General features: G+C 51.9%; 113 protein-coding genes (1 of these 113 running past the window's edge). 83 read left to right on the forward strand and 30 right to left on the reverse strand.

All coding sequences use genetic code 11. The annotated features are described in order from the left end of the window. The 8 genes from HPY73_01450 to HPY73_01485 all read left to right on the forward strand — a co-directional run. Positions 1–392, forward strand: the final stretch of a protein-coding gene (locus HPY73_01450) for a RecQ family ATP-dependent DNA helicase (GenBank protein ID QLH74243.1). Its footprint begins 2,932 nt before the window's first position; only the last 392 of its 3,324 coding nucleotides appear in the window; its start codon lies beyond the left edge, outside the window; it ends in the stop codon at positions 390–392. Between the two features lie 43 nt (positions 393–435). Next, complete coding sequence (locus HPY73_01455) at positions 436–1,272, forward strand: hypothetical protein (protein ID QLH74244.1); 837 nt, start codon at positions 436–438, stop codon at positions 1,270–1,272. 125 nt (positions 1,273–1,397) lie between these two features. Continuing rightward, positions 1,398–2,909 carry an oligosaccharide flippase family protein gene (locus tag HPY73_01460; protein QLH74245.1) on the forward strand — a complete coding sequence of 504 codons (1,512 nt, stop codon included), beginning with the start codon at positions 1,398–1,400 and terminating at the stop codon, positions 2,907–2,909. A gap of 723 nt (positions 2,910–3,632) precedes the next feature. After that, a complete protein-coding gene (gene ispD, locus HPY73_01465) occupies positions 3,633–5,045 on the forward strand; it encodes a 2-C-methyl-D-erythritol 4-phosphate cytidylyltransferase (protein QLH74246.1) in 1,413 nt (470 codons plus the stop codon). Between the two features lie 1,306 nt (positions 5,046–6,351). After that, on the forward strand, positions 6,352–7,392 hold the full coding sequence (locus tag HPY73_01470) for a DUF354 domain-containing protein (GenBank protein QLH74247.1): 1,041 nt from the start codon (positions 6,352–6,354) through the stop codon (positions 7,390–7,392). Then, a complete protein-coding gene (locus HPY73_01475; GenBank protein QLH74248.1) occupies positions 7,379–8,479 on the forward strand; it encodes a glycosyltransferase family 4 protein in 1,101 nt (366 codons plus the stop codon). The genes HPY73_01470 and HPY73_01475 overlap by 14 nt, the downstream gene beginning before the upstream one ends. Next, positions 8,476–9,618, forward strand: a complete 1,143-nt coding sequence (locus HPY73_01480; protein ID QLH74249.1) for a glycosyltransferase family 4 protein — start codon at positions 8,476–8,478, stop codon at positions 9,616–9,618. Before HPY73_01475 ends, HPY73_01480 begins: the two co-directional genes overlap by 4 nt. A gap of 1,558 nt (positions 9,619–11,176) precedes the next feature. Next, entirely contained in the window at positions 11,177–12,217 is a 1,041-nt protein-coding gene (locus HPY73_01485; protein ID QLH74250.1) for a glycosyltransferase family 4 protein, read from the forward strand. Here HPY73_01485 and HPY73_01490 read toward each other — a convergent pair. Then, positions 12,212–13,030, reverse strand: a complete 819-nt coding sequence (locus tag HPY73_01490) for a LicD family protein (GenBank protein QLH74251.1) — start codon at positions 13,028–13,030, stop codon at positions 12,212–12,214. The two genes, HPY73_01485 and HPY73_01490, sit on opposite strands and share 6 nt — an antisense overlap. A gap of 836 nt (positions 13,031–13,866) precedes the next feature. Between HPY73_01490 and HPY73_01495 the strand changes: the two genes are divergently transcribed. Further along, a complete protein-coding gene (locus tag HPY73_01495; GenBank protein ID QLH74252.1) occupies positions 13,867–15,654 on the forward strand; it encodes a cation:proton antiporter in 1,788 nt (595 codons plus the stop codon). Positions 15,655–15,657: 3 nt separating this feature from the next. Here HPY73_01495 and HPY73_01500 read toward each other — a convergent pair whose 3' ends face one another. The 3 genes from HPY73_01500 to HPY73_01510 all read right to left on the reverse strand — a co-directional run bounded on the left by HPY73_01500 (position 15,658) and on the right by HPY73_01510 (position 17,495). Continuing rightward, positions 15,658–15,831, reverse strand: coding sequence for a hypothetical protein (locus HPY73_01500; GenBank protein ID QLH74253.1), 174 nt, complete (start codon positions 15,829–15,831; stop codon positions 15,658–15,660). A gap of 78 nt (positions 15,832–15,909) precedes the next feature. Continuing rightward, positions 15,910–16,281: an RloB domain-containing protein gene (locus HPY73_01505; protein QLH74254.1), complete on the reverse strand. Its 372-nt coding sequence runs from the start codon at positions 16,279–16,281 to the stop codon at positions 15,910–15,912. Further along, the gene (locus HPY73_01510; GenBank protein QLH74255.1) at positions 16,278–17,495 is read right to left on the reverse strand and encodes an ATP-binding protein; all 1,218 of its coding nucleotides are present in this window, start codon (positions 17,493–17,495) and stop codon (positions 16,278–16,280) included. Before HPY73_01510 ends, HPY73_01505 begins: the two co-directional genes overlap by 4 nt. 835 nt (positions 17,496–18,330) lie before the next feature. Between HPY73_01510 and HPY73_01515 the strand changes: the two genes are divergently transcribed. After that, positions 18,331–18,732: an arsenate reductase ArsC gene (locus HPY73_01515; GenBank protein QLH75602.1), complete on the forward strand. Its 402-nt coding sequence runs from the start codon at positions 18,331–18,333 to the stop codon at positions 18,730–18,732. Between the two features lie 163 nt (positions 18,733–18,895). Beyond that, entirely contained in the window at positions 18,896–19,855 is a 960-nt protein-coding gene (locus HPY73_01520; protein QLH75603.1) for a TerC family protein, read from the forward strand. A gap of 72 nt (positions 19,856–19,927) precedes the next feature. Here HPY73_01520 and HPY73_01525 read toward each other — a convergent pair whose 3' ends face one another. After that, entirely contained in the window at positions 19,928–21,316 is a 1,389-nt protein-coding gene (locus HPY73_01525; GenBank protein QLH74256.1) for a PQQ-like beta-propeller repeat protein, read from the reverse strand. A 507-nt stretch (positions 21,317–21,823) separates the two neighbouring features. Between HPY73_01525 and HPY73_01530 the strand changes: the two genes are divergently transcribed. The 3 genes from HPY73_01530 (at position 21,824) to HPY73_01540 (ending at position 26,197) form a co-directional block, all read left to right on the forward strand. Further along, positions 21,824–22,993, forward strand: a complete 1,170-nt coding sequence (locus HPY73_01530; GenBank protein ID QLH75604.1) for an MFS transporter — start codon at positions 21,824–21,826, stop codon at positions 22,991–22,993. A gap of 39 nt (positions 22,994–23,032) precedes the next feature. Next, the gene (locus HPY73_01535; GenBank protein ID QLH74257.1) at positions 23,033–23,884 is read left to right on the forward strand and encodes a pirin family protein; all 852 of its coding nucleotides are present in this window, start codon (positions 23,033–23,035) and stop codon (positions 23,882–23,884) included. 99 nt (positions 23,885–23,983) lie between these two features. Continuing rightward, entirely contained in the window at positions 23,984–26,197 is a 2,214-nt protein-coding gene (locus tag HPY73_01540; GenBank protein QLH74258.1) for a PAS domain S-box protein, read from the forward strand. 192 nt (positions 26,198–26,389) lie between these two features. On the opposite strand, the gene HPY73_01545 is transcribed toward HPY73_01540, so the two are convergent. Continuing rightward, entirely contained in the window at positions 26,390–27,112 is a 723-nt protein-coding gene (locus HPY73_01545; GenBank protein ID QLH74259.1) for an aquaporin, read from the reverse strand. Between the two features lie 362 nt (positions 27,113–27,474). On the opposite strand from HPY73_01545, the gene acs reads away from it, so the two are divergent. From acs to HPY73_01610, 13 genes are all read left to right on the forward strand, one after another. Then, positions 27,475–29,451, forward strand: coding sequence for an acetate--CoA ligase (acs, locus tag HPY73_01550; protein QLH74260.1), 1,977 nt, complete (start codon positions 27,475–27,477; stop codon positions 29,449–29,451). 363 nt (positions 29,452–29,814) lie between these two features. Continuing rightward, the gene (locus tag HPY73_01555; protein QLH74261.1) at positions 29,815–32,817 is read left to right on the forward strand and encodes a PAS domain-containing protein; all 3,003 of its coding nucleotides are present in this window, start codon (positions 29,815–29,817) and stop codon (positions 32,815–32,817) included. A gap of 254 nt (positions 32,818–33,071) precedes the next feature. After that, positions 33,072–35,006: a chemotaxis protein CheA gene (locus HPY73_01560; GenBank protein ID QLH74262.1), complete on the forward strand. Its 1,935-nt coding sequence runs from the start codon at positions 33,072–33,074 to the stop codon at positions 35,004–35,006. A 7-nt stretch (positions 35,007–35,013) separates the two neighbouring features. Further along, positions 35,014–35,709, forward strand: coding sequence for a chemotaxis protein CheC (locus tag HPY73_01565; GenBank protein ID QLH74263.1), 696 nt, complete (start codon positions 35,014–35,016; stop codon positions 35,707–35,709). A gap of 57 nt (positions 35,710–35,766) precedes the next feature. Continuing rightward, positions 35,767–36,603: a hypothetical protein gene (locus HPY73_01570; protein QLH74264.1), complete on the forward strand. Its 837-nt coding sequence runs from the start codon at positions 35,767–35,769 to the stop codon at positions 36,601–36,603. Between the two features lie 147 nt (positions 36,604–36,750). Beyond that, on the forward strand, positions 36,751–37,161 hold the full coding sequence (locus tag HPY73_01575) for a universal stress protein (protein QLH74265.1): 411 nt from the start codon (positions 36,751–36,753) through the stop codon (positions 37,159–37,161). A 208-nt stretch (positions 37,162–37,369) separates the two neighbouring features. Beyond that, positions 37,370–37,894: a purine-binding chemotaxis protein CheW gene (locus HPY73_01580; GenBank protein ID QLH74266.1), complete on the forward strand. Its 525-nt coding sequence runs from the start codon at positions 37,370–37,372 to the stop codon at positions 37,892–37,894. Beyond that, a complete protein-coding gene (locus HPY73_01585) occupies positions 37,891–38,262 on the forward strand; it encodes a response regulator (GenBank protein ID QLH74267.1) in 372 nt (123 codons plus the stop codon). Before HPY73_01580 ends, HPY73_01585 begins: the two co-directional genes overlap by 4 nt. 14 nt (positions 38,263–38,276) lie before the next feature. Beyond that, complete coding sequence (locus HPY73_01590) at positions 38,277–39,314, forward strand: chemotaxis response regulator protein-glutamate methylesterase (protein ID QLH74268.1); 1,038 nt, start codon at positions 38,277–38,279, stop codon at positions 39,312–39,314. Between the two features lie 32 nt (positions 39,315–39,346). Beyond that, positions 39,347–40,015: a hypothetical protein gene (locus tag HPY73_01595; GenBank protein QLH74269.1), complete on the forward strand. Its 669-nt coding sequence runs from the start codon at positions 39,347–39,349 to the stop codon at positions 40,013–40,015. A 218-nt stretch (positions 40,016–40,233) separates the two neighbouring features. Next, the gene (locus HPY73_01600; GenBank protein ID QLH74270.1) at positions 40,234–43,614 is read left to right on the forward strand and encodes a PAS domain-containing protein; all 3,381 of its coding nucleotides are present in this window, start codon (positions 40,234–40,236) and stop codon (positions 43,612–43,614) included. A 205-nt stretch (positions 43,615–43,819) separates the two neighbouring features. Further along, entirely contained in the window at positions 43,820–44,443 is a 624-nt protein-coding gene (locus tag HPY73_01605; protein QLH74271.1) for a chemotaxis protein CheC, read from the forward strand. A 9-nt stretch (positions 44,444–44,452) separates the two neighbouring features. Then, positions 44,453–45,040, forward strand: coding sequence for a chemotaxis protein CheD (locus tag HPY73_01610; GenBank protein QLH74272.1), 588 nt, complete (start codon positions 44,453–44,455; stop codon positions 45,038–45,040). 8 nt (positions 45,041–45,048) lie between these two features. Here the strand turns inward: HPY73_01610 and HPY73_01615 are convergent, their stop codons facing one another. Both HPY73_01615 and HPY73_01620 read right to left on the reverse strand, forming a co-directional pair. After that, complete coding sequence (locus tag HPY73_01615; protein QLH74273.1) at positions 45,049–45,867, reverse strand: protein-glutamate O-methyltransferase CheR; 819 nt, start codon at positions 45,865–45,867, stop codon at positions 45,049–45,051. Positions 45,868–45,951: 84 nt separating this feature from the next. Continuing rightward, positions 45,952–46,176, reverse strand: coding sequence for a hypothetical protein (locus tag HPY73_01620; GenBank protein ID QLH74274.1), 225 nt, complete (start codon positions 46,174–46,176; stop codon positions 45,952–45,954). 275 nt (positions 46,177–46,451) lie between these two features. Between HPY73_01620 and HPY73_01625 the strand changes: the two genes are divergently transcribed. The 8 genes from HPY73_01625 (at position 46,452) to HPY73_01660 (ending at position 53,529) form a co-directional block, all read left to right on the forward strand. Continuing rightward, on the forward strand, positions 46,452–47,042 hold the full coding sequence (locus HPY73_01625) for a hypothetical protein (protein ID QLH74275.1): 591 nt from the start codon (positions 46,452–46,454) through the stop codon (positions 47,040–47,042). A gap of 68 nt (positions 47,043–47,110) precedes the next feature. After that, the gene (locus HPY73_01630) at positions 47,111–47,998 is read left to right on the forward strand and encodes a hypothetical protein (GenBank protein QLH74276.1); all 888 of its coding nucleotides are present in this window, start codon (positions 47,111–47,113) and stop codon (positions 47,996–47,998) included. Position 47,999: 1 nt separating this feature from the next. Then, positions 48,000–48,422, forward strand: coding sequence for a hypothetical protein (locus tag HPY73_01635; GenBank protein ID QLH74277.1), 423 nt, complete (start codon positions 48,000–48,002; stop codon positions 48,420–48,422). 9 nt (positions 48,423–48,431) lie between these two features. Beyond that, on the forward strand, positions 48,432–48,869 hold the full coding sequence (locus HPY73_01640; protein ID QLH74278.1) for a hypothetical protein: 438 nt from the start codon (positions 48,432–48,434) through the stop codon (positions 48,867–48,869). Between the two features lie 22 nt (positions 48,870–48,891). Next, positions 48,892–49,608, forward strand: coding sequence for an AAA family ATPase (locus tag HPY73_01645; GenBank protein QLH74279.1), 717 nt, complete (start codon positions 48,892–48,894; stop codon positions 49,606–49,608). A 67-nt stretch (positions 49,609–49,675) separates the two neighbouring features. Beyond that, entirely contained in the window at positions 49,676–51,340 is a 1,665-nt protein-coding gene (locus tag HPY73_01650) for a type II/IV secretion system ATPase subunit (GenBank protein QLH74280.1), read from the forward strand. 5 nt (positions 51,341–51,345) lie between these two features. Beyond that, positions 51,346–53,022, forward strand: coding sequence for an archaellar assembly protein FlaJ (flaJ, locus tag HPY73_01655; protein ID QLH74281.1), 1,677 nt, complete (start codon positions 51,346–51,348; stop codon positions 53,020–53,022). A 129-nt stretch (positions 53,023–53,151) separates the two neighbouring features. Further along, the gene (locus HPY73_01660) at positions 53,152–53,529 is read left to right on the forward strand and encodes a response regulator (protein ID QLH74282.1); all 378 of its coding nucleotides are present in this window, start codon (positions 53,152–53,154) and stop codon (positions 53,527–53,529) included. A 29-nt stretch (positions 53,530–53,558) separates the two neighbouring features. Here the strand turns inward: HPY73_01660 and HPY73_01665 are convergent, their stop codons facing one another. Continuing rightward, positions 53,559–55,427 (reverse strand): GNAT family N-acetyltransferase, encoded by a 1,869-nt coding sequence (locus HPY73_01665; GenBank protein QLH74283.1) that lies wholly within the window; start codon positions 55,425–55,427, stop codon positions 53,559–53,561. A 268-nt stretch (positions 55,428–55,695) separates the two neighbouring features. Here HPY73_01665 and HPY73_01670 point away from each other — a divergent pair, with 268 nt between their 5' ends. Continuing rightward, a complete protein-coding gene (locus tag HPY73_01670; protein ID QLH74284.1) occupies positions 55,696–55,908 on the forward strand; it encodes a hypothetical protein in 213 nt (70 codons plus the stop codon). 17 nt (positions 55,909–55,925) lie between these two features. Here HPY73_01670 and HPY73_01675 read toward each other — a convergent pair whose 3' ends face one another. Further along, on the reverse strand, positions 55,926–56,066 hold the full coding sequence (locus tag HPY73_01675; protein ID QLH74285.1) for a hypothetical protein: 141 nt from the start codon (positions 56,064–56,066) through the stop codon (positions 55,926–55,928). A 49-nt stretch (positions 56,067–56,115) separates the two neighbouring features. Further along, positions 56,116–56,688 (reverse strand): flavodoxin family protein, encoded by a 573-nt coding sequence (locus tag HPY73_01680; protein QLH74286.1) that lies wholly within the window; start codon positions 56,686–56,688, stop codon positions 56,116–56,118. A 115-nt stretch (positions 56,689–56,803) separates the two neighbouring features. On the opposite strand from HPY73_01680, the gene HPY73_01685 reads away from it, so the two are divergent. From HPY73_01685 to HPY73_01735, 11 genes are all read left to right on the forward strand, one after another. Further along, positions 56,804–58,168: an anthranilate synthase component I family protein gene (locus HPY73_01685; GenBank protein QLH74287.1), complete on the forward strand. Its 1,365-nt coding sequence runs from the start codon at positions 56,804–56,806 to the stop codon at positions 58,166–58,168. Further along, entirely contained in the window at positions 58,165–58,740 is a 576-nt protein-coding gene (locus HPY73_01690) for an aminodeoxychorismate/anthranilate synthase component II (protein QLH74288.1), read from the forward strand. Before HPY73_01685 ends, HPY73_01690 begins: the two co-directional genes overlap by 4 nt. 4 nt (positions 58,741–58,744) lie before the next feature. Then, positions 58,745–59,734, forward strand: a complete 990-nt coding sequence (gene trpD / locus HPY73_01695) for an anthranilate phosphoribosyltransferase (GenBank protein QLH74289.1) — start codon at positions 58,745–58,747, stop codon at positions 59,732–59,734. Further along, positions 59,731–60,516: an indole-3-glycerol-phosphate synthase gene (locus HPY73_01700; GenBank protein ID QLH74290.1), complete on the forward strand. Its 786-nt coding sequence runs from the start codon at positions 59,731–59,733 to the stop codon at positions 60,514–60,516. The genes trpD and HPY73_01700 overlap by 4 nt, the downstream gene beginning before the upstream one ends. Next, positions 60,513–61,136, forward strand: a complete 624-nt coding sequence (locus HPY73_01705; GenBank protein QLH74291.1) for a phosphoribosylanthranilate isomerase — start codon at positions 60,513–60,515, stop codon at positions 61,134–61,136. Before HPY73_01700 ends, HPY73_01705 begins: the two co-directional genes overlap by 4 nt. A gap of 13 nt (positions 61,137–61,149) precedes the next feature. After that, positions 61,150–62,328 carry a tryptophan synthase subunit beta gene (trpB, locus tag HPY73_01710; GenBank protein ID QLH74292.1) on the forward strand — a complete coding sequence of 393 codons (1,179 nt, stop codon included), beginning with the start codon at positions 61,150–61,152 and terminating at the stop codon, positions 62,326–62,328. After that, complete coding sequence (locus HPY73_01715) at positions 62,325–63,119, forward strand: tryptophan synthase subunit alpha (GenBank protein ID QLH74293.1); 795 nt, start codon at positions 62,325–62,327, stop codon at positions 63,117–63,119. The genes trpB and HPY73_01715 overlap by 4 nt, the downstream gene beginning before the upstream one ends. A gap of 100 nt (positions 63,120–63,219) precedes the next feature. After that, a complete protein-coding gene (locus HPY73_01720; protein ID QLH75605.1) occupies positions 63,220–63,894 on the forward strand; it encodes an energy-coupling factor ABC transporter permease in 675 nt (224 codons plus the stop codon). Further along, positions 63,891–64,172 carry a cobalt transporter gene (locus tag HPY73_01725; GenBank protein ID QLH74294.1) on the forward strand — a complete coding sequence of 94 codons (282 nt, stop codon included), beginning with the start codon at positions 63,891–63,893 and terminating at the stop codon, positions 64,170–64,172. The genes HPY73_01720 and HPY73_01725 overlap by 4 nt, the downstream gene beginning before the upstream one ends. 153 nt (positions 64,173–64,325) lie before the next feature. Continuing rightward, on the forward strand, positions 64,326–65,066 hold the full coding sequence (gene cbiQ, locus HPY73_01730; GenBank protein ID QLH74295.1) for a cobalt ECF transporter T component CbiQ: 741 nt from the start codon (positions 64,326–64,328) through the stop codon (positions 65,064–65,066). Beyond that, positions 65,054–65,869 carry an ABC transporter ATP-binding protein gene (locus tag HPY73_01735; protein QLH74296.1) on the forward strand — a complete coding sequence of 272 codons (816 nt, stop codon included), beginning with the start codon at positions 65,054–65,056 and terminating at the stop codon, positions 65,867–65,869. Before cbiQ ends, HPY73_01735 begins: the two co-directional genes overlap by 13 nt. 21 nt (positions 65,870–65,890) lie before the next feature. Here HPY73_01735 and HPY73_01740 read toward each other — a convergent pair whose 3' ends face one another. From HPY73_01740 to HPY73_01770, 7 genes are read right to left on the reverse strand one after another with little or no spacing between them, the layout of a single operon-like run. Further along, the gene (locus tag HPY73_01740; protein ID QLH74297.1) at positions 65,891–66,685 is read right to left on the reverse strand and encodes a uroporphyrinogen-III synthase; all 795 of its coding nucleotides are present in this window, start codon (positions 66,683–66,685) and stop codon (positions 65,891–65,893) included. Continuing rightward, the gene (gene cobA, locus HPY73_01745; GenBank protein ID QLH74298.1) at positions 66,682–67,440 is read right to left on the reverse strand and encodes a uroporphyrinogen-III C-methyltransferase; all 759 of its coding nucleotides are present in this window, start codon (positions 67,438–67,440) and stop codon (positions 66,682–66,684) included. Before cobA ends, HPY73_01740 begins: the two co-directional genes overlap by 4 nt. Continuing rightward, the gene (hemC, locus tag HPY73_01750; protein QLH74299.1) at positions 67,437–68,318 is read right to left on the reverse strand and encodes a hydroxymethylbilane synthase; all 882 of its coding nucleotides are present in this window, start codon (positions 68,316–68,318) and stop codon (positions 67,437–67,439) included. Before hemC ends, cobA begins: the two co-directional genes overlap by 4 nt. Further along, complete coding sequence (gene hemL / locus HPY73_01755) at positions 68,315–69,592, reverse strand: glutamate-1-semialdehyde 2,1-aminomutase (GenBank protein QLH74300.1); 1,278 nt, start codon at positions 69,590–69,592, stop codon at positions 68,315–68,317. Before hemL ends, hemC begins: the two co-directional genes overlap by 4 nt. After that, the gene (hemB, locus tag HPY73_01760; GenBank protein QLH74301.1) at positions 69,589–70,569 is read right to left on the reverse strand and encodes a porphobilinogen synthase; all 981 of its coding nucleotides are present in this window, start codon (positions 70,567–70,569) and stop codon (positions 69,589–69,591) included. Before hemB ends, hemL begins: the two co-directional genes overlap by 4 nt. Beyond that, a complete protein-coding gene (locus tag HPY73_01765; GenBank protein ID QLH74302.1) occupies positions 70,538–71,830 on the reverse strand; it encodes a glutamyl-tRNA reductase in 1,293 nt (430 codons plus the stop codon). Before HPY73_01765 ends, hemB begins: the two co-directional genes overlap by 32 nt. Then, complete coding sequence (locus HPY73_01770) at positions 71,814–72,446, reverse strand: bifunctional precorrin-2 dehydrogenase/sirohydrochlorin ferrochelatase (protein QLH74303.1); 633 nt, start codon at positions 72,444–72,446, stop codon at positions 71,814–71,816. Before HPY73_01770 ends, HPY73_01765 begins: the two co-directional genes overlap by 17 nt. Before the next feature lie 152 nt (positions 72,447–72,598). On the opposite strand from HPY73_01770, the gene cbiT reads away from it, so the two are divergent. From cbiT to cobB (HPY73_01845), 15 genes are all read left to right on the forward strand, one after another. Continuing rightward, positions 72,599–73,123: a precorrin-6Y C5,15-methyltransferase (decarboxylating) subunit CbiT gene (cbiT, locus tag HPY73_01775; GenBank protein ID QLH74304.1), complete on the forward strand. Its 525-nt coding sequence runs from the start codon at positions 72,599–72,601 to the stop codon at positions 73,121–73,123. After that, positions 73,123–73,728: a cobalt-factor II C(20)-methyltransferase gene (locus tag HPY73_01780; protein QLH75606.1), complete on the forward strand. Its 606-nt coding sequence runs from the start codon at positions 73,123–73,125 to the stop codon at positions 73,726–73,728. Before cbiT ends, HPY73_01780 begins: the two co-directional genes overlap by 1 nt. Before the next feature lie 2 nt (positions 73,729–73,730). Beyond that, on the forward strand, positions 73,731–74,444 hold the full coding sequence (locus HPY73_01785; GenBank protein QLH74305.1) for a cobalt-precorrin-4 C(11)-methyltransferase: 714 nt from the start codon (positions 73,731–73,733) through the stop codon (positions 74,442–74,444). Next, positions 74,441–75,307, forward strand: a complete 867-nt coding sequence (gene cbiG / locus HPY73_01790; protein ID QLH74306.1) for a cobalt-precorrin 5A hydrolase — start codon at positions 74,441–74,443, stop codon at positions 75,305–75,307. Before HPY73_01785 ends, cbiG begins: the two co-directional genes overlap by 4 nt. Beyond that, positions 75,276–76,070, forward strand: a complete 795-nt coding sequence (cobJ, locus tag HPY73_01795) for a precorrin-3B C(17)-methyltransferase (protein ID QLH74307.1) — start codon at positions 75,276–75,278, stop codon at positions 76,068–76,070. The genes cbiG and cobJ overlap by 32 nt, the downstream gene beginning before the upstream one ends. Next, positions 76,018–76,683 (forward strand): precorrin-8X methylmutase, encoded by a 666-nt coding sequence (locus tag HPY73_01800; GenBank protein ID QLH74308.1) that lies wholly within the window; start codon positions 76,018–76,020, stop codon positions 76,681–76,683. Before cobJ ends, HPY73_01800 begins: the two co-directional genes overlap by 53 nt. Continuing rightward, positions 76,680–77,684: a cobalt-precorrin-5B (C(1))-methyltransferase gene (locus HPY73_01805; protein ID QLH74309.1), complete on the forward strand. Its 1,005-nt coding sequence runs from the start codon at positions 76,680–76,682 to the stop codon at positions 77,682–77,684. The genes HPY73_01800 and HPY73_01805 overlap by 4 nt, the downstream gene beginning before the upstream one ends. Next, entirely contained in the window at positions 77,681–78,262 is a 582-nt protein-coding gene (locus HPY73_01810; GenBank protein QLH74310.1) for a cobalt-precorrin-7 (C(5))-methyltransferase, read from the forward strand. Before HPY73_01805 ends, HPY73_01810 begins: the two co-directional genes overlap by 4 nt. 3 nt (positions 78,263–78,265) lie before the next feature. Then, the gene (gene cobB, locus HPY73_01815; protein QLH74311.1) at positions 78,266–79,612 is read left to right on the forward strand and encodes a hydrogenobyrinic acid a,c-diamide synthase (glutamine-hydrolyzing); all 1,347 of its coding nucleotides are present in this window, start codon (positions 78,266–78,268) and stop codon (positions 79,610–79,612) included. Positions 79,613–79,833: 221 nt separating this feature from the next. After that, positions 79,834–80,619, forward strand: coding sequence for a methyltransferase domain-containing protein (locus HPY73_01820; GenBank protein QLH74312.1), 786 nt, complete (start codon positions 79,834–79,836; stop codon positions 80,617–80,619). Positions 80,620–80,721: 102 nt separating this feature from the next. After that, positions 80,722–81,120, forward strand: coding sequence for a sirohydrochlorin nickelochelatase (gene cfbA, locus HPY73_01825; GenBank protein QLH74313.1), 399 nt, complete (start codon positions 80,722–80,724; stop codon positions 81,118–81,120). A gap of 2 nt (positions 81,121–81,122) precedes the next feature. Beyond that, positions 81,123–82,415, forward strand: coding sequence for a coenzyme F430 synthase (gene cfbE / locus HPY73_01830; GenBank protein ID QLH74314.1), 1,293 nt, complete (start codon positions 81,123–81,125; stop codon positions 82,413–82,415). Then, complete coding sequence (cfbD, locus tag HPY73_01835; protein ID QLH74315.1) at positions 82,388–83,497, forward strand: Ni-sirohydrochlorin a,c-diamide reductive cyclase catalytic subunit; 1,110 nt, start codon at positions 82,388–82,390, stop codon at positions 83,495–83,497. Before cfbE ends, cfbD begins: the two co-directional genes overlap by 28 nt. Further along, a complete protein-coding gene (locus HPY73_01840) occupies positions 83,494–84,285 on the forward strand; it encodes a P-loop NTPase (GenBank protein ID QLH74316.1) in 792 nt (263 codons plus the stop codon). The genes cfbD and HPY73_01840 overlap by 4 nt, the downstream gene beginning before the upstream one ends. After that, positions 84,282–85,631: a hydrogenobyrinic acid a,c-diamide synthase (glutamine-hydrolyzing) gene (gene cobB, locus HPY73_01845; GenBank protein QLH74317.1), complete on the forward strand. Its 1,350-nt coding sequence runs from the start codon at positions 84,282–84,284 to the stop codon at positions 85,629–85,631. Before HPY73_01840 ends, cobB (HPY73_01845) begins: the two co-directional genes overlap by 4 nt. Positions 85,632–85,634: 3 nt before the next feature. Here the strand turns inward: cobB (HPY73_01845) and HPY73_01850 are convergent, their stop codons facing one another. Both HPY73_01850 and HPY73_01855 read right to left on the reverse strand, forming a co-directional pair. After that, positions 85,635–86,300 (reverse strand): class I SAM-dependent methyltransferase, encoded by a 666-nt coding sequence (locus tag HPY73_01850; protein ID QLH74318.1) that lies wholly within the window; start codon positions 86,298–86,300, stop codon positions 85,635–85,637. Between the two features lie 58 nt (positions 86,301–86,358). Next, on the reverse strand, positions 86,359–86,877 hold the full coding sequence (locus HPY73_01855; GenBank protein QLH74319.1) for a hypothetical protein: 519 nt from the start codon (positions 86,875–86,877) through the stop codon (positions 86,359–86,361). A gap of 3 nt (positions 86,878–86,880) precedes the next feature. On the opposite strand from HPY73_01855, the gene HPY73_01860 reads away from it, so the two are divergent. Further along, positions 86,881–87,417, forward strand: a complete 537-nt coding sequence (locus tag HPY73_01860; protein QLH74320.1) for a VOC family protein — start codon at positions 86,881–86,883, stop codon at positions 87,415–87,417. A gap of 77 nt (positions 87,418–87,494) precedes the next feature. Here HPY73_01860 and HPY73_01865 read toward each other — a convergent pair whose 3' ends face one another. Continuing rightward, entirely contained in the window at positions 87,495–88,523 is a 1,029-nt protein-coding gene (locus HPY73_01865) for a CoB--CoM heterodisulfide reductase iron-sulfur subunit A family protein (GenBank protein QLH74321.1), read from the reverse strand. A gap of 121 nt (positions 88,524–88,644) precedes the next feature. On the opposite strand from HPY73_01865, the gene HPY73_01870 reads away from it, so the two are divergent. From HPY73_01870 to HPY73_01925, 12 genes are all read left to right on the forward strand, one after another. Continuing rightward, positions 88,645–89,421 (forward strand): ABC transporter ATP-binding protein, encoded by a 777-nt coding sequence (locus HPY73_01870; protein QLH74322.1) that lies wholly within the window; start codon positions 88,645–88,647, stop codon positions 89,419–89,421. After that, positions 89,421–90,644 carry a SufD family Fe-S cluster assembly protein gene (locus tag HPY73_01875; GenBank protein QLH74323.1) on the forward strand — a complete coding sequence of 408 codons (1,224 nt, stop codon included), beginning with the start codon at positions 89,421–89,423 and terminating at the stop codon, positions 90,642–90,644. Before HPY73_01870 ends, HPY73_01875 begins: the two co-directional genes overlap by 1 nt. A 346-nt stretch (positions 90,645–90,990) precedes the next feature. Beyond that, a complete protein-coding gene (locus tag HPY73_01880) occupies positions 90,991–92,943 on the forward strand; it encodes a hydantoinase/oxoprolinase family protein (GenBank protein ID QLH74324.1) in 1,953 nt (650 codons plus the stop codon). A gap of 97 nt (positions 92,944–93,040) precedes the next feature. After that, positions 93,041–93,370, forward strand: a complete 330-nt coding sequence (locus HPY73_01885; GenBank protein QLH74325.1) for a hypothetical protein — start codon at positions 93,041–93,043, stop codon at positions 93,368–93,370. Positions 93,371–93,423: 53 nt separating this feature from the next. Further along, entirely contained in the window at positions 93,424–94,209 is a 786-nt protein-coding gene (locus HPY73_01890; protein ID QLH74326.1) for a restriction endonuclease, read from the forward strand. Positions 94,210–94,218: 9 nt separating this feature from the next. Further along, positions 94,219–95,301: a UDP-N-acetylglucosamine 2-epimerase (non-hydrolyzing) gene (gene wecB / locus HPY73_01895; GenBank protein ID QLH74327.1), complete on the forward strand. Its 1,083-nt coding sequence runs from the start codon at positions 94,219–94,221 to the stop codon at positions 95,299–95,301. 104 nt (positions 95,302–95,405) lie between these two features. Then, the gene (locus tag HPY73_01900; GenBank protein ID QLH74328.1) at positions 95,406–96,269 is read left to right on the forward strand and encodes an Mrp/NBP35 family ATP-binding protein; all 864 of its coding nucleotides are present in this window, start codon (positions 95,406–95,408) and stop codon (positions 96,267–96,269) included. Positions 96,270–96,271: 2 nt separating this feature from the next. Continuing rightward, positions 96,272–96,598 carry a hypothetical protein gene (locus HPY73_01905; protein ID QLH74329.1) on the forward strand — a complete coding sequence of 109 codons (327 nt, stop codon included), beginning with the start codon at positions 96,272–96,274 and terminating at the stop codon, positions 96,596–96,598. Positions 96,599–96,831: 233 nt separating this feature from the next. Next, positions 96,832–97,017: a hypothetical protein gene (locus HPY73_01910; GenBank protein QLH74330.1), complete on the forward strand. Its 186-nt coding sequence runs from the start codon at positions 96,832–96,834 to the stop codon at positions 97,015–97,017. Then, entirely contained in the window at positions 97,017–97,742 is a 726-nt protein-coding gene (locus HPY73_01915) for a universal stress protein (GenBank protein QLH74331.1), read from the forward strand. The genes HPY73_01910 and HPY73_01915 overlap by 1 nt, the downstream gene beginning before the upstream one ends. 14 nt (positions 97,743–97,756) lie before the next feature. Then, positions 97,757–99,241: a cation acetate symporter gene (locus HPY73_01920; protein QLH75607.1), complete on the forward strand. Its 1,485-nt coding sequence runs from the start codon at positions 97,757–97,759 to the stop codon at positions 99,239–99,241. Between the two features lie 118 nt (positions 99,242–99,359). After that, entirely contained in the window at positions 99,360–101,045 is a 1,686-nt protein-coding gene (locus tag HPY73_01925) for a PAS domain-containing protein (protein ID QLH74332.1), read from the forward strand. 8 nt (positions 101,046–101,053) lie between these two features. Here HPY73_01925 and HPY73_01930 read toward each other — a convergent pair whose 3' ends face one another. Next, positions 101,054–102,184: a hydrogenase iron-sulfur subunit gene (locus tag HPY73_01930; protein QLH74333.1), complete on the reverse strand. Its 1,131-nt coding sequence runs from the start codon at positions 102,182–102,184 to the stop codon at positions 101,054–101,056. A 112-nt stretch (positions 102,185–102,296) separates the two neighbouring features. Continuing rightward, the gene (gene rfbD, locus HPY73_01935; protein ID QLH74334.1) at positions 102,297–103,187 is read right to left on the reverse strand and encodes a dTDP-4-dehydrorhamnose reductase; all 891 of its coding nucleotides are present in this window, start codon (positions 103,185–103,187) and stop codon (positions 102,297–102,299) included. A 111-nt stretch (positions 103,188–103,298) separates the two neighbouring features. On the opposite strand from rfbD, the gene HPY73_01940 reads away from it, so the two are divergent. From HPY73_01940 to HPY73_01960, 5 genes are all read left to right on the forward strand, one after another. Then, entirely contained in the window at positions 103,299–104,744 is a 1,446-nt protein-coding gene (locus HPY73_01940) for an MFS transporter (GenBank protein ID QLH74335.1), read from the forward strand. Between the two features lie 72 nt (positions 104,745–104,816). Further along, positions 104,817–105,392 carry a flavodoxin family protein gene (locus HPY73_01945; GenBank protein ID QLH74336.1) on the forward strand — a complete coding sequence of 192 codons (576 nt, stop codon included), beginning with the start codon at positions 104,817–104,819 and terminating at the stop codon, positions 105,390–105,392. A 23-nt stretch (positions 105,393–105,415) separates the two neighbouring features. Beyond that, a complete protein-coding gene (locus HPY73_01950; protein ID QLH74337.1) occupies positions 105,416–106,351 on the forward strand; it encodes a hypothetical protein in 936 nt (311 codons plus the stop codon). Between the two features lie 67 nt (positions 106,352–106,418). Continuing rightward, positions 106,419–107,207, forward strand: a complete 789-nt coding sequence (locus tag HPY73_01955) for a PrsW family intramembrane metalloprotease (GenBank protein QLH74338.1) — start codon at positions 106,419–106,421, stop codon at positions 107,205–107,207. Between the two features lie 4 nt (positions 107,208–107,211). Next, a complete protein-coding gene (locus HPY73_01960) occupies positions 107,212–107,988 on the forward strand; it encodes a PrsW family intramembrane metalloprotease (protein ID QLH74339.1) in 777 nt (258 codons plus the stop codon). Here the strand turns inward: HPY73_01960 and HPY73_01965 are convergent. Together HPY73_01965 and HPY73_01970 are read right to left on the reverse strand one after the other, a co-directional pair. Next, positions 107,980–108,525, reverse strand: coding sequence for a flavodoxin family protein (locus HPY73_01965; GenBank protein QLH74340.1), 546 nt, complete (start codon positions 108,523–108,525; stop codon positions 107,980–107,982). The two genes, HPY73_01960 and HPY73_01965, sit on opposite strands and share 9 nt — an antisense overlap. Positions 108,526–108,565: 40 nt before the next feature. Then, complete coding sequence (locus HPY73_01970; GenBank protein ID QLH74341.1) at positions 108,566–108,934, reverse strand: response regulator; 369 nt, start codon at positions 108,932–108,934, stop codon at positions 108,566–108,568. Between the two features lie 571 nt (positions 108,935–109,505). Between HPY73_01970 and HPY73_01975 the strand changes: the two genes are divergently transcribed. The 3 genes from HPY73_01975 to HPY73_01985 all read left to right on the forward strand — a co-directional run bounded on the left by HPY73_01975 (position 109,506) and on the right by HPY73_01985 (position 111,727). After that, positions 109,506–110,570, forward strand: coding sequence for an NAD(P)-dependent glycerol-1-phosphate dehydrogenase (locus HPY73_01975; GenBank protein ID QLH74342.1), 1,065 nt, complete (start codon positions 109,506–109,508; stop codon positions 110,568–110,570). 28 nt (positions 110,571–110,598) lie between these two features. Further along, positions 110,599–111,024, forward strand: a complete 426-nt coding sequence (locus HPY73_01980; GenBank protein ID QLH74343.1) for a UPF0179 family protein — start codon at positions 110,599–110,601, stop codon at positions 111,022–111,024. Between the two features lie 274 nt (positions 111,025–111,298). Next, complete coding sequence (locus HPY73_01985; protein ID QLH74344.1) at positions 111,299–111,727, forward strand: hypothetical protein; 429 nt, start codon at positions 111,299–111,301, stop codon at positions 111,725–111,727. A 4-nt stretch (positions 111,728–111,731) separates the two neighbouring features. Here HPY73_01985 and HPY73_01990 read toward each other — a convergent pair whose 3' ends face one another. The 5 genes from HPY73_01990 to HPY73_02010 form a co-directional block, all read right to left on the reverse strand. Further along, the gene (locus HPY73_01990) at positions 111,732–112,637 is read right to left on the reverse strand and encodes a phosphoribosylaminoimidazolesuccinocarboxamide synthase (GenBank protein ID QLH75608.1); all 906 of its coding nucleotides are present in this window, start codon (positions 112,635–112,637) and stop codon (positions 111,732–111,734) included. A gap of 53 nt (positions 112,638–112,690) precedes the next feature. Then, the gene (locus HPY73_01995) at positions 112,691–113,386 is read right to left on the reverse strand and encodes a KaiC domain-containing protein (protein ID QLH74345.1); all 696 of its coding nucleotides are present in this window, start codon (positions 113,384–113,386) and stop codon (positions 112,691–112,693) included. Between the two features lie 4 nt (positions 113,387–113,390). Beyond that, positions 113,391–114,233, reverse strand: coding sequence for a recombinase RecA (locus HPY73_02000; GenBank protein QLH74346.1), 843 nt, complete (start codon positions 114,231–114,233; stop codon positions 113,391–113,393). A 76-nt stretch (positions 114,234–114,309) separates the two neighbouring features. Further along, positions 114,310–114,783, reverse strand: coding sequence for a CinA family protein (locus tag HPY73_02005; GenBank protein ID QLH74347.1), 474 nt, complete (start codon positions 114,781–114,783; stop codon positions 114,310–114,312). Further along, a complete protein-coding gene (locus tag HPY73_02010) occupies positions 114,749–115,321 on the reverse strand; it encodes a nicotinamide-nucleotide adenylyltransferase (protein ID QLH74348.1) in 573 nt (190 codons plus the stop codon). Before HPY73_02010 ends, HPY73_02005 begins: the two co-directional genes overlap by 35 nt. Between the last annotated feature and the right edge of the window lie 22 nt (positions 115,322–115,343).

Raw genomic sequence — 115,343 nt, forward strand, 5'->3', positions numbered from 1 at the left:
TGGATGGCGTAGACTCGATGAGAAAGCTTCTGGGGGCGTGCAGGAGACAGTTAGAGGAAACGCCTGGACATCCCGGGTTGCTGATAATGGCCGGGTTCTGTGCCCTGAGCTATTCGAATGTGGCCAATGGCATGAAGGACCTTAAGAACGGATTATTTGCCTTGAAAGATTCTGTTTCGGACGATCATACCATAATGAAGACGGTCGAGAGGTTTTTCGAGATCTCGGAAAGGGTCCAGCCCTCGAAAAGAGAGTACATTCTCGAGGCGCTTCTGGAGCTTGGGATGCCGGATGTTGATAGGTTCGTTTACAAGAGGTCCGGTCAATTTGGATACGCGCATCTGACCAGTCTTGTTAAGATCACTTCGGAGCTGGGGATCGGGAGAGAATAAAATGCCATTGGAAACAAATGAGGAATCGCGGCGGGAGCTGATATTGAAGGCGGAAGAAGCGATACGACTGCTTGCGGAAGAATATGGAAAGGCATGTCAAGTATCAAATTTCGCAAAAGAATCGCTGGACAGGATCACCGAGGCCAGAAACACCCTGACTGAAGCATTGTCATTGATAGAGAACGCGCAGATGAACCTTATTGAGGACTCCAATAGGTCCAGGGAGGCTCTGGAATCTGCCAATAAGAGAAACGAGGAGGTCCGAGTAAGTCTTTTATCCTCTCTCGTCACGATCGAGAGGCTGGACAAGGAGGTCCAGTTGCTTCAGAGGGACCTGTCCTCGGCGATCACGGAGCTCAAGAGAAGAGACAAAGAGATCTTGGACCTGATGATCGAGAATAACGAGAATATAGTTTCTACCATCGAAAAATTGAGCGGGTCGGTCCAAGTAATTTTTGATGAGCTTAAGAAAAATTACGCACAATTGACCCTGTTGATAGAACAGGGGGATAGATCAATTCAGGATCTGATAAAAGACCGGGAACTTAAGTTGTCCTTTAAGATCGATGAGAGCGGATCGAAGATCGTAAATGACCTTGCTGCGTTGAAAGAGAAGCTTGAAAACTATTATGGGCAGATGGTCAATAATTTCAAAGATACAAATCAGGAAATTACGCTCAAGAACGAGCTGTTGGTATCTTTATTGAAGACGGAATACGAGAGCCTCATCGAAAGGTTCGAACGATTGGACAAAGAGAGCAAGGCCCGTCACGAGGAAGTGATGAACAAGCTTGAGCTTGCCCGATATGCAGCAGTGTTCTCGGCCATATCTGTGGTAGGGATCGCTGGAGTGTTGATAATTTTGTTCATGGGAGGGTAAACCATTTTTTTTAAAACCTTTCGAACTTATTGCATTTATCGACCTTTTGATCCCCTTTGATCCCTCCATTTGGATCGGCCTACCATACTCGTTTATATGATTACGGAATATTCCACTCGATCTAGGTGCTCGGTCGTAAGTCCTTACTTGTGTTCCTCGGCAGCACGATATCCTCTGCCCTGGGGTTCATCTGCCTGTTCTTCATAACCAACTACGTCGGGGTGGACAAGTACGGCACCGTCATCCTGATGACCTCCATACTTACAACGATAAACGTCATCGCGGACCTGGGCTTCTCGAGCGCGCACATCAAGAGGATATCCGAGGGTCAGGACGTCGACGATTGCGTCTCTACCTTCGTCCTGATAAAAATTAATTTGACCTGCCTGTTCGTCATAGCGTCGTTCCTTGCGCTGTTCATCTGGATGGCGGCGCTTGGGAGGACCATCACCGACGTATCTAGGGATGTCTTCCTGGTGATGCTGCTGTTCGAGGTGTTCGTGAACCTATCGAACATCGCCGTGATAACATTCCAGGGAAGGAGCGAGGTCGCGAAGGTCCAGTTCCTGCAGATACTGAACCCGTTGGTGCGGTTGCCTTTGGTGGTGCTCATCGCGTTCGCAGGGTCCAGCGCGGTTTTGCTAGCGGTGACCTACATGCTCGGCGCGATGGCGATGATGATAGCCTCATTTTTAATGATCAAGAGGGCGAGGTTCAGATGGAAGAGGCCCACCCTGTTCCGTTCGTACCTGACCTTCACCGTCCCGATCATCGTTGTGACGATAGTGTCGACGTTGTATCTCAACATCGACAAGATCATCATAGGACTGGCGATAGACAACGTCCACGTTGGTTATTATTCGACCGTGCAGACGTTCCTTGGTGTCATCGCGGCCATCGGGACAGCGGTGTCCGTACTTACGTTCCCGAACTTCTCGTACCTCTTCGGCCAAGGTAGGGTCTCGGAGGTAAGAGAGAAGGCCTTGGCCGCCGAGAGGTATATATCGATGGTCTCGCTGCCGTTGGTCATTGTGCTGGTCATGTTCCCAAGTGAGGTACTGTCGACGCTGTTCGGCCCTGACCTTGCTGAAGGCGGGGATGCGCTGAGGTTCCTTGCCATTGGAACCTATATTGTGATGATAAATCAGCCGTACAGCTCGCAGCTGCTTGCGGCGAACAGGCCAGATATACTTGCGAAGAGCACGATAATAGGGTTTGCCATCGGGACGGGCCTCTTCCTGCTTCTGATCCCGAAGGAGCTCTATGGAATAAGCACGATGGGGATGGGACTGGCCGGGGCAGGGATCGCAATAATAATGTCGAACCTGGGCCAGACGTTAATTGTAAGAAGTGCGGCGAAGGGGCTTTCAGGTTTAGCGCTCAACATGAGAATGTCACTTCAATTCTTGACGGCAATTTTCATTGGAATATTATCACATGTTGTTTTCTTTTTAATGGATATCGAACCGTTCTTATCTATCCGATTATTTTTTGTAGTATTGGGCATCCCAGTTTTATTTTATACTTTATTGATTATATTTAACGAAGTTTCAAAAGAAGATATAAAATATTTTAAAGAATTAATAAATATTAAAAAAATGGTCCAATATATTATAAATGAAGCGCGAAATAAATAATAATTCTATTTAAATATTGGGGTAATCATAATTAAATCATTGTGATATGAAAAAAATATTCTTGACATTCAACTAGCCAGGCTAGTGATATAAATAATAGTGTATCTAAGAAATTAAACTTCCTCCTTCATACTTTCTGTAATTTATTAGGGAGCAATCAGGCGTAATGGGTTTATACATTAAGATAATATTAATATAGTAATATTCTAAATAGAGCGTTAAAATATCTCGAGGGCACATATTTTTTCGAAAGACGAATGATATAAAACCTCGATATACGCAATTTCAAAGCTTGAAGGTTCTGTAACAGCGGTTATTGTAGCTATTATACTAAAACTATTTTTATGATCGGTGTTAACCTTATAAATTATACTAAGTTCCAAACATCGTTCGACAATCCTTTGGATCAAAATTTATAATAAAGGGACGGCATGTGAAACGAGTGATGTTGAATTTATAAAATATGGCTCTAGCATGTCTTACCGAATGTGATGAAATATTAAAATTAAATAGAGATTATATAATGTTTCCTCCTCGAAAAAATTGAAGTGTCTGATGCTAAATAATATTCTTTATTTGTTTCTTCATTTTATCCTTTTTTAAAATGGCGTTTAAAAAAAATACATGAATAAATTATATAAAACAAAATTATCTGCGTATAATAGATTAAATAAATCTTTAATTTTATAGTCGACTCGATGTATAAGATTGGGTAATTTTAAATTGAAAATCGGTGAAAATATGCATGTAACTGCAATAATTTTAGCTGGTGGTGTCGGGAAAAGATTTGGGCTTGATGTACCAAAACAATTTGTAAAGTTAGCTGGTAAACCAATTATTTCGCATACCATTGACATATTTGAGAAAAATAGTATGATTAAAGAAATTATAATTGTAGTTAATAAAGAATATTATAATTATTTAAATAATCTAGTAAAAAGTGGCCACGATTCAAATAAAATTAAAATAGTGGTAGGTGGTGATACTCGTCAAGAATCTTCATTCAATGGATTATTAGCTTGTTCAAAAAGTACTACTCACGTACTAATACATGATGCTGTTCGTCCATTTATAGACCAAGAAATTATTTATGAATGCATTTTGAAACTTGAAGAATATGATGCAATTGATGTATGCATTGATTCGTCAGATACTCTAGTCGAAATTAATGAAAACAATGAAATCATCAAAATACCAAATAGAACGTCGATTAAAAGAGGACAAACCCCCCAAGCTTTTAAATTTGATGTGATTTTTAATGCACATAAAATATGCCAATCAAAGGGAATACAGAATTCTACGGATGATTGTAACCTTGTATTACAATCAAATTTATGCAAAATACATGTAATCAATGGATCAAACCATAATATAAAGATTACTAATCCTATTGACATCTCAATAGCAGAGAAAATTTTTCAAATTAGAGAGAAAAAAAGTCAATTGCTTAGTTATGATGATTTATTGCATAAATTGAATAATAAAGTGATAGTAGTTGTGGGAGGAAGTTCTGGAATAGGTAAATCAATATGTGAGATTGGGAACAAACTTGGATCTGTTACCATCCCTTTGTCTAGATCTAATGGATTTGATGTTAGAAATCCAGAAACCATTAAATTTCATCTAAGTAAAATTTATAAAAAATATGAAAGAATCGATGCTGTAGTGATATGTGCGGCAATTCTCCATCGAAATAAATTTGAAAACTTTACCGATGATGAAATTAGAGAATTAATAGAAATCAACTTGACTGGGAATGCATATGTGGCAAAATATTCTATACCATATTTAAAAAAGACAAATGGCAAATTAGTTTTTTTTGCTTCGAGCTCATATTATAAGGGAAGGGGCGAATATTCGACCTATAGCGCAACAAAAGCTGGAATAGTAAATTTAATGCAATCGTTATCCGAGGAATTAGAGGACAAGGTTAGCGTTTTGGCCATTAATCCTCAAAGAACGAAGACACCATTAAGAACACGTAACTTTGGGGACGAGGATATAGATACATTGTTATCTGCGGATTTTGTAGCGTTATCCACATTAAATTCAATTGCTAAGGAAGGGAACAATGGTTGCATAATCGATATAAGATTGTCGGACGAAAAAAAAGGAAGCCTTAAATATAATGAATAGATTTAAATTTATTTTAAATAACTAGGTTCAGATATTTATTTTTGGATAATACAGTATTTTCCACTTCTTCAATTAAGATAGATATTTAATCGTAATGTGAATATTGTGATTTGGATGCACTTCATGGTTAAAGATACATCAGCTGCGATATGGGAATATATAGCTGCCCTATGGAGTTTATATTGATAAGCCTCTTTGGGGGATTTTCAGATATATGCGAAGAGATTGATTCTCGGCAAAGATGGCTATATAAATATTAAATATATCGTCTCGTTCGCATTTAATATTGGCTCATAGCGCTCGCTCAATCGGTTCTATCTTCTCTCTGGAAATGGAGCTCGCAAAATTGACCAGATGAAATCGAGGATGACGATGCAAGGAAAAAAGGGTGGTTTTTCGGTCGTTAATCACACATTGATTGAAAAGACCCAGAAGCAAATTGTCGGCAGGTTTGATTTACAATCATTATGAGGATAGAAGCGTATGATTTTACAACTTTGTGGATTGTCCTAATTCGATAGGACCGGATACGGTTTCTTTTTCCTATTAGAACTACCTAAAGTATAATTTGGCAAGGAAGATAAATTGATTTTCAAGACGAGGGTTGAACTAGCCGTCCAGTTAATTTAGAAGGTAAAATGCTGGAGCGATCGGACTTCTTTCTATTCGGTGCCCAAATTGGAGGAATTGGGTGTAACGTTCAATCTTGTCGATGATGCCATGTTTCCTTTAAGAGGCTCAATCTAATCTTTTCGACGAGTTAGAAGGCCAAGTGATGTGGCTGGTGTAGGTGTTCCCACTATTGAATCTGAACGATTCCTGGAAGCTTGACGACCATTATTAGGAGGGTTACGATCGTTTCTATGAGTTCTTCATGGAGCTGGGCAAATGTCTGGAGAAGGTTAAGGTCGATTTCGTGACTGTCGGCAAGCATTTTCGAGCGACTATCTCGGACTAGTTGGAGATGTGCAGAGAATGGGATGGAAAAGTGTAATGTGAAGTGGAAGATTGCAGATGTTCTACCGAGACCACAAGCCGTACCCCGAATATGTGAATATCAGGTCAGAAAGATTGGTATAAGAGTTATGAATCTCCTTTTAAGTTATTATAACCTACAATATCCTAAAAGGTATTGATCAGTGCCTCGAAATTCAAAAATCAAATTAAATGGTGTATACGCCATCTAGCTTTTTTGCCAAATACAGAAACATTGAGCGTTGCAGGGATTGATTTTCAACGATTAGATGGTTGAAATTGTAAAAGTGTGGTATAAAATAAATAATAATAGAAGAATTTCGATTTATCCATGGATGTACAAAATAATAAAACAATATGGATAGATTTAAAATGTCCTTCAGATGTTCATTTTTTTTATTCTGTTATGATTAATTTAAATAAGTTTCGGTATTTAATAACGACTCGAAAAAGAGCTGAAACACATCAATTGTCTATTAATTATGGAATGAAAGGAATTCAAATAGGTTCTGATCATCAAAATCACTTATTGAAGGGCATGTATTATTTTGATAGGACCTTCAAACTTTCAATGATAAAAAAAGAATTTGATGCAATATTCTCATTTGAAGATGCGATTGGTCCAATATTAGGAAAATTTAAAAATAAGCCATCATATTTATTTTGCGATAATGATTTAAAATTGAATAAATCTTTTTCTAAATTTCAAAAAATAGAATCTAAGTTTAAGAATTTTGCAGATTATTTAATTATTCCTGAAATTTCTATTAAAGAATTTATTAATAATTATTCAAATCCTAAAATAATAACATATAATGGCTATAAAGAAAATATTTATATCTCAGATTTTGAGCCGGATCCAAATTTTGATTTATTGGATTACATTCCAAATTACGTATTAATACGTCCAGAAGCCATAGGGTCATTTTATGTTGCAGAAAAAAAGAGTATAGTTCCTCAGATTGTAAAATTATTAAAAAAAGAAAATTTTAACATAGTATATTTGCCTCGCGATCCTCAAGATTTTAGCTATGTTTCTAAAGATGAAGTTTTTATTCCTCCCAAAATTTACAAGGGTTTGGATTTGTGTTATCACAGTCAGGCAGTGTTAACTGGTTCCGGAACATTAGCTAGAGAGGCGGCAATTCTCGGTAAGACCTCAGTATCTTTTTTTCCTGGTTCAAAATTATTATCGGTAGATTCAGATTTAATAAGAAAGAAAAAAATGATTCACACTAGAGATCCTAAAGAAATCGTCAATTATATTTTAAATAGTAAAGAAGATAAAAATTACAATTATAAAACTAACTCAATAAAAGTGCGCGATGAGTTGATATCGAAATTAGGTGAAACATTAGATGAAGAGTTGTGATTTAAAGTTATTATTTATAACTCCATATCCACCCGATGTGGGAGGAATATCTACTTATTCAAGTACATTAATAAGCCACTTAAATAATAAAAATTATTCTATAAGGATATTAAGAATATATATAGTAAACAAAACCATGTTAAGTTATATTAATAAGATGAAATCGATAGTGTGTAATATCAATATATTATTAAAAGATGAGAGCAATCTTGTTCATATTCAATCATCATCAGATTTTTCATTTATTGAAAATTCAATATATTTATTTATAATACGAATCTTAAATAATAAAAAAACAATATTTCATCTCCATTCTCCAAATTTCACAACATTTTATCAAAGAAAAAATAAATTTATTAAAAAATATATAAAATTAATATTTAAAAAATCTGATAAAATTATTGTTTTATCAAATAAAGATCGCCAAGTGTTATTGAATATGAAAATTGAAGAACGAGATATATATTTAATAAGGAATTTCAATGGAGTTCAGAATGTATATAATGATATAAAAACAGCAAAGATGTTAGAAATAAATGAAACTAACAATGTAATTTTATCAATAGGAAATTTAGAAGCTCGAAAAGGATTTGATATCCTAATTAAATCCCTTTTTGAGTTACGCAAAATTCGAACAGATTTTGTATGCTATATTATTGGAAGCGGAAAAGAATATGATTCATTAAATAATTTAATAGATGAATTAAATTTAAATGATAATGTTCGTTTGGTTGGGCGGATTAATTCAAAAACCCTAATTGATTATTATAAAAAATCTAAATTGGTTATTTTAACTAGTTATGACGAGGGATTGCCAATGGTGATGTTTGAAGCACTATCATTTGGCAAGCCTTTTATTGGAACAAATGTAGGTGGCATCCCAGAGATTATTAATTCAAATAATTATGGTTATATTGTTGAACCTGGCAATATTAAAGAAATTACTTACTGTTTAAACAGTGCACTGAATAAAGAATGGGATGCTGATTTAATTTTGGAATATTCAAATCAATTTTCCATTGATCGGATGTTGGAAAAAATAGAACAAATTTATTATGATTTATATATGGAAGGATTAAAACTATGATTTTAAATGAGAAAAAAGAGAAACAACAGAAAAAAATTCACATACTGTTTTTTGGTATGCCGCCTGGCAATAATTTAATTGACGGTTATTCTAAATGGTTTTCACCAATTATAAAAAATTTGAAAAAAAATGATAGATTAAATGTTTATTATATTAATTACAACAAGATATTGAACGAAAAATTTGAAATATTACGTTTTATATTAATTCCATATTTAATATATAAGTTACACAAATATAAAGATGAAATAGACATTGTTCACGTTTTACGACAAAATGCATGGTATTACAATATTTTTTATGCTCTAAAAATAAAAAAGAATATAACCCCATTGAAAATAATTACTGTTCATGATATTTATACAGCGAAAGGAAAGGTAAATTTTAAAATTATTAAAAACATTGCTCACGCAGATGCAATATTTTGTCCATCCAACTATACAGCAAATGATATTCGTACAATTTTGAAAATTAACAAACCCGTATATGTTACTTATAATCCTTTAGATCCATCATTTTATTGTATGGGTACTGATGATAAATTAAAAATGAGAAAAAATATTTTAAAAGAAAGATCGTCTCGCAAAGTCTTGTTATCTATAGCATCAGAAATGCCCAGGAAAAATTTTGAAAAATTGTTAGAAGTATTATTTCTATTTAATACTTCAATGAAGGAAAAGATACTATTGATTAAGGTAGGCCAGTTTACAAAATTAAGATATAAATATATTAATATTGCAAAAAAATTTGGAATAGAGAATGACATTTTATGGATAAATTATGCAAACGAAAAAGATTTGTTATATCTATATAATATTTCAGATATTTTTATTACATTAAGTGATGTCGAAGGTTTTTGTATGCCTTTGATTGAAGCCATGGCTTGTGGATTACCTATAATTGGGTCGAAATCTTCTGCCATCCCAGAAATTGTAGGAAATGCAGGAATATTGGTAAATAATAATGATAATAAAGAAATTATTGAGGCGATAAACACATTGTTGTATAATATTGATAAAAGAAATGAGGTTATTGAAAATGGATTTAATAGAATAAGAGCATTCCACGAACAAGAAATAAGTAGAATATATTTTGAATCGTATTTAACAGCCTTGGAAAAGGGATTGAATGTTAAGTAAATTAAATAAAAAATTATCTATTATATCATTTTACACAATAATATCATCGATTTTATTGATTTCCATATATGATAAAGGTGTGACAGATCCATTTCTTCATGGACACATTTCAACCATCATTAAATTAATTAATAACCCAAATATTAAAATATTGAATTCCGATATGCAATTTTGGCCTCTGGCAGCTGTACAAATTATAATTTTTAATTTATTGTTTAACATATCTCCGATTACTATTCAATTTTTACCGTTAATTGGTTTATTATTTGTAATTACTTTTCCTTTATTATTGACTAGGTTTTTCCCTCTAGCAATTGGTATATTATTATCATTGATTGTACTATCATCATGGATATTACCCTACAATTATAGTGTATGGCCACATGCATTTGGTTATTATTTATTTTTTATATTAATATATATAATTTATACATTTTACACTATAAAAAATTCTAGATATATAATTCTTATAATTATTTTATTTATTGCTATTAATTTTTATTCTTATTCGACCTCTGTTTGGTCATTATCATTTTTAACTTTTATAATTTTATTTAATTACCTATACAATACATTTAAATATAAATCGAATTATAAATTTCAACCTTTTGCATTATTAATTGCTATGTTCGTCATATATTTTGGATTTAATAAAATCGTATATGAATCGTATTTTTCTAATTTATATGATTCAGTTGGAGAGAGTAGCATATGGGAAAGATTAAATATATTTAATAATTTATTAATTTCTGACAATATTAAAACTATTTATTACACTAACACAAATTCTGAATTTATTTCGTATTTGGGATTAATTCGATTTCTTATCATTTTTATTCCAATAGTATATTTTTTAATCTATATCCTAAGAAATAAAGATGAATTAATTTCGAAACAATATTATGTATTTATCCCGTCCATGTTATTTATTTCTATAATTGATATCCTATCATATACGTCGGTATCCAGTAATGCGACTTCGTCGATTTTGTTCCGATATTATTCATTAATGGCCCCAATTGCAGTATTTTTTTCAATATCTGCATTGATGAAAAAAAGTCAAAGACGAGTCATAATTTTAACAATCTATGCATCCCTAATTTTATTATTGTCAATTATAATATTATTTTCTAATCTTTACTCTACAAATATTGTCACTTCAAATGCGCATTTTAACAATGAAATTAATGGAATAGAGTGGACGATAGAGCATCGAGCTATTGGATCAATGATAATATCTGATCACCATACAGTAGGCCGAACGCTCATAGTTTCGAATGTTATCCATAGCGATTTGAAATTGTATCAAGACGTTTCATATTACAATGATTATTTATTTGAAAATTTTATTTCTAATAAGAAATCAATAATTGAAAATAAATCGACACTAATCATAGTCAATAATGAAATAGAAATATTTCCAACGTCTGGCAATGATTGGATCAATTATCAGCCGCTCTTAAATTATAAACAAAATTATACGATGAGTGAATATAATAATAAAGTATTTGATGATAGTAACATCAGGGTGTTTTTTAATAATTGAAGGGAGTTTAAAATGAAAAAAATATTATTAATTGGTAACGCTAATTCTAATAGTAGTAGCAGAATATTTCAAAATTTAATCATAGACCTCATCCAACAAAATCGAAACATCACTGTCATCAGTGGTAATAAACCGCATAAAAATAACGTTGAATGGATTTCAGTATCAGAATTATCAGACATTTTTATAATAAATTTTATATTTATCCAATTAAAAATTATGAAATATATCTTAAAGAGTTATCATAATTACAACGACATTGTAATATTGATAGAACATTTTGTATTTATTAATATTTTATGTAGAATATTAAATATTAAAAATATTATTTTTGTGGATGGGAAATCAGTAAATACATTTTCATCAACATTTTCAAAGATTAGTTTTCATTATGCCAGTAAATTGATTGTTCCAGCAACGAGTTTAATTAAAGACTGGAAAATTGAAAAATTCAAACCAAAAATTTTTCTATCGAAATATTATATTGATATAAATAAATTTTATATAAAGAAAGATTATAAAAATCGAAATAAAAATATAGGTTTTATTGGTCGTTTTACTGAAGAAAAAAGGTTATCGTTATTTTTAGAATTTTGTTCATTAGTTATTAATATAGATCCAAAAATAAAGATTTACATTGCTGGAGATGGACGATTAAAAAAAGATTTGATATACAACATTCAAAAATACAATATGGAGAATAAAGTAAGATTATGTGGTTGGATCGAAGATAATAAACTAGCAGATTTTTATAACGAGCTTAGATTATTAATTATCACTTCAAAGGTAGAAGGAGGGCCACTAGTTGCATTAGAATCGATGTCTTGTGGAACACCGATTTTATCTACTAAGGTTGGAATCATTGAAGATGTAATTGTGGATGGCATAAATGGATATATTTTTAATGAAGAAAATATAATGAATCAGGCGATTAAAGTTGTTAAGTTATTAAATTCCGAAGAATTAAATACTGTTTCTGTGAACGCAAGAAATACAATTGTAAATAATTATAGTTATGAATCTGGTATTCAAGATATGAATAAAATTCTATAACTGAAATTGAATGATATCATGACCCGAAATTCTTTCATTAATCGAAGGAATTTTCATGTAATCACCATACAACTGGGTTAGTATCTCATTATAATGTTCTGGTATGGGGAATAATAAATTTTCAAATTTAATATAAATGGACTTATGAAACCATTCAATGGGATATGAAATGTGATCAATATCATCAAATGGCCATGCACTGAAAATTACCAGATCCTCCTTCTTTTTTCTTGATAGTATAGAAGAATACCCTTTTTGGAATAATATTTTTGGGAGAGGGACAAGACAACTTATAAAATTTGCAAACCCCTCATATTTAGAAGAATTTTTTACCCATATATATTTAATTAAACCAATATATCCAAAAATTGAAACTAATTTCCAATAAATATATCGTTCATATTTGTTAATCGGTGCATAATCTAAAGGAAAAATATCAATAAATATTCCTTTTGGAATGTCAAGTTTAGAGGTTGATCGTTCTACAAATTTTGTATTTAAATTCATCATTTTTGAATAATAAAATGGAAAATTTTTATGAGATTTAGAGGAGATTATTGAAATGTTAGGTGGCAACTCTGACGCTGGTAATTTAAGTAATTTTTCATAATCATCCCTCATCATCACAAGATCCAAATCATCATCCCAAGGAATGAACCCATTATGCCTCACGGCTCCCAACAACGTTCCACAAAATAAAAAATATTTTAACCCATGTTTCTTACAAATTTTATCAAATTCAATCAAAATTTCTAGTTCCTTTTGATGAATTTTATTAAGCAAATCTTCATTGATGACAAAAATTGTATCCACCTCATATGATTATTATTAACTCCTTCTCATTAATGTTATCGAATTGATATTGATTGTAATATTTATAACGCAAGCTTTAAATTTAATTCTTAGGCGATTAAGATGTGAATAATATACATATTTAAGGATATAATAAAACCTTTCGGTCTTCTGAATCAATATTAAAGTGTTTCGCTTTGTTATTGGTTCGCTTGGGATTAAATATAAAGGTTTTTATCTAATCATATGAAATTATTTCCATATCTATTTGAAGGAGTCAATGGAGCTGACTATTCTCCCGTATCGCAGCTGATATGTCTTAAACCCCGAAATGCATCCCAAATAACAAATATTCACATTTCGATTAAATATCTATCTAGATTGAAAATGTGCAAAAATAGTATAAATTATAAATTATATTTATTTCTTTTTCTTTTCGTCCTTCTTTCCGCCCTTTCCGCACTTTCCGCATGACATTGAATTCTCGCCTCCTCTTGGGACTTTACCCAATGTGGATAATGCATTTGTTGGCCAAGTATTTCAATCTATTCTTTTTAATCGAAAATTAAGAATAATATTATTTTTCAAAAATTAACACTCATTGGCCTTGAGATCAATCAATCTCGAACATGATGACAGGGCCAATTGCCTGACATACAACAACAAAGGCCGACGGTCAACAACATTTATTTAATTAGAACGTTATTTAATTGCTCGGGATGCACGGGACCCGTTCAGGCATGGACGGGCCTATCAGGCTGTTAGAATGCCATCGTCCCTCGTCCGATGGCACGATGCATACGAACAGCCCTACATGATGACGACATGCTCGCGTTCCCTCGTCCGGGAGCTGAGAGATGGAGATAGACACCAGCAAGCTGTTGCTCGAGTTCGGAGCGATCATGCTCATCGCCTTCATAGGCGCAGCCCTGGCCTTCAGGGCGAAGCAGTCGGCGGTCCTAGGCTACATCGTCGTCGGCATGCTCATAGGGCCTTCGATCTACCTGGAGATCGGCCCTTTCACCTACACGGGCCTCGTCAGCGAGGTCGGCTTCATCGAGGCGCTGTCGCAGATAGGCATCATCCTCCTCATCTTCTTCGTAGGTTTAGAGTTCAGCATCGACAAGATAAAGCGCGTCAAGGGGCCGGCGGTCATCCTTTCCTTCATAGATGTCGGCATCAACCTCTTCGTGGGCTTCCTTCTTGCCTTCGGCCTCGGATGGCCCCTCATCGATTCGATATTCCTCGCCGCCGTCATGGCGATGTCCTGCTCCGCCGTCGCGATGAAGACGCTCATCGAGCTCGACAGGATGTCGAGGCCTGAGACCGAGTACATCATGGGCATGGTCATCCTCGAGGAGTTCATCTCGATGGTCTTCCTCACCGTGGTCGGCGGCCTCGTCATCAAGATAGACCCCGACTTCACCGTGGGCATGATGCTCCTGGGCATGGCCGGGTTCTTCATCTTCTTCGCTATCCTTGCCCTTGTTATCATCCCGCGCTCCATCAGCTACATCTCAAGGATGAAGAGCGACGAGCTCTTCGTGCTCTTCATGCTCGCCATCGTCCTCCTCTCCGCGTGGTTCGCCGAGTTCTGCGGCGTCCCGAAGCTGATAGGCGCCTTCTTCATCGGGATGGTCTTCGCGGAGACGAAGATCATCGACCGCATGGAGAAGAAGATCTCCCCGATAAGGGACGCCTTCGTCGCGATATTCTTCGTCTCCTTCGGCATGCTCATCGACCCGGGCATGTTCATACCCGTGCTGCCGGTCATCGCCCTGGCGATCGTCCTCATCCTCACGGCGGAGATGATCATCATGCCTATGGTCTCGTACCTGATCGGTTTCAACAGGCGCGCCTCGGTGCAGATAGGCGCCTCCTTCAGCGCCAGGGGCGGCGAGTCGGTCATGTACGCATCGATCGGCTCTCAATCAGCAGGGGCGGTCAAGGGCGCCGAGCTGAACCCCATAGCAGGAGGCATCACCTTCGTCATGTCCGCGCTGTGCCCCTATTTCATAAGGAAGAGCTATGACATCGCGGACTACTTCGCCCTGAAGGTCCCCGCCTCGATAAAGTATGGTGCGGCTGTCTTCTCGAGGACGCTCGGCAAGCTCGTGTTCCCGGCGACCTTCCGTCCGTTCAAGATTACAAGGACGTTCATCTTCACCCTAATGGTCATCGTGGCATCGCTCATCGCCACGGCATCGACCTCAGGTGCGCTTCACCTCGCCTTCTTCGCATTGTCGATCGCGATGTGCGTCTACGTCTGGTACATCATGGTCAAGAATATGCGGGGCATAGTGAGGCAGATAGACTATTCCAATCTAGGAGCCGTCCTAGGAAGCGACGAGAAGCTCACGAAGTACATCGCGACCTCGATATCGCTAGGCCTGGTCATGTGCTCCACAGTCTGCTTCATGTTCCCCATCCTCTGGCAGTCGGTCATCATCATCTCCCTCGCCTACGTGGCGTGGTTCGCCTATCTCATGAAGCTCGTCTACGACCGCACCTGCTCCAGCTCGAGGTACATCAAGATAGCCAAGGACCAGTTCACCGGCAGGTTCAGCTCCTTCGACAGCACGGAGAAGAAGAACGGCATGATGTCCTTGGACCTTGAGATAGAGTACAGGCAGAGGGAGAAGTGAACGTCACCCTCTTCCTACGCTGCTCTCATCCTTGATCAGCCTCAGTTTTGCAACAAGAAGATCTACCTGGGTGGAAGGATCGCACTTTTTACTAGGGAGAGTTCGTCCTTGTGACTCGTGATGGACCCTGAGCTTTTTCGCGTTGGTCATGGCGATCTCTAACCTTGGGAACAACATCTGGAATACGTCCTTGGACTTTTCATAATCGGCTATGTACTTCCTAAGCTCCTTGATAACATCGCCACATGATCCGGATCAAGACCTGTGAAGGGTGAAGTGAAGTAGGAACCATATCTCAAAACAAGGGTTGGAGATAGCACAATGGACCGGGACCTTCGAACATACAGCATCAATGATGTCCTCCTCACTATTGTTGTCCACATCAAAGACGCACCAGACCTCGTCTCCTCCCTGCAGGTCAAAATCTAATTCTTTAATCATCTTTTCCGCACTCGCAATCATACCTCTGGGGGTCCGGTCCTTAGACGGTTTTACTATGATGCTTATCCTATACTCCTTCCTAAAGCCCTCAAAATATTTTTTCTCTGTCCTGTTCCCCTCGCAGATTATCGCGATCCTTTTTCGCGGCGCTCTACAGGACTCTTTCCTTCGAGACCTGCTCGTCACACCACCTTCCCAGAGATGACTGGGATGGCACCATATCTCCCGGTCAGATACCCCTTTTGGATGTCCCTGTCCTTCCTCTCGCTGAATTCTGACAGGGAATAAAGTCGTGTGCATCCATCTTCCACATCCTTCTCAGTGAACCATATCTGGTCCCTTCTGAAGAATTCCAGGTCCAAGAGATTGGTGTCATGGGAGGTGAATATCAGCTGCGCTCCATTGGTGTTCTGTTGCGGGTCGTGGAAAAGTTCGATCAAGAATCGTACTAGATGGTGATGGAGCTTCACCTCGATCTCATCGACCGCCAGGACCTTTCCGTTCCTAAGAGCGTCAACCCAGTACCCCATGAGCATGAAGAATTTTTTTGTTCCTTCGGATTCCTCTCTTAGGTCCAGGTCGTACATCATAAGATGGCCATCACGATCTTTTATGGCGTGTTTCATCTTGACCTCATGCCTCATAAGGCGGCCTTTTGTCCGGGACAGGAGCGGTCTGAACTCTGGGGGTGCGCTGTTCATCAGATTATCAAGCTCTTCTTCTGTGACCATTGTTCTATTCGTCTCGATCTCAACTATACCTAGGTCTGCTACGGTCATCGACCTGACGATGGCATCATGATTGTCTTTTGACGATTCCATTACATCTAGCGTATATTTTTCATCCATTGGATGAACCAGGTCGCTCGGTCCTACTGTCCGTAACCTCTCTCCGAACCACTCCAGGACGGCATGCGTCTTCTGATAGTTCATCTGCGTAGCCCGAGAGACGTAGAGCACGTTCTCGGGTGTCATCTCCTTTATCCGTTCTTGCTCCGCTTTGTCGGTCTTGAAGATGAACTGGTCCTCATGTCTTTCAAACACCGTCGCCTTCCGTCCTTTCGGATAATGGTAAAGGAACTCGGTTATGATCTTGGAACCATCATATTCGAACCCATAGCGATATTCCTTGCCCTTCTCGATGAATGCTACCTCCAAGGCCGTGGGTCTATCTGAAGAGCCCTTGTCGAATTTGAATGGGAAATATGGTAGTCGCAATCCCCTCTGAAAGCTGTGAGAGTTCATGACCATGAATCCCATCAGTGATAGGGCATGAAGGACGTTCGACTTTCCTGAGGCGTTCGCCCCATATATTGCAGCAGACTTCAGGACCTTGTCACTTTTTAAGATATCGCTACTGATGAGGTTATCAGGATGGCTTTGATCGGAAGTTCCGACCATGCTCAATGTCGCCATATCTTTTATCGACCTGAAATTTGATACTTTGAATTCTAAAAGCATTAAAATCACCAATTTTATGATTGATTTTTGTGATATTATCACAATATTCTCTATTTAATCTATTTGATTTATGATTTTAAATTACCAGAATTAAAAATATTTTTAACGCCTCACAATAGAATGATGTTATTTTTTATCGCCAGCTCTCATCTAGACCCGCTTAGAAGATGTCTGTGTGGCAAAGTTTGATAATATTCTGGATAAGATGATGTACAAAGAGGTACGACATCGTCATCAGCATCATGAAAATGGAGCGCAAAGGTGGCCAGCTTTGAGAGGAACAATATAAAATGGTCCCGTGGGATTATCGAGGACAGGAGGAGGGCATCGACAAGACCAACAAAAAGATCGAGCGTCGAATTGTATAACCCCCTCCCTCGATCATGATGGGTTATCACATGATCGTAGGAGCCCTCGGGTCAAAAATCATAGCATCTGAACGACTAATTGTGGACGACGTTGAGATGACGATGAGAACATAGGATTTCATAAACAACATTGAGCTTGATTCGAACGCCCTTGCATCGTACATGATACTCAGCTTGAACGATTGGCGATGCTCTTGGAAAAATCGTGGCGTCCTATATTGAAGGACTGGAATCACATAGCTTTTATCAAAGGTCATACTATTGTTGAGGTGATTCCACCTTTATCGATATTTATCAGAACATACAGAAAGTTCAATACTGACGGAACATCAATGACATGCCTGCCCCTGCGTCCTTGCATGACGAAGGAGGCGGAGGCCGTGACGACATCTCAAGAGGTCGGAAAGATGAGGAAGAGGGTGCTTTTCATCTGCACGCACAACTCCGCGAGGTCCCAGATGGCCGAAGGCCTTGTCAACGCATTGCACGACAGGCGTTGGGTCGCGCACAGCGCGGGCACGTCGCCTACGAATGTGCATCCCTTGGCCGTCAAGGCGATGGCCGAGATAGGCATAGACATCAGCCGCCATCACTCCAAGGCGCTCAAGGACTTCAAGGGGGAGGAGTTCGACCTCGTGGTGACGGTATGCGATGACGCCAGCGAGAACTGTCCCTTCTTCCCGGCGAAGAGGATCGTTCACAAAGGTTTCAAGGACCCTTCTAAGGCCGAGGGCACCGAGGAGGAGAGGCTGGAGGCCTTCAGGAAGGTGAGGGACGAGATAAAGGACTGGCTGATGCAGGCCTTATAATGAACCGAGGTCCGTTCAAACCTCCTATCTTCCGCCTGGTCGGACACATTGTTTTATTAACAGATTCCGCAATCCCCGCTCGAAGGATGCTCGGCAAAGGTGTCATAGAGGGACCTTATGGTCTGTCTGCATCGCGAGCGGAGGTCGCAGAACCTTGACCGGAATGGATTGGATCTGGATAGGTTTCATCGTTTTCATATTGTCAATGCTCGCCATCGACCTTGGGGTCGTCAACAGGAAGGCGCATGAGATCAAGCCAAAAGAGGCGTTCATGATGTGGGGCTTCTGGATCTCCCTGGCCATCGCCTTCAACGTCCTTGTATACATCTGGTTCGGAAGCGAACAGGCCCTGATGTTCACGACGGGTTACATCATGGAGCTCGCGCTCAGCGTTGACAACATGTTCGTGTTCGTGCTGGTCTTCACCTACTTCTGCGTGCCGAAGGAATGCCAGCACAAGGTGCTGTTCTGGGGGGTGCTCGGCGCCCTGGTGATGAGGGCGATCTTCATCTTCGCGGGCATAGCGATCATCGAAAGGTTCGAATGGGTGATCTACATCTTCGGGGCGTTCCTGATAATAACCGCCTTCAAGATGGTACATGGCGGGGACAAGGAGGTCGAGCCTGAGAACAATCCGGTCGTCAGGCTGTTCCGAAGGTTCTTCCCCGTCGAGGACAGGTTCCACGGCAGCAAGTTCTTCATACGCTCCGCCAAGGGCACGTTGGTCGCCACGCCCCTCTTCGTTACATTGATATTCGTCGAGACGACCGACCTGGTGTTCGCATTAGACTCGATCCCCGCGATCATAGCTATAACCCAGATACCTTTCATCGTCTACTCTTCGAACGCCTTCGCGATACTGGGCCTCAGGTCCCTCTACTTCGTCCTGGCGAGCATGATGAACGCCTTCGTGTACCTGAAGTACGGTCTCGCCGTCATCCTAGGCTTCGTCGGGGCGAAGATGCTGCTCTCCGAGTTCGTGCATATCGATGTCCTCGTGTCCCTCGCGGTGATAGTGTCGGTGCTTGCGATATCCGTCATCGCCTCCTGGTCAAAGTACAAGGACGCAAAGGCGCAGCTGGCCGCCTACGAGGAGCAGGTCTGCAAGGTCAGGAAGGACTGAAGTGCGCCGTCAGGTGCTAGAAAAGGGACGAAGAATGGGGCCCGATAGGACCATCTTTTTTCCCTTCTCCTTTCACTCCCTTTCCTCACGGAAATAGAGGTAGCATCCGGCGATGATGAAGAACGGGGCGAAGATGAGGCTGAACAGCAGGACCAGGTTGTAGACGGCCTCCTCCAGCCAATTGCCCACCGCATAGAATGTGCTGTTGCCGCTTTCCATTGCTATGACATACAGGGTACCATTGGAACCGAGGACAGGGTCATAGAACGTCCGTACGACGCTCTCGTCGTCCGGCCTCAGCACCTCGCTCCTCCATAGCTCCATCCCATCGCTCCCGACCGCGACGATCGCATCGTTGCTGCACACTATGGTCATCCCGTCCGCGGTCATGACCGTGCAATCGCCAGGGTGCGTCTCTGCACTGATGCTATAGCTCCAAAGACGCTCCCCCCCTGTCGATACCATGATGAGCGTGTTCTGACCTGGCGTCGCTGCGGGATCATCGAATAGGATGCCATAGGAGGAGACAGCGGCTACCCTCATCGCCTTTATTTCAGGATCGTCCAGGCTCCACCTTAAAGCACCACCGTCATTGATGGACAGGAGGCCATCGTCGCTCGTGATGTAACAGTTGCCCATCTCATCCAGGAAGATGCCCGTTATCAGCTCTTCTTCAATCGACAGATATCCAGGGAGCAAGAAGGACCACACCTGTCCCAGCTCATCGTCGACCTTGAAGACCCCGTTCCCTGACGGAAAGATGATGGAACCGTCGCCCGTCACGACCGGGTCCCTTGCGGTCATATCGCTCAACGGCCTTGTGACCGTTGGGGATGTGGAGCTCATCTCATAGGTCGTGGCGTTCATCCTCACGATGTTTATCATACCATGGAACATCGTCCCCTCTTCGTTTGCCGGCACAACCGATGTGAAGCACACCCCGCCCGACGGCAGCACCACCGGTGTGCTCACCTCGACGATATTGATGTCACTCACCCCATCATGAAGGGTCAAGGGGACCTCGTTGAGCATCACGCCCTCTGCATCGATTGAGACCAGTGAGACGGGAAGACCATCTTCTTCCAGGAAGAAGTAAATGACGCCCTCCTTGTCTATGGCCAGATGCGACCCTATCTCTATGGTCGCCTCATAGGCCCAAAGGTGCTGGCCGTTATGGTCGAACGCCTCCACCTTGCTGTCATGGACGAGATAGATGTTCCCCTCGGGGCCCAGGGCCATGTCCTGGCTGGGGGTGAACCCCAGCTCCATCTCCCAGATGACGTCCTCGGGCATCTGCTCCATGATGAAGGGGCTGACGCCGCTGTTCCTAGCGTCGCCGCTGGACATGCTCCATGGGGGAGACCAGATGCCCTCTTCCTGGGCCAAGACAGGAGGAAATGCGATCAGCAACAACGACGCGACGACCAGGACGGTCACAACGGCGGTCCGTTCCTTTGACATATTGGTCCCATCTCTCTGAGCGTCGGATGATGGAGGTCGTCCATACTTATCGTTTTCACTCCCTGAGATTCCTGCCAGCGACCTTCCGTCAAGAGAGCATGGCAGTCCTGAGGTCCGATCAGATGTGAACATCCTCTACTCTCAAGGATGTTGAGCAGCAAAATGGGGGGAGGATGTAACCTGATGACGGGTATTTGATCGGAGCGCATCTTGGCCCGGCCCGCTGTGATAAGCGAGTCGACATTGAGGTGACGGATGTTGCGGCTCCCACAAATGACGAAGGCTACGTACGACATTCGACCAATAGATTAGTAAATGGCCAGGTTTTCCAATAACGTCTATTACCAACGAAAGCGTTATCTACCGCGCCCGCTCAATATCGGCGCTCAGGCCGACCTCACGCCCCGGACCATGAAAGGACCGGCGACGCGATAAGGCAGGAAAAGGAGATGGGGGGATGGGATGCTCAAGTCGAAGGAGAAGGGGTCGGAGAAGAAGAAATGGACATTGGCCATAGTCTTCGTCCTGATCCTAGGGGCGGTGAGCCTTCTTGCCGACATCGCGAACGAAGGCACGAGAAGCTCGACCGGTGCGTATCTGGGATTGCTGGGGGCGAGCGCCGCAGCCATCGGTCTGATCTCCGGACTGAGCGAGCTCATCGGATACGGCCTTAGGATCGTCTTCGGGTGGGTCACGGACAGGACCGGACGCTACTGGACGTTGATGTTCATAGGTTACGGCATAAACCTTGTCGCCGTCCCCGCGCTGGCACTTGCGGGGAGCTGGCAATTGGCCTTCGCTCTCTTGATGATCGAGAGGGTGGGAAGGGCGATACGAGGGCCCGCGCGCGACGCGATGATATCGCACGCATCAGTAAAGGTAGGGCGCGGCTGGGCTTTCGGCCTGCAGGAGGCGCTGTCATCGGTCGGAGGGATGATCGGCCCGATGGTCGTGGTGATGGTCCTCACGCTCGATGGCACATATGGCTCGGCCTTCATCGTCCTAGGCCTCTTCGCGCTTTTCGCGGTCGTGCTGCTTCTCCACGCATGGAAGATCAATCCAAGGCCAAGGGACATGGAGGGCAAATGCGCCCGTGCGGATACGACGAAGAGGCTCCCGGTCACGTTCTGGACCTTCTCTGTCGCAGGAGCGTTCATCGCCGCAGGATACGCCGACTTCCCGCTGATCTCGTTCCACCTGGACAATGGAGAACTTATCGAGGAGAGCCTTATCCCGATACTGTACGCCCTGGCGATGGCGGCGGACGCCCTGTCCGCGCTCTTCTTCGGCAAGCTTTACGACAAGGGGGGCATGAGCGGGTTCATCATCATGATGGCCGTCATACCGGTCTTCGTCCCATTGATATTCAGCGGGGACACTGGGCTCCTGCTGGTGGGGATGGTCTTCTATGGCATCGGGTTCGGTGCGCAGGAATCGATCATGCGGGCGATCGTGGCGGACCTTGCACCTTACTGCAGGAGGGGCTCCGCCTTCGGATATTACAACGCCATATTCGGGGCGTCCTGGTTCCTCGGCAGCCTTGTCATAGGACTGTTATACGATGTCAGCCTGATCGCCATGGTGCTCCTCTCGATGGCGCTCCAGCTCGCGGCCGTGCCTTTCCTTCTGAGGGTCAGGAAGGAGATGAGGTGGAGGCCCCGGGGAGAGGGATGGTGAGGCAAATGCTATCTACCTCCGTCAACAGATGTGCTCAATATGACCTCCTTCCGCTCAGTGACGACCGTGAGGACAAGCAGGCCGACCACGGATGGCGCCGGGGTCAGCCTCAGAAGGGCGTTCAGCCGCTCGATGGTCGAAACGTTGGACCCGTTCCTGCTATTGGACAACTTCGGTTCAGAGGTCCCTGAGGATTACCTTGCAGGATTCCCGATGCACCCTCACCGCGGCATCGAGACTGTCACCTATGTCCTCGAGGGGGAGGTCGACCATGAGGACAGCATAGGCAACAGAGGGACCATCAGGGCGGGGGAGGTCCAATGGATGACCGCAGGAAGGGGAATACTTCACCAGGAGATGCCGAGACGGTCAGAAAGGTTATTCGGATTTCAGCTCTGGGTCAACCTTCCGAGGACGGCGAAGATGATGCCTCCCCGCTACCGTGACATTAGGAAAGAGGAAATACCGGAGGTGAAGCTCGGTCGCGGTTCTTCGGTCAAGGTCATCGCGGGGAGGTACGGTAAAGCTGAGGGGCCGGTGAAGGACCTTGTCGTACCGGTCAGTTTTTATGATGTCAGGCTGGGCCCGGGCGACCGCATCGATGTTCTGACCGACAAGGGGCACAGCTCATTTGTGTTCGTATACATGGGACAGGCGGCCTTCGGGCCAAATGAAGGTACCATCGTCGGTACCCAGCAGCTCGGCGTTCTTGGAAAGGGCGAGATAGTGACAGCGAGGGCTGGCCCGGGCGGTACGATGTTCATCATGGCCACTGGGAGGCCTTTGAGGGAGCCGGTCGCCTGGGGAGGGCCTATCGTGATGAACACCCAGGACGAGCTTGAGAAGGCGTATGACGAGCTGGAGAAGGGAACGTTCATAGATACACGGTGAGAGAGCCCTTTTTCATATCTTTTCAAGAATGATAGCCGTTCGAGCGGTTTTATTATACATTAAAAAAGTGATTGACCTCAACGATCTCGACCGATAAGCATGAACGACAACGGCCCGAACGACGAAATCAGGATCCTCCTGATCGATGACGAGCCGAACCTGCTCGAAATGTCACAGGAACTGCTGGCCGAGGTCGGAAGATTTGAGGTCAAGGGAGTAATGTCCGCCCCGCAGGGATTGAGCGCCCTTGCGACCGAGAGGTTCGATGCTGTCGTGTGTGACTATGAGATGCCCGGCATGAACGGGATAAACCTGCTCCAGACCCTCAGAGCAGGGGGTTCCAAGGTACCGTTCATCCTTTTCACCGGAAAAGGGAGAGAGGAGGTCGTCATACAGGCCTTGAACAGCGGTGCTGATTTCTACCTGCAGAAAGGAGGGGACGTCAGGGCGACCTTCACCGAGCTCGCGCACAAGGTCCGCACGGCCGTGGGGACGAGAAGGGCAGAGGAGGCCCTCAGGGAGAGCGAATACAGGTATAAGGGGCTGGTCGAGAGGACCCCGGACATGATCTGGGAGATCGACACGAACGGGACATTGTTATATGTGAGCCCTCAGGCCAGACCTTTGCTCGGTTTCGAGCCCCATGAGGCCATGGGAAGGTCTCTTTTTGATTTCATCGAGAGGGATGAGGTCGAGAGGGTGCAGGGTATCCTGAGGGCCAGTATCCTTGGCGACAAGAGCCACAAGGTGATGGAGGTCAAGGCAAGGTCCAAGGCGGGCGAACTTCGAACTATAGAGATAAGGTCGTTGCCGAAGACCGACACGGATGGCAGATTACTAGGATTCATAGGCCTTGCCAGGGACGTCACCGAGAAGAAGCGCTATCAGGAGATGCTGCTGCATTCCAATCAACTTATGAGCTACATAATCGAGCATGCGAGGAGCGCTATCGCCGTCCATGACCGTGAGATGAGATACATCTACGTGAGCGAGAGCTATCTCCGGCAGTACAACGTCAAGGACAAGGATGTGATCGGGAAGCATCACTATGAGGTCTTCCCAGACCTTCCGCAGAAATGGCGGGATGTTCACCAACGGGTCCTTGCGGGGGAGGTGATGTCGGCTCAGGACGACCCCTATGTAAGAGAGGACGGGACCGTGCTCTGGACCGATTGGGAGTGCCGGCCTTGGTATGATGCCGATGGAAAGATCGGGGGATTGATCGTCTACACCGAGGTCATCAACGACAGGAAAAGGTTCGATCAGGAGCTGAGGGCGAATCAGGAAAAGCTTGAAGAGGCCATGCATCTTGCCAAGCTGGCTAACTGGGAATATGATGTGGTCAAGAACGAGATGATCCTGAACGATTGGTTCTACCGCATGATGGGCACAAGCGCTGAAGAGGTCGGCGGTTACAAGCTCACGCCTGAGCAGTATGTTAAGATGTTCGTCTATCCAGATGACGCAGAGATCGTCAGTAACCGTTTCAAGATGGGGAGCAAGGAGCTCGGACCGGACCTCAGAGGTTATCTGGAGCACAGGGTCGTACGCTGGGACGGCGAGGTGAGGACCGTCCATGCCAGCTATCATGCCTTTAAAGATAAGGCATCCGGAAGGGTGGTAAGGGTCCTCGGAGCGATCCAGGATGTCGAGGAACGTGCGTTGTCCAATAAAGCATTGAAGGAGGTCCATAAGCACCTCGGGACCCTGTCGCAGATTACGGAGCATGACGTGCAGAACAAGATCCTTGTGGTCCTTGGCAATCTCGAGCTTGTAAGGAGGAAGGCCAAGGACAAGGACCTAGAGAAATACCTGGCAATGGTGGAGGCCGCCGTGAAGGACATCGAACTGCAGCTCAGGTTCATGAGGACCTATATCGAGGTCGGGCAAGGGGCACAGGGCTGGCAGAGATTAAGTGCCCTGGTCCCTGAGAGCCCTTCCAACGAGGTGATCATCGTGGATGACCTGAACGGGTATGAGGTCTACGCGGACCATATGCTCGGCAAGGTCTTCGCGAACCTTGTCGATAATTCGATAAGACATGGTGGCCACGTGCGCAGGATTGAGCTCAGGGCGGTCGTGGAAGATGATAAGTTGAAGGTGATCTACACCGATGACGGCGTCGGCATCTCCGATGAGGAAAGGAGGACCCTTTTCACGCCTGGGGCCGGACATCACACCGGCTTCGGCATGTTCCTCTCCAAAGAGATATTGAACATCACCGGGCTGAGCATCGAGGAGCGAGGGACCGATGGTAACGGTGCAAGGTTCGAGGTGATCGTCCCTATGGGGAAATGGCGCCGCGTCGTCTGAAGAATGACACGTAAAGATAATGGGCCCTCCCTCTGATAAGCTAAAATAATTCATTGGATGACGAAGGTCATCAGGTTGGTCATTGACGCCGGAGCGGAGAAGACCGCGGATGTGACCGCGATGTTGTTCTCAACGTTCTGGACTGTACTTATATGGGCTAGGCATCGATGGTCGTGTGCAGAACCACATTGGTCATTTGATATCGATGAGCTTCGGAGGACATTCGAACGGTGAACATACCTTCTCAAGCTTCCTCGGATACAGCATCTTGCCTATCACTGCCGCCGCCACTATTGCCCCCGCTATCTCGGCAATCATGAACACCACCGCATCACCAGGCGTGATGCCGCAGATCGCATACGTGAAGACCCGTGCGAACGTGACCATCGGGTTCGCGTACATGGTGGAGGAGGTCGTTATAAGGAGCCCCCCGACCACAAAGGCCACCGCCAACGATGTGTTCCTTGACCCGGCCCGGACGCAGCCGTAGATGACGGACAATAGGGCGAACGTCCCAACGAACTCCGCAAAATAAAGGGAGGGCGTCTTCGAGTTGTCGCTTATCGTCAAAAGGGCATCGTTGACGTCCCAGAACATTAGGTGCGTCGCGAGCAGCCCTATGAATCCTCCTATCATCTGGACAAGGATGTAGAGAGCGGCCTTCTTCGCAGGGATGTCCTTTGATATGTAGAGTGATAGCGTCACGGCAGGATTGAAATGCGCTCCGGATATCGGAGAGAACGTCTCGATCAGGGCGTAAAGGACCATAGCCACCGCCAGGGCGTTCATGAACACCGCTATCCCGACATCGGCATGGAATACCTCGATCGGGAGGATCGTGGAACCGATGGCCACGATTACCAGGAACATCGATCCTAAGAACTCTGCTGTCAGATTCTGTTTAAGTGTGGCCATATACGCTCCCCCCGAACGGTGACCTTACTTTATTTATAATATTAAAATTTAATTAATAACTTAAATAATTAAGTGAAAAACGCGAAGGTCAGACGACTTCTAGATGACGATTCGACGACAACCGTGTTGGCAACGACACTTAACGGTATTTAGATACGTCAATCATATATTTTCGAAGAATATGTGCATTATTCGTATTATTTCGACAATTATCGTTGAATTAATACGAAAGATATAATTATGAAAGTTTTCTTGATGCGACTTTCGAAACTCTTAAAAATAGAACCAGCTTTTATGGCCAACGATCAAACCATTTATTGAAACGCCAAGTTGGTGATAGGTCTACCGGAGGAATAGTTCGGATGAGCGAAAAGACGATCGAGTCAGTGATGGAGGAGGACAGGAGGTTCGAGCCTGCGAAGGAGTTCAGTGAACGTGCGCACATCAGGTCGATGGCTGAATACGAAAAGATGTACGCAGAGTCTATCAAGGACCCCGTCGCCTTCTGGGAGAAGTACGCCGACTGCCTGCACTGGTTCGCCAGGTGGAACAATGTTTTCAGCTGGGACGTCAACGAGGCAAGGATCAGATGGTTCGAGGGCGGGAAGACCAACGCATGCTACAATTGTGTCGATCGTCATGCCTTGGGGCCGAGGAAGAACAAGGCCGCGATAATCTGGCAGGGAGAGAACGACGAGGAGGTGAAGACCTACACCTACCAGCAGCTGATGGTCGAGGTGTCAAAGTTCGCGAACGTCTTGAAGAGCAAGGGCGTGCAGAAAGGGGACCGGGTGTCCATCTACCTGCCTATGATCCCGGAGCTGGTCATCAGCATGCTGGCATGCGCAAGGATAGGTGCTATACATAGCGTGGTGTTCGGAGGGTTCAGCTCGGATTCGTTGCGGGACAGGATCAATGACAGCTCGTGCAAGCTTCTGATAACAGCCGACGGCAACCATCGCGGCGGAAAGCTGGTCACGTTGAAGCAGAACGCTGACGCCGCATTAGAGAAGGGGACGTCGGTGGAATGTGTTCTAGTGGTCAAACGTGCTGGCAACGAGGTCGTGATGGAAGAGGGCAGGGACTTCTGGCTCCATGAGGAGATGAAGAAGGCATCGCACGTATGCGACCCTGTGTGGATGGACGCGGAGGACCCCTTGTTCATCCTATACACCTCTGGCTCGACCGGCAAACCGAAGGGTGTCGTCCACACCACCGGTGGATATCTGGTGTACGCGGCGACCACGTTCAAGTACATATTCGACTACCATGATGAGGATGTCTACTGGTGCACCGCCGACTGCGGATGGATCACCGGGCACTCGTACATCACCTACGGTCCCCTGCTCAACGGTGCCACCCAGATCGTGTTCGAAGGAATTCCGACATATCCAGCGGTCGACCGCTTCTGGCAGGTCGTCGAGAAGTTCGGCGTCAACATATTCTACACCGCCCCGACGGCGATCCGCTCTCTGATGAGGGAGGGCGAGAAATGGCCGAACGGAAGGGACCTCTCATCGCTCAGGTTGCTAGGGTCTGTCGGTGAACCCATCAACCCGGAGGCCTGGATATGGTACCACAAGCACATCGGCCGTGAGAAGTGCCCCATCGTTGACACCTGGTGGCAGACCGAGACAGGCGGAATAATGATAACCCCTCTTCCAGGCGCGACCGTGACCAAGCCAGGTTCCGCGACCTTCCCGTTCTTCGGGATCGAGCCCGCCATCTACAAGGAGGATGGAAAGCCGGCGGAGCCGAACGAAGGCGGTTACCTTGTCATCAAGAAGCCCTGGCCGGGCATCATGAGGACCGTGTACGGTCAGCATGAGAGGTTCAAGGAGACGTATTGGAGCCGCTTCCCTGGTGTGTATTTCACAGGGGACAGCGCAAGGAAGGACAAGGACGGCTACATATGGATCATGGGCAGGGTCGACGATGTGATCAAGGTCAGCGGGCACAGGATAGGCGCCGCGGAGGTCGAGTCCGCGCTGGTCGCCCATCCGAAGGTCGCCGAGGCGGCGGTCGTGCCGATGCCCCATGAGATCAAGGGAGAAGCGATCTATGCGTATGTGACGCTGAAGACCGGGGTCGAGGAGTCGCCCGAATTGGTCAAGGAGCTCATACTCCATGTCAGGAAGATGGTCGGACCGATCGCCGCCCCGGACGTGATACAGTTCGCGCCAGGCCTTCCGAAGACCAGAAGCGGGAAGATCATGCGCCGTATCCTGAGGAAGATCGCCTCGGACCAGGAGGAGGAGCTTGGCGACACCACGACCTTGGCGGACCCTACCGTCGTGGACAAGCTCGTGGCGGACCACAAGAAGATCAAGAAGAAGTGATATTCTTCAATGGGTACGTCTGCCATTTCCAAAACCCATTTATATTCATTATGAATCCGTGAACATGGTCCGGAAACTCCACCGGACCACCCCTAAAACGACTCCTCCAGAGTGTCAATCGTTCTGGAGAAAAACCCTTGGGGCGGGGACCTCCAACCCCGCCCCATACACCCGCCCTTCTGATATCAATTTTGGTAACTGAAAAATATGTCTTTTAAATCCCGTCGATGCTCCTCAGGGCAAGGGACGGTACGGGCGACCTGTTCGATACCCCCTAAATGGCTCACCTTCCATGTTCCTCTGTCGCCCGTATGCCCTCACAATGAGGCTGACCCCTTGAGACGAAACGAAGAGAGGCTCTCCATGAGCGACCGCGGATATGACGATGGGGAGGAGGATGTCATGGTCAAGGATGACCAGGATGATTACGGCCCCGCGAGAAGAAGGAGCGTTTTCAAGGACTTCTGCAACGTGCTCAAGAATTTCGTCACCGTCGACGAGCTTGATTATAAGAGCGAGAAGGACCTCGTCGCGCATATGGACGAGGACAGGGCCGTCATGCACACGAACAAGGACCTTGAGGTAACTTACATAACATCAAGATGCAAAGAGCTGCTTGGCCTCAAGGACGAGGTCATCGGAAAGAGCGTCGCATCGGCCATCCCGACGAGCGGAATGAACAAGGATCACCTGGAAGAGGTCAGGAGGGCGCTGGTCGTCAACGGGGAGAGGTTCAGGACACTTACGGTGAGCTATGAGAAGGGCAGGGATCTGCGATGGATTCAGTTCTCCATCGAGAAGTCCACGGATGCTTCTGGTGCCGTAGATAAACTGATATGGACCTGCAAGGACGTGACAGGCTCTGTGCTCTTCGGGAGCAAAGGTACCAAGGCTGACCAGGATGTTAGGCCTTTCATAGAGGCGGTGCCGATCCCTTTATTGTTGTTGGGCAAGGACCTTAGACCGAGGTCATGGAACGGCCCGTTCCTGGACCTGTTCGGAATGGAGAGCCCGGCCTCAGACAGGCTGTTGGACCTTATGCTTCAAAAGGTGGTGGATGCGAAAAAACTTCGTTCCGCCCTTCTCTCCGACCCTGATGACGTTGTGGACCCGGTGACGTTCGACCTTGTTGACGGGAGGAGATTGATCGCCGTCAGGTCCGACAAGAGAATCGGCGAAGATGTCCTTTGGTCCTTCAAGGAGGCCATGACCAAAGAAGCCGCGGCGGATATGGGAAGGAAGACCGTCGACAACCTGCCTGTGAACGTGTGGGAAACAGATGCTGGATTCAAGGTACTCTCCGCGACCAAAGGTCTTGAGAGGCTCCTTGGTCATGAGGTCGATGACATGGTGGGATACTCCCTGATGAACATCGTCTGCGACGAGGACCGGGATAGGCTGAGATCTCATCTGAGGTCCATCAAGGCAAGACCTAGCAGCATCGAGGTGCGCATGCTCAAGGCCGATGGGGATGTCCTCTGGATGAGATTGGACTGCCAAAGGCTCTCAGGGGACAAGGGCCTTCAACCAGGATACATGATAGTCGGCGGTGACGTCTCAGAGAAGAAGTTCATGGAGCGGTCGCTGTCGGACCTTGTCTATATCTTCAATTTCCTCATGAACCATATCCATGAAGGCGTCTGGATCATCGACCAGAACAACCGCCTTGTCCAATGGAACATGATGATGGAATCGATAACGGGCGTGCATTCCTCTGATGCCTTGGGAAAGACCCTTGAGGACCTTTCATCCGAATGCGAAGGGTTCGATGAGGTGGCGAAGGCTGCGCGCAATGTCGTCGAGAAGAAGAGGAGCCTGCCGTTCAACAACCAGGTCGAGGTATCACTCAGACCTGTGAATGGCGTCGGGTCCGACGTCGTGGTCGAGATGTCCCAGATGATGACGGAGAACGGCAGGGTCGTGATGGGGGTCTGCTCGCTGAAGAGGCCGATCGTGCACGCCGTCCCCGCGTTGGGCGCCGGTGACGTGTTCAAGAACATCGTCGACAACTCGCCCGACCTCATCGTGGACATCTCTACCGAGGGGGAGGTTCTCTACTGCAACAAGACCATGGAAAAGATCGTTGGAAGGGATGTCGGTCAATTGATAGGGTACAGCATCAAGGACCTCTTCATGGATTGGCCTGTCGAAACATATAGCCAGGCCGCGGAAGGGGCGACCTTGGAACCGTTCGACCTTGACGTGGTCGACACGGACGGGAGGACAAGGACCTATCATATCAACAGGATATCCTTTGACAAGGAGACGAGCTCGTCACAGTTCTACGGAAGGGAGATGACGGAGGTCATTGAGACGAAGAAGATGCTAGGCATGAGCGAGGAGATGAAGAGGCTCCTGCTGGAGACGCATCCTGCGCCCGTGTTCCTGACCGACCCTCTTGGGAGCGTCGTGTACATGAACAGAGAGGCAAGACGTGTGTTCGGGAGCGAGAGCGAGGTCGGATGCCTCGAGAACATACTGGACCCTGTAGGTCTCGCGATGTACGCTGAGTGCGTCGATGGGATGGAGAAGGGCGGTCCGATGAAAAGGGTCTCCCTGGACTTCCACGACAGGGAAGGGAGGACCCATAGGGCCGACGTCGATGTCGAACCGATCGCCGACAAGGAGGGCGCCATAGCCAGCTATCTTGTCATATTCAGCAACCTGGAGGCTCCCGGGACCGGAGAGGATGGCCTGGCAAGGACGTTGGGGACCGCAGACGACCTTTCAGGGCCCTCATGGATGGAGGATAGGGCATGCCTCGAGGTCGAGCAGAAAGAGGAAGAGGGGGGCATAATCAGCACGATCGAAGAAGAGGTCGAACTGCTGGAGATCGCAAATGACAATAATGATGTCATCACAGAAGAGGAGGAGCAAGGACCAGGACAGAATGGACGAGCGGAGGTCGCTGATGAGGCCGCGCATGATCCGACCTCCTCGTCTCCCCGTTGGATACCGTTAAGGGCGATCTGCGATGCCGCCTTGGAAGAGCACGGCGAGGACGCAGAACCGATGGGGACCATCGACAATATAGAGATCTTCGCGGTCCCAGATGCAATGAATGTGATTTCGGAGCTGGTGGACAACTCTTTCACCCATGGGGTCACCACGAGCAAGGTGGATGTAAAGTTCTTCATAGGTGACAAGGGAGGATATCTTGTCGTCGAGGACGATGGGAAAGGGATACCTCCTGAGAAGAAGGGAAGGATATTCGACAAGGGGCCGGGCGACGAGGTCCATGCCCTATGCAGGTTGAGGAACACCCTTGCGACCACTGGTATCGTAATAGATGAGGTGAGCGAACAGGGCAGGGGCGCACGTTTCGAGCTCTTCATCCCCGACGACAGGTACCGTAGGATAAAATGATGGCCAGATAATTCCAGCTATGCCATTTTTATCATCTTTGATTGCCGTGGCTGTCCTATTTATATCATCCGTTGAAGGTTCTGAGATATAAGGCCACATGATCGCTGATCAAGAAATGGATGTGGGAGCAGTGATAGGGGCCGAGACCTGAGAGGGATGATGTGATGCTCCAAGACCCTGATGGGGAATGTGGCCCTATGGATCCGCCGCGAAGCAGAACGGCACATATTAACATGACATGACAAGGTGTTGACATGGACAGGTCGAGCTACCTAGAGGCTTTCATTGAAGAGGTGAAGGAGAACCTCGAGGCGGTCAACAAGATGTTGCTCCAGATAGAGGAGACCGGCTATGACGATGGCGCGATGAACGAGGCCTATCGTCTGCTTCACACCGTGAAAGGGACCGCCGGCGTGGTCGGTGTTCTCCCCGTCCAAGAGGTCGCGCACATCATGGAGGACCATCTGGATGTGCTGAGGTCGGAGAAGCGCTCTCCCCCCAAGGAGCTGATGGACATGTTCTTCAAGGCCCTTGACACCATAGAGAGGATGATCTCGGAGCTCGAAGAAGGTTCCAATATAGTGACCGATGCCAGCGATATCGTTTCAAAGCTGAAGGAATGCAAAGGGACGGCCACGCTCGATATTTCCCCCGAAAAGAGCGGGGCCCATGAAACATCGAGGCTTGTTCTTACCGATGAGATGGCCATCGAGGCCGAGAGGGCGTCAAAAGAAGGGAAGGTACCCCATCTGGTCAAGATAACTTTCGAGGCGGACCTGAAGATGAGGGAGGGGCGTGCCTATCAGCTGAGGAAAAAAATCTCCGAAAAAGGGGACCTCATCGCCATGATGCCTGAGATGGGGTCCGTGAACGATGAGACCTCCGAAATGGAGTTCTTGGTGGCGACCAGGTGCGAAGCGGACGAGCTGAGGCGGATCGCCATGGACGTCATCGGTGTCTATGATTCCAAGGTCACGAGGATGGAGCAGGTGCAACCCATCAGGAAAGAGGCCAACGGACAATGCGACGTGAAGGAGCAGCCGGGGAGCTCGTCCACAACCATCAGGGTCAAGAGCAAGCTCCTGGACCAGATGCTGGACCTGGTCGGGGAGATAATGATAAACAACATCCGCGTCAATCAGATAGCGAGCAATCTCAAGAACAGAGAGCTGAAGCAGTCCCTGCAGAACAACGCCAGATTGATGACGCAGATGCAGGAGATCGTCCTAAGGACAAGGATGGTCCCTGTGGATTTCATATTCAAAAGGTTCCCAAGGATGGTCCGGGACATATGCAATGACCTTGGGAAGGATGTTGACTTCGTGATGAAGGGGACGGACATAGAGATAGACCGTGCCCTCCTTGACAGGATCGGAGAGGCCCTGGTGCACATTCTCAGGAACGCCGTCGACCACGGTATCGAACGGCCGGACCAGAGGGTCGCCTCCGGTAAGAGGCCGAAAGGGTCCCTCATCCTTTCCGCGTTCCAGGAACAGAGCAATGTCATCATAACTATCGAGGATGACGGGAAAGGGCTTGATTACAAGAAGATCGCCGCCAAGGCGGTGGAGAAGGGGCTGGTCCATGAGGAAGAGGTGGCCGTAATGGACGAGAAGGAGATCCTTAACTTCATATTCCTCCCTGGGTTCAGCACCGCCGACAAGGTCACGTCGGTCTCCGGAAGGGGCGTGGGATTGGACGTCGTCAGAACGAAGATCGAGGGCATGGGGGGATTCGTCAAGGTCGAGTCACAGCCCGGCAAGGGGACGAAGTTCACCCTCAGGCTTCCCCCGAGCATGTCCATCATAAGGGCGATGCTCGTGGAGATCAACCAAGAAAAATACGCCATACCGCTCGACAATGTCAGAGAGACCGTAAAAGTGCCCGTGGACAGCATCAGGGAGTTCGCTGGCAACGGGATGTTCAGGTTGAGGGATGAGGTCCTGCCGGTCCTGAGCGTTGAAGAGGAGTTCGGCGGGACCAGGTCGGAAGGCCATGATGTTTCGGCGGTCATCGTTGAGAAGAACGACTCGAGGGGGTGCCTGATAGTGTCCAAATTGATCGGACAACAGGAGATCGTCGTCAAGAACGTCGACAGAAGCCTCCGCTCCACAGGATTCTTCTCAGGGGCCACGATCCTCGGGGACGGCAAGGTGGCGATGATATTGGACGTGGGGGCGTTCCTATGAGAGAAGGGTGTATGTACAGCTACTTAAGGAGCGTGAAAAGAAGATGATCGGGCCTCAGGGAGGGACCCTTTATAACGAGAGAACGGAGGATGTCGAGTTCAAGGAGATCGAGATCGATGCATTGAGGGAAGCTGGCAACATTGGCGCCTCTCATGCGAGCACGGCGCTGTCAAGCCTGATAAAAGCGACCGTGCTCGTCGATGTACCTGACTGTATCGTTTGTCGGACCGAGAAGCTACCCCGCTCCATCGGAGAGCCTTTCGAGACCACCGTCGCCACGTTCTTCCAGGTGTATGGAAAAGGTCAGGGGAACCTCATCATGATAATGCCTTTGGAGACCGCTGGAAGATTGGCCGACCTGATGCTAGGGAGGGCGAACGAGCCCCGGTCGATGCTGGACGACGACCAGACGAGCGCGATAGCCGAGATGGGGAACATATGCACGTCCGCATATCTCAACGCCATGGCGCAGTTCCTCGGAACGACCTTGCTGCCATCTCCTCCTGGTGTGGCCGTCGATTCTCTCCAGGCGATACTGCAGTTCCCGGCACAGCTGGTCGCCCAGGAGGCGGAATATGTGGTGGTGCTGAAGACCAGGTTCGTGATCGAGGAGGAGATCTACCGTGGATGCTTCATCTTCCTGCCAGACCCTGAGTCGCAACGCATGCTGTTGGCCAAGTTCAAGGTCGATGAGATGACATGATGAGAACATACATGAACGTCTACCGACCATGTAAGAGAGGATGAAGGGGGACATATCTTGAAGAGGACGACCTTCACAGTTGTCATCGTCCTGTTGGTGATCTCGATCATCGCCGTGTCCTATTGGGGTTTGGTCAACAATAGGTCGGAAGATGAGGAGGTCGTCCCTTCTGGGGACATAGCGAGGGTCGTCCCCGTCTCGTCAAAGGAGATACATCTCATCATAGGGAAGCTGACAGAAAGATTGCCTTATGAAAAATGTCGTTTCGTGATCGAAGCGCCGGGTTCGATCGAGACCGTCGTCTTCGACCTTGATGCCGCGGCGCTCTATTATCAGGCCCCGGTCGACAGCTGCTCCCTCAGCTACGTGAAGTTACTGGACCAGGATGAGGATGGTATGTTGGAGGAAGGGGACGTGATATCGCTTTTCAATACCCAGGACCTTATGAAAGGTCAATGGACCTTCATTCTCTTATATGGAAGCTTAAGGTCCTTATCGCTCTATGAGCTGTTCGTCGTACCTGACATGGAACGCACGCCATACGGAAGCTTTCACGATGTCAGGGTCGAATCTGGCTCAAAGGCAGTGATCTCGTTCGGTCTCATCAACACGGTCGTCCCGTTCTATTACGTCAAGATACTGATATCGGCGCCGGGCAGCAATGAGACGAGGATATGGAACGTGGAGAAAGGGGATTCTTACGTTTTCTCTTACAATGGGACGGTCTGGGCTTATGTGTCGGACGCAGACAGGGAGGACATCATCGATTATCTCGACAAGATCGTCATCCAAGCGACGAACGGCACCCTGGCAAAAGGTGTCTGGAGGATAACTGCCGTGTATGATTTCACCAACGAGATGATATGCCATACCTCCTTCGAGGTCGGCGGGTGACCCTTATTTGACATTATCAAAATCGAGATATTTGGCGCAAGGGTTTATCAATGGAGAACATGGATTCTGCAAACAGGAAATGACCACGCAGGAATGCCACTTTTCGGATGGCATGTTGGTTTTGAGGTCCATGGACAAGGTGAACAGATGAGGGTGCTCCTGGCAACAGATGGGAAACCTCATTCCGAGAAAGCGGTGGAGTACGGCTTTGCGCTGTACAAGCAGTTCAAACCCACCTTTGTCGCGCTTTATGTGGTGGACCCTAGGTCCGGGATCGAGAAGGACAAGGACATAAAGAACGGGATGCGGGTCCTTGGCCGCCTGAAGATAAGAGGGGCGGACATCGGCATCGAGGTCGCCACGTTGTTGGAGGCCGGGGACCCGATGGAGACCATACTGTTGGCGGCGCAGCGCATCAAGGCGGATGCCATCGTCCTGGGGAAGACGACCGACAGGTCGACAGGAGGAGGTCTGCTGGGCGGCAGCAAGAGCATATCGGAGTTCATCATCAAGAATTCCACATGCCCCGTGATAGTTGTGAAGTCCGGATCGCCGTGACGCTGTTCGTCAAGTGAGGCCTGTATGACGGCGATCGTACTGTAAAGATATCGCTATCTGCTATGCTGGCTCGTTATCAAATGTGGTAAAATGATTGTGATGTTCATATACGATCTTGTTGCTTTTTGCATCATCGGGCCGACCGCAGGTCTGGGGTCGAGGGTCTCGACCTCTTGATGATATCGAGGAGAAGACAAGGTGATGACACATGAGAAGGAGACGGGAGAAGATCGAGATCTCAGGGGACGAGGAACAGCTTGTCTCTTTCAAGCTCGGAAAGGAGACCTTCGCCGTGAGCGTCTCCCAGGTCAGAGAGATCGTCAAGGTCCATGACATCACGCGCATCCCAAAGATGCCGCATTATGTCGAGGGCGTGATGAACCTACGTGGTCAGGTCACCACCGTCATCGACCTGAAGAAGAGGTTCAACATCTCGACCTCGGACGACCAAGGCAGGACGGCGCAGTCGAGGATCATAGTCGCCGAGATCGGGGACAACCAGCTGGGGATAGTCGTCGATTCGATAGAGGACGTCATGCGGGTGTCAAGGTCGACGATATCGCCACCTCCTAAGACCTTGTCGATGGGGGTCGATACAAGGTTCCTGACAGGTATCTGCAAGACCCCGGACAAGCTGATAATGCTCCTCGATCTGAACAACATCATAATCGCGGATGCGGACCCGAACAGGATCGTTCCAACTCAGGAACCAGAGAAAGGTGAAGTGGCATGAGCGAGCCGAAGTCTGTGCTTATAGTGGACGACTCGATGGTCATGAGGTCGATGATAAAGGACGTTCTTTCAAAGAACGGTTTCAACGTTGTGGGGCAGGCCAAGAACGGTCAGGAGGCGGTGGCGTTGTACCAGCAGCTGAGACCGAACCTGATAACGATGGACGTGGTCATGCCTGGTGAGACAGGGATCGATGTCGTCAAGAAGATAATGGCCGTGGACCCTTCCGCCAAGGTGCTCATGGTCTCCGGACTGAACCAGAAGAACCTGGTCATCCAGGCGATGGAGAACGGCGCGAAGGATTACATCGTCAAGCCTTTCGACCCCCAGGACCTTCTGAGGGCGGCGAACAAGGTGGTAAACGGTTAAGACCGGTAGATCAGATGGTCAGAGAGATCACGGTGCTGGTGGTCGATGATTCGATCGTCATGAGACAGATCATCACCGACATACTGGAAAAGGAGGGGGACATCAAGGTCGTGGGCACTGCGCGGAACGGGCTGGAGGCCGTACAAAAGGCAAAGGAGCTCGGGCCGGACGTGGTCACCATGGACATCGAGATGCCTGTCATGGACGGCATCACCTCGCTCCAGCGCATCATGGCTGAGACCCCACGACCGGTCGTGATGCTCAGCGCCGTTGGAAAGAGGCAGGCAGACCTTACGATGAGGTCCTTGGAGCTCGGCGCCGTGGATTTCATCCCGAAGACGGGCGCATCTCTCTCGATAGACCTTAACATCGAGCAACGTCTCATAAGGGACAAGGTCAGGGCGGCGGCCTGTGTCAAGGTATCGCTCTCAAGGACGGCCGTTGAGGGGGAGATATCCTACGATGAGGTCAGTTCCACCAGCGGGGACTGGGTCGTCATGATAGGGGCCTCGACCGGAGGGCCAAAGGCACTTCCTGAGGTCCTGAGAAGGCTCCCTTCCAACCTTCCAGCAGGGATCTGCATCGTCCAGCATATGCCGGAGGGGTTCACCAGGTCCTTCGCCGAGAGGTTGAGCTGTAGCTCCGAGATCGAGGTGAAAGAGGCCCAGGAAGGGGATGAGATAATGCCGGGCGTGGCCTTGCTAGCTCCAGGGAACCGGCACATGGAGATAATCGACCACAAGGTCCATCTGAGCGATGGGCCCAAGATACATTTCGTCAGGCCCGCCGTCGATGTCATGATGAGGTCTGGAGCAAGATGTTATGGACATAGGTCGGTGGGAGTGGTATTGACCGGGATGGGGAATGACGGGGCGGAAGGGATGATGTGCATCAAGCGTGCGGGGGGGAAGACCATCGTGCAGGATGAGGCGACATCGGTCGTCTATGGCATGCCCAAGGCATGTGTCGAGCGGGGATGCGCAGATGTCGTCACGCCCCTCGGTTCGGTCGCCAGGCACATAGTCGCGGCTTTGAACGACGTGGGAGTTTAGGCTAAGGATCCTCAGATACAATGGAGAAGGTGATGATCGAAATGGACATGAACGACGAAGGCGGCATCGACGACCTGCAACAGTATGCTTTGAAGGAGCTTGGAAATGTCGGGGCGACCTACGCCTTGGCCGCCCTTTCCAACCTGGCCAAGAAACCGATATCGGTGGAATCCACCGAATGCTATCTCGAGCCTTTCAGGACAATGCTCCCCCAGTTCGGCAATGTCGGGGACAGGTTCGCGGTGATCAGCATCGATGTCAACTCAGCACAGCTGAGCAGGATACTCATGATACTTCCTGCAAAGATAGCGACCTATCTGTCGGACATGATCTTCGGCAAGGAGCACTCGGAAAGGTCCGATTTCCTCGAAGAGGACAAGGACGCCCTGTACGAGGTCGGCGATATCTGCATAAGGGAATATTTCCAGCCGATAATCCGGTTCCTCAACATCGAGATCATGCCAAATCCTCCAACTGTAGAATATCATGAGATAGGCCCACGCCGTTCGGTCTCGAGCTCGCTCTTCGAGCTGCAGAGCGGATATGAGGCGCGCATCGAGACGCTGTTCATCGACGCGGACAAGAACTTCCAAGGCATGGTCTGCTTCCTTCCTGATAAGGAGACCAGGGCGCTCGCCTTCCGGAAGTTCGGGGTCGATTATGAGTCGCAGGCAGAGACCTTCAAGAAGTTCGGTCTATGAGGGCATAATATAATAATATAAAATATTTAATATTATATTTATACCATTTTTAATCATATTATTGATAGGTCCAGATGTCCATGAATATCAAAAAAGAGTATCACGCTTGATAACTGGGACACGGGGTATAATACCCCCTTTCCGACATTTTCCTTCACAACGAGGGGTTCGCGCATCTATGGACCTCTGAATCGATCTGGATCAAAAGGGGATTGAAAATGGAAGACAAGAAGCTGAACTGTGAAGGCATATTCGAGGCCATGCCGACCGCCGCTCTGATGATGGACAAGGAATGGAGGATCACTCACTTCAACGCCGCCGCCGAGGAGCTGACCGGCATGCCCAGGACGGACGCCATAGGGATGAAGGCCAAGGACATCTTCGGGACGCTGGGGAGACGTGGGGACCCTGTGATGGCCGGGATAATGAAAGGGTCGGAGGTCGATGTCCCGAAGTTCAGGTTCACCAATTCCTATGATGAGGATGTGGTATGTCATCTGAAGGCCAAGGCGAAGAAGGACGCTGATGGCGCCATAGAGAACGTGGTAGTGTTCCTCGAGCCAGTCAGGAAAGATGACCATACGCTCAAGGTCATAAACTCGGTCCAGACCCCTATCATCGCCATGGACCGGGATTTCAACATCACGTACATCAACAGACCGGGACTTGAGATGCTCAAGCTGCCTGAGGACCAGGTCATCGGGAAAAAGTGCCATTCGATATTGAGGACGAAATATTGCAATACCGACAATTGCCTGATAAAAAGGTCGTTCCTAGACGGCAAGGAGCGTATGGGCGATGCTGTGGTGTCGTTGCCCTCAGGGGAGGTCCCCATAAGGGTGTTCACCTCTTTGATCAGGGATGAGAGGGGAGAGGTCATAGGGGCGACCGAGCAGTTCTTCGACATATCGAAAGAGCTCGAGATCACAAAGGAGGTCGAGCGGATCGCTGAGGCGGCCAGGCAAGGCAAGGTCAAGGAGAGGGCGAACGTTGACCGTTTTGATAACAACTACCGGAAGATCGTGGAAGGGGTCAACGATGTCATCAACGCCTATCTGGCCCCCCTTCTGGTCGCGAACTCCTATATGGCGAAATTGGCAGCTGGGGAGATGCCACAGAAGATAACGAAGGAATATTCTGGGGACTTCGACAGATTGAAGGTGCACATAAACGAGACCATCGACACCATCAACATGATGGTCTCCGAGACCCAGATGCTTGCCGAGGCATCCGCCAAAGGCGATTTCAGCAGGAGGGCGGACGCCACGAAGCACAAGGGGGACTATGCGAAGATAGTCGGTCTTTTCAATGACACCCTGGACCTCATGTCGAGGAAGATCGCTTGGTATGAGCAGATACTCGATTCGATCCCGTTCCCGATCTCTGTGACGGACATGGACATGAACCTGACCTTCATCAACAAGGCCTCGGAGAAGATCGTGAAAAGATCCAGAGCTGAGATGTATGGAAAACATTGCAGCAACTGGAACGGCAAGATATGCGGGACGAGCGATTGCGGCATCATGAGGCTGAGAGGAGGAAACAACCAAACGTTCTCTGACCGCGGTGGGAGGATCACGCAGATCACCTGCTCATACCTCAAGGACCTGAACGGTCAGAACATCGGCCACATAGAGGTGCTGCAGGACGTCTCCGCCGCAATGAAGCCTGCGCAGTACAATAAGATAGAGGTCGAACGTCTTGCCAACAACCTCAGGAACCTTGCAAGGGGAGACCTCAACATCGACCGCTCGATAGGAGAGGCGGACGAGCATACAAAGGATGCGCGCGAGAACTTCGTGAAGATCTATGATAGTGTGGGCGAGGTCACCTCGGCCATCGAGCAGATGTCAAAGGACGCCAAGATGCTGGTGGACGCCGCCATCCATGGCAGGCTCGACACCAGGGTCGATGCGTCAAGGCACAAGGGCGAGTTCAAGGCGATCGTCGATGGTGTGAACGCCACGCTCAACAGCGTCGTCGGGAACCTTGAGGCGATACCGACCCCGATCATGTTCATGGACAAGGACCTCAAGATCCAGTACATAAACAAGACCGGTGCGGCGCTCCTTGGAAGGACCAAGGACGAGCTCCAGAACGGACGTGTAAGGTGCTCGGAGGTATGGAGGACGTCGAAATGTAACACCCCTGGTTGCCCCTGCGCCACCGCGATGAGGACCGATGATGTGGCCCAGACGGAGAACGACTGCGTCATCGCCGGGAATCGGATGGACATAGCCTGCGTCGGGGCTCCTTTGAGGGACATGGCTGGCAACGTCGTCGGATCGTTCGAGTTCGTGTCGGACCAGACGGCCATAAAGAAGCAGATGAGGGTCTCGGAGAAGCAGAAGAAGTATCTTGACGACGTGGTGAACATCCTTTCAGAAGGTTTCGAGAGCCTTGCCTCGGGGGACATGACGACCTCCATCGAGATACCGCGGACGGACGACAAGGACCTGGAATCTTCGCAGATGGTCATGTTGGAGATCGGCGAGGCCATCGAGAAGTTCAGGCAGGGGATAGTCGAGCTGTTGACCGAGGTCAACAGGTCAGTGGACCTAGTGTCCTCGACCTCTCAGGAGCTGGCATCTTCCGCTGAGGAGATGAACGCCTCCACAGAACAGGTCTCCTCGGCGATACAGCAGATATCGAAGGGCGCGCAGAACCAGGCCGCCCAGGTGGAGGACACGGCGAAGATAATGGCGGACATCGCATCCTCCGTCGAGGTCGTGGTCGAGAGGTCCAACAAGGCCATGCAGACCGCCCAGGGAGGTTCCAAGAGCTGCGCTGAAGGAATGGTCACGGTGCAGAACACGGTCAAGAAGATGCGGGAGATCGAGAGGTCCTCGGCCGAATCCGCAAATGTGATCAACACCTTGGGACAGAGGTCCGAGGAGATAGGGCAGATCGTCGATGTCATCACGAGCATATCGGACCAGACCAACCTCCTTGCGCTCAATGCGGCGATCGAGGCCGCAAGGGCCGGCGAACAGGGAAGAGGGTTCGCGGTCGTGGCGGAGGAGGTCAAGAACCTCGCTGAGGACAGCAGAGAGGCGGCCGAGAGGATCGCGAAGATCGTCAAGGACGTCCAATCGATGACGCTGAAGGCCGTCGAATCGATACGCTCCGGGAGCAAAGAGGTGACCGAAGGAGTGAGCGCCGCCGAGATGGCAGGAAAGGCCTTCGAGGAGATCAAGGGCGGAGTCGACAACATCGCGGCGATGGTCGATGAGATAGTGAAGCTGATGATCAAACAGAAAGAGGGTACCCAGCGCGCGGCGAAATCGGTGGACGGCATAGCCTCGGTCGCAGAGGAGACCGCTTCGGCATCGGAGGAATCGGCATCATCCACTGAGGAGCTGACGGCAAGCATGGAGGATATGACGGCCAGGGCGCAATCGCTCTCAGAGATGGCCATCAACCTGAAGAGGATAACCTCGAAGTTCAAGTTGGCCGAAGAAGAGCAGGAGATAGCCTCCCTCAAGCAATCATCCATGAGGGCCAAGGCCGAGAAGGGCAGACAGACCAAAAAGGAAGACCTTAAGGTACCGGCCAAGGTGAGGGAATCGCTCGAGAAGCGCGGCCTGATACAAAGTTAAAGGGTCGGGCGATGAGGTCCGACCTCTCTTCTAATTTTTATTTATAAAATTATGTTTATAATATTATTTGCTCAATATCATGCTTGAAAACCAGATGTGTATTTAATTATAGCCAAGTGTCGATCGGAGAATGACATGAGGCCGTTCATCGCTCCTTATGAAAGAGCTGAGGCCATGGTAAAGAGATCAAGGGGTTGTTGACGGGATGACCGATGATGATGGGGGATTGGCATTCACCGAGATGCAGCTGGACGCTTTGAAAGAACTTGGGAACATAGGGGCATCTCACGCCTCCGCCGCCCTGACGACGATGATCAAGAGGGACGTCATCATCGATGTCCCAGACTGTTTCGTATGTGCGGTCGAGCGCCTCAAGGATATGTTCCATGATGAGTACGGAAGATACGTGGGGGCGTATTTCGACACTGTCGGCGAGAAGAAAGGGCATGTGCTGATAGTCTTCCCGGAAGATGTGTCGGTCATGCTGACCGGGATGGTCATGGGCGATGGTCCCCAAGGCGGTAGGCCTTTCACCGATGAGGACAGGGAGATGGCGGCCGAGATCGGCAATATCCTGGTATCTGCATATCTGAGCTCGATATCCGATTTCACAGGAATCATGCTCCTTCCCTCGCCGCCACTGATGAGCGTCGGTCCATTGAGCGAGGTGCTTGCGGAGCCCGTGCGCATCGTGTCGGAGTCCTTCAAGAACGTCGTGGTCGTCAAGACCGTGTTCAAGTATGAAGGCAACACATTCCCTGGATACATCTCCTACATCCCGGACGTGGCGACCCGCTCGGCGCTGATGACCAAGTTCGGGATCGAATAAGGTGAGCCCATGGAGACAGAATTCCCTTCAGGCGCCATGCTGAGCAACAGAAGGGCCGGGCCAGATGACTGCCTTAAGACGGCAGCATTTAGGGACCTCATGCCGAGGAGCGCCGTGGCATACGAGAATAAGCTTGTCGGACTTGGAGAGCATTATCTCGTCACCTCTCCGGCCAAATTGATGTGCCTCGGGCTCGGCTCCTGCGTGGGCATAGCGATCTATGACATCCATACTGGTTTCGGCGGCATGGCGCATGCGATGCTCCCCCGCTTCGAGGAGGGGAGGGACAAAAGGAACGTCTCAAAGTACGCCGACAGCGCGGTCTATGTGATGGTGGACGACCTCCTGGAACTCGGTTGCTCCCGGTCCAACCTGAGGGCGAAACTTGCAGGAGGGGCGCAGATGTTCTCGTTCCTGGCCTCTGACTCGCTGAACATAGATCAGAGGAATGCGGAATCCGCGAAGGAAGCGTTGAGAAATGAAAGGATCCCGGTCATCGGAGAGCACCTGGGGGGCAACAAGGGCAGGACATGCGTCTTTGACCCGTCGAGCGGACAGTACACCGTCCAGATGGGATCGGAGATATTGATGATATAAAAGAACGCTCATTTTATGTATATCCTTTCTCTGGCCTTTAGCTGAACGAACTTTTTTAAGGCCGGGCCGACCAAGGACTCCGTGTTTCCCATTATGAAATATCCTCCTCGGTTCAGGACGTTGTAGAAATCCAGGTAGAGGCGCTCCTGCATCTCCTTCGTAAAGTATATCACGACGTTCCTGCAGAATATCATATCCCAACCTTTCCCCAGGGTCCCCTTGAAAAGGTCAAGGTGCCTGAACTCGACCATCTCGAGCACCTCATCGCATAGATGATATTCCTTTCCGTCGAAGGTGAAATATTTTTCAAGATATGGCCTCGGAACATTCAGTACCTGACGGGGAAGATATGAGCCCGTACGGGCCTTCTCAAGACATTCATCGTCTATGTCCGTTCCAATTATTGTGAGGTCGGCGCTCCCGATGTCCTCCCCGAAGAGCTCGCGAAGGATGATTGCCACTGAGTAAGGCTCCTCTCCGGTAGAGCAGCCTGCACTCCAGATCCTGATCGAGCTGTTGCCCTCGGTGAACCTGTCGTAGATCAGCTTGGGCAGTACCTCCTCTTCTATGGTCTTGAAGACCGGGGCGTCCCTGAAGAACTGAGTGACATTGATGGTTATGTCCGCCATAAGCTTCCTATGCTCGTCTGGATCGGTCCTGAGATAAGACCTGTAACCAGCGTAGTCCTTGGTCCCGGTGGCCCTCATCCTTACGGCTATGCGTCTTTGGAGGTAAGGGTCCTTGTACTGGTCACAGTCCAGGGACATGATGTTGAAAATGTCCTTCTTTAGAGCTAAGAAATCCTTGTCCAGACATCTCTTGTCCATCGGCATTCCGATCGCCGGGCTCTGAATAATAATCCTTCGCTCTGGATATCAAAAAAGGAATTGGTTAATGGATTTCGCAGGGGCTCAACATCTTAGAACATCTTTGCCCAGAACCATAAGCATGCGAAGATGGGGCGGAATGTCTAAGCACGATGGGAACGTCTCCATCTGTATCATCATCTTCTTCTCCACGAGCTCGACCATCAGCTCAGATTTTATCTGAGAGGACCGAGGGGTCATTGCACGTCTCCCGCTCTCTATCATCATGATCACTGGTTTGAACGTCGAGAAATGAACATCGAGAAACACGACAATGTCTGGATAGTTGTAATGCCTCCATCGAGATAAAAATGAGAATTTACAACGGTCGCTTTGGCCAGATGCTTTTATTTTTCCTCTAATTTGGTAAAATAATTATCAGCACTGATTATTGTATTGGCTTCTTTAAATAATTCAAAGTCGACTTCTGAAATAAGCTTCCCGAAATGCACACGCTGGTGTGCAATAAGATGGGAAGATAGGACAGAGGTTGTAGCAGTGCCCACTAGGTTAGTGGAACGGCCAGACCTCAAGAGCGGAGGAATATGATGAACTCGAAATGGATAAAAGCAAAGAGCGACAAGCGCGCCGAGATGGGCGTCGGGACGATGATCATCTTCATCGCCATGGTACTTGTGGCCGCCGTCGCAGCATCGGTCATTATCAGCACGGCCAACTCGGTCAGGGAACAGGCAGAATCGACAGGCTCGGATGCTGTCAACAACATCGCGAGCGGATTCAAGGTGCAGGATGTCGTGGGCGAGATCAAGAGCAACAAGATGGTCAACATCACGATCTACATGAGACTGTCCGCAGGCTCCCCGAACATCAACATGGACAATGTGATGGTCTCCGTCACCACCTCCGACAACTCCAACTATCTCAGCCTCGACCCCAGTGACAGGGACACACCGGTTGCGAACACCACATATGGGTTCACCAAGACCCTTGATGTACAGAAGTACGATGAGTGGGTCCTGGGCCAGGGAGACCTCGCCAAGATAACCATAACCGGACTGTCCATCGGGTTCAACCAGCAGGTGATAATCAAGATCATCCCGGCCTACGGCCAGATGTCCTTGGTGACGTTCACCACCCCCGAGCAGTACTCGTCCCAGTTCATCACCCTGAGCTGAAGGGGCTGAGTCAAACCCCATTAAACCCTTTCTTATCAACTTTCTTTGATGCTGAAAGAGTGATTCCGATGGCCAAAATAACCGCATGTCATGTTCCAACGATCCTCCAGTCCCTGGCGATCATGTCATTCAGGAAAAAGAAAAAGGGAGAGCCGACCGAATCCCTTGAAGACCTGATGGGCCAGAAGGACAACATCGTCATCCCGGAAGGGGATGGTCTACGGTCAAGCGGAGGTCTGGGGAACGTTCTTGAAAATTCGACCGGGACGGACCTGGCGAAGGGACTTGACGGAGATGTTGCTATAGAGCCATCGTCGCTAGGTCCCTCATTGGGCGGCTCCATTGGAGGAGGGATCGATGGCCTTGCTGAACTAGAGAACGATGGGCTCCTTGGCAACCTGAGGTCCAATGAAGAGGTCATCAACGGTCTCAGCGCACAGGTGGAGGACATGAAAGGTCAGATAGAGACCCTCGAGATACGGAGCCAAGGGCTCTCGACCGACATGGCCAATATCAAAGAGGAACTTTCCGGTCTGAACGAGTCTGTCAAGAGCCTGCTTTGCATATATGAGGCCGTCAGCAATCAATACAATCCCTTCGTTGACCCTTCCAAGAAGGATCCGAACAATGCAGGTCCATCAGGAGAGGCTGTACCAGGATCAGGTTCCGATAAAAAGGATGACCTTTTGGACCTTAAGACCCCGAATATGCGGGTAGGCAGCAAAGGCCAAGAACCAGACGTCTCCCCAGGACCGCGCTCGACGGTCACGGAAGCGCCATTGCCGGAGGGTTCCTATAATGCCGACCTCTACTGCCTTAACCAGGTCCACAAATTGATCGATTTCCAATTGGACAAGATATATACTCGGAAGCAGAAGGGAGAGCGAGTTCCTGACGCTGAATTCGAGGCGGTCATCAGATGGCTTCATGAGATGAGGCGGATGGAAGTGAAGTGAGATGGGCGTTGGTGTCTCGGCGGCCTCTGCAATAATGTTCACGACTTTCATACTCATATTCTCGACCGTATTCGTTGCGGTCGATGACCTCCAGGACACGATGATAGAGACCCAGATGGAGCATTACGAGGATGAGCGATATCTTGACCGTCTGTCGATCTCGATCGTCTCGGTGGACGTCATAGGGAGGAGGGTCGATATGATCAACGATGGCGGGGTCTGCATCGATGTCCGGGATGTGGATGTGCTTCTGAACGGAGTATACCTCAATGACCTGGAGCTTACGATCGATGTCCAAGGTGTAATCAATTCGACCATATGGGGGCCAGGTGAGATCGCGACCATCAGTTTCAAGCAGGATATAGACGGGGCAAGGATCAAGGTCTCAGTACTAGGCCAGACCCCCGCATATTACGTCCCTTGAGGTGATAAGTTGGCATCTGAGTCCGTGTCCCACCTCATATTCTTCATCGCCGCCATAGTCGTCGCGAGCTCGATGGCCGCGATCTTCGTGGGCACTGGATACCAGATGGCAGAGAGCATCGGTCAGGAATCGGCCGACATGCAGAAAAGGCTGGAATCGAGGATAACGATAATCAACGATCCCGTCATGATGCCATACCGAGATCATGTTCTCACCATATACGTGGAGAATATAGGTGATGGCGTTATCCCCACGTCCTCTCTTACCGTGCTCCTTGATGGAACCTACATGGGCAATGTCGTGTTCACCGTGATCGGAGGGGGAGGGATATGGGGACCTTCGACCGTATTGCAGGTGGACATCGAAGAACCTCTCGCGGAGGGAGATCACTCTGTCAGGATCACGACCTCTGAGGGGGCCTCAGCAGAACTAAGGTTCAGGATCTGATCGGACATGTGGGGGTGGGGACATGGCTGGAATGGAGAACAACGGCAAGGGGAGAGGGGTGTTCCCCATCAACCTCAGGTCCGACGAGCTTCACCTGAAATTGGGAGGGGGCGTGCCAAAAGGCTCCGTTGTCTTCATCGAGGGCATGGAGGGTTCTGGAAGAAGCGTGATATCACAGAGGCTGGCCTATGGATTCCTCAACAATGGTGCGTCCGTGACGTTCATCTCGACAGAGATGACGATAAAGGAGTTCATAGACCAGATGTACTCGCTTGAATACAAGATAGGGCCGTACCTTTTGAAGGAGAAACTGCGTTACGTGCCCGTCTATCCCCTTCTGTCGGATAGCAGGCCAAGAGAGGATTTCCTTCAGAAATTGGTCAGCTCAAGCTCGTTGTGGGAGACGGATGTCCTCATAGTTGATTCCTTCTCCTCGTTGGTCAAGAAAGAGCTTGAGCCCAAGCAGACGGTCGAGCTTTTATCGTTCCTGAAAAAGGTGGTGAAAATGGACAAATCCGTGATACTGACCGCTGAATCTGGTATACCAGGACTCGAACCTTTGCGCCTGGCCTCTGACATCTACCTCTACCTTAACATGAAGAGCAGCGGGGGCAGCCTGGTCAGGGAGATCCATGTGAAAAGGTTCCTGAGGGCGCGAGGGCAGGTTGACGATATCATGAAGTACAGGGTGGAGCCGCGCTCCGGGCTCGTCATAGAGATCACGGATGTCGCCGGTTGATATCCAGCAGGAAAAAGATAGGTATTTGGTCCGGATTTGAAGACAATAAGAACCGTTGACTGATAGAATGGACGATGAACTGAGGAAGCAGGCAAGCAAGAACGAATATCTCAGGAAATATCTCGACCACCTGAGCAAGACCACCGCAAGGCTTCCTCGTTACTACGAGACGTTGTCGGTCAAGGACCTTGCGGACCTGAGGAGGGAGTCGGTAAAGGACCCCAAATCATGCAATTTCATCTACAAGGTCGCCTCAGGCTACATCCACATCAATGCACACAAGAACGCATATGTGGCCATTGAGAAGCAGCTCACGGACCTCGAGAAGGACAAGCTACGCCAGATAAAGGAGGCTATCCTTGACAAGGCCTCCAACGAGGAATCGTCGGAGACGAGGGAGGACCTGGAGAGGATCCTTGATAAATTATATGACCAGGTGGTCGAGGTCCAGGGCAATGGGAATGGGAACAACATTTTGATGAAAATGCCTGTCACCAAGTTCCTCCTCGGAGGAGAGAGGATAAAACTTACAAAAACGGAGTATGAGCTCTACAAGACCTTCATCCACAGGGACATCGTAGGTTTCGGGCCCATCGAGCCCCTGATCGTTGACCAGTACATCGAGGACATACACCTGATAGGCACCTCGAAGATAAGGGTGTCCCACAAGGCGTTCCAATATGCGTTGGAGACGAACATCAGGTTCGAAGACGAGATCTCCCTGAACGAGTTCTTCGTCTCGCTCTCTGAGAGGATGGGTAGACCTGTGTCCGCGTCGAAGCCTATCGTCGATGGTACGCTCCCGGACGGTAGCCGTATCAACATCATCTACACGAACGAGATATCTGCCAGGGGGAGCTCCTGTACCATCCGTAAGTTCTCATCAGAGCCCCTGTCCCCGGTTCAATTGATGAAGTTCGGGACGTTCTCGCCTGAGATGGCCGCATATATCTGGCTTTGCCTTGAGAACAAGATCAACATAATGATATGCGGAGAGACGGCCTCAGGTAAGACATCGACGCTGAACAGCATCCTCACCTTCATCGACCACCGTGGAAAGATATATTCTGTCGAGGACACGCCAGAGGTGAAACCTTGCCAGAGGTCATGGCAGAGGTGCGTCACCCGTGAGTCAGGTCCTGATGAGGCGCGGGTCACCATGTTCGACCTTCTCAGGGCCGCGCTGAGGTCCCGACCGGATTACATCATCATCGGCGAGATCAGAGGCGAGGAGGCGAGGGTGGCCTTCCAGTGCATGCAGACCGGCATCCCTGTCATCGCCACGTTCCACGCCTCCACCTCTTCGAAGTTCATCCAGAGGATGACAGGCCAGCCGGTGAACATCCCCCTCTCTTTCATCGACAACGTGAACGTCATCATCTTCCAGTCAGCGGTCAATGTCAATGGACGTTTCCTGAGGCGCGTGACACACGTCGAGGAGATAGTGGGATTCAACCGCGAGGTCGGGGGGATCATGACCAGGGTCGTCTTCAAATGGGACCCGGCGCGGGACGTGCATTTCTTCCGTGGGATGAACAACTCCCATATCCTGGAGAACAAGGTGGCCGCAGAACACGGTTACGCGGAGAAAAAGGACATCTACAAGGAGCTGAAAAAAAGGGAGCAGATCTTCAAGAAAATGTTAGAGCTCAACATCACTGGATACCAAGAGGTCGTCAAGATCTTCAATGATTATTACGAAAAAGGGCCCGAGTCCCTTCCGTTCAGGTGAGCCGGATGAAGTACAAGGATGCGCTGTCAACAATGGACATGGCCCCGAAGAAGTTCATGCTCATCTTGTTCTTTACTGTCATAGCATTTGGCATCGCTCTCCCTATGGTCTTATGGTTGTATCTCTCCCCACTTCTACAGGTCGGCACCATGGCGGTCGCGCTCGCCCTGCCGATGTTCTTGGTCCTCGTGGTCTTTATCTGGCCGCTCCTGATGGCATCCCAGAGGAGGATAAAGACCGACAGGCAGCTGCCTGCGTTCGTCACCGAGCTCGCAGCGCTTTCCACCTCTGATATGAGCTTTGACAAGATATTCTATATCCTCTCCCAGAAGAGCGAATATGGGCCGTTATCGGGCGACGCGAAGAAGATCTATCGCCTCATCAAGCACTATAATGTGTCAGCGGCCGAGGCCTGCAGGTTCGTCTCGGCAAAGACCCCCAGCAAGATGGCGAAGGATTTCTATTCCAGACTTGCGCACTCTATCGAGGTCGGAGAACCTCTTGACAGGTTCATGAGGAACGAGCACGACATCATGATGGACGAGTTCATGCTCAAGTGCGAGACCGCATTGAAGGACGTCGACTTCATGAAGGAGATATTCACCGGCATAATCACATCTCTGATATTCGTATGCGTCTTCGTCGCGATAACCCCGATCCTAGGTTCCACAGCGGTCGAGGTCATGATCTACGGCGTGATCATCGCGTTCCTCTTCATGGAAGGATTGTTCGTATATCTCATCATCTCCAAGATGCCGAAGGATGATATCTGGTACTCCATTCTTCTAAAGATAAAGAACAGAAAGATAGGGGACAAGGACCGGATATTGATCGTCTCGATATTCGTCGCGATATTCGGGATGGTCGCCCTGACCTCCTTGCTCCTGCCCCTTCATCTGCCTTGGATGCTATTGGTGTCGAGCGTCTGCCTTCCCTCTTTGATCCCGGGCATCCTGATTTTCAGGGAAGAGAAAGGAATCGAGAAAAGGGATGCGGTCTTCGGCGCCCTCATCCGTTCGTTGGGGCGTTCCGCAAGCGTCAGCGGCCAAACGATGGCCGACTCCGTCAAAAAGATAGCGATACATAAGTTCGGTCCTCTCACCAAGCCCGTCAGAAACCTGTCAAGGCGCCTGGCCATGTATATAGACCCAAGGGAGTCCTGGGCACATTTTGCGGCTGAGACGGGAAGCAACTCCATCAGGAGGTTCAGCAACATTTACATGGAGTGCATCCTTGCAGGATCTAAACCTGATGAGACAAGCCTGTTCATCAGCAACAACATATTCAAGATACTGGCGATAAGGAAGAAGAGGATCACTCTCAGCGGCAACTTCCTTGGGATGTTGTACGGGGTGGCCGTCGCCCTGGCCGTGACCCTTTGGGTGACGGTGGCGATAACCGAGTATATGGCGGACGTCATCGCCAACATCAACCTGTCCCATACTGGCTCTTTCGATATCGGGTTCATAAGCTCGATATTCAACGCCAACTTCAACTCCGACCTGCTCACGATCATGGTCGTTTCCGTAGTGGTCATCCATTCTTTTTTTTCGGCCCTTATGATACCGCTGATCAAGGGGGGGCATATCGCCAGCGCGGCCGTTCATTTTGTTGTTTTGGTCTGGATAGGTGCTTTTTGTGATTTTATCGTGGGAATAGTAATGAAGGGTGTCCTATCTTGAGAGAAGGACATGTCACTATCCGGCCTACGACAGCACCTTCCATTGATATGGTCCAGGTGGATATCAGAATTGAGACCCGGACATCAGAAGTTATAAATTCGATCCACGTTTCAGAGATAAAGCGGGGAGATGATGAGGTCGGCCCTTTATATTGATGACGATCCGTCCATGTTAGATGTCGTCAAGACATACCTGGAATTCGTCGACGACCTCAAGGTGGACACAGTGGCATGTCCAAGAAGGGCGCTGGAGATCGTTGAGAATTATCGATATGATACGATAATCTGCGACTATAGCATGCCTGGTATGAACGGGGTCGAATTCCTCAAAGAATTCAGGGAGCGGGACAGGGAGACGCCCTTCATCCTTTTCACCGCGTTGGACTATGATCGGCTGGAGGGTTGGCCTTTCCCTGCCTGCTTCTTTGTTCAGAAGGGTGCGGACATCTCGCGCGTCTTCGAGGACCTCGCATTGACCATCGACCAAGTGATGAAGGATGGGCTCTGACCAGATGGTGTGTCAGATATGATCTTACCCTAGACCTTCTGCCAAAGGTCCATCTTGACCATATATGTGTCCTCGACCAGCTTCGTCTCCACCTTGAACCCTGTACGATAGAATATGTCGAGCATCTTGACGTTCTGCGCCAAGGTCTCGGCGGTGAACGCTTTGATAGAGCGGTCCCTGCCCGCCTTGATCATCTGCTCCATCAACTTGGTGCCGATGCCCTTCCCCTGCATCCTGTCAGCGACGATGAAAGACACCTCCGCGGTGTTCGTCGTCCTGTCCAGGTCGAATGTTGAGACCCCGACCGCCTTCCAGCTTCCTTTCTCCTTGATGAGGGCGATAAAGGTCATCCTATCGACATAATCGATATCGACTATGCTCGACAGCTCGGTATGGGAGAATCGCTTGCGCGGCGCCATATACCTAGAGTAGACGGTGGTGTCGCTGAAGGAATAGAAAAGGTCTCTGAGCATTGCCTCATCAGATGCCTTGGCAGGTCTTATGTAGACGTCCAGGTCCGCCAATCTGGCAACCATCTCATATTGCTCCGGGTATACCGACTTGATCGACGCCCCGATCTGGTCAGGATACACCAGATGAAGGGTCTTGGCATGGGCCAAGAGCTCATCCCTGAATTTGGGATGCGCTATCTCTATCAATGCGAGGGCGCGTTGCATGATGCTCTTTCCGTGCAGCTCCGCCACACCATACTCGGTAACGACATAATGAACGTCCCCCCTCGGTGTGGTCACGCTGTCCCCTTCCTCAAGATGAGGGACGATCCTTGAGACCGACCCGTCCTTGGCCGTCGATGGCAATGCGATTATGGGTCTTCCGTTCCTTGAACGGGCAGCGCCACGTAGGAAATCAACCTGACCCCCAAGGCCGGAGAAGAACTTGTGACCTATCTGGTCAGCGCAGACCTGGCCGGTCAGGTCCACCGACAATGCCGTGTTGATGGCGACCATGTCATCGTTGCGGGAGATCACGAAGGGGTCGTTGGTATAAGATGAGGGGTGCATCTCTATCATGTCGTTGTCATTGGCCCATTCATAGAGCCCTTTGGTCCCCATCAGGAACGATGCCACTATCTTCCCCTGATGGATGGTCTTTTTCCTACCGGTGACGACGCCTGACAGGACCAGTTGCATCAGGCCGTCCGAGAAGACCTCGGTGTGGACACCCAGGTCCCTTTTGCACCTCAGATATCTGAGCACGGCGTTCGGTGTCGTCCCATATCCGATCTGTATCGTCGAGCCGTCGTTTACCAGCTCTGATAGGTGCTTGCCTATCTTTGCGAGCACCTCTGGGTCCTCCTCCCTCTCCTGATGCCACTCGAGGAGCGGCTCGGTGAGATCGACCAGGTGATCGATCTCATCGACATGTATGAACGAGTCGCCCCTGGTCCTTGGCATGTTCTCGTTGACCTGCGCTATCACCACGTCCGCATGCTCTGCGGCGCTCTTCGTGATGTCGACGCTCACCCCCAGCGAGCAATTGCCATCATCGTCAGGAGGGGAGACCTGTATCAGGGCCACCTCTATCGTTATCGCCCCTCTTTCGAAGAGCCCTTCGATCTCCGACAGGTAGATGGGCGTATAATCGGCCCTGCCGGTATTGACCGCCTGTCTAGTGCCAGGCCCTATGAAGAGGGCGTTGAGTCGGAACTGGTCTGAGTACTTCTCGTCGGCATATGGGGTGGCCCCCAGGGAGAGCGTCTGGATGATCTCATTGTCCGCCATCGAATCGGCCTCGGCCACCATCGCCCTCACCAGGGCCTGGGGCTCCCCACATGCCGTACCGATGAAGACAGTGTCACCCCTCTTGATATGCTGGACGGCCTCCTGGGCAGTACATATCTTTGATCTGTACCTCTGTCTCCAATCATTCAGTGCCATGGGCCGACACCGTGATATGGTCCAGGGGGTTCATTAATCTCACTCTTTCGGACTTGGTTTTATGACGTCAGATGTTTGTCTGAGAACTGTCTGTGAACGAGCGGACGGTAGCGCTCGGCCCGATAGTATAGGGCGTTAAATTTCATTTGAGCAAAAATATTAAAACCATAAAAAATCTATCTCATCGGAGGGATGCTATGGCTATCGAACTAGCTACCACTGATATGAAGTCCGTCATAACGAAGGATATGGACGAAACGTAGGTCAGATGACAGGATGCGATATGAACACATCGACCTGGAAGGTCGACGAGCTGTTCGTTACCGTACCAAAGGCCACAGCGAAGGAGATGAAGATAAAGACCGGTCTTTTCAAGCGATCGGTCACCATCAAGGTGAAGACGGACCAGGTAGGGGTTGTGGGCGACGTCATTCAACTGAACATCGATTTCGCCACGCTACAGAAGCATCTGACGTCTTAATCATCCATAGGGGCATCTCAGATGCCTCTGGGCCTGCCGCATTTCCAACACTTTTCATTCTTTGATACGTTCATCACGCCACATTCGCACTGCCACATGCCCTTCATATTATAAGAGTCGCAGATCTGGCACTTCGACTCTTTCTTGACCTCTACCATATGATGACCTATTGATCGACGTAGCAGCCGATATTTTAATCTCGTCCTGTCATTTAAGCTTCTTGACCAACCATGCAAAGTTCTTTCCGAGCGTTCTCATGGTCTTGACGCCCTCTTCGTCCTTCTCAATATCGCCTGGATCGAGAGCGGTGATCACGTTCCAATAGCTGCTTCCAGGCACCACCATCTGACTTATCAGGAACAGGTTGTTGATGTCCTGGAAAGTTACCAACGCCCCCGCGCGTCTGTTGACGGCCACAGCTGCCCCTACCTTTCTGGCGAACTTGTTGCCATTGGCCCTGGAGACATAACCGGTCCTGTCGATGAACGCCTTGGTGTGGGCGGACATGTTGCCAAAATAGGTCGGGGAACCGATCAAGAACCCGTCAGCGGCGTACATCTTTTCCAACCATCCGTTCAAAGGATCATCGTCGATGATGCACCGCCCGTCCTTGTTCCGTCCACATGCGCCACATGCCCTGCAGGGGGCCAAGGGCCCGTCCGCTATATCGATTAGCTCCGTCTCGATCCCTTCTTTTGATATTTCCTCAAGAACGATCTCCAACGCTCTCCTCGTGTTCCCATTTTTTCTTGGGCTTCCGTTGAACGCTAGCACTTTCATCTCAACACCATGGCCTGGAAGGCGGCTCCGCATTATTACTGTTTATGTCAATCGAGTTAATGAACTAAAATATACAATAATGATTAAATATAATCATTGATGTTCACTTCTTCACATGACAACCTCTCATAAATTGAGCATAGAACCGCTATCGACGGGCCTCGCACCTCTCGAGCTTTATTCCTACATCTCTTCCAGGTCAAGGAACTCGTTCCTGTTGGAGAGCGCCGTTGGTACCGACCGTGTCATCTCCTATTCTTTCCTTGGCTGCAGCCCTAAGTTCGTGCTGAGATGCGAGGACGGAGATGTTACCGGCTGTCCGGAGATATCAGGCCTGGACCCGGTCACGGCCATAAGGAAGGTCATTGATGACAATCGCGTAGATGAGAACCCATTCCCATATGTTGGTGGACTTGTCGGCTATTTCTCCTTCGAGTTCGCGAGATATCTAGAAAAAAAGGTGCCGTTCATGAAGGACAGGGATTTCCCTGACTTCGAGCTCGGGATGTACAAAGAGGGCGTTGTCTACGACCATTCGAGGTTCAGGACCTATTACTTCTCTGTCGATGGGGCGGACTCTCTGAGAAAGATCCTTCCGAAGGCAGACCTGAAGGCAGGTGGGCAAAAGCTCATTTTCGGCGAAGCGAGGGAGATGTCACCGAGACATGACTTCGAGGACAGTGTAGCAAAAGCGGTGGGCAAGATCGGAGAGGGCGAGGCTTTCCAGATCGTTCTCTCGAGAGGTGTGGAGCGTAATATCTACGGCGACCCTTTCCCTCTGTATGTTGCCCTCCGGGAGGTAAACCCCTCGCCCTACATGTTCTACCTCGATTTCGGGGAAAGAAAGGTCCTGGGTTCCAGCCCAGAGACCTTGGTCACTGTGAGGTCCAGGGAGGTGTTCACACATCCGATAGCAGGGACGAGACCGCTCGGCAGTGATACGCTCGAGAGGCGGAGATACAGGGAAGAGATGCTGTCCGACGAGAAGGAAAGGGCGGAGCATGCGATGCTCGTCGACCTTGCGAGGAATGACCTGGGCAAGGTGTGCAGGCCAGGATCGGTCTATGTCCCTGAGTTCATGAAGGTCGAGGAGTTCAGCCATGTCCAGCATATCGTCTCAAAGGTACAGGGCACCCTCGAGGAGGGAAAAGACGCCATAGATGCCTTCTGTGCCGTCTTCCCTGCCGGGACGGTGTCTGGAGCGCCTAAGCCCAGGGCCATGGAGATCATTACGGAGGAAGAGCGCTCTCCAAGGGGGCCTTATGCGGGGGCCGTCGGCTACCTTTCCCTGAACGGGAACCTGGATTCGGCCATCACCATACGTTCGGCATTTGTAAGGGGCGACAAGGTCCGGTTCCAGGCAGGGGCCGGGATAGTCTATGACTCGGTGCCAAAGAATGAGTACCGGGAGACCGAGGGCAAGCTCAGGGCGATGGTGGCAGCCCTGGAGGCCACAGCAGCGAGGGGGGCAAGAGAATGAAGGTCCTGATGATAGACAACTACGACTCCTTCGTCTACAACCTGAAGCAGGCGTTCGAGGAAAGGGGGGCGAGATGCATCGTTAAAAGGAACGATGAGATCGATGCCAAGGGGATGGCCCGCATCGGTCCAGACGCCTTGGTCATATCTCCAGGACCCGGACATCCTATGAACAAGAGGGACTTCGGGGCCTGTGGCGAGCTGATAAAGGACGTCTCCCTCTCGGTCCCGACGCTGGGGGTGTGCCTGGGACATCAGGGGATAGCCGCCGTTCATGGCTCACGGGTCGTCAGGGCAAGGATGCCGGTGCATGGCAAGACCTCGATGATATATCATGACGGGAGAGGTCTCTTCGAAGGCCTGGAGAGCCCGATGCTTGTAGGAAGATACCACTCTCTCGTAGTTGAGACAAGGCCTGATGAGATGGAGGTGACCGCAAGGACGGCCGAGGGTGAGATAATGGCCATCGAGCATCGTAAGAGACCTATCTATGGGGTCCAGTTCCATCCCGAATCCGTGCTCACACCGAAAGGGGGGGACCTGATATCGAATTTCATTAAGATGGCAAGGTGAGAACGTGTCAGATGGACCTAGTGGGATCATCACGCTTTCGGATATAGCGAGGGGCATGAGCATGGGCCTGGTCGAAGAGAGATTGGTCAAGGCCACGCTGATGGGGCTCACGGCGAGCGGTGAGACGGCCGATGATGTGCTGTCGTTCGCGAGACCGTTCCTGGAGGTCTCCGTTCGCGTCCCGACCAGACATCCCGTCGTACTAGACATGTGCGGGACCGGAGGTGCCCCTTTCAGGACGTTCAATGTTTCAACCTTGGCCTCGATCGTCGTCTCGTCATGTGGTGTCCCGGTCGCAAAGCACGGCAACCGTTCGAACGGCGGAAAGTGTGGAAGTGCGGACCTGATGGAGGCCCTTGGCTATGACATCATGATGGGCCCAGACCGGTCCCGTGAGATGTTAGACGAGGTGGGCTTCGCATTCCTCTTCGCTCCGAACTACCATCCTTCAATGCGGCATGTCGTGCCGATGAGGAGGGAGATAGGCAAAAGGACGGTCTTCAACCTGCTCGGACCGCTGTTGAACCCAGTGATGGCAAGGAAACAGCAATTGGTCGGTGTAGCGGACCCTGATCTGATGGATGTCATCGCAGATTCCTTATCGATGCTCGGCATCGAGAGGGCCCTGGTCGTCCATGGATATCCGGGGATGGACGAGGTCTCGGCCCTCGGACCTACTATGTGCATCGAGGTCTGTGATGGAAGGAAGAACAAATTTGAAATTTCACCAAAGATGTTAGAGAAAAGAATGCCCGTCGCAGGAGACCTTGGGGAGATGGCGCCGAAGGAGGCCGCATCCCTCGCCTATGACATTCTTGACCACAAGGTAGAGGGCAGGTCCGAGATGGTGTCATTGAACGCGGCCTGCGGCCTTTATGTCTTTGGGAAGGCAAGGTCGTTCCGCGAAGGTCTTGAGATGTCCAACAGCGCAATGTTCTCTGGAAAGGCATCCGCACAGCTGGGTAGGATATTGTCCCTAGGAGGGGTCAATTGAACGAAGAGGATGACTTCCTAAGGATGCAGATCAGAAAAGTGAAGGAACTGGTCGCAAATGGATATTATCATGCCAGGCCCAGACTTGCGGTCCCCGAGAGACCTGAGCTCTCATATGGCATCAAGATGTCCAACGATTTCCCGATAATCGCCGAGGTCAAGATATCCTCTCCTTCGTCGGGTATGATATCGACCATGGGGGCCAGGCAGCTCATCGATGATTACATTACTGGCGGAGCCGCTGCTCTTTCGATAATCACCGAGCCGATCAGCTTTGAAGGCAGCCTAGGGATACTTGAGTGCGTGAGGGACCCTGATGTCCCAGTCCTGATGAAGGATTTCATCGTCTCGGTCCAACAGGTCGAGGCTGCCAAACATTTCGGTGCCAGCGCCATATTGCTGATACAGGGTATATTCGACATCGATGGCGGTAATATGATGCGTGACGAGCTGATCGCCAAAGCCCATGAGATAGGTCTCGAGGTCGTTATCGAGGGGCATGACCAGTTCGAGCTCCAGCGCGCCATGGAAAGCGATGCTGACATATTGGCGATCAATCAGAGGAACCTCCACACCCTCGAGGTTTTCCCGGGCCATGCATTGAGGCTCCTCCCCTATATCGGACGGGACGAAAGGCCGATAATCGTGATGAGCGGGATCCGTTCCCAGAGGGACATCATCGATATCAGGGACGCCTGGGGAGATGCCGTCCTCATAGGTACAGACCTCGTGTCGAGCGGAAGCCCCAAGGCAAGGCTCTTACAGCTGGCGGTCTCCAGATGACCGAGGTGAAGGTCTGTGGGATGATGAGGCGTCAGGACGTGGACGCCGGGTCCTGTGCGGATTACCTTGGATTCGTCGTTAGCTCAAGTTCGCGACGATGCCTTTCATCGTCACTGGCTAAGAAGCTCATGTCCATGGCCGTCCCCAAAAAGGTCATGGTGACGAACTGCCCGGACGTCCATGAGGTCGTACGGTTGGCGGACGAGCTGAGGCCAGATGTGGTCCAGGCGCATCGGGTTTATCCGGAGGGGGAGCTGGACCTGCTCCGGTCGTGCATCCCTTGCGAGCTCTGGCTCCTCATGCCGGTCTCTGACAGTTCGTGCAATGGCCTGGTGGAAAGGCTGCGCAGGAGCGCTGATAAGGTCGTGCTCGACACGCCCTCGGCCCAGGGAGGAGGTTCCGGACAGGTCCATGACTGGCGGCTGAGCTCTGCATTGAAGAGGTCCCTGAGGCCGGTCGGTACCGTGCTCGCAGGGGGACTGTGCCCCTCCAATGTCAGGGAGGCGATAAGGATGGTCCGACCAGATGTTGTGGACGTGTCCACCGGGGTCGAGGAGGGCGGGAGGAAATCCCCTAGGCTCATAGCCGAGTTCATAAGCAATGTGAGAGGAGGAGATTAAGGAGGGCCCTGAGATGAGGAGGAAAGGACGGTTCGGGGAGTTCGGCGGACAATATGTGCCTGAAGTGCTCATGCATGCGCTAATGGAGCTAGAGGATGCATATCTGAGGTGCAAGGGCGACGCGTCATTCAGGGAAGAGCTCCGTTGGTACCAACATAACTATGGAGGAAGAGAGACCCCCTTGTATTTTGCCAGGAGGCTGACCGAACATTGCGGCGGGGCCAAGATCTATCTCAAGAGGGAGGACCTGTGCCACGGGGGGGCGCACAAGTTCAACAATGTCATGGGGCAGGCGCTCCTCGCCAAACGCATGGGCAAGAAGAGGCTCATTGCGGAGACAGGCGCCGGCCAACATGGTACCGCCGTGGCGATGGCCGCGGCCGTCCTTGGCCTGGAAGCGGAGATCTATATGGGCTCCGAGGATGTCGCGAGGCAGAAGATGAACGTCTTCAGGATGAGACTGATGGGGGCAAAGGTCAACGAGGTGACGGCCGGCTCCCGTACGCTGAAGGATGCCATAAATGAGGCCCTCAGGGATTGGGCGAGGACCGTGGACCATACTCATTATCTGCTGGGGACGGCCGCAGGACCTCATCCCTACCCCCGCATGGTAAGGGATTTCCAGAGCGTCATCGGCAAGGAGATAAGGTCGCAATTGAGGGCAAAAGAGGGCAGGGCACCAGACCTCCTTGTGGCCTGTGTTGGTGGAGGCTCGAACGCCATAGGGACCTTTCACCCTTTCGTCAAGGACAGGGGCGTAAGGTTGCTGGGCGCCGAGGCTGCAGGCCACGGCATCTCGACAGGCAAGCATTCCTCAACGCTGACCGCCGGCAGCAAGGGGGTCCTGCAAGGCTGCTATTCATATCTCCTTCAGGACCGCGACGGGATGATATCGGAGGCGCATAGCATAGCGCCGGGCCTGGACTACCCTGGCGTGGGTCCGGAGCATTCCTACCTGAAGGACATCAGGAGGGCCGAGTATGTGGGCGTCACGGACGATGAGGCGCTCGATGCTTTCGTCAGGCTCTCCCGGCTTGAGGGGATCATACCCGCCCTTGAGTCCGCGCATGCTGTCCATGCTGCGATGTCAGAAGCTAAGCTGATGAAAAAGGACCAGATCGTGGTCATTACTATATCTGGGCGAGGCGACAAGGACCTCGATACCGTGCATGGGATGGGGCTGATACGGTGACCTCCATCAGCGACGCCTTCAGGAGGGCGGAGGAGGAGAGAAGGGCCGCTCTTATCGTCTATCTGACGGCAGGATATCCTGACCTGCAAAGTTCGGTCGATCATATGTTGGCATGTGTCGATGCGGGCGCGGACATGCTCGAGATCGGCATCCCCTTCTCTGACCCGGTCGCCGATGGGCCCGTGATCCAAGCGGCCTCCGATGCCGCCCTGAGGGCCGGTATGAGGCCACGGAATGTCGTTGAGCTGATAAGGAAGCTCCGAAAGAGCACCGATGTGCCCCTCATCCCAATGGGTTACTACAACCCCATCCTCCAGTTCGGAGAGGAGGAGTTCATCGAAGAGATCGCGGCCGCCGGTGCCAACGGCCTCATCGTTGCTGACCTGCCCCTGGAGGAATCGGTCTCGCTCTCCCGCCTTTGCCGGAAAAAAAGGGTGGACCTCATCCAATTGGCGGCCCCGACGTCAGGGAAAGAGAGGATAGGAAGGATCGCCAAGGCCTCACGAGGCTATCTATATCTCGTCAGCAGGCTTGGGACAACAGGGAGGTCCGAATGGTCTGAAGAAGGCATCGGACCATTGATCAGGGACGCCAAATCTGTCTCAGGAGGTCTTCCAGTGGCGGTGGGATTTGGGATATCGTCGGGTTCGCAGGTCTTGAGGCTGGTCGGTCTGGGAGCGGACGGCGTCATCGTAGGAAGTTCGATTATAGAACGGATATCCAATGGAGAGGGCCCTGAGATGGTGTCCAGGTTCGTGAAGGACCTGAGAAGGGCATGCGAATGGAGATGATGGTCATCAGTAACACTTTTTTTTAATTCGTAATAACATCTAAATACTCTGCAAAAAGATGCCCTATCCTAGGTTCATTCAACTATCGGAGGAGGAAAGATTGCACATACCTGATGGGCTCATGGACCCGGTCGTCCTGTTGGCTGGCTGGGCCATATCTGTTCCTGTGATCGCCTATGCGGTCTCAAAGGTGAACAAGACTGTGGATGAGAAGAAGATGCCGTTCATGGCGATACTCGCTGCCGGAATCTTCGTTGCCCAGATGTTGAACTTTCCTGTGGGGGGAGGGACTACCGGACACCTCATAGGGGCGACCTTGGCGACGATCTTGCTCGGGGTGTATGGTTCGGTCGTGGTCATGACGGTCATATTGGTGATACAGTGCCTCGTGTTCGGGGATGGGGGGCTGACGGCCCTTGGGCTGAACCTGCTCAATATGGCGGTGATAGCGCCGTTCGTAGCACATTTCATCTTGAAGATAGCTGATGGAAAGAACAGGCCTGTCGCGACCTTTACGGCGTCCTGGGCCTCGGTGTTCATAGCGGCCACGGCCTGTGCTGTCCAGCTGGCCGTGAGCTTTGCGGTATCAGATGGGTCGTACGGGATCGATGGCATCGTGTCAATCCCTGCCATGATGGGCTGGCATGCCCTGATAGGGATCGGCGAGGCGATCATCACCGTGGGCGTGGTGAGCTTCCTGGCCAAGATCGCCCCAGAGATGCTAAAGATGAGACTAGGAGAGGCACGGGATGATGGTATGGAGGTGACCGCGTGAACAAGAGATATGTCAAGGCGGTTATGGCGATACTTGTCGTCTTCGCCATAGGGCTTGTCGGTTACTACACCTTCTCTGCGGCCTACGGGGATGGGCTTGAGAAGACAATGGAGGATAATGGTGTCAGCGAGGGAGAGCCCGTCTGGCAGGCCCCCCTTGACTACGGCGAGGACTATGTCGCCTCCCTTCTTATGGGGATCTTGGGCTTCGTTATCGTGCTCGCGGTCGTCCTGGCCTATCTCATGTTGGTCAAGGCAAGAAAGAGAAGGACCGATTGAATTTCTTTCCTGACGGGCAAAGTGACCCCGTCACGATAATACTTTTTTCTTAAAAGTAACAAGAGATATATACTGGCGTATCGGTTCACAGCTTGCTCGATGCGCCCACCGCTATCGGAAGTGGTCTTTTACCGTTGGCTGAGGAGGTAAGAAATGAGCCTGGATCATGATGAGGTCGACCGCTATGCAAAAAATTCACGTTTCTTTAAGTTCGACCCTCGAGTCAAGCTCGCCTCTGCCATCCTCTTCATATCTGCCGTGGCTTTGCTGAAGGACCTGACGGCATTATATCTGGCATTGATCTTCGCTATCATCATGGTCGAGCTGTCCGGGGTCCCGATGAGGCATATAGCGGAGGTCTATCTTCTGGCATTTCCGTTCGTCCTTTTTGCATTCATTACAATGTTGTTGACCTCTGGTATAGAGAACGCCCTTGCCATGGCAATGAGGGTGTCCGCATCGGTCCTTGCCCTATTACTGGTGATATCTTCGACGCCGTTCTTCGGGACCTTGAGGGCATTAAGATGGTTCAAGGTGCCTCCGGTCATATGCAACCTTGTCCTTTTCACATACAGGTTCATATTCCTTCTGACGGACGAGCTATCAAGGATGAGGATGGCACGGAGGTCCCGAGGATTTCAGGGAGGAAGGAGCCTTCTCGACAAGGGTGCGTTCAAGACCATCTCATATACTATCGGCATGGTCTTTGTCAGGTCGAACTCCAGGGCCACCAGGATATATGATGCCCTCCTTTCAAGAGGCTATACAGGCGAGATAAGGACGATAGAGGACCTCAAGGTGGGGGCCAGGGATATCGCCCTAGCGGCCGTGTTCATATCCATCACGGTCATTTTGTTGGCGATCCAGATGGGGGCATTCAAATGGACGCTGTGAGGCTTCAGAACGTCTGGTACAGATATCCTGAGAGCCCGTATGCTCTCGAGGATATCAGCTTCACGTTGAGAGAGGGTGAGAGGGTGGCCCTCGTCGGCCCAAACGGGGCGGGAAAGAGCACCCTGCTGCACCTCATGGCAGGGCTCTATCTTCCAAGCAAAGGAACGGTGGAGATAGGCGGGACAAAGCTCACAAAACATGATGCGGTGAAGGCGAGACGGAAGGTCGGGTTCCTTTTCCAAGACCCTGACGACCAGATATTCATGCCCACTGTCTGGGAGGACGTCGCTTTTGGCCCTATCAACATGGGGCTTGCAGAAGAGGAGGTCAAGGACCGTGTCGCGAGGGCGATGGAACAGGCGGGCATATCAGGGTTCTCGGACAGGGTGCCTCATAGGCTCTCTATCGGAGAGAAGAAACGTGTGGCGATCGCCGGCGTGCTGGCAATGTCACCCCCTATCTTATTGCTCGACGAACCGACGGCCAACCTCGACCCCCAAGGAAGAAGGGACCTTGTGAACATATTGCATTCCATACCTCAAGGTTTCGTGTTGGCGACGCATGACCTGGGCGTGGCCTTCGAGCTAACCGAGCGGGTCGTGGTGCTCAAGAAAAAGGTGATCTACGACGGTGATTTCCGCGGTCTTGTCGAGAACGATGAGGTGCTCAGGGAGGCGAACCTTGAGCTCCCGTCGTTCTCAAGGCTCATGATGAGATGGCGTGATGCGACAAAAAAGAACTTCAGACCCCCGATGACCGTCGAGGAATCGTTGGAGCTGTTGCTCAAGGACGACTGGGCCTGAGGTCGGGGATGACATCTGCCCTCATTCCCTTTGCCGGATATGGTCCATCAGGGCCTTTAGGAGCCCCTCGAAGGTCGCATCCTTCGGCATGACGTCGACGTCTATGCCCATCGATTCCAGCGTCCTCTTCGTTGGCTCCCCTATCGCACCTATGATGGCGGCGTTCAGCGATGTCCCGAACTCCCTGACGCCATATTTCCGCTCGCCCTCCTCGATGAACGCCTTTGCGGACATGGAGCTTGTGAAGGCAAAGGCATCAATGCCTCCATGCACAGTGAAATAGTACATGTCCAGCAGCGCACGGTCCGGTTCGGACCTCCTCAACGCATACACAGGTACCTCCTCGACCTTCGCCCCCATCGCCTCCAGCCCTTTCCTTATGACATCGGAGCCTTGGTCCGACCTGATGACCCAGACCGTCTCGTCCTTCGAGACCTTTCCCTCAAGCAGTCTCACCAGGCCATCGGAGGTGAACTTCTCCGGCACGGCCTCGACCTTGAGCCATTTGGCCTTGGCGGCATCTGCCGTGACGGGCCCGATGGCTATCACACCTCTTCTGTTCAACAAGGTGAAGACGGACGTGGCCTTCCCCCTTTTCTCCAAGAGCTTGAACATGTACTTCACTGCGGTAGAGCTTGTGACCATGACCCTGCCCACCCTCCCCGCCTCGAGCTCTTCTACGAACCGCCAGAAGGCAGGTGTGTCAAGCTCCTCCAGCTCCAGGGGAGATGCGAACATCACCTCGAAGCCCATCTCCCTAGCCATCGCGACCGATTCCTCGGCCTTGTCCTTGGTCCTCATTATAGCAAGCTTCATGAAAGGTCCCCCAAGGTCTTCCACAGCGATGCGACCCCCCCGACCACCACTACCGCGGGGGCACCGACCCCGAGGCTCTTACATCTCTGTGCTATGGTGGCGACATCGGCGGACACCATCCTCTGTTCCGGTGTGCTCCCTTTCTCGATCACAGACACTGGCGTTGTAGGGTCCATCCCTCCCTCGATGAGGCGGGACATGTTCTTTTCCAGATTTGACATGCCCATCATGATGACTATCGTACCGCCGAGCCTTGCGAGCAAAGAATAATCGATGACCTCCTCATCCTTGTGCAGGCCCTCGTGCCCGGTCATTATCGTCACCATCGACGCATGGTCCCTGTGAGTGAGGGGTATCCCCGCCAGCCCAGGCACGGCGATGGAGGAAGTGACGCCAGGGACCAGATGAACCCTGATCCCATGCCTGACCAGCTCCTCGGCCTCCTCACCTCCCCTGCCGAATAGGAATGGATCACCTCCCTTGAGACGGACCACCATTTTTCCTTCCAAGGCCTTCTCGATCAGCAACCTGTTGATATCTGGCTGTTCGGCCTTGTGATGGGCGCCCCTCTTTCCAACGTCGATGACCTCGGCGTCCTCCCTCGCAGCTTCCAGTAGCTCCATCCCTATGAGCGAATCGTGCACTATCACGTCCGCCTTTGTTATGAGCTCCCGGCCCCTGACCGTGATCAGGCCGGGGTCGCCTGGGCCCGCGCCCACCAGGTAGACCTCTCCTGTCCTTTCGCAAGATCTCATCTGATGTCCTCCCAACCCATCATCATCTCCTTCACAAACCTGTCTAGCCCGACCTTCAGGTTCTCCACGTCCAGGTGCCTGTCGAGCCTGAACGCCCTTGAACCGTCCTCAGCGAGCACGATGCCCCTCATGCGCAGAGCGTCGAGCTCCTTCACGGCCCATATCCCGATGGGGACCGAGCATCCGCCGCCCATTCCGGACAGCACATATCTTTCCGCCTCCACGCAGAGCCTTGTCTCAGTGTCATTGAGCGCTGACAGGGTCTCAAAATGCTTCGAGCCGTTTGCACAACTTATAGCGATGGCGCCCTGTCCCACTGCCGGTATGAAGATCGTGGGGTCCAGGACAAAGGCCTCACAATCGACCTCCAATCGTTCGAGCCCGGCCTTGGCCAGGACTATCGCGTCAAATTTTCCCTCTCTCAACCTGGACAGCCTGGTCGTGACATTGCCGCGGAGGTCTTTGATGACGAGGTCCGGCCTGACGTTGAGCAACATCGCCCTTCTCCTCACGCTAGAGGTACCGACGACGGCCCCTCTGGGAAGCTCTTCCAATGGGCGTTTTGAGATGATGACGTCCTCCACCGGCCCCCTAGGGAGCACTGCGGCGATCCTTGTTCCCTCGGTACAGACCACCGGCATGTCCTTGAGCGAATTGACGCTGGCATCGATCTCGCCTGACAGGATCCTGTCATCCAGCTCTTTTACGAAGGCCCCGAACCCTCCCAGCGACCTCAATGGTCTGTCCCGCACCCTGTCGCCCGTGGTCGATATGAGCCTTACCTCGATCTGCAGGTCTGGAAATTTTTTTCCGAGCTTCGAGGTGACGATCTCTGTCTGAGAGACCGCCAACCTGGACCCCCTCGTCCCGATGATCATCGGAATACCTCGCTGAGCGCCTCTGCGAAGCCATCAAGGGTACGGTCGATGACCTCCGCCGTGTGCGCTGTGGAAAGGAAGTTCGTCTCGTATTGCGACGGCGGAAGGTAGATGCCCTTTTCCAGAAGGTGGTCGAACATCTTCTTGAACAACGACGGGTCACACCTTTTCGCATCGGCATAATCATTGACCTCCTGTTCCGTGAAGAAGATCTGGAACATCGAACCGATGCCGACGACCTGGAAACCGAGATGAAGCTCGTCCAGGATGGACCTCAGGCCATTTCTCATCCTCTCTCCCTGATGGGACAGTCCATCGTGTCCTTCCTTTTCCAGGACCGATATTGTCTCGATGCCGGCAGTAAGGCTGAGAGGGTTGCCTGAGAAGGTGCCTGCCTGATAGACCTTGCCCAATGGCGAGACGCTCGACATGATCTCGGACGATGCCCCGAAGGCCCCGAAGGGAAGCCCCCCACCTGCGATCTTGCCTAGGACCGTGATGTCCGGTCTTACGTTGAAGTACTGCTGCGCCCCACCCATCGCAAGGCGGAAACCTGTGATCACCTCGTCGAATATCAGAAGGACGTCATGCTGCGATGTCAGCTCCCTCAGCTCCTGAAGATACCCATCTTTCGGAAGGATCGGGCCGGCATTCCCGATCACGGGCTCCAATATCATTGCCGCGACCTCGCCCTTGTTCTCGAGGAGAGTCCTTCTCACAGCCCTGATGTCATTGTAGGGGACCAGCAATGTGTTCCTCGTCACCTCATCAGGGATCCCTAGCGAGTCAGGGGCGCAGTGCGTGGTGGCGCCTGACCCCGCTCTCACGAGCACGGGGTCGTGGGCGCCATGAAAGGCCCCCTCGACCTTAATCAACTTTTTTCTGCCAGTGTGACCCCTTGCCAGGCGTATCGCGTGCATGGTGGCCTCGGTACCGGAGCTGACGAACCGCATCATCTCCATGGATGGGTAGTGACGATGCAGCAACCTTGCCATATGAAGCTCCTTCTCTACCGGTGCGCCGTAGAGCGTCCCGAGGTCCAGCTGGGCCCTGAGGGCATCGACGACCTCCTTTCTGGCATGACCTAGTATGAGGGGGCCGAAGCCCATGCAATAATCTATGTACTCATTCCCATCCACATCGTAGATCATTGGGCCTTTACCGGCCTTTATGTACAGGGGATAGGGGCCATAAGCCCTCACGGGGCTGGAAACCCCGCCTGGTAGGTATCTCTTGGCCTCGGAATATAACGCAGCCGACCCTTCCGACCTCATCCTTCGCCCTCCAGGAGCCACCTGGCCGCATCTTTGGCATGGTAGGTTATGATCATATCTGCTCCAGCCCTCCTTATCGAGGTCAACGTCTCCATGACGACCCTTTTCTCATCGATCCAGCCTTTGGCGGAAGCGGCTTTTACCATCGAGTATTCCCCGCTCACGTTGTAGGCCGCGATCGGGACGTCGAACCTATTCCTCGCCATAGCTATGATATCCAGATATGCAAGGGCCGGCTTGACCATCAATATGTCCGCCCCCTCGGACAGGTCGAGCTCCATCTCTCTCATGGCCTCGCGTGCGTTGCCTGGGTCCATCTGATGGGTCCGCCTGTCCCCGAACTTAGGGGCGCTCTCCGCGGCATCTCTGAAGGGGCCATAATAGGCAGAGGCGTACTTGGCAGAATAGGCCATTATCGGCACCATATCGAGGCCGGCCTCGTCCAGGCCCTCCCTGATCGCCTTAACCTGCCCGTCCATCATACCGGACGGGGCGACCATGTCAGCGCCGGCCTCCGCCTGGGAGATCGCCGTCAGGGCATATAGGTCATTGGTGGCGTCGTTGTCCACATTTCCGGACCTCAGCACCCCGCAATGGCCATGGGAGGTGTACTCACATAAGCAAAGATCGGTGATGACGATGAGGCCGGGGACCTCCGCCTTGATCTCTCTCACCGCCCTTTGCACTACGCCCTGCTCGTCAAAGGCCGCGCTCCCCCTCTCGTCCTTTACCTTTGGGATCCCGAAAAGGAGGACGGCAGGTATCCCGAGGTCGTGAGCCGACCTGGCCTCCCCTGCTATGAGCGATAGGGGGTGCGCCATCACCCCTGGCATCGAGGTGATCGCCCTAGGCTTTTTTACATTCTCGTCGACGAACAGCGGATAGATGAGGTCGTCTGCGGCTAGGGCCGTCTCTGAGACCATCCTTCTCAGTCCTTGCTGTCCCCTAAGCCTTCTCATCCTGCTCTGCGGGTACATCTCCTTCCTCCTCCTTGAGCTCGAACATCTGTCTGGCTGCTTCGAAGAAACGGTCGTCCCCGTTCCTGGCCGCGGCCTTGAGGGACTCGGTCGGGCAGGCCAGGAACCTCCCCATCAGCGCGGTCCCGAATTCCTCCATCACCTTCTCGATCGGGTCCTGACCGCATTTGGCCCTTGCTATCGCCTTACGGACCTCCTTGTCCTTGATGGACGAATACTTGCCGAACATCATCTTCACTATCCTTGAGGCCTCCATCTCGTCCAGCTTCCTGTCAAGAAGTGCCAGCTCCTCGATGATGATCCGCTCGGCCTTCTTCATCTCCTCCCTGCGCCTGAGGATGTTCGCCTCGGAGACGCCCCGGAGGCCGTCAATATCATACAGTTCAACGCCTTCCAGATCGCGGACGTCCAAGGAAACGTTCCTAGGGAAGGAGACGTCGATTATCAGCATCCTCTTGTCGGCCCGGGCCTCCATGGCCTTCTTTATATGCCGGCTCTCAAGGATCATATGCGTCGCGGACGTCGCGCAAAGGACGACGTCCGCCTGGGCAAGGAACTCGTGCAGGAAGTCAAACTTGACCGCCTTACCGTTCAACACCCAGGCCAGCTCGACCGCCCTGGCATAGGTCCTGTTCGATACGAAGACCGCCTCCGGCGATTTGCCCACCAGGTGCTTGGCTATCAATGTGGCCATCTCGCCCGCCCCTATCACAAGGACCTTCTTTCCGGACAGGGTGCCCAGCTTCTCCTCCGCCAGCTCGACCGCCGCGGAGCCTATGGAGACGCATCCTTTGTTGACCTTCGTCTCGGTCCTTACCTTCTTCCCAACGCTGATGGCCTTCCTGAACACCACCGAAAGGACCGGACCTATGTGGCCGGCCCTCTCCGCATGCTCGAACGCCTCTTTCACCTGGGACTGGATCTGGTCCTCACCTATTATCATCGACTCCAGCCCTGACGACACCCTGAGGAGGTGGCGGACGGAGTCCGACCCTGTGAGGAACTGCACCAGGTTCTGGTCTGAATCGAAGGGGATGAAGGAGGAGACCATCGCCTCCATGGCCTTCCTCGTCTTCTCCCAATCTTTCGTCGCCACATACATCTCGACGCGGTTGCAGGTCTTGAGCACAACGCATTCAGTGACCCCATCCAGCTTGCTCAATGTCAAAAGAAGGTGGTCAACATTCTGCGACCCGATCAGTTCAAGCTTACCTATGTCGACCTGCTTGTGGGTGATGTGCACGCTAAGGATCTTGTCCATCCCCTTTCACCATCCTCCTTCTTGCGGCCGTCATGGCCTTCTTCATCTCCCCCTCCCTCACGAGCTGCCATATCCTCTCGTCCTTCAGGACATCCCATAGCAGCTGTTCTCTCCTCTTCTGGTCGGGGATGAGCCGTTTGGCCTCCTCCCTCAGTGTCTCCTGCAGGAGGACCATCCTGCCATGCTCAGGTCCAAGCTCCTCATCCAGGAGGGTCCGGAGATATTTGGCCATCGCCGGGCTCCTTCCAAAGGTCGATATGGCGACCGTATAACCGTCCCTCTCGACGACCGAGGGGATCAAGAAGTTCGACCTGCCGTCTGAACAATTATACAGTTTCCCGGTTGCGACGGCCTGGTTCACGATCGCGCTGTTCACCGCATCGTCATCTGTGCACGCGATGACGACATCGGCCCAGCCGACCCATTCCACAAGTCGTTCGAGGGCGTCCTCTTCCACGATCTGGACCTCAGAGGTATCGAACCCTTCGCAAAAATGACGGCTCACCACCACGACGTCGGCCTCTTTTGCAAAGAACCTCGCCTTCCTGAGGCCTACCTGACCTCCCCCGAAGACGACTACCTTTCGTAATCTCATATCTATGAAGAGCGGCAACATGCTATGAACGCCCCTAGGCGATGGCCTTCTCACTATGTGAAATATGCGGGATAGATAGGAGGCGGTATCATCCATGTTAGTATTTAATTTAGTTGGATTATACATCCAATAGATATAAATAAAAAATTGGATTATACATCCAACTAGTTCGTATGAAAGTGAGCGGGGGACCTACTCAGGATGAAGTAATGGCCGTTTCCCTCTTCAAGCTGGGGCTGAAGAAGGGGGACAGGATCGTCGATGTCGGCTGCGGTACGGGAAAGGTCTCGGTCCATGCTGCGAGGACCTGTGAAAAGGTGTTCGCCGTCGACAACCGCGATGAGGCCATAACGGCCACCAGAGCAAATGTCATAGAGAGCGGATCGGACAACGTCGAGGTGATCAAGGGTCATGCGAAAGACGTGATCCCCTCCCTTGGTGCACTTGACGGGGCATTTGTAGGAGGGTCGAAGGACCTTGAGCTTGTCCTTGAGGCATTGGTCCGCAATGTCAAAGGGAGGGTCGTCATGAACGCTGTGATGGTGAGCACGCTCAGCAGGGCGATCGATGCGATGAAGGAGCTCGAAATCTTTGAAGAGGTGGTCCAGGTCAGCGTTGCGAGGTCCCATGAGATCGGCGGGTCGGTGATGTTCAGGCCGATAGACCCTGTTTTTGTGATAGTCGGAAAGGTGAGATGATGCTGGTGGCGTTGGGGCTTGGGCCCGGGGACAGCGAGCTGATAACGGTCAGGGGCGCTAGATTGTTGAGAACGGCCGACAAGGTGTTCGTCCCTGGTGAGATTGCCAGAAGGATAGTGCTCCCCTATGTCGACCCTGAGCTTTTGGACTTCCCGATGACCAATGATGAGGATGCGATAACCAAGGCCATGGAGCGCAACTCCGACAGGATAGCAAAGTACGCCCTTAACGGGACGGCCGTGCTCGGGATCCTTGGCGACCCGAGCTTCTTTTCCACATATGGCAGGCTCTATACCATTTTGAAGCAAAGGTATCCCTCCATCGAGTGCACGGTCGAACCTGGAATAAGCTCGATAACGGCCTTTGCAGCGAAGATGGGCGTGGCCGTAAACTCTGGGCTGGAGGTGTCAGATGGCTCGGAGAAGGCGTGCAGGGTGCTGTTGAAGGTGAGAAGACCGAGGGAGACGGTCGAAAAGCTCAGGAAGGAGGGTTTCAAGGAATTCGTCCTCGCCGAGAGGATGTATATGGATGGTGAAAAGATCTACGGTGAGTCCGATATGCCAGAGGTATGTGATTATATGTCGGTCCTATTTGCGAGGCGGTGACCGTGCCAAGGGTCCATTTCGTCGGAGCTGGCCCGGGCGATCCCGACCTCATTACACTGAAAGGCAACGACCTGCTCGTCAACGCAGATGTTCTGGTCTATGCCGGCTCCCTGGTCAATCCTGAGCTTGTAAGAAGGTCAAGGGCATCGGTCAAATTGGACAGCTGGGGGATGTCGATCGAGGAGATGGTGCCACTCATGGCCAATGCCGCCAAGGAAGGAAAGCTGGTCGTAAGGCTCCATTCTGGCGACCCATCTATCTATGGTTCGATAGTCGAGCAGATCGCGGAGCTTCAGAAGCTCGGGGTCGATGTGGAGGTCGTGCCAGGCGTCAGCTCGATGTTCGCGGCGGCGGCCGCGCTGAAGACGCAGTACACCCTGAAGGGCGTCTCGGAGTCGTTGATAGTCACCAGACCGGCCGGTGACACCCTGGACAAGGACGACATAGCCGCATTTTCGAAGATGGGGGCGTCCATGGTCATCTTCCTGGGGACGGACAAGCTCCCTGAGATCGTAGAAAAGCTGGAATGTCCTAGGGAGACGCCAGCGGCGGTCATCTATCATGCCTCATGGCCAGACCAGGTCATCGTCAAAGGATGTGTCGGCGATATAGCGGAGAAGGCGATGAGGGCGGGCATAACCCGGTCCGCGCTCATTTTGATCGGAGGCATAGTCGACCCGATGGAAAGGTACGAGAGGTCGGTGCTGTACTCATGAGAACGGCCGTCGTCCATATCAAAAGGCCTGAGGAGGCTGCCAAGGTCGCAAAGGTATTGGACGCCGATGTGCTGGATTATTCTGAGGACGTTTTTGAGGAGATGTTCGATGAGCGCAAGGTGATCGTTGCCATCATGGCCTGCGGCATCGTGGTCCGCAAGATCTCCCCCTTGATGAAGGACAAATGGTCCGACCCCGCCGTGGTCGTGGTATCTCCAGACCTGCGCTTTGCCATCCCGATCGCAGGTGGCCATCACGGAGGGAACGAGACCGCCAAGAAGCTAGCATCCATAGGAGTAGAGCCAGTAATCACGACGGCGACGGATGCGCTCGGAAAGGACTCGGTGGAGGATATAGCGAGAAGGCATGGTGGCTCGGTGGTGAACACGTCCTCCACGGTCAAGGTCAACGCCTCTTTTCTGCAGGGCGATGTGCCCGTTTACAGGATCGCTGGACCGTCGGTCGTCCTTATCGACGGTGGGGTCTCGGTCATCGCCGGTCATGGCGACCATGTCGTCGGCATAGGTTGTAACAGAGGTACAGATGCCGACGAGATTGTCCAGGCGGTGGACGCATCCCTTTTATCGAAAGGACTTGGCAGGTCAGACGTGCTGGCGTATGCCACGACGGTAAAAAAGTACGACGAGAAGGGAATTACCGATGCGGCGAGGACCTTGGGGGGGCCCTTGTTCTTCATCGATGACGATACCATCAACAGGCAGGATGTAGCGTCAAGGTCCAAGGCGGCCGCGATAGGCCTTATCGGTGTCGCCGAACCGGCAGCTCTGGCCCTTGCGAAAAGGAAGGAACTGATCTTGGAGAGGAGAGCTTATGGAAATGTCACGGTCGCGATCGCAAGATGAGGGCGCGTCATTGTATATAGTCAGCACCGGCCCAGGAGACATGGCGAACCTTACGCCCATGGCCAGGGAGGCCATAGAGTCGGCAGAGGTCATCATAGGGAACAGGATGTACCTGGACCAGATGTCCTCCCTTCTCAATGATAAGGTGGTCATAAGCTCTGCCATGGGAAAAGAGGTCGAAAGGGCAAAACAGGCCGTCCGTCTGGCAAAGGAGAAAAAGGTCGCGATGCTCAGCGGCGGGGACGCCGGCGTGTACGGGATGGCGAGCATAATCCTTGAGGTTGCCGAGAGCGAGTGCCCCGGTCTCAAGGTAAAGGTCGTCCCGGGCGTGACCGCGGCGACCGCGGCGGCATCCCTCATGGGGTCGCCGCTGTCAGGGGACTTCGTCGTGATCTCGCTCTCTGACCTGCTGACCCCCCATGACGTGATGATGAGGCGGGCCGACCTCGCATTCCAGATGGGAGTGCCTGTGGCCATCTATAACCCAAAGAGCAGGAACCGGCCAGATAATCTTCGGGAGGCGTTGACGCTCGCAATACGTCATGCAGGGCCAGACCGTCCTGTGGGCATAGTCAGGAATGCTTACAGAGAGGGACAAAGCGTCACCTATACCACGCTCGGTCGTCTATTGGAGGACGATAGCGCCGTCGACATGCATTCGATCGTCATCGTGGGCGGGGAGGGGACGAGGATGATCAAGGAGGGAGACCATGTCAAAGGATTCATCACGCCAAGGGGCTACCACAGAAAGTACGTATATTGATCTGGGTGCGGACACGGCAGAAGGCTACAGCATTTCGAGCAGGAGCAGGGCCTTGGCGAGAAGGACCATTGGGGATTCGACGCCTGAGGACAGGATCAGGCAGAGGTGCTCGGTCGCGGTTGGGGATTTTTCAATGGCCGAACTTCTGAGGTTCGAGAACGGTCCGGTCTCAGCGGGCATCGACGCCCTTGAGCGCGGAGCGGTAATATATGCCGACATCCGCATGGTACAGGTAGGGATCCAGAAAAAAGGTCATTCCTCCAGGGTGGATTGCCTGTTGGACCATGGAGGGGAGATCTCCTTAAGAACAGGGATGACGAGGACGAGCGCAGGCATGCTTGCTTTGAGGGACAAGCTGGATGGTTCCATAATCGTGGTTGGCAACGCCCCTTCCTGCCTGTTGAGCCTGTGCGAGATCATCGATTCGGGGACGGTCCCCGGCCTGGTGGTCGGTTGTCCTGTCGGGTTCGTTAACGCGGCGGAATCGAAAGAGGAGCTGAGAAGGAGGAAGGTCCCATCGATCTCCACCTTTGGGACTAGGGGCGGGACCCCGGTCGCCGTCGCGGCGATGAACGAGATCATCACGATGTACGCAGAGCGGAGAATGACATGAAGGACCCGGTATCAGGATTCGAATATCCAGAGGAATGGGTGTCGAGATGCAAGGACGATGAGGCCCTGGCAGATGTGAAAAGAGGGCTTGCGGTCCTTCTCTCCGATGGCTCGGTCAAGCTGCGAGGGTTCACCACAGGAACGACCGCGGCGGCGGCGTGCAAGGCCGCTGTCCTGTCGACGACGAAGGATGTTGACATGGTAGATGTGAAGCTCGCCTGTTCTTTGAGGTTCGAGGTCCCGGCCATAGGCTGGAAAGGGACGGGTATTTGCGCAAAGTTCCCCGGAGATTATCCTGAAGACGCAACGGCCAATCTGTTGTTCAGGGCGAGGTTCGAAGGGCCTTCAAATGAGGTGATGCTAGAGACAGGGACCGGCATCGGACGGTGGGACCGGGACACCCCTCGCTTCAAGAAAGGGGAACCAGCTATAAGTCATTCGGCGAGGACCTGCATCATCAACGCCATCTCAGAGGCCTGCGAGGCCATCGGAATGCGAGGGGCAAAGGTCCACCTCGAGGTGCCGGAGGGAGAGGTCAGGGCCGAAAGGACCCTGAACCCTAGGATGGGCATCATCGGTGGGATATCGGTGCTCGGCTCGACCGGCCTGGTCGAGCCTTGGGACGACCACCTTGGCCAGGATGCCATGGCAAGGGTCGCTCAAGGGGGGGACGTCGTGATCACCACAGGACGGGTCGGTCTCAGGTTCGCGAGGATGGCCTTTCCAGGTTCAGAGGTGGTGCTGGTGGGGGCCAACATCTCCGAGGCGTTCGCCGCCGCATCGGGTCGCCTGACCTTGTACGGCCTCCCCGCGCTCATCATGAAGTTCATAGAACCAGATGTCCTTGAGGGCACGGGTTTTATGACCGTTGAGGAGCTGGTCTGCTCCGAGAGGGGGCATGTGGCCATCCGCAAGGCGCTTGCAAGGTTCAAGGAGGTGCATCCAGGCCACAGGGTGGTCATCATCGACAGGGATGGAAGGGTTATGGGGGACAGCGGATGATCGTCGTAGGTGTTGGTTGTGGTCCTGGTATGATGACCGAGGAGGCGGTCGCTAGGATAAAGGCCGCGAAAAATGTCTACGGCTCCCGAAGGGCGATAGAGATCGCATCCACATACATCCCTTCAGACTGTGAGGTGCACCCTGTGACGGACTTCTCCGACCTTTCAGGTCTCCCGGAGGATTCGGTGGTCCTTTCCACCGGAGATCCGATGCTGGCAGGTCTTGGCCACCTAGGCCTCGAGGTCGTGCCAGGGATTTCCTCATTACAGTTGGCATTCTCGAGGCTGAAGCTCCCCTTGACAAGGGCGGTCGTGATCGATGCCCATGGCGATAAGGACATGGACGTCTCGGATGAAGTGATGAAGGAGATGAGCAAGGGGAGGATCGCCTTCATCCTGACCTCTCCTGATTTCAAGGTGGACAAGCTCGCATCTGACCTGATGCTCTTTGGAGCGGACTGCGAGATCGCGATATGCGAGGACCTCGGTTATCCTAGCGAGTGCATCTCTGTCGGTACCCCTTCCCGTCCGCCCGTCCCCGGTTCGGGCCTCTTCTCGGTCGTAGTGGTAAAGGTGTGAGCAATGAGGCCAAGGGTGATGATCGCAGGGGAAAGGAGCGGGGTCGGGAAGACGACCGTGACCCTCGGTCTCCTCGCGGCGCTCAAGGCCAGAGGTCTCGAAGTGCAGCCATTCAAGGTCGGCCCCGACTTCCTAGACCCGATGCACCATGACATGGTGTGCTCTCGAAGGTCGAGGAACCTCGATACCTGGATGTTCCCTTCTTATGTCATGAGCTCTTTCCTACGGGCCTCAAAAGGCGCGGACATCTCGGTCATCGAGGGGGTGATGGGGTTCTATGATGGATACGATGGCATCTCGGAGGAGGGCAGCAGCGCACACCTGTCAAAGCTCCTCTCCTGCCCTGTGGTGCTGGTGCTCAACGCCTCATCATCGGCCAGGAGCCTTGGTGCCGTGGCGATGGGCTTCAAAGAGTATGACAAGGATGTCGAGATCGCCGGGGTCGTCTTCAACAATGTGGGCGGCCGTAGACATCTTTCGATGTTGGAATCTTCATTGAGGGGGGTCGAGTGCCTTGGAGGACTTCCTAAGGCCAAGGACATCGGGCTGGAGAGCAGGCACCTGGGCCTCATACCTGCCAGGGAGGGGGACAATTCTCCTGCCTACGAGGGCATGAGAGCATTGGTCGAGGAGCATCTGGATGTCAAAAGGATCATTGAGATAGCGAGGTCCGCAAAGAACATCGAAGATGTGGTAGATGACATGCCGTCAGGACTGAAGAGATGCAGGATCGGCGTAGCGTTGGATGCAGCGTTCAACTTCTATTACGTGGATAATTTTGAGATACTTCGGTCGTTGGGGGCGGAGATCATCGAGTTCTCACCTTTGGCGGATGAGCTTCCGGATGTGGACGGCCTTTATTTCGGGGGAGGATATCCCGAGGTCTTCGCTCAGGGTCTTTCCTCCAACCTTAGGATGATGGCCGGAGTGAGGAGGGCCGCTGATGATGGGATGCCGATATATGCCGAATGCGGTGGCCTTATGTACATGTGCTCATCCCTGAGGGACCTGCATGGACGTACCTACAAGATGACGGGCATCTTTGATGCCGAGGTGGAGATGACAGAAAGGCTCCAGGCGCTCGGATACGTGAGGGCTAGGACATTGAGGCCCAACCTGCTCTCAGACCCGGGTGAAGAGCTCAGGGGGCATGTGTTCCACTACTCCAGGGTGACCAGGGTGGAGGGCGAGATGAGCTACGAGCTGGACAAGGACAAGGGGATCGTCGGGGGGCTCGACGGGCTGTGCCATGAGAACATCCTTGCTTCATACCTTCACCTCCATTTTGGTTCGGCGCCCAAGGCTGCGAGAAGGTTCGTTGAAAGATGCGTTGAGCACTCAAGACGATGAGCCTTGAAAAATGTGCCAGATGGGGGTTGCGATCGGAGCTGTTCTCGTCCATGATGGACACTGAGACCGTCGTAAATGGGATCTGTTAACATCCATCGTGATCAGAACAGGCCCTGGTTATAATTTTATTACGAATTTTCAAAAAGTAATACTCTAATAATTTGAAATGCCTATGCATGGCGGAAAGGTCGGTTCATTTGGATGCCTGGCAAAGGGAATGGATGGAAAAGGGGGAATTGTTGCCCGACCATCTGTTGGGCCGGACACCGATGGATATTGCTTCATTCTGGGATGGGGAAGCGGACCATTACGTATCTGGCCCCGGCTCGCTAAGTGAGGTGGACAAGGCCATCCTGACCTTGCTCGCACAGAACGGCGATCTCAAGGAGGAAGACCTCGTCCTCGACATCGGATGTGGTCCTGGCCAATATTCGAATTTTTTCGCTGGACTTGTGCGAGGCGTTGTGGCTTTGGATATCTCTAGCAAGATGATAGGGCATGCTATGGACCTATGCAGGAAAAACGGTCGGAACAACGTCGAATTCATGAACATGCCATGGGAGGACTTCAGCTCAGAGAGGTCTTTTGACCTTGTGTTCGCATCATTCTGCCCTGCGATATGCAACCTTGACGCATTGATAAAAATGGAATCGCTGTCAAGAAGGAGCTGTTGCATCGTTACAAGAGGAGGTCCGTGCCATGTGGACGAACATCTTCAGGCATTGGGCCTGTTACTCGGCATGAGGTTCTCCGACGAGGCGTATATGGCCCCCCTCATCATCGAAGCACTGGAAGGACTGGGAAGAAGACCACGTTTGCATCATTTCAAGATCGATCGCCCTAAGGCCATTGACCGGAAGCTCTCCATGTCGATCCAGCGTTTCATCGCGGCTTACTCAAGGGGGATCGGGGAGGGCGATAAGGAGCTTTTTCATAGGATACTTTCCTCGATAAAATGCCCTCAGAGCATCGTCATGACCGTGATAATTTGGTCCCCGCGCTTGTGATCCGAGGGTTCTCAGGGCTCATATTGCTCGATCTCTCATTTTTGAAAAATCTTTTATTTACTGAGGTCTTACCGTTCTGATTTTCACCGATAGGTGGTCTAAATGACAAAAGGAGTGCTAGTGGTAGGGCATGGGAGCAAGCTGCAGTTCAACAGGGACCTGGTTGTGCACATGGCCGACGTCCTGGACCGTAGGAAGGAGTTCGGACCGGTGACAGCCGCCTTCATGCAGCTGAACGAGCCGACGATCAAGCAGGGCATAGAGAAGCTCGTAAGGATGGGGGTGGACGAGATCTACGTGCAACCGTGCTTCCTGGCATCAGGGATACATCTCACTGAGGACATCCCTGGGGAACTAGGGTTCAAGAAAGGGGATACAGCGGGTTCGATGGTGGTCGAAGGGAAGACCATCCAACTGAAGTATTGCGGACCGATCGGCGCAGATGACAGGATAGCAGATATCCTGGCCGACCGTATCAGAGAAAGGGTCAAGAAGGGTTGAACTTGAAAGTGTTGGTCCTCGACCAGACCCACGGCGGAGACAGGATCGGCCGGGAGCACAGGAGGCTCGGCCATGATGTCACTCTGGTGGACGTATACGGCACGATGAGCGCCGAGGAGAGGCGGGCGCTCAGGGACGAGGGGATCAGATGCGAGGTCAGGGCACCTCCAGAAAAGTTCGACCTGGCCATAGTACCCGTGCATTGTCCTGATAGGTTCCTGGCCGATGCCAGGTACGATGAGAGGATAACCCATCATGAGGCGGTAGGACGCCTGGTCAGGTTCAAGATGCCGGTCATCGAGGTGACGGGGGTCAGCGGCAAGACCTCGGCATGCCACATCATTGCGCATATGCTTTCCATGACAGGAAGGACCGTGCTGCTGCACACATCCCGCGGGGATCTACGCCTAAAAGGAGACAAGATAGAGGTAATAAAAGAGAAGACGAGCATCGCCCCCGCCTCGCTCATCGAACTTGCGGGTCTGGAAGGGTTCGATGTCGCAGTGCTGGAGGAAAGTCTAGGCGGTTGCGGCATCGGCGATGTATGTTGCATAACGAACCTGAACGATGACTATGGCATCGCGGGCGGCACGAGGAAGGCCCTCGACGGCAAGGTCCAAATGGTCCGACTTGCGAAGAAGAAGGTCGTTTTCCCCGAGAGGGAGAGGGACCTTTGGTCCCCATATCTTCCAGAAGGGGTCGAGGACACCACCTTTGGGAGCGAGGGGGATGTCCATGTCGAGTTCGGCAGGGAACTTCAGCTGGGAGTGCCGCTGGAGTTGAGGGTCTTCGATGGTGGCTCAGTATACTCTGTCAGCCTTTCCAGCATGTTCTTGGCACCTGCATATACGAATGCTTTCGAGACATCTCTGGCCGCCATGAAGGCCTTGGGGATCGACATGGAGGCCACCGTCAGGTCCCTCAGCTCGTTCAAGGGCGTACCTGGGAGGGGGGAGATAGAGCGAGAAGGCATGTGGTACATGGTCCGCGAGAGGAATCCGGGGGTCGGGGCCAGGAGCATCGGCTGGAACATCTCGATACTTGAGGACCTGTACGGGATCTCGGACATAGGGCTCGTCATCGACCCGGTCAATGCAAAGGTATGCGAGAAATTGGACATGCATGCGGTCCTGCGTGTTGTGGCCGAGAAACATTCGGTAAAGAAGGTCTATCTCTTCGAGAGAAGGTGTGGTGAGGGCAGACGATGGCCGGACCTAGAGAGGATCAAGAACGCCTATGAGGTCTGGGGGAAGCACAAGGTGGTTCTATGGTGCACCAAGGAGGGGTTCCTTTGAACGACATCCTGCACCCAAGGCCGAACCCGATAATAGCGGCGATGTACACCCTCCGTGACCTTGATGTGGACGTCATAATCATGCATGGCCCTGCTGGCTGCGGCTTCATGGCCTCCAGGAGACTTGAGGAGGCGGGCGTGAGGGTCATCACGACCGGCATGCAGGAGAACGATCTGATCTTCGGGGCGGAGGACAAGCTCGCGAGGATACTCAAGAAGGTCGAGGAGGACTTCAGGCCCAAGCTCGTCGGTATCGTCGGCACCTGTGCCAGCATGATAATCGGAGAGAACCTCGACGGCGCGATAAAAAAGGCAGGGCTCAGAGCGAAGGTCATCCCCGTCGATACGCATGGATGTTCCGGACCTAATACCAGCGGGGCGATAAGGACGCTCGAGGTCGCGGCCGAGAGAGGCATCATCTCCAATGAGGAGTTCCTCAGACAGAAGGAGATGTTGGTCAGGGCCACCCTCATCGAAAAGGACAGGGGGATCACCTCCAAACAATACCTTGAACCTCATCCAGGCGTGACAAAGCTGACGGTCGCCCTCAGGATCGTCGATGCGCTGAGGCAGGGCAAGCGGGTCGCGGTGGTGCTCAACGCAAAGAAGGAGACCGCCTATGGCTTCGCTGACATCATGAGGGCCATGGAGGAGGCAAGGTCGAAGTTAGGTGGGGAGGTCGTCCACATAGGAAACCTTGATCCGGATGTCGGACTGCCAAGGATCAGACGTTACGCCAGGAACATACTGAGGGACCTGGAGGCCGCCAATGTCAAGGTCGTGGAGCTGACCGGAGGCCTGGACGAGTACCCCGTGGCGGCCGAAAAGGCCTCGATGCTCCTACAGCAGGGCGGATATGACCTGAGGATAATCGCTGGCCTTCCTCACCATCTTACTGGTCTCCGGAAGGACGATGTGCTCGTGACCGACCAGCCCAGAGAGCTCAGGAACTACATACAGAACGGTTTCGAGCTGTCGGTCGGCGAGGTCACCACGCATGCGGACGTGATGAGGACGGACAAGGTCATCAGGAACGAGCTGGGGAACACCATCAGGGAGGTAGCGGAGAAGGGATACCGATGAGACAGATCGCAATATACGGAAAGGGAGGGATCGGGAAGAGCACGATATCTGCGAACCTCGCGGCCTGCTTCGCCGAGATGGGCAAACGGACGTGGTATATTGGATGCGACCCAAAGGCCGACGGCTCGATGACGCTGCTGGGAGGAAGGAAGGTGCCTACGTTCCTCGAACAGATGAAGGACGGCCTTCGGCCAAAGGACTACGAGGTCTCAGTGGGCTATAAGGGCGTCAGATGCATAGAGGTCGGCGGACCAATGGCTGGGGTAGGGTGCGCTGGAAGGGGGATAATCGTTGCAGTGCAGGCCCTTTCGAGGGACCACTTCAATGAGGAGATCGATGTCATCATCTACGATGTTCCTGGGGATGTCGTGTGCGGGGGCTTTGCCGTACCTCTCAGAGAGAAGTACGCCAATGAGGTCTACATCGTCACCTCGGGAGAGTACTTGGCCATGTATGCGGCCAATAACATCGCAAGGGGCCTTAACAACCTTGGCGTCAACCTTGGCGGGCTGATCTGCAATTCAAGAGAGGTCTTGAAGGAAAGGGAGGCGGTAGAGGCCTTCGCGTCACATATTGGTTCAAGGATGATCGGTTTCATCCCCAGGGACCCTATGGTCAGGGTCTGCGAGAACAAGGGAAGGACGGTCATTGAGTGCGAGCCCTACAGTGCCCAGGCCGAAGAGTATCGCAGACTGTCCAGGGCGGTCTGGGAAAATGACAGGTTCTCTGTCCCGAGCCCGATGGACCCGGAATCCCTCAGGCAGCTCCTCAGGGAGGTCTCAGGATGACATCGAGAAGGATCGTGATCGCTGGGGCGGGAAGCGGTGTCGGGAAGACGACGATAGCCACGGGCATAATGTCATTGCTCTCGAAGAGGATGAAGGTCCAGGCGTTCAAGGTCGGCCCGGACTTCATCGATCCCATGTTCCATTCCGCGGCCACAGGCAGACCGTCGAGGAATTTGGACTCGTTCTTCATGGATGAGAAGACCTTGAAGAACCTTTATGGATGGGCCACAAGGGACGCGGACATGGCAGTGATAGAGGGCGTGAGAGGATTGTATGATGGCCTCACCTCAACCGGTGACATTGGGAGCACGGCCGAGATCGCGAAGCTGCTCAGGGCGCCTGTCGTGCTCGTCGTCAACGCAAGGAGTCTTGCGAAGAGCGCCGCGGCACATGTGCTCGGCTTCAAGATGCTGGACCCTGAGGTCCGGATCGACGGTGTCATCCTGAACCATGTTGCCGGGGCGCGTCATCGCGAGAAGGCCAAGGAGGCCGTCGAAAGGCTGACGGGAACAAAGGTCATCGGATGCATAGAAAGAAGGAGGGAGAGGCTGCCAGAGCGGCATCTTGGACTTGTCACGGTCCCAGAGAAGGAGGATGTCGGGGCGACGATGAGGCAGGTCGAGGAGCTTGCCATGGAGGTCGATATGGACTCTCTCCTGGCCATCGCTGAAGGTGCCCCTGACATACAGCTTGACGAGAGATGTCCCTACCCAAAGGCATCGAGGGCCGGCGTCAAGGTCGCGGTCCCCAGGGACAGGGCATTCTCTTTCTACTATCACGAGAACATAGAATCGATACAGATGGCCGGTGGGGAGGTCGTGTTCTTCCGGCCGACGGAGGGCGATAGGCTGCCAGATGCTGATGCCTATTACATCGGCGGTGGCTACCCTGAGATCTACGCGGGACAGATATCCAGGAACAAGGATTTCAGGGATGGGCTCCTTGCGGCCTCAGAAGAGGGGAAACTGATATATGGAGAGTGCGGAGGCCTGATGACCCTTTGCAAGAGGATCATCGACGGGCCATCTGGCGCCCCGATGGCCGGGGTCTTCGATGTCGATGCCGAGCTGACCGTCGACAGGCAAGGACTGGCATATGTCAGGGCGAAGGCCACCGAGAAGAACTTCCTGTTCCCAGGCATGGACATAAGGGGGCACGAGTTCCATTACTCGAGGTTGGTGCCCCTGCCGACTGGGCCCTATGCGTTCGATGTGCAGAGGGGCACGGGCATCGACGGGTCGCACGATGGCCTCATCAAGAGGAGGACGATAGGGACCTATATGCACCAGCATGCCCTGGCGAACAAGGCGTGGGGCGGAGCGTTCGTGCGAGAGGCCGCTTTGTGATGATCATCGCGGTCTTCTCATTGTGACCTCATAAAGGTACTTATCGAAAGGGTACGAGCCTTCGACCGATTGACGGATGGAAAGTATCTCCCATCCCTTCGACAGCCTCTTGATCTTCTCTTCAGTAAAGAAGTGCACGATGAATCCCATCTGGTTCTGATACATGTCCTCTCCACAGTGCTTTCCCTTGCCATAGTGCGGGTCCTTGTCGCTACGGACGGAATATATGTTATAACCACCTGGCCTGAGCACCCTTTTCACCTCATCCATGATCCTTCCCATCTCCTCCTCGGTGAACTCCATCGTGAAGAACATGTGACTGTATACAGCATCAAATGAGGAATCCGGGAATGGAAGGCCGGCCTTGGCGTCTATCCTGCACAATCTCAGGTTCTTGATCAATCCATTGCAGGATGTGCACTCCTGAAGTTGGTCCAATCCCGTCTGGCAATAATCTATGGCAGTGACCTCAAAGCCATTCTTCAGGAACATGACCGTGTCCCTGCCCTGCCCACATCCCAGTTCCAGCAGTTTTTTGAGATTGTGCCTCTTAAGGACCTCCGCGGAGCGTATGCCGAACTCGCTCGGCTCGTTCCCAAAGAAGTCCCTCTTCGAGGAGTAGCTCTTCTCCCATATCATCTCCTGCGTCGGCCCCTTGTCCTCGACCATTTCATCACCATATCCTCCAGGGGGTTCTCCCTGATTTATTGTTGACGGTATTTATCCTTCACAGCCCTACCACTTTCAATCCGAGAGACGACTCTAAGGTCCTGGCGAGCTTGACCAGGTCCTCCTCGTTCCTGCGATGGACCACCTGGACCTTCTTGTTCTTCAAAAAGATAGCTACGGCCTTTCCCTTCCCCCTTCCCTCATGAGCTACCAGCTCTATCCTGTCGATCTCGTCCTTAGGGATGAGGCCTGGCAGTCCCATTTTCGCTCCTAGCCACGTCGACCTGAACTCTATCCCTTCCGGGAAAACCATGATGGGGTATGCGAAAGGCGTCGATATGGCCATTGAAAAAATGTATGCGAATATCGCCATTGGCACTAGGAGGGCCAAGAGGAAAAGCATCTCGAGCGGGACCTGCCCATCATAGATTTGGTAAAATACGAATGCGGTGGCGCATATGGCGATCGAGGACGCAAATGGATAGGCCAGCTTCATGATCTTATGTATCTTCACATCCATCCCATCGGGCCGTATCTCCACCAGCAGATCTCTTTTCCTCGCCCCTCCGCCGACCATGAAGTGCTGATGGACGAGGGAGGATATCAACGATGTCCCGTCCTACCGTTGGTGGAGAAAAGGGCATCACCTGGAAACAATATTATATGGTCCCCGTGCGTTCAAAGGTTCATGCCGATAGGCGACCCCATGGGCGGTGAATCGTATGACCTCGGCAGAGGTAAGCTCAAGAGGGTGTGGATGGTAAAGGTCCCGGTGAACGACCTTAAAAGGGCCGTGGATTGGTACACAGGGGCCCTTGGTCTAGGTCTTGTCCATGACCGTTCCGCCGATAATTGGGTAGAGGTGGGCCTTGTCGATGAGAATGTGAGGATAGTGCTCTTCGTCCCAGACCCAAGGGAAGATAAGAGGCCAGGGACCGATACGGGCATCATCTTCGCCACTGATAGCATCTTTGAGGTCCACAGAAGGCTGGTCGATGAGGGGGTCGATTTCATCATTAAACCTGAGAGGCAGGCGTGGGGGGGCCTCATGGCCGTGTTCCTCGACCCGTTCGGGAACAAGCTCGGCATCCTGGAGGAATCTGAAAGGCCGAGCTAGGTCTCCTTGGCCATGATCGGTTCGAAGGGACGGCCTTTGACCTCATTCAAAAGACCATGATGCCAAGGTGAGCGAATTTACTTTCCAAGATATCTCCTGACGTCGGCCGCGCTGCATCTGGCATGAGAGATCGTGTCCCTTATGTCCTTGGGCGCCTCCATCGATCCGGCCAGGAAGATACCATCGGCCCTAGATGTTGATATGGCCATGATCTCATCAGACGTCAAGGGGAGACCGTCCCTGTCCATCCCGACACCACAGGAGGAAAAGAGCGTCCGCTCCTCCTTGGATGTCCTGAGGCCCACGCTCAGGACCACGAGGTCGGCCTCGATCTCATATAGTTCTTTCAACAATGTGTTCTCCCCGCACACCGATAAAGAGCTGTCCTTTTGGAGGACCATTGAAGGCTGCCCCCTGATGAAAACGACGCCTTTCCTCCTCGCTTCCTTGTACGCATCCTCATAGCCCTTGCCATGTGTCCTTATGTCGATGTAAAGCACGAAGCACCTCGTTCCAGGGTGCATCTCCCTGATCAAAGACGAGTTCTTGATGGCGTTCATGCAACAGATGTTGCTACAATATCTGACGCCTCTTCTCTCCACCCTCGACCCCACACATTGCACAAAGACCACCGTCCTTGGTATCGAACCATCCGATGGTCTCTTCACCTTACCAGAGGAGAGCATCATCTCGAGGTCCAAGGAGGTGATGACATCAGCGAACCTTCCGAGCCCGAACTCGCGGATAATGCTGGCGTCTATCGGCTCCAGACCAGTCGCCAGCACCACAGCCTTTGAGCGGACGGTAAGCTCGTTTTCGCCTGAGTTCACTTCGGCCAGGAACGCAACGTCATCTCTTGAGATGCGGACGACGGTCGATGAGGTCAGGATATCGACCATATCCCTGTCGATCTTAGAGGATAATTCAGCTATTATCTGATGTCCAGATACCTTTGAGGGGAAGACGTGCGAGATGAGAGATGTCCTTCCGCCCGGCCTGTCTCCCTTTTCGACGATCACCGACCTTATCCCATCCCGGGCGAGCTCCTTCGCAACGGTCAGGCCCGCGACTCCTCCCCCCACGATCAATACATCGGTCACCCTCATCCTAGCCCGCTCTATGACCGTATCTTTTCCTGAATAATTGAATCTTGCATCCTCGGATGGCCGGCGTGACTGGGCCGATACTCTTAAATGGTTTCCTTTGGAATCGAGGAATGGTGTTCCAATGTTAGAGATAGAGGATCTGTCCGTCGAGGTCGGTGGGAGAGAGGTGCTTCATGACGTGAACCTCTCTGTCATGGCCGGTTATACCAATGTCCTGTTCGGACCAAACGGCTCGGGGAAGTCGACCTTGTTGATGACAATAATGGGTTTCAGCGGTTACAAGGTGACCAAGGGGAGGATAATATTCAATGATGAGGACATCACGCACAAATCAGTGTCGGACAGGGCCAAGGCAGGCATTGGCCTCATGATGCAAAGGCCGCCGAACCTTGTGGGCGTCCAGCTCGGGAACCTTCTCAAGATCATGAGCAAAGGGAGGGTCAGGCCAGAGGCCCTAGCGGCGGACCTAAATATGACCAATTTCCTGACCAGAGATGTCAATGTCGGGTTCAGCGGAGGGGAGATCAAGAGGTCGGAGCTCCTGCAGCTGGAGGCGCAGAACCCGTGCTTCATCATGCTTGATGAGCCGGAAAGCGGCGTCGATATCGTCTCGATAGAAAGGGTGGGAAAAAAGATCCATGACCTGTTGCAAGGAACCTCCTGCGCAGGTAAGAGGGAATCCACTGGAAAGGGGGCGCTTGTGATCACCCATACTGGACAGATCCTTGATTATGTGAACGCTGACAGAGGGTATGTGATGTGCAAAGGGACGGTGGCCTGCACTGGAAACCCTAGAGAGCTGCTGCATGAGATCAGAACGAAGGGATATGATGAGTGCATCAGTTGCAACATCAGAAAGAGGAACGTCAGGCACATCGAGGTAGAGGGGGCCGAGTGATGGCGGACGACCAAGATGTGAGAAAAAAGGCCGAGATGGCAAAGGAGAAGAAGGCCGCCTTTGGTCAGGACATAGAGCTAGAGAAGTTCTCATCCGCAAGGAAGGACCTGGCAAAGGCCAGCAACCTGACCGAGCTAAGTGATGAGGACAAAAGGACCCTTCTGAATGTCGGCGTCCTTCCCAACGAGGAGGGGCGCTCCGGCTCGTTCGTGCTCATGGACAACACCGTTGTCCATGAGAGGCAGATGGGGACCGGGGTGGAGGTGATGTCCCTCCAGAAGGCACTAGGTGTACATGACTGGCTCAAGGAATATAGCTGGAAGGCGGTCCAGCCAGATGCTGATAAGTACACCTCAAGGACCTTTCTTGAGGAGGCGGACGGTTATTTCATCCATGCTCTTCCAGGTCAGAAGGTCAGGATGCCCGTCCAGACCTGCCTCATGTTGAAGTCGAAGGACTCTGCGCAGACGGTCCATAATGTCATAGTCGTCGAGGAAGGGGCCGAGCTAGAGGTGGTCACTGGGTGCAGCACGAGCAAACATGTAGACCGAGCGTTGCATCTGGGCATATCCGAGTTCTACCTTAAGAGGAACGCCAAGCTCACCTTCACTATGATACACAACTGGGCGGAGAATATCGGTGTCCGCCCAAGGACCGTTATCGAGATGGACGAGGGCGCCATCTTCATCAACAACTATGTTGCACTTAAGCCTGTCAGGTCTATCCAAACGTACCCCACGTGCAGGATGAACGGCCCGAACGGGGTCTGTGTGTTCAACTCGGTCGCGGTAGCTCATCCTGGAAGCGAGATGGACATGGGTTCCAGGGTCATCATGAACGCGCCGGGGTGCAAGGCGGAGATAACCTCGAGGACGATCACCACAGGTGGGGTCATGATAGCGAGGGGGCAGATGGTCGGGGCCGCTCCGAACGTGAAGGGACATCTCGAATGCAAGGGCCTGATCCTATCGGACAAGGGGACGCAGATCGCCATACCGGAGCTGGAGGCCAGGGTGCCAGATGTCGAGATGACGCATGAGGCGGCGGTCGGGAAGATAGCTCAGGACCAGGTGGAATACCTGATGTCGCGCGGGCTGACGGAGGAGGAGGCGGTCGGGATAATAGTCAAGGGATTCCTTGATGTGGGCATCAGGGGCCTTCCCCCACAGCTCAAGGCGGAGATCGATGCCACATTGGAACAGGTGGACCTTTCCAACATGTGAACGAGGAGGGCCATCGGGGCGGTGGTACACTCGGTCCTTTTGATCCACTATCGCAGTAAAGGTCAGACCGAAATACAGGAAGAATTTAAGGTCGGTACCTGCCCTTTCAAATCAAACTCCGATGATAGATGAACGATCACATCTCAAGATATCTATGTCAATAGTTAATTGGACGATGTGGGCTTCGAATCAGTGCCCATGGTCATAGGTGTATGTGACAGCAGAGGGCGGATAAATGACGGTCCGTTATTTTTATTAAAATATTATATAATTATATAACATATTTTATAGACCTCGGTCCTTTTTATGTTAATGTATTAAGTCTTGGGTCTGCAATTCCCGGCGCATGACCGTTAGACTCGGACTTGGCATTGACAATGGTGGTACTTTCACTGATGCGGTCATCGTCGATCTGGACACGAAGAAGATAATATCGAAGGCAAAGAGCCCCACAACCTACGACGACCTATCGGTCGGTATACTTGGGGCAGTGGACGGCGCCTTATCGGGATGCGATGTGGACAGGTCTTTGATCAAGCTTGTAGGTATATCCACGACCCTTGCCACAAATTCCATCCTCCAAGGAAAGGGGGGTCATGTCGGCCTGATAGGCATCGGCTGGAGACCTGACCCAGAATGGGACCTTGGCGCCAGTAAGATGCGTTTCATCAAAGGTGGGTGCGACTCGGTCGGTCGGGTGCTCCAGAGCATAGATGAGAGCGAGCTGGATGATGCCATAGAAGAGGTCACGAAAGAGGTCGATGCCGTTGTGGTGTCCGGCATGTTCAGCGTCTGTAACGGTCATCAGGAGATACGTGTGAGGGACGCGGTCAGGAAAAAGGCGGGGCTACCGGTCCTGATGGGGCAGTCCTTCACTTCTGAGCTTGGCATCTATGAGCGCACGGTAACGGCCGTACTGAACGGCAAGTTGCTTCCGATAATCAATGACTTCTTTGACGGTATTGAGAGCTCCATGAGGGCAAGGGAGATCACTGGTAGGATCTTCGTCTTCAAAGGAGATGGGGGCATGATGAGCATATCCCATGCAAGAGAGGTGCCTATCGAGATGGTGTTATCCGGCCCAGCGGCTAGCCTCATGGGAGGAAAGGTCCTATCAGGACTGGACGAGTGCTGGGTCATCGATATGGGCGGGACATCCACCGACATCGCCTGCCTTGATGGAGGGTTCCCCCGCCTCAATATGGAAGGGGCGATGGTGGGCAATTGGAGGACGAGGGTCAAAGGCATCGATATCTGGACCTGCGGTCTCGGTGGGGATTCGATCATAAGATTGGACAAGGACCGAGGTCTGGTCGTTGGGCCTGAAAAGGTGATGCCTTTGGCAATCGCATCCGTGAGATATCCCGGCTTCAAGGCCAAATTGGAAGCGAGCAAGGACCTTGAACATTACACGCCAGTCAAGGCGGACATAAGCCGCCTGACAGAAAAGGAGAGGACGGTCTATGACTTCGTCAAAGGACATGCCCCCTGTTCCTGGTTCGACATGATAATGGGCCTCGAGGGAAAAGCGATGGTCACATCCACCCTTTTGGAAAGCATGAGGCTTAGAGGTCTGCTTATGAGGACTGGACTGACGCCGACAGATGCTCTTCACTTCCTAGGGAAATTCAGGTCTGGGGACGTCGAAGCGTCCCGGGTGGGGATGTCCTTGATGTCCGAGAGGATGAGCGAGGACGCGGAAACACTTGCGAAGATGATCCTGAAACTGATGGTCACCAGGGTGGGGGAGGAACTTTTAAAGAAGGCCTTGGTGGACTCGGGCTCGAAATTGGATGGGGGAGGCGCATTCCATAAGCTCTTGAGAGGAGCGACAGGCCATGAGAGCGTCGGAGGGTACAATATCAAGATGTCCCCTGGGCGCCCCATAGTTGGGATAGGGGCCCCGGCCAAGGAATTTATCCTTCCGCTCAGAGAGCGGATCGACGGGGATGTCGTGGTACCGGAGGGCCATGATGTGGGAAACGCCCTGGGCGCCGTATGCAGCGAGGTCTCAGAGATGTTCTCCGCACAGGTCTATGCCAGGGACGACAAATATCTGGTGTTCAGCCCTATGTCGTCACCATCACAGTATTCCAGATTAGAGGAGGCGATATCATCGGCAAGGGCTTACACTTCCAGCGTGGTCAGGGACAGGATCGCCAAGCAGGACGTGGAGGACGTCCGCATACGTGTTGATGTGATCGAAAAGAAGTTCCCTGATGGGTTTGGAAGGGAGATGAAGTTCGTCAATTGGGTGGATGTAAGGGCTTTGGCTCTCGCAAGACCGAGGCTTAGATGATGTCTCATTGATGAACAACAATGTACATATTGAAGCAATTACAGTCGCTTGAATCGGCCGGTTTTAACAGTATATAGAAAGTTTTATGGTCAATCCCATGATTCATATATGGGAATTCAAGGTGGGCATTTACGAAGGAGAAGGAAGAACAACCGAGCTTGCGGTGCTGGACGCTATCGAAAAATTGAACAAGCAGGACAGGAAGGAGATCGCGCATATCGTGATCGATCCTGTTGCGATGTTCATCCTGAGCATCACCTCACGCAGGTGCATGACGGTGAGCGACATCTCGCCAGCAGTGAACCTTCCTATAGCTACATGCTACAAGATCGCCCCACAGACGACCATTGACATTACAAAGGTCGACGAGGTCAACGAGCTAGAACCTGATGCGTCCTTGTTCGGGAAGAGGGCCAAGGTCTTTTGAACCACGGACAATGATTATCCGTCCTCAAGGCATTGATGACCATTGATCATATTATGATAGTCGTAAAACGGTCGGGAGAGAGGGAGCGTTATGACCCTTCAAAGACCAAGGCCTCCCTGCTCAGGGCTGGTGTTTCCGCCGCAGAGGCGGACCGAATAGTTGAAAGGTTGCGGCCAGAACTATATGATGGCATCACGACCGAGGAAATATATCGCAAGGTCAATATGATGCTCGATTCGGAGCGAAAGGCCAAGTTCGGGCTGAAGAAGGCGATCATGAACCTAGGTCCAGACGGCTATGCCTTCGAGACATTCATCGCCAAGCTTTTCGAGGCCATGGGATATGAGACCAAGTTACGTCAGGTCCTGCAAGGACAGTGCATCCAACACGAGGTCGATGTGATCCTTCTGAAAGACCGCGCCAGCGAGATAGTGGAATGCAAGTTCCACAACTCACAGGGTATCAAATGCTCGGTCCAGACGGCCCTATATACCTATGGGAGGTTCCTGGACCTTCAGTCCATAGATGGTCATCAGGCGATCTGGCTCGTCACCAACACCAGATTCTCGAGCGATGTGGTGAGATACGCTGAGTGCATGGGCATGAAATTATTAGGCTGGAGATACCCAGATGGAAGAGGCCTGGAAGAGCTTGTCGAAGAGCACAGGCTTTATCCCATGACCGTAATGGATATCAGGAGGGCCGATATGAGGGCGCTCCTTGAACATGATTTCGTCCTGGCCAAAGACCTGCTCGATAGAAAGGAGGAAATACGCAGGACGCTTCCATGGGTCGACATCCGGAGTGCGTCCAAGAGCGCTGAGGCGTTGTTACATTGAGGTTTTCAAATGAAGATATGCTTGGTGCTGGGCACAAGACCTGAGATCATAAAAATGGCGCCCGTCGTCCGTGAGCTGAAGACGAGGGGGCTGGACCATTATGTGGTGCATACTGGTCAGCACTACTCTTATGAGATGGACAGGGTCTTCTTCAAAGACCTTGAACTGCAGGATGCGAAGTACAATCTCAACGTCGGCTCAGGGACGCATGGTAAACAGACAGCGGCCATCCTTGCCGGGGTGGAGAAGGTCCTCATGCAGGAGAGGCCGGATGTCGTTCTGGTCCAAGGTGATACCAATACAGTGCTGGCAGGGGCCCTGGCCGCCGCAAAGATGGGCATAGACATAGGACATGTCGAGGCCGGTCTGCGCTCTTATGACCGTCGGATGCCAGAGGAGATAAACAGGGTCATGGCAGACCATATATCAGACATCCTGTACCCCCCGACCGAGAGGTCGAGGTCAAATCTTTTGGCCGAGGGCATATCATCAGAAAAGATGGTTGTTACAGGAAATACGGTCGTTGATGCGGTGATCCAGAACCTTGAGATTTCCCGGAGGAGGTCCAAGATCTTGGAGGCCCTCGAACTCCGTTCGGACGCATATATCCTGGCGACGGCACATAGACAGGAGAACGTCGATGACAAGAGAAGGATGTGGGCCATCGTGGAGGGCCTGAAGAACGCCTCGAACGAATCCGGCCTTCCAGTGATCTTCCCCATCCATCCTAGGACAAGGAAGAATATTGAGAGCTTCGGGATCGTTCTTCCTGAGGAGATCAGGCCAGTAGAACCATTAGGATATCTGGACTTCCTACAGCTCGAGGCCAACGCCAGACTTCTCATGACAGATTCTGGTGGTGTTCAAGAGGAGGGGTGCATACTTCACGTCCCATGTGTGACCATGAGGGGCTCGACCGAGAGGCCTGAGACGGTCGAGGTCGGCGCGAACACCCTCGCGGGCATCGACGCGGTCGCGATGGCTGAGGCCGCCGGGCAAATGTTAATGAAGAAACGGGATTGGCCTAACCCTCTTGGGGATGGGATGGCCGCGAAGAGGATCGTGGAAGACCTGATGCAAAGGTACTTCTGATAGACGGTCCACGGATTGCAAGGGAATTAGCCATCTCTTTTATAGAGAATAATGTTCTTAAGCGACAAGCTCAGATGGCTTATTGGCCGATAGGATGTGACAAGATGGAGCAGGCAGACGAGATCGATGTTCAGACCGTCAAAGGGGAGGATGTCAAACTGTTGAAGAAGCTTGGAAAGATAAAGCACAAGATCATCGTGATGAGCGGGAAGGGAGGGGTTGGAAAAAGCACGGTGGCAACCAATCTTGCCATGTGCATATCGATGCGAGGGCTGAACACGGGCATCATGGATGCCGATATACATGGCCCTAATATCCCAAAGATGCTGGGCGTGGAGGATGCGCCCTTGATGGCGGACGGGGAGGGGATATTTCCGGTCGATGTCACACCGCACCTCAGAACGATATCCATGGCATTCCTTCTGTCCGATAAGGACTCCCCGGTCGTCTGGAGGGGACCGGCCAAGATGGGTGCGATAAGGCAGTTCCTCTCGGATGTTAACTGGGGGGACCTCGACTATCTCGTGGTCGACCTGCCACCGGGCACTGGTGATGAACCGCTCAGCGTCGCCCAGCTCATCCCTGAGGCGGACGGCGCGATCATCGTGACCACGCCACAGGACGTGGCCCTCCTCGATTCCAGGAAGTCCGTCATGTTCGCCAAGAAGTTAGGGCTGCCAGTACTAGGGATCGTTGAGAACATGTCGGGGTTCAAGTGCCCTCATTGCGGTGAACAGATCGACCTGTTCAAGGTAGGGGGAGGGGAGAGGGCCGCCAAGGACCTTGCGGTGCCTTTCCTGGGAAGGGTCCCTATAGACCAGGCGATGGTCATATCTGGAGATGAGGGTAGGCCCATCGTCCTGAGCGCCCCTGATTCCCCTGGGGCAAAGGCATTCGAGGAGATCGCAGAGAAGGTCATTAGCACGATCGAGTCGCAGTCGCCAAGGAGACCGACCAAGAGGATGTGAGCATGAGGGTCTGCGTGACAGCAGAGGGCACCGACTGGGACGCCTTGGTGGCCGAGGAGTTCGGTCATGCGCCGTACCTTTTGATCATCGAGACGGACACCATGTCCTTGGACGTGTTCGACAACGTCCTCGTCGACACGGATATAGGATACGGTATCCAGACCGCAGAGAATATCGTGAAGCTAAGGCCTGACGTCGTCATCACCGGGTTCATCGGGCCCCATGGTGTCAAGAAGCTTGAATCGAAAGGTATCAAGATCGTGACCGATGAGGAAGGGACAGTCTCGCAAGCGATCGCCTCCTTCAGACGGAGACAGGCGCGAGGATGATCTATGATCTTTCTGCGCCTCCACATATATTTTGCCTTTCGCACGATGAACAGAATTGATTGTTCATCGACGAATTATCGTCGTTTATCGTTGTGGACCGACGGCATATGTTAATTTATTATCTAATTCTCAAAGAATAATTTCGATAATCGTTAAAATCAATGGTTAATTCGTCAAATATCGTAGAGTAAATAACATAGTTTTAAGTACCCTTCCGCGAGTAGCTGCCTCCCATGCAGGATGCATTCGACCATCCAGGCAGGAAAAGGAGGAAACGCTCCCCCACCGGGGCCCCTCCGCCACTCTGTGGTAAGATCTCGAGGTGGAAGGTCATACCCCGGACCTATACAATGACCAGGACGTGGAACGACCTTGGTGCGCCCAGCATGACGAACGATGGAAAAGGAGGATGGGGCTGATGGAGAAAAAGGTCCTTTTGCCCACGGACAGTTCCCTCCCGGCCCTGGTGGCGACTATCGAGGCGGTCAAGATGGCAAAGGAGAGGAATGCCAAATTGATCATCCTCAACGTCGTGGAGATGACCCCGGTCACCGGTGTCGAGGAGCAGGCGGAGAATGTTGCTCTGAAGAGATGCTCTGACATTGATGGGATGGCCTTTGCGAAGGCGCTCGCGATGAGAGACGGAGTACCTTATGAGGAGGTCATCAGAGAAGGGCCGGTCTCTGGCGAGATAGTCAACGTCGCGAACACGATGGGAGCTGAGGTCATTGTCATGGGGAGCTCGGCCCCCAGCGGCCTCAGGGGATTATATCTCGGCGATGTCGCGAGGGCGGTGGCCAAGCATGCCAAGTGCGAGGTGGTCACCATCAACCCGACGAAGGAGCAGGGCATGAGCGCACTTGAGCTCGCAAGGTCCCTTGATGGTCGTAGGAAGCCCGTGACGGTCAAGCATCTGACCTCGACAAAACAGTTCAAGGTGGGGCTTGCGCTCTTCGGGATATATGTGGCGTTCTATGCGGCCCTCATGATCATGGGAAGTTTCGAACGGGACCTGATGTCTGAGAGGTTCCTCGGACTCAATGTCGGTCTCGTGATGGGGATACTGGCTATCTTCATAGCGATAATAATGGCGATCTTGTTCAATTGGTATGCGGTAAAGATGGAGAAGGCCCAGGAGGGCTGAGCATGACCGAGGCGTTGACCAACGACTTTAAACCTTTAGCCTTCGGGCTGTTCGTGGTGATCGTGATAGCGACCCTCGCGATCTCGATCTATTTCTCTAGGAGGGTGCGTACGGCAGGCCACTACTACACTGCTGGCGGTGGCGTTAAATGGTTCGTGAACGGGGTTGCCTTCGCAGGCGACTACCTCAGCGCGGCATCCTTCCTCGGCATAGCCGGCATCATAGCCTTCAGCGGGTTCGATGGCTTCATCTACGGCATCGGATTCCTGGCCGGATGGATCGTGGCGCTCTTCCTCATAGCGGAGCCGCTCAGGGTGATGGGCAAGTTCACGTTCGCGGACGCCCTGGTGTCGAAGTTCAAGAGCAAATATGTCAGACTGGCGGCGGCCATCAGCACCCTTGTGGTGAGCATATTCTATCTCATACCGCAGATGGTAGGGGCCGGTACGATCATCCAACCATTGATCGGGTTCCCTTATGAATGGGGGGTGCTGATCGTCGGGGGCATCGTGATACTGATAGTGGCCACCGCAGGGATGGTCAGCACCACGTGGGTGCAGTTCATCAAGGCCCTTCTGCTGGTGATAGCTGTCATCACATTGACCGTCGGTGTACTGGCCGTTTCTGGGTTTGGGCCTATTGAGTTCATCCAGGAATTCCTGGACAACGGGGCCGTCAATCCATCGACAGGTAACTTCGCGCATACCGGTGACGCGTTCATGTCACCAGGTCTGAAGTTCAAGGACCCGTGGGACTTTGCGTCACTATGCCTGGCATTGCTGCTCGGGACGGCCGCGCTGCCGCACATCCTGATCAGGTACTATACTGTACCGAAGCCATCGGATGCCAGAAAATCCACCGTGGTAGCGATCATGATGATGGGGCTGTTCTATGTCCTGATACTCTACCTAGGACTGGGTGCCAACTATTTCGCGGGCCAGGGAGAGTTCGTAGTGAAGGACTCGAACCTTGCCGCTCCTACGCTGGCCAACTTCATTGGGGGCGAGGTGTTCTTCGCGATAATATCCTCAATAGCGTTCGCTACCATCCTTGGTACTGTTTCAGGGCTGATCATGGCATCGGCAGGAGCTATCGCTCACGATATATACACCGAGATCCTTGGTAAAAAAAGGTCTGACAAGGCCGCGCTGAGGGTCTCCAAGCTGACGGCGGTAGGGGTCGGTCTGCTGGCGATCATGCTTGGCATACTCATGAAGGGCGAGAACGTCGCATTCCTTGTGGGCTTGGCCTTTGCCATAGCGGCCTCGGCGAACATACCTGCATTGATAGGGACGCTTTTCTGGAAGAGGGCGACGGACAAGGGCATCATCGCCGGGATCATCGTCGGTCTGGTGAGCGCGCTTGTGCTGATCTGGTTCAGCCCCACCTATCAGGACGACCCGTTGTTCCCACTGACCAACCCTGGGATTGTGAGCGTACCATTAGGGTTTGTATCGATGATAGGCGTCTCGCTATTGACAGGAAAGAAGGGCGATTGAACGGCCAGTTAAAACCTTTTTTTCATATTTTTAATTCTTTGATACTTTTTTTAATGATTATCAAAATCTACCGCCAATATGGAGCGTTTTTATATCCTGAGATAAATCATCTCCTTCCGTGGATGAGCTTATCCTCCTTGGGCTCGCGGCGCTTGCCATGACGGTGACCGCGGTTGTCCTATCCTATCTCAGCCTGAGCGGGAGCAAGCAGGACCTCAAGATCGTTTTCATCGCCCTGATGTTCTTCGAGGTCTTGATAGGATGGTCATATTATCTTGACACTGCATCATCGACCATTGAGGAGAAGCTTTTCTGGAACAACCTGGAATATGCTGGGTATCTGGGAGCCACGGTCACTTTTCTCCTTTTCGCATTATTCTTCACCGGCAATAAGTATGCTGGCAAAAAGGTCGCGATGCTTTTGGTGGTCCTAGCCATCATTTTCCAGGCCATTGTGGTGAGCAACGATCTTCATGGTCTCTTCTATGGTGATGTGAGCTTACCAGAGGATGTCTATACCACATTCGATGCGGAATATGGGCCTTTGTTCTATGCGTTCGCATCGTTCGACATGCTGGTAATCATAATTGGGAATGCCGTTTTGATCAAACATTATATAAGCTCGACCAAGGCGCACAGGCGGGGCGCTGGTCTGGTGATGGTCGCTGGCGCCATCTCCCTTCTGGCCGTCATATTGAACTTTTCTCTGTTGGGCCACGCCCCAGGCGGATTTATCGTCATGATAGGGCTCATCTTTGCAAGCATACCTCTCTTCATCGGTGCGTTCAGCTTTGAGCTCTTCGATATGCTGCCTTTCGCAATGGACCGTGTCATGGACACCATGCAGGACAGCGTGCTTGTCCTGGATGAGAAGAGCAGAGTGATGTTCATGAACCGTTCTGCAGAGAGGCTCAGCGGTCTGATCTCCAAGGATGCTTATGGTCTGCCCATAGAACGCGTCCTTGCGAGGTTCCCGACCAATGCCTTCGATGTTCCCGATGATATTGAAGAGGGTCGGTCATCAAGACCGGTGTTCGAGGTGGGTGATGAGCATTTTGAGGTCGAGGTCAGCCCGATCCTCGATCAAAGGAATTCTCTAGTGGGGAGGATGGTCTTGATCAGGGACATCACCCTCCGAAAGGTCTTCGAAAAGGATGCAAAGATGACGCATGAGAAGCTGGACCTCCTGAACAGCATAACAAGACATGATATCAAGAACCAGCTTGTCATCCTCGATGGCAGGATAAATCTGGCCAGGTCCAAGGTCTCAGACCCAGAGGTCCTGAGGCATCTCGATGAGGGCCTGCGGGCCATAGGGAACATCGAGAAGCAGACCTCCTTCGCAAAAGATTATCAAGAATTGGGAAAAAGGGCCCCGACATGGCAGTCGCTTGAAAGTATCTTCAGAAACATCGTCCAGGTCCAGGACATGAGAGGTGTAAAGGTATCGATGGACACGGATGGTGTCGAGGTATTCGCCGACCCCCTTTTGACCAAGGTCTTTTACAACCTTGTCAACAACTCTCTTTCGCACGGGGGGGAGCTGAGCAATATCACCGTCGATGCCAAGGAGACCGATGGGCACCTCGAGATCATCTATAGGGATGATGGGGTGGGCATTCCTATCGATGAAAAGAAGGCCATCTTTGAAAAGGGAAGAGGTCGCCACTCAGGTTATGGGCTGTTCCTGTCGAATGAGATCCTCCACATAGGTGGGATGGAGATGATCGAGGATGGTGAGCCTGGGTCCGGTGCAAGGTTCAGGATCACCATCCCAAAGGGCTCATATCGTTTCGTCGGGTAAGGAGGACCTTATAATTTCAGGTAAGGTAGCTCTACCCTTACTGGGTCCACTATGGTGGTGGGCTCGATCGGGTTCGGCCCCAGCTCCCTGATGGTCTGCACATATTCGTTTATCGTCCTCGCATAGATGTCAGGTTGCTCAGAATCGACGAACTTGATCTGGAACCTGTTCTCGTCGAACCCATATTCTTTAAAGACCATCTTTAGGAGGGTCATTCTCTTACGTGTCCTCATGTTGCCGATGTCATAATGGCACCTGCCAGGTTTCCCAGCTAGCACAAGGACGCCGTCGGCGCCCAGGGACATCGCCTTGATGATCCATTCAGGGTCCACCCTTGCAGAGCACATGACCCTTATTGTTCTGAATCCGGTATCGATAGGCATCCTCATGAGACCTGCCTGGTCAGCGGATGAATATGAGCACCAGTTACAAGTGAAGACAATGATGTTGGGGAACGACCCCTTTTCATCTTTGTGGGAGAGCAGGTCCTCGATCTGGGCGACCATCTGCCTGTTGGAGAAATAGGTCTGGTCCAAGGCCGAGGTAGGGCAGGCCGAGACGCAAGCCCCACAACCCACGCAGGCCTTGGGGTTCACGGTCGCCCTGCGTTTCCCTTCATGATCCTTATCTGGAAGCACGTGGACAGCGTTCACGTTGCAGACCGATTCGCACACCCCACAGCCCGTACAGCGCTTCTTATTGACAAAGGCCACGTTCCCGAGGTCGCTCGGCTGCTGAAGGGCCACCTTAGCAACGGCCATGGAGATCATGTCCCCCGCCTTTCTCGTCGCCCCCTCCCTGTCCTCGAAGTGCACCCAGGCGACCTGTTCCCTTATATTCGCCATCTCTATCATCATGCGGTTTAGACCCGCACTTTGGACCGTATCCTGGAACTCGTTAAGATATAGCCTCGGCGTGCAGGCCGCCACCACCACCCTGTCCAAACTTTCTTTCTTGATGATGTCGACCATTTCTTTCCTTGACCTCTCATGGCACAGATAATCGACCAATTTGACCGTGACGACATCCGACGATCCTTCGATCCTTGAGACGATCTTGTCCATGTCCAAACTAAGGTCTTGCTGGCCACCGCATCTGCAAACGAATACGCCGATCCTTGAACCGTTGTCCTCTGTCATCAAGATCTACCGTTCCCATTTCTTATTCCGAGCGCACGACCGGGAAAAAAACGAACCGCCGCGTATTTATTGCATTCGCTGGGGTCCTCCATGTGGACGAAGAAAATGTATATCAAGCAGTTCTTCGGGCCCTCATATCCTTGACCCCGTCCCTGAAACACATCATCTCCATGTCCAGCTCCGCCCTTACTTTTTCGATATTGAGGCAGGAGCTCCCTGGTCTTCTGGCGATCAATCCTGCCTCCTGCATTGTGATAGGTTCGATCAAGGACGGGTCCAAGGAAAATACCTCGGCCACGATCAAAGCCATTTCATAACGGTTCATGCAATCAGGTCCGGATGTATGATATGTTCCCTTTTTACCTGACCTCATCAGTCTGCTCATCACAGAGGCGCAATGTGGCGCATAGGTCGGGGACACATACTGGTCTCTGAAGACCCTTACCCTATTCCCCTTCCCGAGCTCTCCGACCAGCCAAGTGACGAAGTCCGGTTTCAGAGGACGGTCGGGACCATACAGGACCGAGACCCGGCAGACAAGGTTGTCCCTGCCTGCATCCAATGTACATCTCTCACCCTCAAGCTTGGTCATGCCGTAGATGTTTATCGGATCTGGGTCATCGAACTCATAATATCTTGAGCCCTTCATCCCATTGAAGACATAATCGGTGCTGATGTAAAGGAGCTTCGCACCGGTCTTGGAACATGCCTTGGCCACATTCATCGTCCCGACGGCGTTCACCTCCCAAGCGGTCGTCGGCGACCTTTCGCACTGGTCAACGTTCGTCATGGCGGCTGAGAGATAGACATGGTCTGGACGAAGGGATGAAATGACCGTTTCGACCGCATCGTTGATCCTGATGTCAAGATGCAATCCTCCTTCTTCATCGCTCCCCTTCGAGGAGCTGTATGTCCAATGGACCTCGTCCCCTTCTGCCCTGAGCTGTCGCACAAGAGAGCGCCCCAACAGCCCGCTGCCGCCGATCACAAGCGCGATGGACATGGAGATGTGAGATGAGTGAAGCGACTAATAAAATATCTATAAAAAATTGTCAAGACTTAAATATGGTCTCGATTTTGAGAGCCTTCCATCGCTTGCTGCGAGGATGGAACTATGTCGAACCTAGGTCCTAAAAAGGAAGGTCTGAACATAAAGGGAAATGGGATCATCCTTTTACTGCTGGCCTCCATGGCCATGATGGTCATGTTCATAGAGATCATGCTGGTGCCTGCGCTCCCAGGGATAGCGATGGAGTATCCTCAGGACGCGGAATGGGTATCATGGATAATGTCGGCATATCTGCTCGTTGGAGCGGTGGCGACCCCCCTCCTTGGGCGTTTGGGGGATATGTACGGAAAGAAGAAGGTCATGATACTGTCGATGATCGCGTACGTCGCGGGATTGATGGGATGCGCCTTCTCATGGTCGATACCCTCACTGATAATGTTCAGGGCCATCCAAGGGATAGGCATGGGCATATTCCCGCTCGCGTTCGGTATCGTTCGGGACACCTTCCCCCGTAGAATGGTCCCGATGGCGATAGGAATCATAAGTGCGATGTTCTCCGTCGGTGTGAGCATAGGTCTGCTGGGAGGAGGATGGGTCGTGTCCAATTATGATTGGAGAACGGCCTTCGATATCGTCTGGCCGTTGATGGCCTTCATGACCGTGGTAGTGTATTTGACCATCAAGGAATCGTCCGTGAGGGTGTCCGTGAAGCTCGATTATGCAGGTACCCTCCTTTTGGCGGGGGGTGTTTTTACGCTGCTCTTCGGCCTTACCCAGGGCGAAGAATGGGGATGGGGCAGCTGGCTGTTCATAGGTTCCTTGGTGCTATCTCTGCTCCTTTTGACCTCCTTTGTGGCGCTCGAGAGGAGGATCCCGAACCCGATAGTCTCGATGAGACTGATGTCCTGCAGAGGGATAGCTGGTGCGAACTTTGCCGCCCTGTTCATCGGACTCAGCATGTTCATGATGTTCCAGACCCTGCCGTTCTTCCTTATGGCCCCTGATATCGCGGGAGGTCTGGGCCTCAAGGACACCTTCACGGTCGGTGTTTACATGTTCCCAAGCGCCATCGCGCAGCTGATAGTGGCACCACTTGTCGGCAAGTTCTCGAAGGAGATCGGCGCGGACAGGATCTTGATGGCAGGATTGGCACTGGTCTCGGCCGGCTATGCCATGCTGATCTTCTTCCATGGTTCAGAGCTGGAGATCATGGCCTCGATGTTCGTAAGCGGATCAGGGTTCGGATGTGCGATGGTATCGTTGATCAGTGTCGTCGCCATGGCATCACCGAGAGAGGAGTTCGGTATCGCCTCTGGCATGAACACGCTATTCCGGGTCGTGGGCGGGTCGATCGGGCCGGTCTTTGCATCGGTGATCATGGCCAGCTACACCATCGATGTTGGCCCGATGACCTTGACCGGGGAGGATGGATATATTTGGACCTGGGTCGCAGGGATCATTTTCTCGTTCCTAGGCTTCCTTGTAGTGATGACGATGAGACCTGGAAGGGGGCTGGACTTTGAGAATGAATGCGCCGGGCCTGTGGATTGAGGGGCTGATAAGACCGCCCCAACCCTTATCGGGCCCTCATGCGTTCCTCCTTGATATTGTGAAGAGGGTGACATGATGAAGGTCCTTTTCATCTGCTCAAGCCCCAACAGGAACGGGAACACGGCGAAGATACTTGGAGAGCTGGCACGGAGATGCGAAGAGAAGGGTGCCGAAGTGTCATGGCATTTCATAGCTGAGATGAAGATCGCCGGGTGCAAAGGGTGCAGGTCGTGCAGAGGTACCGGGGTCTGCAGTATCGAAGATGATATGACCCTTGTCAAAGAGAGCATCATGTCATCGGACGTCGTGGTACTTGGTTCACCTATATATATGGGCGCGGAGACCGGTCAGACCAAGTGCTTCATCGATAGACTGTATAGCCTGTTCCAGCCTGATCCCTCAGGAAGGCCGGGGAGTCTTGTCCCCAAGGGGAAGCTGGCCGTCACGATATTGACATGTGGTCTGAAGGATGGAGATAAGATATACAATTACGAGAACACCAAGTTCTTCAAGGTGTTCGTCAACCTTCTGGGATTTGATATGGTGCTATCACATATAATACCGGGCATGACCCGCCCCGAGGACGCGTTGAATAACACATACGCCGTCCGAGCGCTCGATGATGCGATGAGCTTCATGTTCCCTTGAACGTATCAGGGTGAGGGGAAGAGATGGATAACGGTGAGAATAGGGAACAACGCATCAGGGTGTGCCCATATTGTCTTAGCCACGACATAGAGGAGAGGGTCCTGATAGGTGGCCCCATGGCCCAACTGGACAATGACGATGGTACATTCATCTGCCATAAGTGCAGGCGTGTGGCAGTACCGCTGGAGTTCAGCAATTGGGAGGAATACATGGCCTTCACGTGGGAGAAGGATGTCATTCCGTCAAAAAAATTTAGGACCCTCCCTATGATGCCTGTGATCTGGGATGATATCTCGGGGGACGCGCTGGTCACGAGCATCTCTTGGACGGACAGGTTGGTGCAGGGTCCGGACGTTGCCCCGTTCAAAGATTATTGGAACGCCGCTATGAAAGAGGCCTACCAGGCCAAAGAGGCGTTCATCATCGATGTGACGGGGACCGTGACAGGGAACCCCAGGGTGAACGAGCTCCAGAGGTTGATGAAACGTAAAGCGGAGATAAGCCTTGATGTTGGGATAAGGAGTGAACACGATGTCTATGATTGTTTCACCCTCGGGGCCTGGGAAGTGATCGCTTGCTCGTGGGCGATGCCGTCTATAAAGATCTTCGAGCAGGTGGTCGAGATGACGGACCGTTGCATACCCTGTCTCTGCCATTCTAAGAAAATCGTTTGGGGCAAAGAGAAGGACAACCCCCTGAAGATAGAAGAGGCCGTTAGACAACTGAAGGATTATGGATATCGCAAGGTCGCCATCATGGACCTATGGTCACTTGGAAAGAAAAAATATTCCGGAGAGGACATTGTGCTCCGCGCGCTCGGACAGGGTGTCGACGTGATGGCGGGAGGAGGTATCACGGACGAGGCCCTGGACAAGATCAGGGAGATCGGTGCGGTCGGTGCGATCCTAGACCCTTTCTCACCAACTGTAATGTCGCATCTGGTCAAGAGGGTCGGTTGAGGATGAGGCTCTCGGCCGAGATCGGGAGACGGTGGCCATCGACCGTGACGATCTGCGAGGGGGACCTTTGACCTGGTATACCGACCTCCCGGTCATTGTTACGCTGTCGGTGCTCCCACCTCTGCTGTACCTTTGGTGGTTCACCAAGGCGGAGACTTACCAGCCGGTCGAGAGGTCGGACGTGGTGAAGGCATTTTTGACTGGCGCTTCGCTAGGGGTCATCGGCGGGGCCATGCTCACACTAATGATCGTGATCCCATTTGTCATCCTATCAGATGACCCGGACGGTCCGGCCGTGATGCTCATGACGGCGGTGATAGCTGCGCCGATCGCGGAAGAGGCCATGAAGGGCGCTTGCCTGTTGCTTTTCAAGAGCAGGCTCGATAGGCTCGCATCTGGCCTTGTCCTAGGTGTTTCGGTCGGATTGGGCTTCGCCACCGTAGAGAACTTGTTATATGGCATTACTGCAGCCTTTGAGGGGCTGTTCATGGCCATTTTGCTGGTGGGGGTAAGGTCGTTGACCGCGGCGTTTGCGCACGCATCATTCACCGGGATATTGGGCTATGGGGTCGCAAGATCGAAAAGGCAAAGAAACGATGCCATATGGTTGCCATTTTACATCCTTGCTGTGACCTTGCATGCTTTTTTCAATCTTGTCGCCTCTTACTCTGAGATCTTTGATATAAGCACATTCCTGCTCGTGTCCTCGACCATAGTGCTCGGTGCCATGACCTTCATTTTGTTCTTCATCCTTAGGAAGAGGGTGGTTCAATTGAATGACATGGAAAGGGACGAGGAAGAGAAGCTTGCGATAAAAGAGGCCCAAATGATATATCTTGGCGGTTCCAATGGGTAAAAGCATGGCCTTGTCCATGCTCGACATCGTCCTAGTGCTGTTCGCGGCCGTGTCCCCTCCGATATTGTATGCCCTTTGGATAAGGAATGCCGAGACCTGTGACAGGGAGACGCTGCCCTCGGTGATGCGTGCATTTCTGTTGGGGGCCTTCTTCACCTTAGGTCTCGCCATCGTGATAGAGACGGTCGTCCTGACAGTGCTCTATTCAGATGGTGGGATATTCACCAGGCCATTCTGGTCATTGGACCTCAAAGACCCGGACATGCAGCTTTTCATCATAGCCTGCGTGGTGGCGCCCCTGGTCGAGGAGATGACCAAAGGCCTTGGCATCTTTGGCATGAGGGCAAGGATCAGAGAGCTTGAGGATGGCATAGTCTACGGGGCGGCTGTAGGCCTGGGGTTTGCTGCCTTTGAGAACATATTGTACGAGGTGGATGCGCTGTCCGTCGGGTTCAGTGTCTTTGTGGGGACCGCCGTGGCAAGGGCGCTCACCTCAACGGCCCTTCACGCAAGCGCCAGCGCGATCCTGGGATTGGGGTTGTCAAGGGGGCTTCTAGGTAGGCCAGGTAGGTTCCATAGCATCATTCCATACTACCTTCTGGCGGTGCTGCTTCACGGGGTCTTCAATCTCTTGGCAATAACTGGAGAGATCACGGGTTCCACGGTGCTCTATCTTATCGCGGTCATCGCAGGGCTCGTGCTGGTCCAAAGGACCTTCGGTTCGTTGTTGAATAAAGTACGGATGATGGACATGGAATGCAGGGAGGGGCGTTCAATCTGATGCTAGCTCTCTTCCGATGTCAGCTGCCCTTTCCAGAGCTTCCTTCCTTTCATTTATCTCGCCCTTCTTGAACACCGACGGGACCAGAAGCTCGAAATCTGACCTGAACCCAATGGTATTGAGGAAGGATCTGACCTCTGAGACCGTATTCCTGAAGTTCGCCTTAGGGTCAGCTCCCACAGCAAATATGGCCGCCCTCCTTCCTTTTCTTATTGGACCGGACACCCAGATGCATTGACATCTGTCTATTGCCTTCTTAAGTTGACTGGAAGGGCCTGAGAAGAAGATGGGGGTAGCTACGATGAGAGAGTCCGCCTTTTCAATGAGATCGTAGACCATTGCCATGTCATCTTCGATCACGCAGTGGCCTTTTTCACGGCAGCCATCGCATTCGCGGCATCCTTCGATCCTAAGCTTTGCGATGTCCAACCTCATCGTTTCCGCGCCTATCACCCTCGCTGCGCCCAAGGCGGTCTCGATCAATATCTCAGTGTTACCTTTTTCGCGTGGACTGCCATTGAGCGCGACGACCAACATGCACGATGCCCCTGTGGGGAGAAATGATCGTTCGATTTGATTATACCTGTTTCATCTTGTTGTGATGCTCGAGGTTCTCAAGGATCCTATCTTTGAGCTTTTCATAGTATTGGAATGTTTTCGGCACATAATCTGAGGCGCCGCTCTTCAGCACCTGGAAGCTTATGTCGGGGTCATCCATCGCGGTCACGAATATGATCGGTGTGCTCTGATCGAACGACCGTATCTGCTTCAGCAGCTGTGCTCCTGTCGCATCTGGAAGCCTATAGTCCAGGACGATTATGTCATACCTCGAGGCCTTCAATTTCATCAAGGCCTCTTTTCCGCTCTTTGCCGGATCGATATAGAAATCATTGGTCGATAGGTATTCCATACAAAGCTCGATGTGATCGACGTTATCCTCGACCATTAGGACCTTTATCCTATCCGGCAAAGATGACCTCCTATCGTGGATAGAAATGATAGAACATGTTTATGAGCGTTATCGATGGAATCATTCGAGGTATAGATTCTTCAAAGAATAATTCGATGAGCAGGAGGCCAGGCTTCAGAAGGCCGTGTTCGTGAAATACCGATTTTGCACGGATTATTAAATGTGAATAATTGTGTATTATAAGAATCAACACCTTAAATTTATTTATTTTGATTTGATGATAGCCAGTATATATTTTTATTTATTTAATTTATTATAGATATTATTAATACTGATAACTTTTGGAATCACATAGTATAAATATAGGACCAAATATCAGCACTTTTGACAGCACTCGGGACAGGAGCTCATTCCCCCTATTCTCCTCCGAAAAATATGTTCCACCTTGCGCCCCGCCCGAGTTGCTTTCTCATTTTCATTCTGAACTGCCATTGAGCATGTTTTCACTTAAACAAAGATGGTATGTTTTATCGAGGCCAGGCTTTAAGGGCCTCACCAATAACTACATCAATGAAGACCTTCATATGGAGTTGTTCAGGGTGCTTTGATGGAAGAAGGTGACTTCACCAAGGCTCGCTCAATGGTTTTTCCAAGGAACGTCCTTGTCGGTCACGGCGTCATAAGATCGGTGCCCCAGGTCTGCAAGGACTTTGCACTGTCAGGGACCGCTTTGATGGTGGCCGGGCAAAAAACAATAAAGGCGGCGGGAGAGACCATAAAGGATGGCCTTGTGAGGGAAGGGTACGATGTGCATGAGATACTTGTAGGTGAGGCCACCGACGAGAACTTGAAGAAGGTTATCCAGGCGGCGAAGGATGTGAAGCCCGACTTTTTATTAGGAGTGGGGGGTGGAAGCAAGATAGACCTTGCAAAGATGGCCGCCAAGGAAATGAACCTGGAATTTATATCCATACCTACCTCGGCATCTCATGATGGCATCGCCTCAGGAAGAGCGTCAATTAAAAACAATAAGGGACCTATCTCGATGGATGCGAAGGTCCCATTGGGCGTCATAGCGGACACCGAGGTCATAGTCCAATCGCCCTTCCGCCTATTAGCGGCAGGATGTGCGGATGTCATCTCCAACTCGACGGCCCTTATGGATTGGGAGTTCGCCAAGAGATTGAGGAACGAAAGCTTCAGCCGCTCGGCCTATGCTCTTGCAAGCTATACTGCCGAGACGGTGATCGAGAATGCAGACCTGATAAGACCTGGGCTTGAAGAGAGCGTCTGGATAGCCATCAGGCCGATCATCATCTCAGGGATAAGCATGAGCGTTGCGGGGAACTCCAGACCGACCAGCGGTTCTGAGCATATGTTCTCCCATGCATTGGACCTGATCGCGCCAGGGAAGGCCCTGCATGGAGAACAATGCGGGGTCGGTTGTATCATGATGATGTATCTTCATGGTGGGGACTGGAAACGCATCAGGAATGCGCTGATCAAGATCGGCGCTCCAACGACGGCCAGAGAATTAGGGATCACCAAGGAGCAGGTCATTCAGGCATTGGTCACAGCAAACAAGGTGCGGAAGGACAGGTTCACCATACTTGGCATGGGCCTGACCCCAGAGGCCGCAGAGAAGATCGCTACGATCACACAGGTTATCTGAGGGATCGAAATGAGAGAGGTGAGAATAGATGGTCATAATCACATTAATCGGAGAGAGACAGGCGAAGGAGGGTGCGAAGTTCATCTATCGCGGGCCTCTGACAGAATGCAGGGATTGCAAGCTGAAGGCAGTATGCTTCAATCTGGACGTTGGGGGGCTCTACAAGATAAAAGGTAAAAGGGATGTCCATCACGAATGCAAGATCCATGAGGACGGTGTCCGGGTGGTCGAGGTCGAACGCGTCCCGATAAGGGCGGTTATCAGCAAGAAGGCCGCCGTGGATGGCTCCACCATCTCCATTGAGGGGGCCCGATGCAAGAACCTCGGGTGTGAGAAATATCTGCTATGTCATCCTCCTGGCCTAGAAAAGGGCATGAAGGGGAGGATAGTAAAGCTTTGCAATGACATAGATTGCCCTGAAGGCCAGAGATTAGTAGAGGTGATGCTTGACTAAGGTTCTTGGACAATGACGAGGGCCCTATCAGACATCGTTCGGACCTAGGTGAGGGGTTAGCGTCGACGATGACGTGGTCGACAATGAAGACGGGTCTCAGGCCATCAATAATATGACCTGCGACATTGGACCGACCCCATCAGACCAATGATGGTGCCCTTTTGTTGGAACTGATACGTGTCGAATTATCATAGATCGTATAAACCATCAAAACTTACACCGTTCTAGAGCATTCCTTGATATACTGATGCCTGCCCTAATTGGATTTCAGACAATGTCGACCATCGAGCGCTTGGCGCATAAGATCATGCCGGAGATCAGAAAGGATTTCAGGTCCATCTTCCCAGAGGCAGAGACCAAGTTCTTCGTGGACGGCGAAGGACGCGGTGTGATCAAGGTCATCGAGAACGGCTATCTGGTAGGTATGGAGTTCATAGAGACAGAGGTCTCTTGGGCATCGAAGAAACGCATGTGGGAGTACTATGTCGTCCTTGTGAACAAATGTCGGCTGGTCGTCTATGTCCCTAAGGCACATGCGGACAGCGCCAGGATGAGGTTGCTGGAGTTCAACAACTATTGGCTGAACTATTACCTTGTTTACTCCTATGATGAGGGGCTGCGGACCGAGCTCGTCGGGCGGCCGAGGCCTTTGATGACCTCTCCGCTCAGAACGGCAGCATTCCCCTTAGGTGGTTATCTGTGATGGTTCAACGGAACCTCTGTCCGGTCAGCCTCTCATACATATCGATATAGAGTGCGCTGACCTTCTCGACCATCTCTGCGGGCAGCGGGGGGATTTCCGGCTCGTCGGCCCCTGCTTTTCTGGCCCTCATGAGCCTCTCATGATATCCGATATCGCGGTAGTACTGACGGACCATCTCCTTTGACAGCTCCACCATTTTGCCATGGCGGTACATCTCTGCGTCCCACCAGCGGTCCTCGTCCGCGGTCCCGAAGGTGTCCACGACCATGAGCCTCCTCATCCTGTCATACGCGAACTCCTTCTTACCGTCGACATGGATCAGCCCTCTGGAACCCGCCTCTCTTGCAATGATCCCGTCGATGACCTTGATCACTTCGAAGACGTGGTAATATTCATCAGGGGTAAGGCCAGAGATCCTGATCGCCTCCTCGGTCGTGAGGTTCCTGTCAGTCTCCTCTAATTTCGTTGTTGTCTCGAAGAACATCTTTGGAAGCTTCTCCCCATAGGATGGCATGTGACCTTTGGGGAAGCCTAGCTGCTCCGGGGCCACCTCCCCGTTCCTTATCCGGTCGTTCAAGGAACCGGCATTATAATGTCTGCAGATGAACTCCAGGGGGATCAGATAGTTGACAGTGCTATTGTTCAATTTGGAATAATCGGGGATCACTTCCACACGTTCGACCCTCATCCTGTTGCCAGCGACCAATTGCTTGAAGTCGGTCTTTATCCCCGCCTCCTCGCAGAGCTTGAACCAATGGGCCGCGGTCCTGCACAGGGTCTCTCCCTTGAAAGGTATGTCCGTCGGGATGATCTTGTCGAACACTGAGATCCGGTCCGTGAATTCGAACTCCAAAGTATCCTCATCTACAATCCAGACCCTCTTGACCTTGCCCTCGCGGTAGAGCTCCATCATGGCACCTGGCGATAATCAGGATCTGAGATTAATTGTTTTTGCAATTATCATCATAGCATCTCGGCGCCCTCATGCACAACGATGCCGCCATTAGTTATCTGGTAAGGAGTGATCCTTCTGGAGTGCTTGGTCCTCCTCATCTTGATGATGCGGAGCGACAGCTGAAGCTCGTTCTTGTCATGTCTCTCCTCATAACGGAGGGATATGACCCCATCGGATACATACTCCACAAGGCCATCCCTCGACGCCAAGGGATTGTCGTCCTTGACCTCGGCCGTCATCAGACAGGTGGCGCCCGCCTTTTTGATCATTTGGGACAGGTTGAACATGTTAGCCCTTCTTTCGTGCTCGGTGTCGAAGAGCATGTTTAGCAGGGAGATCGAATCGACGACTATCCTGGACGCACCGAAGGACCTGATGAAGTCGGGAAGCTCGCTCTTGATCCGGGAAATGGTGGACTTGGCGTCGTTGGGTTCGAGCTTGACTATGTAAAGTTTCTGCGAGTCGATGTATGGTCTCAGGTCCCATCCATGAGAGGCCGCATCTGACAAGATGGACTCCTGGTCCTCCTCTAATGAGATGTAGATGCCTTTTTCTCCCTGGGAAAGCCCTTGGTTCAAGAACTGGAGACCAAACGTTGTCTTTCCGGTACCGAAAGAGCCCATGACCACGAAGGTCTCGCCCTTCGGCACACCCCCTTCGAGCATGCTGTCCAGCCCCTCCACTCCTGTCCTGACCCTTTCCATAGTATCACGCGATCCTCTCTGTATCGATGACGACCAGCCCGCTCTGGGCTGTCACCGTAGTGGCGAACCTCGCCACGCGTTCCTTGTCCAAGTGCGGTAGGATGCTCATGAATTTCTCCACGTGAATGTACCGCTGCCTCCTTGATGAGGTACCGACCTTGCTCCATTCGAAGACCAATGCCCCGTCGACCGAGTCCATTATCATCCTCTGTTTTTTCTCGTCAACGACGTCCTTCGTCATCAATAGATAGATGACCCCTCCCCACTTCTTCGATATCCTCTGCATGCCCTTGAGCACCGCTATCAGGTCTTGGACCTCGATCTTGGTCGAGAGCAGGAGGTCAGTGAGCGAGTCTATTATCACCATGTTCCCCTTGGCATTCTCGTCGAGATATGTCACGAGCCCTTCCAAGAGATTCTCTTCGCCGTTATTGCTGAACAATGCTGACGCTCCCTCTCCCGTCCATCCCCTTGGTACAAGGGTCTGGCGGAAGTAGCTGTTGGAAAAGTCCTTGAAGATGACGTTCTTGGCGAATGATTCATAGAAATCGGAGTTAAAGGACATCTTTATCTCCTGGAGGATGTCCTCTTTCGACCTTGAGAAAGTGACGTAACATATCTTGTCCGGCATCAATTTCTCTCTCAGCATCGAGCCGAGGTAGAACGTCGCGCTCTCCGGTGATTCTTTCACAATGCTCAGCTTTGCCGCGGAGGTTATGACATATTCGTTCTGACCTGCGCCCAGGTCGCCGAGCAACAGCACGACCGAGCCTGGCGGCATACCCCCCTTGATGATGCTGTCGAAATCCGCTACGCCTGTCGGTATCCGTCCCCGTGGAGCTCCCATCCCACGACCTCGCCAGGACATCCATCGATTTATAATGTAGATAATCCTTTTGAAGGTGGACTGGCGTCCGAGAACGTCAATCCTCTTTTAGGGCCTCCAATGCGAAAGAGATCAAGTGTTCGGCCGCCGCCCTCTTGATGTCCATCCTTCCTCCTGAGAAGGTCTTCTTCTCTGTGATGCAGACCGGGCCGTTGCAATAGGCAAAGCACACCAGGCCAACGGGCTTGCCGAAGGTGGCACCGGTGGGGCCAGCTATGCCCGTGACCGATATTCCGATAGATGCGCCAAATGCCTCTCTCACGCCCTCTGCCATCTCCCTGGCGCATTCCTCGCTCACTGCCCCATAGCATCGAAGGGTGGCTTCCTTTACCTTCAAGAGCTTGATCTTTGATCCGTCGGAATAGGTCGTTATCGCGCCTTCGAAGTACCTCGAAGAACCTGGGACGTTCGTCACTATGTCCCCGACGAGCCCCCCTGTCACGCTCTCTGCGATGGCGATGGTCAGCCTTTTCTCTCTAAGAATCCTCCCCAATTCCTGCTCCGGACTCATCGACCTCCCTCCTTGGCTGCGGTGACAGGTCCCTGAGCCTGCTCACGCCGTCGATCTCCTCGATCACCTCGGCCACCGCCCTCGGCACCAGATGCTTCCAATCTTCCCCAGAGGCGATCCTTCTTCTGATCTCGGTGCCGGAATAAAGGGAGCGGTTGAACATAGGAGACGATGCCACCTCATAACCGTCCTCTTCGAACAGCCTCCTGGTCAACGGATTGTTGGTATAGACCTTCTGGAAGGGTGGGACCATTGAGACGACGTGCGAGGTCCAGATCGCATACCTGTTGATGTCCACTATCGGCACCAGGAAATAATTGCTGTAGCCTTCGTCCCTTAATGCCCTTGATATCATCAGATGCCTTTCGCCTGCTGTGAAGGGGTTATCAAGGGTGTGGGAATACTGTGCGCTGCCGATGCCTATGATCAGGTCATCGCAGTCCCGCAAGATCTCCTTCACGACCTCAAGATGCCCCTTGTGAAATGGCTGGAACCTGCCCAGGAGCAGACAGTCCTTTTTCTTCGGCCTAGATGCCATACTGTCATATCATACGTCAGGT

The sequence above is a fragment of the Methanomassiliicoccales archaeon genome (assembly GCA_013415865.1).
In the GTDB taxonomy this organism is placed as follows: Archaea; Thermoplasmatota; Thermoplasmata; order Methanomassiliicoccales; family UBA472; genus MVRC01.

Coding starts and splice junctions, on each gene's coding strand:
- HPY73_01470 (QLH74247.1), top strand. CDS start 6,352: ATGGATGTACAAAATAATAAAACAATATGGATAGATTTAAAATGTCCT.
- HPY73_01975 (QLH74342.1), top strand. CDS start 109,506: ATGGAAGAAGGTGACTTCACCAAGGCTCGCTCAATGGTTTTTCCAAGG.
- HPY73_01650 (QLH74280.1), top strand. CDS start 49,676: ATGGACGATGAACTGAGGAAGCAGGCAAGCAAGAACGAATATCTCAGG.
- HPY73_01560 (QLH74262.1), top strand. CDS start 33,072: ATGGACAGGTCGAGCTACCTAGAGGCTTTCATTGAAGAGGTGAAGGAG.
- HPY73_01950 (QLH74337.1), top strand. CDS start 105,416: ATGGATAACGGTGAGAATAGGGAACAACGCATCAGGGTGTGCCCATAT.
- HPY73_01590 (QLH74268.1), top strand. CDS start 38,277: ATGGTCAGAGAGATCACGGTGCTGGTGGTCGATGATTCGATCGTCATG.
- HPY73_01820 (QLH74312.1), top strand. CDS start 79,834: ATGGAAAAGGGGGAATTGTTGCCCGACCATCTGTTGGGCCGGACACCG.
- HPY73_01675 (QLH74285.1), bottom strand. CDS start 56,066: ATGGTAGAGGTCAAGAAAGAGTCGAAGTGCCAGATCTGCGACTCTTAT.
- HPY73_01885 (QLH74325.1), top strand. CDS start 93,041: ATGATTCATATATGGGAATTCAAGGTGGGCATTTACGAAGGAGAAGGA.
- HPY73_01945 (QLH74336.1), top strand. CDS start 104,817: ATGATGAAGGTCCTTTTCATCTGCTCAAGCCCCAACAGGAACGGGAAC.
- cobB (QLH74311.1), top strand. CDS start 78,266: ATGAGGCCAAGGGTGATGATCGCAGGGGAAAGGAGCGGGGTCGGGAAG.
- HPY73_01555 (QLH74261.1), top strand. CDS start 29,815: ATGAGCGACCGCGGATATGACGATGGGGAGGAGGATGTCATGGTCAAG.
- HPY73_01500 (QLH74253.1), bottom strand. CDS start 15,831: ATGTTGTTCCCAAGGTTAGAGATCGCCATGACCAACGCGAAAAAGCTC.
- HPY73_01515 (QLH75602.1), top strand. CDS start 18,331: ATGAGGAAGAGGGTGCTTTTCATCTGCACGCACAACTCCGCGAGGTCC.
- HPY73_02000 (QLH74346.1), bottom strand. CDS start 114,233: ATGGGAGCTCCACGGGGACGGATACCGACAGGCGTAGCGGATTTCGAC.
- wecB (QLH74327.1), top strand. CDS start 94,219: ATGAAGATATGCTTGGTGCTGGGCACAAGACCTGAGATCATAAAAATG.
- HPY73_01600 (QLH74270.1), top strand. CDS start 40,234: ATGGAAGACAAGAAGCTGAACTGTGAAGGCATATTCGAGGCCATGCCG.
- acs (QLH74260.1), top strand. CDS start 27,475: ATGAGCGAAAAGACGATCGAGTCAGTGATGGAGGAGGACAGGAGGTTC.
- HPY73_01625 (QLH74275.1), top strand. CDS start 46,452: ATGATGAACTCGAAATGGATAAAAGCAAAGAGCGACAAGCGCGCCGAG.
- HPY73_01495 (QLH74252.1), top strand. CDS start 13,867: ATGGAGATAGACACCAGCAAGCTGTTGCTCGAGTTCGGAGCGATCATG.
- HPY73_02005 (QLH74347.1), bottom strand. CDS start 114,783: ATGAGTCCGGAGCAGGAATTGGGGAGGATTCTTAGAGAGAAAAGGCTG.
- HPY73_01740 (QLH74297.1), bottom strand. CDS start 66,685: ATGAAGCTTGCTATAATGAGGACCAAGGACAAGGCCGAGGAATCGGTC.
- HPY73_01805 (QLH74309.1), top strand. CDS start 76,680: ATGAAGGACCCGGTATCAGGATTCGAATATCCAGAGGAATGGGTGTCG.
- HPY73_01965 (QLH74340.1), bottom strand. CDS start 108,525: ATGTTGGTCGTCGCGCTCAATGGCAGTCCACGCGAAAAAGGTAACACT.
- HPY73_01770 (QLH74303.1), bottom strand. CDS start 72,446: ATGTTGCCGCTCTTCATAGATATGAGATTACGAAAGGTAGTCGTCTTC.
- HPY73_01875 (QLH74323.1), top strand. CDS start 89,421: ATGGCGGACGACCAAGATGTGAGAAAAAAGGCCGAGATGGCAAAGGAG.
- HPY73_01905 (QLH74329.1), top strand. CDS start 96,272: ATGAGGGTCTGCGTGACAGCAGAGGGCACCGACTGGGACGCCTTGGTG.
- HPY73_01690 (QLH74288.1), top strand. CDS start 58,165: ATGAAGGTCCTGATGATAGACAACTACGACTCCTTCGTCTACAACCTG.
- HPY73_01630 (QLH74276.1), top strand. CDS start 47,111: ATGGCCAAAATAACCGCATGTCATGTTCCAACGATCCTCCAGTCCCTG.
- HPY73_01855 (QLH74319.1), bottom strand. CDS start 86,877: ATGGTCGGCGGAGGGGCGAGGAAAAGAGATCTGCTGGTGGAGATACGG.
- HPY73_01520 (QLH75603.1), top strand. CDS start 18,896: ATGGATTGGATCTGGATAGGTTTCATCGTTTTCATATTGTCAATGCTC.
- HPY73_01480 (QLH74249.1), top strand. CDS start 8,476: ATGATTTTAAATGAGAAAAAAGAGAAACAACAGAAAAAAATTCACATA.
- HPY73_01890 (QLH74326.1), top strand. CDS start 93,424: ATGATAGTCGTAAAACGGTCGGGAGAGAGGGAGCGTTATGACCCTTCA.
- HPY73_01545 (QLH74259.1), bottom strand. CDS start 27,112: ATGGCCACACTTAAACAGAATCTGACAGCAGAGTTCTTAGGATCGATG.
- cobJ (QLH74307.1), top strand. CDS start 75,276: ATGGAAATGTCACGGTCGCGATCGCAAGATGAGGGCGCGTCATTGTAT.
- hemC (QLH74299.1), bottom strand. CDS start 68,318: ATGATCATCGGGACGAGGGGGTCCAGGTTGGCGGTCTCTCAGACAGAG.
- HPY73_01850 (QLH74318.1), bottom strand. CDS start 86,300: ATGGTCGAGGACAAGGGGCCGACGCAGGAGATGATATGGGAGAAGAGC.
- HPY73_01800 (QLH74308.1), top strand. CDS start 76,018: ATGTCAAAGGATTCATCACGCCAAGGGGCTACCACAGAAAGTACGTAT.
- HPY73_01685 (QLH74287.1), top strand. CDS start 56,804: ATGACAACCTCTCATAAATTGAGCATAGAACCGCTATCGACGGGCCTC.
- HPY73_01540 (QLH74258.1), top strand. CDS start 23,984: ATGAACGACAACGGCCCGAACGACGAAATCAGGATCCTCCTGATCGAT.
- HPY73_01930 (QLH74333.1), bottom strand. CDS start 102,184: ATGACAGAGGACAACGGTTCAAGGATCGGCGTATTCGTTTGCAGATGC.
- HPY73_01990 (QLH75608.1), bottom strand. CDS start 112,637: ATGGAGCTCTACCGCGAGGGCAAGGTCAAGAGGGTCTGGATTGTAGAT.
- HPY73_01915 (QLH74331.1), top strand. CDS start 97,017: ATGGAGAAAAAGGTCCTTTTGCCCACGGACAGTTCCCTCCCGGCCCTG.
- HPY73_01900 (QLH74328.1), top strand. CDS start 95,406: ATGGAGCAGGCAGACGAGATCGATGTTCAGACCGTCAAAGGGGAGGAT.
- HPY73_01705 (QLH74291.1), top strand. CDS start 60,513: ATGACCGAGGTGAAGGTCTGTGGGATGATGAGGCGTCAGGACGTGGAC.
- cobB (QLH74317.1), top strand. CDS start 84,282: ATGACATCGAGAAGGATCGTGATCGCTGGGGCGGGAAGCGGTGTCGGG.
- HPY73_01535 (QLH74257.1), top strand. CDS start 23,033: ATGACCTCCTTCCGCTCAGTGACGACCGTGAGGACAAGCAGGCCGACC.
- HPY73_01605 (QLH74271.1), top strand. CDS start 43,820: ATGACCGATGATGATGGGGGATTGGCATTCACCGAGATGCAGCTGGAC.
- cbiG (QLH74306.1), top strand. CDS start 74,441: ATGAGAACGGCCGTCGTCCATATCAAAAGGCCTGAGGAGGCTGCCAAG.
- HPY73_01970 (QLH74341.1), bottom strand. CDS start 108,934: ATGGTCGAGGATAACGTCGATCACATCGAGCTTTGTATGGAATACCTA.
- HPY73_01810 (QLH74310.1), top strand. CDS start 77,681: ATGATCGTCGTAGGTGTTGGTTGTGGTCCTGGTATGATGACCGAGGAG.
- flaJ (QLH74281.1), top strand. CDS start 51,346: ATGAAGTACAAGGATGCGCTGTCAACAATGGACATGGCCCCGAAGAAG.
- HPY73_01765 (QLH74302.1), bottom strand. CDS start 71,830: ATGGACAAGATCCTTAGCGTGCACATCACCCACAAGCAGGTCGACATA.
- HPY73_01485 (QLH74250.1), top strand. CDS start 11,177: ATGAAAAAAATATTATTAATTGGTAACGCTAATTCTAATAGTAGTAGC.
- HPY73_01780 (QLH75606.1), top strand. CDS start 73,123: ATGCTGGTGGCGTTGGGGCTTGGGCCCGGGGACAGCGAGCTGATAACG.
- HPY73_01980 (QLH74343.1), top strand. CDS start 110,599: ATGGTCATAATCACATTAATCGGAGAGAGACAGGCGAAGGAGGGTGCG.
- HPY73_01580 (QLH74266.1), top strand. CDS start 37,370: ATGAGAAGGAGACGGGAGAAGATCGAGATCTCAGGGGACGAGGAACAG.
- cfbA (QLH74313.1), top strand. CDS start 80,722: ATGACAAAAGGAGTGCTAGTGGTAGGGCATGGGAGCAAGCTGCAGTTC.
- HPY73_01680 (QLH74286.1), bottom strand. CDS start 56,688: ATGAAAGTGCTAGCGTTCAACGGAAGCCCAAGAAAAAATGGGAACACG.
- HPY73_01510 (QLH74255.1), bottom strand. CDS start 17,495: ATGGTCGGAACTTCCGATCAAAGCCATCCTGATAACCTCATCAGTAGC.
- HPY73_01670 (QLH74284.1), top strand. CDS start 55,696: ATGACAGGATGCGATATGAACACATCGACCTGGAAGGTCGACGAGCTG.
- HPY73_01595 (QLH74269.1), top strand. CDS start 39,347: ATGATCGAAATGGACATGAACGACGAAGGCGGCATCGACGACCTGCAA.
- HPY73_01660 (QLH74282.1), top strand. CDS start 53,152: ATGATGAGGTCGGCCCTTTATATTGATGACGATCCGTCCATGTTAGAT.
- cobA (QLH74298.1), bottom strand. CDS start 67,440: ATGAGATCTTGCGAAAGGACAGGAGAGGTCTACCTGGTGGGCGCGGGC.
- HPY73_01645 (QLH74279.1), top strand. CDS start 48,892: ATGGCTGGAATGGAGAACAACGGCAAGGGGAGAGGGGTGTTCCCCATC.
- HPY73_01615 (QLH74273.1), bottom strand. CDS start 45,867: ATGGACAAGAGATGTCTGGACAAGGATTTCTTAGCTCTAAAGAAGGAC.
- HPY73_01995 (QLH74345.1), bottom strand. CDS start 113,386: ATGGAAAGGGTCAGGACAGGAGTGGAGGGGCTGGACAGCATGCTCGAA.
- HPY73_01940 (QLH74335.1), top strand. CDS start 103,299: ATGTCGAACCTAGGTCCTAAAAAGGAAGGTCTGAACATAAAGGGAAAT.
- HPY73_01525 (QLH74256.1), bottom strand. CDS start 21,316: ATGTCAAAGGAACGGACCGCCGTTGTGACCGTCCTGGTCGTCGCGTCG.
- hemB (QLH74301.1), bottom strand. CDS start 70,569: ATGTACCCGCAGAGCAGGATGAGAAGGCTTAGGGGACAGCAAGGACTG.
- HPY73_01475 (QLH74248.1), top strand. CDS start 7,379: ATGAAGAGTTGTGATTTAAAGTTATTATTTATAACTCCATATCCACCC.
- HPY73_01960 (QLH74339.1), top strand. CDS start 107,212: ATGGCCTTGTCCATGCTCGACATCGTCCTAGTGCTGTTCGCGGCCGTG.
- rfbD (QLH74334.1), bottom strand. CDS start 103,187: ATGTCCATCGCGCTTGTGATCGGCGGCAGCGGGCTGTTGGGGCGCTCT.
- hemL (QLH74300.1), bottom strand. CDS start 69,592: ATGAGGTCGGAAGGGTCGGCTGCGTTATATTCCGAGGCCAAGAGATAC.
- HPY73_01735 (QLH74296.1), top strand. CDS start 65,054: ATGGACGCTGTGAGGCTTCAGAACGTCTGGTACAGATATCCTGAGAGC.
- HPY73_01665 (QLH74283.1), bottom strand. CDS start 55,427: ATGGCACTGAATGATTGGAGACAGAGGTACAGATCAAAGATATGTACT.
- HPY73_01880 (QLH74324.1), top strand. CDS start 90,991: ATGACCGTTAGACTCGGACTTGGCATTGACAATGGTGGTACTTTCACT.
- HPY73_01840 (QLH74316.1), top strand. CDS start 83,494: ATGAGACAGATCGCAATATACGGAAAGGGAGGGATCGGGAAGAGCACG.
- cbiT (QLH74304.1), top strand. CDS start 72,599: ATGAAAGTGAGCGGGGGACCTACTCAGGATGAAGTAATGGCCGTTTCC.
- HPY73_01610 (QLH74272.1), top strand. CDS start 44,453: ATGGAGACAGAATTCCCTTCAGGCGCCATGCTGAGCAACAGAAGGGCC.
- HPY73_01575 (QLH74265.1), top strand. CDS start 36,751: ATGAGGGTGCTCCTGGCAACAGATGGGAAACCTCATTCCGAGAAAGCG.
- HPY73_01585 (QLH74267.1), top strand. CDS start 37,891: ATGAGCGAGCCGAAGTCTGTGCTTATAGTGGACGACTCGATGGTCATG.
- cfbD (QLH74315.1), top strand. CDS start 82,388: ATGGTGCACCAAGGAGGGGTTCCTTTGAACGACATCCTGCACCCAAGG.
- cbiQ (QLH74295.1), top strand. CDS start 64,326: ATGAGCCTGGATCATGATGAGGTCGACCGCTATGCAAAAAATTCACGT.
- HPY73_01910 (QLH74330.1), top strand. CDS start 96,832: ATGCAGGATGCATTCGACCATCCAGGCAGGAAAAGGAGGAAACGCTCC.
- HPY73_01635 (QLH74277.1), top strand. CDS start 48,000: ATGGGCGTTGGTGTCTCGGCGGCCTCTGCAATAATGTTCACGACTTTC.
- HPY73_02010 (QLH74348.1), bottom strand. CDS start 115,321: ATGGCATCTAGGCCGAAGAAAAAGGACTGTCTGCTCCTGGGCAGGTTC.
- trpB (QLH74292.1), top strand. CDS start 61,150: ATGAGGAGGAAAGGACGGTTCGGGGAGTTCGGCGGACAATATGTGCCT.
- HPY73_01870 (QLH74322.1), top strand. CDS start 88,645: ATGTTAGAGATAGAGGATCTGTCCGTCGAGGTCGGTGGGAGAGAGGTG.
- HPY73_01865 (QLH74321.1), bottom strand. CDS start 88,523: ATGAGGGTGACCGATGTATTGATCGTGGGGGGAGGAGTCGCGGGCCTG.
- HPY73_01985 (QLH74344.1), top strand. CDS start 111,299: ATGTCGACCATCGAGCGCTTGGCGCATAAGATCATGCCGGAGATCAGA.